General features: G+C 72.8%; 98 protein-coding genes, 1 tRNA gene and 6 pseudogenes (2 of these 105 running past the window's edge). 49 read left to right on the top strand and 56 right to left on the bottom strand.

Annotated elements, in window-relative coordinates; all coding sequences use genetic code 11:
- Window positions 1-1,136: the 3' portion of an amidohydrolase family protein gene (locus FRAQA3DRAFT_RS29725; protein ID WP_009742756.1), read on the top strand. Its footprint begins 64 nt before the window's first position; only the last 1,136 of its 1,200 coding nucleotides appear in the window; its start codon lies off the left edge, out of view; its stop codon occupies window positions 1,134-1,136.
- A gap of 41 nt (window positions 1,137-1,177) precedes the next feature.
- Here FRAQA3DRAFT_RS29725 and FRAQA3DRAFT_RS29720 read toward each other — a convergent pair whose 3' ends face one another.
- Window positions 1,178-1,438: a hypothetical protein gene (locus FRAQA3DRAFT_RS29720; RefSeq protein WP_009742755.1), complete on the bottom strand. Its 261-nt coding sequence runs from the start codon at window positions 1,436-1,438 to the stop codon at window positions 1,178-1,180.
- Here FRAQA3DRAFT_RS29720 and FRAQA3DRAFT_RS29715 point away from each other — a divergent pair.
- Entirely contained in the window at window positions 1,437-1,610 is a 174-nt protein-coding gene (locus FRAQA3DRAFT_RS29715) for a hypothetical protein (protein ID WP_157467776.1), read from the top strand. The two genes, FRAQA3DRAFT_RS29720 and FRAQA3DRAFT_RS29715, sit on opposite strands and share 2 nt — an antisense overlap.
- 522 nt (window positions 1,611-2,132) lie before the next feature.
- Here FRAQA3DRAFT_RS29715 and FRAQA3DRAFT_RS35565 read toward each other — a convergent pair.
- Window positions 2,133-2,786, bottom strand: a complete 654-nt coding sequence (locus FRAQA3DRAFT_RS35565; protein ID WP_009742754.1) for a hypothetical protein — start codon at window positions 2,784-2,786, stop codon at window positions 2,133-2,135.
- Window positions 2,787-2,899: 113 nt separating this feature from the next.
- The gene (locus FRAQA3DRAFT_RS35560; protein ID WP_009742753.1) at window positions 2,900-3,067 is read right to left on the bottom strand and encodes a hypothetical protein; all 168 of its coding nucleotides are present in this window, start codon (window positions 3,065-3,067) and stop codon (window positions 2,900-2,902) included.
- A gap of 325 nt (window positions 3,068-3,392) precedes the next feature.
- Between FRAQA3DRAFT_RS35560 and FRAQA3DRAFT_RS29705 the strand changes: the two genes are divergently transcribed.
- The gene (locus tag FRAQA3DRAFT_RS29705; RefSeq protein WP_232291822.1) at window positions 3,393-4,724 is read left to right on the top strand and encodes a glycosyltransferase family 4 protein; all 1,332 of its coding nucleotides are present in this window, start codon (window positions 3,393-3,395) and stop codon (window positions 4,722-4,724) included.
- A 44-nt stretch (window positions 4,725-4,768) separates the two neighbouring features.
- Here the strand turns inward: FRAQA3DRAFT_RS29705 and FRAQA3DRAFT_RS29700 are convergent, their stop codons facing one another.
- Complete coding sequence (locus FRAQA3DRAFT_RS29700; RefSeq protein WP_009742751.1) at window positions 4,769-5,713, bottom strand: PIG-L deacetylase family protein; 945 nt, start codon at window positions 5,711-5,713, stop codon at window positions 4,769-4,771.
- Between the two features lie 309 nt (window positions 5,714-6,022).
- On the opposite strand from FRAQA3DRAFT_RS29700, the gene FRAQA3DRAFT_RS29695 reads away from it, so the two are divergent.
- On the top strand, window positions 6,023-7,876 hold the full coding sequence (locus FRAQA3DRAFT_RS29695; RefSeq protein WP_009742750.1) for a bifunctional diguanylate cyclase/phosphodiesterase: 1,854 nt from the start codon (window positions 6,023-6,025) through the stop codon (window positions 7,874-7,876).
- Here the strand turns inward: FRAQA3DRAFT_RS29695 and FRAQA3DRAFT_RS29690 are convergent.
- On the bottom strand, window positions 7,860-9,314 hold the full coding sequence (locus FRAQA3DRAFT_RS29690) for a radical SAM protein (RefSeq protein WP_009742749.1): 1,455 nt from the start codon (window positions 9,312-9,314) through the stop codon (window positions 7,860-7,862). The two genes, FRAQA3DRAFT_RS29695 and FRAQA3DRAFT_RS29690, sit on opposite strands and share 17 nt — an antisense overlap.
- Window positions 9,314-12,007, bottom strand: a complete 2,694-nt coding sequence (locus FRAQA3DRAFT_RS29685) for a glycosyltransferase (RefSeq protein ID WP_009742748.1) — start codon at window positions 12,005-12,007, stop codon at window positions 9,314-9,316. The genes FRAQA3DRAFT_RS29690 and FRAQA3DRAFT_RS29685 overlap by 1 nt, the downstream gene beginning before the upstream one ends.
- Before the next feature lie 366 nt (window positions 12,008-12,373).
- On the opposite strand from FRAQA3DRAFT_RS29685, the gene FRAQA3DRAFT_RS29680 reads away from it, so the two are divergent.
- Window positions 12,374-12,553: a hypothetical protein gene (locus FRAQA3DRAFT_RS29680; RefSeq protein WP_051054510.1), complete on the top strand. Its 180-nt coding sequence runs from the start codon at window positions 12,374-12,376 to the stop codon at window positions 12,551-12,553.
- Window positions 12,554-12,598: 45 nt separating this feature from the next.
- Here FRAQA3DRAFT_RS29680 and FRAQA3DRAFT_RS29675 read toward each other — a convergent pair whose 3' ends face one another.
- From FRAQA3DRAFT_RS29675 to FRAQA3DRAFT_RS31945, 3 genes are all read right to left on the bottom strand, one after another.
- Window positions 12,599-13,513 carry an SDR family NAD(P)-dependent oxidoreductase gene (locus tag FRAQA3DRAFT_RS29675; RefSeq protein WP_009742747.1) on the bottom strand — a complete coding sequence of 305 codons (915 nt, stop codon included), beginning with the start codon at window positions 13,511-13,513 and terminating at the stop codon, window positions 12,599-12,601.
- Between the two features lie 102 nt (window positions 13,514-13,615).
- A complete protein-coding gene (locus FRAQA3DRAFT_RS37865) occupies window positions 13,616-14,227 on the bottom strand; it encodes a hypothetical protein (protein ID WP_035921710.1) in 612 nt (203 codons plus the stop codon).
- Complete coding sequence (locus FRAQA3DRAFT_RS31945) at window positions 14,224-15,657, bottom strand: APC family permease (RefSeq protein ID WP_083873708.1); 1,434 nt, start codon at window positions 15,655-15,657, stop codon at window positions 14,224-14,226. Before FRAQA3DRAFT_RS31945 ends, FRAQA3DRAFT_RS37865 begins: the two co-directional genes overlap by 4 nt.
- A gap of 424 nt (window positions 15,658-16,081) precedes the next feature.
- Here FRAQA3DRAFT_RS31945 and FRAQA3DRAFT_RS29660 point away from each other — a divergent pair, with 424 nt between their 5' ends.
- Both FRAQA3DRAFT_RS29660 and FRAQA3DRAFT_RS29655 read left to right on the top strand, forming a co-directional pair.
- Window positions 16,082-17,119 (top strand): magnesium transporter CorA family protein, encoded by a 1,038-nt coding sequence (locus tag FRAQA3DRAFT_RS29660; RefSeq protein ID WP_051054679.1) that lies wholly within the window; start codon window positions 16,082-16,084, stop codon window positions 17,117-17,119.
- A gap of 262 nt (window positions 17,120-17,381) precedes the next feature.
- A complete protein-coding gene (locus tag FRAQA3DRAFT_RS29655) occupies window positions 17,382-17,873 on the top strand; it encodes a hypothetical protein (RefSeq protein WP_157467766.1) in 492 nt (163 codons plus the stop codon).
- Window positions 17,874-17,932: 59 nt separating this feature from the next.
- Here FRAQA3DRAFT_RS29655 and FRAQA3DRAFT_RS29650 read toward each other — a convergent pair whose 3' ends face one another.
- From FRAQA3DRAFT_RS29650 to kdpF, 7 genes and pseudogenes are all read right to left on the bottom strand, one after another.
- On the bottom strand, window positions 17,933-18,970 hold the full coding sequence (locus tag FRAQA3DRAFT_RS29650; RefSeq protein WP_009742744.1) for a hypothetical protein: 1,038 nt from the start codon (window positions 18,968-18,970) through the stop codon (window positions 17,933-17,935).
- Window positions 18,971-19,430: 460 nt separating this feature from the next.
- A pseudogene (locus FRAQA3DRAFT_RS33870) lies at window positions 19,431-20,251 on the bottom strand (protein kinase).
- Between the two features lie 311 nt (window positions 20,252-20,562).
- Window positions 20,563-21,408, bottom strand: coding sequence for a response regulator (locus tag FRAQA3DRAFT_RS29635; RefSeq protein WP_009742743.1), 846 nt, complete (start codon window positions 21,406-21,408; stop codon window positions 20,563-20,565).
- A gap of 77 nt (window positions 21,409-21,485) precedes the next feature.
- Window positions 21,486-22,388, bottom strand: coding sequence for a potassium-transporting ATPase subunit C (locus FRAQA3DRAFT_RS29630; RefSeq protein WP_009742742.1), 903 nt, complete (start codon window positions 22,386-22,388; stop codon window positions 21,486-21,488).
- Window positions 22,389-22,391: 3 nt separating this feature from the next.
- Window positions 22,392-24,584 carry a potassium-transporting ATPase subunit KdpB gene (gene kdpB / locus FRAQA3DRAFT_RS29625; protein ID WP_009742741.1) on the bottom strand — a complete coding sequence of 731 codons (2,193 nt, stop codon included), beginning with the start codon at window positions 24,582-24,584 and terminating at the stop codon, window positions 22,392-22,394.
- On the bottom strand, window positions 24,581-26,356 hold the full coding sequence (kdpA, locus tag FRAQA3DRAFT_RS29620; protein ID WP_009742740.1) for a potassium-transporting ATPase subunit KdpA: 1,776 nt from the start codon (window positions 26,354-26,356) through the stop codon (window positions 24,581-24,583). Before kdpA ends, kdpB begins: the two co-directional genes overlap by 4 nt.
- Window positions 26,356-26,445 carry a K(+)-transporting ATPase subunit F gene (gene kdpF, locus FRAQA3DRAFT_RS37860; protein ID WP_009742739.1) on the bottom strand — a complete coding sequence of 30 codons (90 nt, stop codon included), beginning with the start codon at window positions 26,443-26,445 and terminating at the stop codon, window positions 26,356-26,358. Before kdpF ends, kdpA begins: the two co-directional genes overlap by 1 nt.
- A 258-nt stretch (window positions 26,446-26,703) precedes the next feature.
- Here kdpF and FRAQA3DRAFT_RS29610 point away from each other — a divergent pair, with 258 nt between their 5' ends.
- From FRAQA3DRAFT_RS29610 to FRAQA3DRAFT_RS33855, 8 genes are all read left to right on the top strand, one after another.
- Complete coding sequence (locus FRAQA3DRAFT_RS29610) at window positions 26,704-29,286, top strand: sensor histidine kinase KdpD (protein WP_009742738.1); 2,583 nt, start codon at window positions 26,704-26,706, stop codon at window positions 29,284-29,286.
- Between the two features lie 341 nt (window positions 29,287-29,627).
- Window positions 29,628-30,650 carry a bile acid:sodium symporter gene (locus FRAQA3DRAFT_RS29605; RefSeq protein WP_009742737.1) on the top strand — a complete coding sequence of 341 codons (1,023 nt, stop codon included), beginning with the start codon at window positions 29,628-29,630 and terminating at the stop codon, window positions 30,648-30,650.
- 87 nt (window positions 30,651-30,737) lie between these two features.
- Window positions 30,738-31,484: an SDR family NAD(P)-dependent oxidoreductase gene (locus FRAQA3DRAFT_RS29600; protein ID WP_035923800.1), complete on the top strand. Its 747-nt coding sequence runs from the start codon at window positions 30,738-30,740 to the stop codon at window positions 31,482-31,484.
- Window positions 31,485-31,580: 96 nt separating this feature from the next.
- A complete protein-coding gene (locus FRAQA3DRAFT_RS29595; RefSeq protein ID WP_009742735.1) occupies window positions 31,581-32,585 on the top strand; it encodes a pentapeptide repeat-containing protein in 1,005 nt (334 codons plus the stop codon).
- 125 nt (window positions 32,586-32,710) lie between these two features.
- Window positions 32,711-33,481 carry a phosphatase PAP2 family protein gene (locus FRAQA3DRAFT_RS29590; protein ID WP_009742734.1) on the top strand — a complete coding sequence of 257 codons (771 nt, stop codon included), beginning with the start codon at window positions 32,711-32,713 and terminating at the stop codon, window positions 33,479-33,481.
- Window positions 33,482-33,539: 58 nt separating this feature from the next.
- Window positions 33,540-35,711, top strand: a complete 2,172-nt coding sequence (locus tag FRAQA3DRAFT_RS29585; RefSeq protein WP_009742733.1) for a PEP/pyruvate-binding domain-containing protein — start codon at window positions 33,540-33,542, stop codon at window positions 35,709-35,711.
- A 5-nt stretch (window positions 35,712-35,716) separates the two neighbouring features.
- Complete coding sequence (locus FRAQA3DRAFT_RS33860) at window positions 35,717-36,220, top strand: hypothetical protein (RefSeq protein WP_009742732.1); 504 nt, start codon at window positions 35,717-35,719, stop codon at window positions 36,218-36,220.
- The gene (locus FRAQA3DRAFT_RS33855; protein WP_009742731.1) at window positions 36,217-36,597 is read left to right on the top strand and encodes a hypothetical protein; all 381 of its coding nucleotides are present in this window, start codon (window positions 36,217-36,219) and stop codon (window positions 36,595-36,597) included. The genes FRAQA3DRAFT_RS33860 and FRAQA3DRAFT_RS33855 overlap by 4 nt, the downstream gene beginning before the upstream one ends.
- Window positions 36,598-36,625: 28 nt before the next feature.
- Here the strand turns inward: FRAQA3DRAFT_RS33855 and FRAQA3DRAFT_RS29575 are convergent, their stop codons facing one another.
- Window positions 36,626-37,360 carry a DUF4184 family protein gene (locus FRAQA3DRAFT_RS29575; protein WP_009742730.1) on the bottom strand — a complete coding sequence of 245 codons (735 nt, stop codon included), beginning with the start codon at window positions 37,358-37,360 and terminating at the stop codon, window positions 36,626-36,628.
- A 139-nt stretch (window positions 37,361-37,499) separates the two neighbouring features.
- Entirely contained in the window at window positions 37,500-38,126 is a 627-nt protein-coding gene (locus FRAQA3DRAFT_RS29570; RefSeq protein ID WP_157467764.1) for a DUF4143 domain-containing protein, read from the bottom strand.
- 285 nt (window positions 38,127-38,411) lie between these two features.
- Here FRAQA3DRAFT_RS29570 and FRAQA3DRAFT_RS29565 point away from each other — a divergent pair, with 285 nt between their 5' ends.
- The 3 genes from FRAQA3DRAFT_RS29565 to FRAQA3DRAFT_RS29555 are packed head-to-tail and all read left to right on the top strand — an operon-like array spanning window position 38,412 to window position 40,305.
- Window positions 38,412-38,633: a hypothetical protein gene (locus FRAQA3DRAFT_RS29565; RefSeq protein WP_009742729.1), complete on the top strand. Its 222-nt coding sequence runs from the start codon at window positions 38,412-38,414 to the stop codon at window positions 38,631-38,633.
- A 14-nt stretch (window positions 38,634-38,647) separates the two neighbouring features.
- A complete protein-coding gene (locus FRAQA3DRAFT_RS29560; RefSeq protein ID WP_009742728.1) occupies window positions 38,648-39,235 on the top strand; it encodes an RNA polymerase sigma factor in 588 nt (195 codons plus the stop codon).
- Window positions 39,232-40,305, top strand: coding sequence for a hypothetical protein (locus FRAQA3DRAFT_RS29555; RefSeq protein ID WP_009742727.1), 1,074 nt, complete (start codon window positions 39,232-39,234; stop codon window positions 40,303-40,305). The genes FRAQA3DRAFT_RS29560 and FRAQA3DRAFT_RS29555 overlap by 4 nt, the downstream gene beginning before the upstream one ends.
- Before the next feature lie 60 nt (window positions 40,306-40,365).
- On the opposite strand, the gene FRAQA3DRAFT_RS29550 is transcribed toward FRAQA3DRAFT_RS29555, so the two are convergent.
- The gene (locus tag FRAQA3DRAFT_RS29550) at window positions 40,366-41,013 is read right to left on the bottom strand and encodes a TetR family transcriptional regulator (RefSeq protein ID WP_009742726.1); all 648 of its coding nucleotides are present in this window, start codon (window positions 41,011-41,013) and stop codon (window positions 40,366-40,368) included.
- 66 nt (window positions 41,014-41,079) lie between these two features.
- Between FRAQA3DRAFT_RS29550 and FRAQA3DRAFT_RS29545 the strand changes: the two genes are divergently transcribed.
- The 8 genes and pseudogenes from FRAQA3DRAFT_RS29545 (at window position 41,080) to FRAQA3DRAFT_RS29515 (ending at window position 50,936) form a co-directional block, all read left to right on the top strand.
- Window positions 41,080-42,732 carry an MFS transporter gene (locus FRAQA3DRAFT_RS29545; protein WP_009742725.1) on the top strand — a complete coding sequence of 551 codons (1,653 nt, stop codon included), beginning with the start codon at window positions 41,080-41,082 and terminating at the stop codon, window positions 42,730-42,732.
- A gap of 82 nt (window positions 42,733-42,814) precedes the next feature.
- Window positions 42,815-43,159 (top strand): annotated as a pseudogene (locus FRAQA3DRAFT_RS37855) (toll/interleukin-1 receptor domain-containing protein); the annotation flags it as partial.
- A gap of 228 nt (window positions 43,160-43,387) precedes the next feature.
- Complete coding sequence (locus FRAQA3DRAFT_RS29540) at window positions 43,388-44,902, top strand: TIR domain-containing protein (RefSeq protein ID WP_232292182.1); 1,515 nt, start codon at window positions 43,388-43,390, stop codon at window positions 44,900-44,902.
- A gap of 134 nt (window positions 44,903-45,036) precedes the next feature.
- Window positions 45,037-45,267: a hypothetical protein gene (locus FRAQA3DRAFT_RS29535; RefSeq protein WP_009742723.1), complete on the top strand. Its 231-nt coding sequence runs from the start codon at window positions 45,037-45,039 to the stop codon at window positions 45,265-45,267.
- A 266-nt stretch (window positions 45,268-45,533) separates the two neighbouring features.
- The gene (locus FRAQA3DRAFT_RS29530) at window positions 45,534-46,067 is read left to right on the top strand and encodes an RNA polymerase sigma factor (protein ID WP_232291821.1); all 534 of its coding nucleotides are present in this window, start codon (window positions 45,534-45,536) and stop codon (window positions 46,065-46,067) included.
- Window positions 46,067-47,389 carry a CBS domain-containing protein gene (locus FRAQA3DRAFT_RS29525; protein WP_009742721.1) on the top strand — a complete coding sequence of 441 codons (1,323 nt, stop codon included), beginning with the start codon at window positions 46,067-46,069 and terminating at the stop codon, window positions 47,387-47,389. The genes FRAQA3DRAFT_RS29530 and FRAQA3DRAFT_RS29525 overlap by 1 nt, the downstream gene beginning before the upstream one ends.
- Before the next feature lie 426 nt (window positions 47,390-47,815).
- Window positions 47,816-49,828 (top strand): phosphatidylglycerol lysyltransferase domain-containing protein, encoded by a 2,013-nt coding sequence (locus FRAQA3DRAFT_RS29520; RefSeq protein WP_009742720.1) that lies wholly within the window; start codon window positions 47,816-47,818, stop codon window positions 49,826-49,828.
- Between the two features lie 319 nt (window positions 49,829-50,147).
- Window positions 50,148-50,936, top strand: a complete 789-nt coding sequence (locus FRAQA3DRAFT_RS29515; protein WP_035921705.1) for a histidine phosphatase family protein — start codon at window positions 50,148-50,150, stop codon at window positions 50,934-50,936.
- A gap of 121 nt (window positions 50,937-51,057) precedes the next feature.
- Here FRAQA3DRAFT_RS29515 and FRAQA3DRAFT_RS29510 read toward each other — a convergent pair whose 3' ends face one another.
- The 4 genes from FRAQA3DRAFT_RS29510 to sfnG form a co-directional block, all read right to left on the bottom strand.
- Window positions 51,058-52,230, bottom strand: a complete 1,173-nt coding sequence (locus tag FRAQA3DRAFT_RS29510) for an LLM class flavin-dependent oxidoreductase (protein ID WP_009742718.1) — start codon at window positions 52,228-52,230, stop codon at window positions 51,058-51,060.
- A gap of 145 nt (window positions 52,231-52,375) precedes the next feature.
- Window positions 52,376-53,629: an SfnB family sulfur acquisition oxidoreductase gene (locus FRAQA3DRAFT_RS29505; protein WP_009742717.1), complete on the bottom strand. Its 1,254-nt coding sequence runs from the start codon at window positions 53,627-53,629 to the stop codon at window positions 52,376-52,378.
- A gap of 148 nt (window positions 53,630-53,777) precedes the next feature.
- Window positions 53,778-55,076: an acyl-CoA dehydrogenase family protein gene (locus FRAQA3DRAFT_RS29500; RefSeq protein ID WP_009742716.1), complete on the bottom strand. Its 1,299-nt coding sequence runs from the start codon at window positions 55,074-55,076 to the stop codon at window positions 53,778-53,780.
- Between the two features lie 165 nt (window positions 55,077-55,241).
- Window positions 55,242-56,375, bottom strand: a complete 1,134-nt coding sequence (gene sfnG, locus FRAQA3DRAFT_RS29495; RefSeq protein WP_009742715.1) for a dimethylsulfone monooxygenase SfnG — start codon at window positions 56,373-56,375, stop codon at window positions 55,242-55,244.
- 565 nt (window positions 56,376-56,940) lie between these two features.
- Between sfnG and FRAQA3DRAFT_RS29490 the strand changes: the two genes are divergently transcribed.
- Together FRAQA3DRAFT_RS29490 and FRAQA3DRAFT_RS29485 are read left to right on the top strand one after the other, a co-directional pair.
- Entirely contained in the window at window positions 56,941-57,858 is a 918-nt protein-coding gene (locus FRAQA3DRAFT_RS29490; RefSeq protein ID WP_009742714.1) for a LysR family transcriptional regulator, read from the top strand.
- Between the two features lie 447 nt (window positions 57,859-58,305).
- Window positions 58,306-58,662, top strand: coding sequence for a hypothetical protein (locus FRAQA3DRAFT_RS29485; protein ID WP_051054506.1), 357 nt, complete (start codon window positions 58,306-58,308; stop codon window positions 58,660-58,662).
- Here the strand turns inward: FRAQA3DRAFT_RS29485 and FRAQA3DRAFT_RS29480 are convergent.
- The gene (locus FRAQA3DRAFT_RS29480) at window positions 58,644-59,417 is read right to left on the bottom strand and encodes a M24 family metallopeptidase (protein WP_009742713.1); all 774 of its coding nucleotides are present in this window, start codon (window positions 59,415-59,417) and stop codon (window positions 58,644-58,646) included. The two genes, FRAQA3DRAFT_RS29485 and FRAQA3DRAFT_RS29480, sit on opposite strands and share 19 nt — an antisense overlap.
- Before the next feature lie 177 nt (window positions 59,418-59,594).
- Here FRAQA3DRAFT_RS29480 and FRAQA3DRAFT_RS39040 point away from each other — a divergent pair.
- Window positions 59,595-64,116: pseudogene (locus FRAQA3DRAFT_RS39040) on the top strand (molybdopterin-dependent oxidoreductase).
- A 74-nt stretch (window positions 64,117-64,190) separates the two neighbouring features.
- Here the strand turns inward: FRAQA3DRAFT_RS39040 and FRAQA3DRAFT_RS29470 are convergent.
- Genes FRAQA3DRAFT_RS29470 through FRAQA3DRAFT_RS29460 form a run of 3 tightly spaced genes read right to left on the bottom strand, consistent with a single transcriptional unit; the run spans window position 64,191 to window position 67,721 of the window.
- Window positions 64,191-66,029: an MFS transporter gene (locus FRAQA3DRAFT_RS29470; RefSeq protein ID WP_009742712.1), complete on the bottom strand. Its 1,839-nt coding sequence runs from the start codon at window positions 66,027-66,029 to the stop codon at window positions 64,191-64,193.
- Complete coding sequence (locus FRAQA3DRAFT_RS29465) at window positions 66,029-66,466, bottom strand: MarR family winged helix-turn-helix transcriptional regulator (protein ID WP_009742711.1); 438 nt, start codon at window positions 66,464-66,466, stop codon at window positions 66,029-66,031. The genes FRAQA3DRAFT_RS29470 and FRAQA3DRAFT_RS29465 overlap by 1 nt, the downstream gene beginning before the upstream one ends.
- Before the next feature lie 52 nt (window positions 66,467-66,518).
- On the bottom strand, window positions 66,519-67,721 hold the full coding sequence (locus FRAQA3DRAFT_RS29460; RefSeq protein WP_009742710.1) for a phosphotransferase family protein: 1,203 nt from the start codon (window positions 67,719-67,721) through the stop codon (window positions 66,519-66,521).
- A gap of 76 nt (window positions 67,722-67,797) precedes the next feature.
- Between FRAQA3DRAFT_RS29460 and FRAQA3DRAFT_RS35550 the strand changes: the two genes are divergently transcribed.
- Complete coding sequence (locus FRAQA3DRAFT_RS35550; protein WP_009742709.1) at window positions 67,798-68,085, top strand: hypothetical protein; 288 nt, start codon at window positions 67,798-67,800, stop codon at window positions 68,083-68,085.
- 41 nt (window positions 68,086-68,126) lie between these two features.
- On the opposite strand, the gene FRAQA3DRAFT_RS29455 is transcribed toward FRAQA3DRAFT_RS35550, so the two are convergent.
- A complete protein-coding gene (locus FRAQA3DRAFT_RS29455; RefSeq protein ID WP_009742708.1) occupies window positions 68,127-68,996 on the bottom strand; it encodes a YqjF family protein in 870 nt (289 codons plus the stop codon).
- A gap of 25 nt (window positions 68,997-69,021) precedes the next feature.
- Entirely contained in the window at window positions 69,022-70,194 is a 1,173-nt protein-coding gene (locus tag FRAQA3DRAFT_RS29450; protein WP_009742707.1) for an ROK family transcriptional regulator, read from the bottom strand.
- Between the two features lie 285 nt (window positions 70,195-70,479).
- Between FRAQA3DRAFT_RS29450 and FRAQA3DRAFT_RS29445 the strand changes: the two genes are divergently transcribed.
- The 3 genes from FRAQA3DRAFT_RS29445 (at window position 70,480) to FRAQA3DRAFT_RS29435 (ending at window position 72,404) form a co-directional block, all read left to right on the top strand.
- Complete coding sequence (locus FRAQA3DRAFT_RS29445; protein WP_009742706.1) at window positions 70,480-71,403, top strand: sugar phosphate isomerase/epimerase; 924 nt, start codon at window positions 70,480-70,482, stop codon at window positions 71,401-71,403.
- A gap of 61 nt (window positions 71,404-71,464) precedes the next feature.
- Complete coding sequence (locus tag FRAQA3DRAFT_RS29440; RefSeq protein WP_009742705.1) at window positions 71,465-71,731, top strand: hypothetical protein; 267 nt, start codon at window positions 71,465-71,467, stop codon at window positions 71,729-71,731.
- Window positions 71,732-72,026: 295 nt separating this feature from the next.
- The gene (locus tag FRAQA3DRAFT_RS29435; RefSeq protein WP_009742704.1) at window positions 72,027-72,404 is read left to right on the top strand and encodes a hypothetical protein; all 378 of its coding nucleotides are present in this window, start codon (window positions 72,027-72,029) and stop codon (window positions 72,402-72,404) included.
- Between the two features lie 85 nt (window positions 72,405-72,489).
- Here the strand turns inward: FRAQA3DRAFT_RS29435 and FRAQA3DRAFT_RS33850 are convergent, their stop codons facing one another.
- The 4 genes from FRAQA3DRAFT_RS33850 to FRAQA3DRAFT_RS29420 all read right to left on the bottom strand — a co-directional run bounded on the left by FRAQA3DRAFT_RS33850 (window position 72,490) and on the right by FRAQA3DRAFT_RS29420 (window position 76,897).
- Window positions 72,490-72,660, bottom strand: coding sequence for an antitoxin (locus FRAQA3DRAFT_RS33850; RefSeq protein WP_009742703.1), 171 nt, complete (start codon window positions 72,658-72,660; stop codon window positions 72,490-72,492).
- 245 nt (window positions 72,661-72,905) lie between these two features.
- Entirely contained in the window at window positions 72,906-75,287 is a 2,382-nt protein-coding gene (locus FRAQA3DRAFT_RS29430; protein WP_009742702.1) for a SpoIIE family protein phosphatase, read from the bottom strand.
- Window positions 75,284-75,844 (bottom strand): biliverdin-producing heme oxygenase, encoded by a 561-nt coding sequence (locus FRAQA3DRAFT_RS29425; protein WP_157467760.1) that lies wholly within the window; start codon window positions 75,842-75,844, stop codon window positions 75,284-75,286. The genes FRAQA3DRAFT_RS29430 and FRAQA3DRAFT_RS29425 overlap by 4 nt, the downstream gene beginning before the upstream one ends.
- Window positions 75,845-76,144: 300 nt before the next feature.
- Window positions 76,145-76,897 carry a type 1 glutamine amidotransferase domain-containing protein gene (locus FRAQA3DRAFT_RS29420; RefSeq protein ID WP_035921700.1) on the bottom strand — a complete coding sequence of 251 codons (753 nt, stop codon included), beginning with the start codon at window positions 76,895-76,897 and terminating at the stop codon, window positions 76,145-76,147.
- A gap of 311 nt (window positions 76,898-77,208) precedes the next feature.
- On the opposite strand from FRAQA3DRAFT_RS29420, the gene FRAQA3DRAFT_RS29415 reads away from it, so the two are divergent.
- Window positions 77,209-78,411 carry an SRPBCC family protein gene (locus tag FRAQA3DRAFT_RS29415; protein WP_009742699.1) on the top strand — a complete coding sequence of 401 codons (1,203 nt, stop codon included), beginning with the start codon at window positions 77,209-77,211 and terminating at the stop codon, window positions 78,409-78,411.
- Window positions 78,412-78,525: 114 nt separating this feature from the next.
- Here FRAQA3DRAFT_RS29415 and FRAQA3DRAFT_RS34320 read toward each other — a convergent pair whose 3' ends face one another.
- Window positions 78,526-79,011: a type II toxin-antitoxin system VapC family toxin gene (locus tag FRAQA3DRAFT_RS34320; RefSeq protein ID WP_085950098.1), complete on the bottom strand. Its 486-nt coding sequence runs from the start codon at window positions 79,009-79,011 to the stop codon at window positions 78,526-78,528.
- On the opposite strand from FRAQA3DRAFT_RS34320, the gene FRAQA3DRAFT_RS34315 reads away from it, so the two are divergent.
- Together FRAQA3DRAFT_RS34315 and FRAQA3DRAFT_RS29400 are read left to right on the top strand one after the other, a co-directional pair.
- Window positions 78,985-79,326, top strand: coding sequence for a 2-oxoglutarate and iron-dependent oxygenase domain-containing protein (locus FRAQA3DRAFT_RS34315; protein WP_232291820.1), 342 nt, complete (start codon window positions 78,985-78,987; stop codon window positions 79,324-79,326). The genes FRAQA3DRAFT_RS34320 and FRAQA3DRAFT_RS34315 overlap by 27 nt on opposite strands.
- A gap of 251 nt (window positions 79,327-79,577) precedes the next feature.
- Window positions 79,578-79,901: a hypothetical protein gene (locus FRAQA3DRAFT_RS29400; protein WP_009742698.1), complete on the top strand. Its 324-nt coding sequence runs from the start codon at window positions 79,578-79,580 to the stop codon at window positions 79,899-79,901.
- Here the strand turns inward: FRAQA3DRAFT_RS29400 and FRAQA3DRAFT_RS29395 are convergent.
- The 4 genes from FRAQA3DRAFT_RS29395 to FRAQA3DRAFT_RS29380 form a co-directional block, all read right to left on the bottom strand.
- Complete coding sequence (locus tag FRAQA3DRAFT_RS29395; protein WP_009742697.1) at window positions 79,889-80,764, bottom strand: amidohydrolase; 876 nt, start codon at window positions 80,762-80,764, stop codon at window positions 79,889-79,891. The two genes, FRAQA3DRAFT_RS29400 and FRAQA3DRAFT_RS29395, sit on opposite strands and share 13 nt — an antisense overlap.
- A gap of 49 nt (window positions 80,765-80,813) precedes the next feature.
- The gene (locus FRAQA3DRAFT_RS29390; protein ID WP_009742696.1) at window positions 80,814-82,505 is read right to left on the bottom strand and encodes an SDR family NAD(P)-dependent oxidoreductase; all 1,692 of its coding nucleotides are present in this window, start codon (window positions 82,503-82,505) and stop codon (window positions 80,814-80,816) included.
- Between the two features lie 67 nt (window positions 82,506-82,572).
- Window positions 82,573-84,831 carry an NERD domain-containing protein gene (locus FRAQA3DRAFT_RS29385; protein ID WP_009742695.1) on the bottom strand — a complete coding sequence of 753 codons (2,259 nt, stop codon included), beginning with the start codon at window positions 84,829-84,831 and terminating at the stop codon, window positions 82,573-82,575.
- Window positions 84,832-84,958: 127 nt separating this feature from the next.
- Window positions 84,959-85,375: a hypothetical protein gene (locus tag FRAQA3DRAFT_RS29380; RefSeq protein ID WP_009742694.1), complete on the bottom strand. Its 417-nt coding sequence runs from the start codon at window positions 85,373-85,375 to the stop codon at window positions 84,959-84,961.
- A 172-nt stretch (window positions 85,376-85,547) separates the two neighbouring features.
- Between FRAQA3DRAFT_RS29380 and FRAQA3DRAFT_RS29375 the strand changes: the two genes are divergently transcribed.
- Window positions 85,548-86,510, top strand: a complete 963-nt coding sequence (locus FRAQA3DRAFT_RS29375; protein WP_035921694.1) for an esterase family protein — start codon at window positions 85,548-85,550, stop codon at window positions 86,508-86,510.
- Window positions 86,511-86,585: 75 nt separating this feature from the next.
- On the opposite strand, the gene FRAQA3DRAFT_RS29370 is transcribed toward FRAQA3DRAFT_RS29375, so the two are convergent.
- Together FRAQA3DRAFT_RS29370 and FRAQA3DRAFT_RS29365 are read right to left on the bottom strand one after the other, a co-directional pair.
- Window positions 86,586-89,507 (bottom strand): tetratricopeptide repeat protein, encoded by a 2,922-nt coding sequence (locus FRAQA3DRAFT_RS29370; protein WP_051054504.1) that lies wholly within the window; start codon window positions 89,505-89,507, stop codon window positions 86,586-86,588.
- 219 nt (window positions 89,508-89,726) lie between these two features.
- Window positions 89,727-89,933: a cold-shock protein gene (locus tag FRAQA3DRAFT_RS29365; RefSeq protein WP_009742691.1), complete on the bottom strand. Its 207-nt coding sequence runs from the start codon at window positions 89,931-89,933 to the stop codon at window positions 89,727-89,729.
- Between the two features lie 280 nt (window positions 89,934-90,213).
- Between FRAQA3DRAFT_RS29365 and FRAQA3DRAFT_RS29360 the strand changes: the two genes are divergently transcribed.
- A complete protein-coding gene (locus tag FRAQA3DRAFT_RS29360) occupies window positions 90,214-90,399 on the top strand; it encodes an AlpA family transcriptional regulator (protein WP_035921693.1) in 186 nt (61 codons plus the stop codon).
- 60 nt (window positions 90,400-90,459) lie between these two features.
- A complete protein-coding gene (locus FRAQA3DRAFT_RS29355) occupies window positions 90,460-92,061 on the top strand; it encodes a Na+/H+ antiporter (protein ID WP_009742689.1) in 1,602 nt (533 codons plus the stop codon).
- Between the two features lie 105 nt (window positions 92,062-92,166).
- Here the strand turns inward: FRAQA3DRAFT_RS29355 and FRAQA3DRAFT_RS29350 are convergent, their stop codons facing one another.
- Window positions 92,167-93,546, bottom strand: coding sequence for a PP2C family protein-serine/threonine phosphatase (locus FRAQA3DRAFT_RS29350; RefSeq protein WP_232291819.1), 1,380 nt, complete (start codon window positions 93,544-93,546; stop codon window positions 92,167-92,169).
- Between the two features lie 205 nt (window positions 93,547-93,751).
- Between FRAQA3DRAFT_RS29350 and FRAQA3DRAFT_RS39035 the strand changes: the two genes are divergently transcribed.
- The gene (locus FRAQA3DRAFT_RS39035) at window positions 93,752-93,973 is read left to right on the top strand and encodes a hypothetical protein (protein WP_369809485.1); all 222 of its coding nucleotides are present in this window, start codon (window positions 93,752-93,754) and stop codon (window positions 93,971-93,973) included.
- Window positions 93,974-94,512: 539 nt separating this feature from the next.
- On the opposite strand, the pseudogene FRAQA3DRAFT_RS39030 reads toward FRAQA3DRAFT_RS39035, so the two are convergent.
- Window positions 94,513-94,800: pseudogene (locus FRAQA3DRAFT_RS39030) on the bottom strand (ArsR/SmtB family transcription factor); the annotation flags it as partial.
- Between the two features lie 28 nt (window positions 94,801-94,828).
- Window positions 94,829-95,701, bottom strand: coding sequence for a P1 family peptidase (locus FRAQA3DRAFT_RS29335; RefSeq protein WP_009742685.1), 873 nt, complete (start codon window positions 95,699-95,701; stop codon window positions 94,829-94,831).
- 130 nt (window positions 95,702-95,831) lie between these two features.
- Between FRAQA3DRAFT_RS29335 and FRAQA3DRAFT_RS29330 the strand changes: the two genes are divergently transcribed.
- Both FRAQA3DRAFT_RS29330 and FRAQA3DRAFT_RS29325 read left to right on the top strand, forming a co-directional pair.
- Window positions 95,832-96,677: a sulfurtransferase gene (locus tag FRAQA3DRAFT_RS29330; protein WP_035921688.1), complete on the top strand. Its 846-nt coding sequence runs from the start codon at window positions 95,832-95,834 to the stop codon at window positions 96,675-96,677.
- A gap of 175 nt (window positions 96,678-96,852) precedes the next feature.
- A complete protein-coding gene (locus FRAQA3DRAFT_RS29325) occupies window positions 96,853-97,269 on the top strand; it encodes a PPOX class F420-dependent oxidoreductase (RefSeq protein ID WP_009742683.1) in 417 nt (138 codons plus the stop codon).
- A 63-nt stretch (window positions 97,270-97,332) separates the two neighbouring features.
- Here the strand turns inward: FRAQA3DRAFT_RS29325 and FRAQA3DRAFT_RS37835 are convergent.
- Window positions 97,333-97,515, bottom strand: a pseudogene (locus FRAQA3DRAFT_RS37835) (IS5/IS1182 family transposase); the annotation flags it as partial.
- Window positions 97,516-98,771: 1,256 nt separating this feature from the next.
- Between FRAQA3DRAFT_RS37835 and FRAQA3DRAFT_RS29320 the strand changes: the two are divergent.
- Both FRAQA3DRAFT_RS29320 and FRAQA3DRAFT_RS29315 read left to right on the top strand, forming a co-directional pair.
- Window positions 98,772-99,338 (top strand): class F sortase, encoded by a 567-nt coding sequence (locus tag FRAQA3DRAFT_RS29320; protein WP_009742682.1) that lies wholly within the window; start codon window positions 98,772-98,774, stop codon window positions 99,336-99,338.
- A 235-nt stretch (window positions 99,339-99,573) separates the two neighbouring features.
- Window positions 99,574-99,786, top strand: a complete 213-nt coding sequence (locus FRAQA3DRAFT_RS29315; protein WP_009742681.1) for a hypothetical protein — start codon at window positions 99,574-99,576, stop codon at window positions 99,784-99,786.
- 43 nt (window positions 99,787-99,829) lie between these two features.
- Here the strand turns inward: FRAQA3DRAFT_RS29315 and FRAQA3DRAFT_RS29310 are convergent, their stop codons facing one another.
- The 4 genes from FRAQA3DRAFT_RS29310 to FRAQA3DRAFT_RS29295 all read right to left on the bottom strand — a co-directional run bounded on the left by FRAQA3DRAFT_RS29310 (window position 99,830) and on the right by FRAQA3DRAFT_RS29295 (window position 104,361).
- Window positions 99,830-102,220 carry a WD40 repeat domain-containing serine/threonine protein kinase gene (locus tag FRAQA3DRAFT_RS29310; protein ID WP_009742680.1) on the bottom strand — a complete coding sequence of 797 codons (2,391 nt, stop codon included), beginning with the start codon at window positions 102,218-102,220 and terminating at the stop codon, window positions 99,830-99,832.
- 203 nt (window positions 102,221-102,423) lie between these two features.
- Window positions 102,424-102,708, bottom strand: a complete 285-nt coding sequence (locus FRAQA3DRAFT_RS29305) for a YdeI/OmpD-associated family protein (protein ID WP_009742679.1) — start codon at window positions 102,706-102,708, stop codon at window positions 102,424-102,426.
- Between the two features lie 7 nt (window positions 102,709-102,715).
- A complete protein-coding gene (locus FRAQA3DRAFT_RS29300; protein ID WP_009742678.1) occupies window positions 102,716-104,065 on the bottom strand; it encodes a DUF2252 domain-containing protein in 1,350 nt (449 codons plus the stop codon).
- Between the two features lie 2 nt (window positions 104,066-104,067).
- On the bottom strand, window positions 104,068-104,361 hold the full coding sequence (locus FRAQA3DRAFT_RS29295) for an EthD family reductase (protein ID WP_232291818.1): 294 nt from the start codon (window positions 104,359-104,361) through the stop codon (window positions 104,068-104,070).
- Between the two features lie 616 nt (window positions 104,362-104,977).
- Between FRAQA3DRAFT_RS29295 and FRAQA3DRAFT_RS31920 the strand changes: the two genes are divergently transcribed.
- A complete protein-coding gene (locus FRAQA3DRAFT_RS31920) occupies window positions 104,978-105,940 on the top strand; it encodes a nuclease-related domain-containing protein (protein ID WP_009742676.1) in 963 nt (320 codons plus the stop codon).
- A gap of 39 nt (window positions 105,941-105,979) precedes the next feature.
- Here the strand turns inward: FRAQA3DRAFT_RS31920 and FRAQA3DRAFT_RS29280 are convergent, their stop codons facing one another.
- Window positions 105,980-106,324: a hypothetical protein gene (locus FRAQA3DRAFT_RS29280; protein ID WP_035921683.1), complete on the bottom strand. Its 345-nt coding sequence runs from the start codon at window positions 106,322-106,324 to the stop codon at window positions 105,980-105,982.
- A 28-nt stretch (window positions 106,325-106,352) separates the two neighbouring features.
- A pseudogene (locus FRAQA3DRAFT_RS39025) lies at window positions 106,353-106,457 on the bottom strand (FAD-dependent monooxygenase); the annotation flags it as partial.
- A 15-nt stretch (window positions 106,458-106,472) separates the two neighbouring features.
- Here FRAQA3DRAFT_RS39025 and FRAQA3DRAFT_RS29275 point away from each other — a divergent pair.
- Window positions 106,473-107,105 carry a TetR/AcrR family transcriptional regulator gene (locus FRAQA3DRAFT_RS29275; protein WP_009742675.1) on the top strand — a complete coding sequence of 211 codons (633 nt, stop codon included), beginning with the start codon at window positions 106,473-106,475 and terminating at the stop codon, window positions 107,103-107,105.
- A gap of 359 nt (window positions 107,106-107,464) precedes the next feature.
- A tRNA-Ile gene (locus FRAQA3DRAFT_RS29270) sits at window positions 107,465-107,538 on the top strand.
- A gap of 561 nt (window positions 107,539-108,099) precedes the next feature.
- On the opposite strand, the gene FRAQA3DRAFT_RS29265 is transcribed toward FRAQA3DRAFT_RS29270, so the two are convergent.
- From FRAQA3DRAFT_RS29265 to FRAQA3DRAFT_RS29250, 5 genes are all read right to left on the bottom strand, one after another.
- Window positions 108,100-108,882, bottom strand: a complete 783-nt coding sequence (locus FRAQA3DRAFT_RS29265) for a hypothetical protein (protein ID WP_198286992.1) — start codon at window positions 108,880-108,882, stop codon at window positions 108,100-108,102.
- Window positions 108,883-109,082: 200 nt separating this feature from the next.
- A complete protein-coding gene (locus FRAQA3DRAFT_RS35545) occupies window positions 109,083-109,277 on the bottom strand; it encodes a hypothetical protein (protein WP_157467755.1) in 195 nt (64 codons plus the stop codon).
- Between the two features lie 64 nt (window positions 109,278-109,341).
- Window positions 109,342-109,914, bottom strand: coding sequence for a hypothetical protein (locus FRAQA3DRAFT_RS29260; RefSeq protein WP_009742673.1), 573 nt, complete (start codon window positions 109,912-109,914; stop codon window positions 109,342-109,344).
- A 229-nt stretch (window positions 109,915-110,143) separates the two neighbouring features.
- Window positions 110,144-110,557 (bottom strand): hypothetical protein, encoded by a 414-nt coding sequence (locus FRAQA3DRAFT_RS37830; protein ID WP_232291817.1) that lies wholly within the window; start codon window positions 110,555-110,557, stop codon window positions 110,144-110,146.
- A gap of 156 nt (window positions 110,558-110,713) precedes the next feature.
- Window positions 110,714-111,067 carry a VOC family protein gene (locus FRAQA3DRAFT_RS29250; protein WP_009742672.1) on the bottom strand — a complete coding sequence of 118 codons (354 nt, stop codon included), beginning with the start codon at window positions 111,065-111,067 and terminating at the stop codon, window positions 110,714-110,716.
- 363 nt (window positions 111,068-111,430) lie between these two features.
- Between FRAQA3DRAFT_RS29250 and FRAQA3DRAFT_RS33830 the strand changes: the two genes are divergently transcribed.
- Complete coding sequence (locus FRAQA3DRAFT_RS33830; protein WP_369809386.1) at window positions 111,431-111,745, top strand: protein-L-isoaspartate O-methyltransferase; 315 nt, start codon at window positions 111,431-111,433, stop codon at window positions 111,743-111,745.
- Here the strand turns inward: FRAQA3DRAFT_RS33830 and FRAQA3DRAFT_RS31915 are convergent.
- Window positions 111,666-112,394, bottom strand: coding sequence for a response regulator transcription factor (locus FRAQA3DRAFT_RS31915; protein ID WP_157467753.1), 729 nt, complete (start codon window positions 112,392-112,394; stop codon window positions 111,666-111,668). The two genes, FRAQA3DRAFT_RS33830 and FRAQA3DRAFT_RS31915, sit on opposite strands and share 80 nt — an antisense overlap.
- A 209-nt stretch (window positions 112,395-112,603) precedes the next feature.
- On the opposite strand from FRAQA3DRAFT_RS31915, the gene FRAQA3DRAFT_RS29240 reads away from it, so the two are divergent.
- Window positions 112,604-112,732: the start of a substrate-binding domain-containing protein gene (locus FRAQA3DRAFT_RS29240; protein ID WP_051054503.1), read on the top strand. It continues 975 nt past the right edge of the window; the window shows 129 of its 1,104 coding nt (coding positions 1-129); it begins with the start codon at window positions 112,604-112,606; its stop codon lies beyond the right edge, outside the window.

The following is a 112,732-nucleotide window of genomic DNA, read 5'->3' as shown; positions in this document are numbered from 1 at the left end:
GCTGGCTGCCCGCGAAGTTCCGGGAACGCGGCCCCCGCGTCGAGCGTCGCGGGGTCGCCGGTATCCGGGTGGTCGGGCCCGGCCCCAAGTACGCGCACGATTTCGACCCGAGCGGGCGACCGGCGGACTGCTGGGTCTTCGAGGATCTGGTCTTCGTCCAGAAGCGCACCACGGCGGCGGTCGGTTTCGCCCGCGAGGAGATGTCGCTGACCTCGATCACGTACGACGAGATGCGGCCGGGCTGCTACGACCCGAAGGCCCGGCTGGAGGACATGGACGTGAACTGGGTCGAGGCGTCGCTGTGCTTCCCGACGTTCCCCCGGTTCTGCGGCCAGACGTTCCACGAGGCGACCAGCGACCGCGAGCTCGGCCTGGCCTGCGTCGAGGCCTACAACAACTGGATGGTCGAGGAATGGTGCGGCGACTCCGGCGGGCGGCTCGTCCCGCTGTGCCTGGTCCCGCTGTGGGACGCCGACCTCGCGGCGGCGGAGGTCCGGCGCAACGCCGCCCGCGGCACCCGGGCCGTGGCGTTCAGCGAGATCCCACCGTTCCTCGGCCTGCCCAGCATCCACTCCGGCTACTGGAACCCGTTCTTCGAGGCCTGTGACGAGACCGGCACCGTGGTGTGCATGCACATCGGGTCGTCCTCGCGCATGCCGTCGACGTCGCCGGACGCACCGCACGCGGTGAACGCCTCCGTCGCCTTCAACAATGCGATGGCGTCGATGTCCGACTATCTCTGGTCGGGCCTCATGGTGCGCTACCCGAACCTGAAGCTCGCCTATTCCGAGTCGCAGATCGGCTGGATTCCGTTCCTGCTGGAGCGGATCGACGCCAAGTGGCGCGACGCCCGTTCCTGGCTCGGCGACGGGGGCCTGCCCGAGCCGCCGTCGCACTACTACCACAACCGCATCTTCGGCTGTTTCTTCGACGACCGTTTCGGCGTCCGGTCCCGGCACGACGTCGGCATCGACAACATCACCTTCGAGACCGACTACCCGCACACCGACTCGACCTGGCCGAACACCCGAGAGGTGGCCGAGCGGCTCATGGCGGGCGTCCCCGACGACGAGATCTACAAGATCATGCGAGGCAACGCCATCCGCATGCTCGACCTGGACCTCGACCGCCCCTGACCGGTGCCGCGGGCGTCGCGCTCGCCGCACACGAGAAGGCGTCACCGGTCCTCCGGGGTGGTCCTGACGACCGCGGTGTGTTCGAGGTGGCGGTCGAAGAAGGTGATCGCCGCACCGAACACGCCGATCACGGTCATCGCCGTGGTGGGCACGCCGGACCGAGCCAGCCAGGACAATCCTCCGGCGGCTGTCGCGGCCACAACGGCGAGGAGCAGGACCACCGCCGTGCGCAGAGGGAGCAGCGGTTGCTCGACGATCCGGTACGGAGGCTCGGGCTTCGGGTGCCGAGGCGGGGTGTTCATGTTCGACTTCTATGCGCGCGGGATGGTCGACCCCCACAGCACCATGACCTGCGCACTTGCATCACCGCCGGCCCGCCGTAAGATCGCCCGGACTCACCCCGCTCCGCGCCCCCGTGACCTGCACCAGTACCAGTACCAGTACCAGTACCATGATGCCCTTGATCATCCCTAGAGGGATCGCAGCTCCGACGCTCCGGCCGACCACAGCCGGACGCCCGCACCCCTGATCATCCCCGGACGAGTGAGTCCTATGTGTTTCCTGGTCGTAGGCGGTCGGCGAGTAGAGCACCGGCACCGGATCGCGCTGCTGCCGCCCGGCAGGCAGGCATTCGTCTTCCCGGCCAGATAACGGCCACATCGTGCCGAGGCCTCAGCACGGTTTTGGGCCGAGAAACCGTGACTAGCCCTCGGCATGATTCTGTCCGCCTCCGGGCGTCCGTCGGCCGTGTGGGGTGACGGCGGCGGGCCGGCATAGAAGGACCCAGGACGACGACGCCCTGTGACCCGGAGGTGAGTGCCGTGCTCTACGTACGACTGGTGGCCGGAACGCGATGACCCAGCTCTCGGGGGCCGAGCCGGTTTCATCGCCGCCCTGCGGGGCCGGTCATGGCCCGGACGCGGCCCTCTTCGGCCGTCTGGTCGAGGACGGGTTCACCGGGCCGCTGTATGAGCGGGTCGCCGACCGGCTCGCCGGCTACGGCTTCCAGGTCCTGCGAGCGTGGATCCGCCGCGGCGACGTCCTCGCACTGTGCGCGAGCAGAGGCATCCGCGGACTGCCACCGACCCGATGGGATATCTGGTCGGACGACGCCGTCGACGACCTGGCCACGGTCCTCTGCGAGCTCACCCCCTCACCCGTCTCCACGCCCGCGACGCCCTGGAGGACCTCGCCCGCAAGCTCAGCAGCCCGTCGCGCGATGTAGGCGTAGACAGCATCAGAGCCCGAGCTTTCGACCTCGACCTCGACCACGCCTACGACCACGCCCGCGACCTCCAGCGCGCCCGCGATCTTGCCCTCTACCGCGACCAAGCCGGCGACCTTGACCTCGCCATCGTCCTCGCCCGCGCCATCGCCCTCGATCTCACCCGCGCCCGCGTCCGCACCCGCACCCTCGCCCGCGCACTGGGACCGCCGGAACCGGAAGGTGAAGCGACAGTCCTCGCCGTTCTTGATCGGACCCAGGCACTGCTCGACGGCACGGGAACTCACGGACACCACCTCCGCGCCGTCCTCAGCCGCGTCCGCGACCTTCTCCCTGCCATCGTCGAAGACGATGGCGCCCGGGGGCGTGCCGTCAACGCGGTCTGCCGTGCTCGGGACGAGTTCCTTACCGCTGACCTTCGCCACCTGGACCTGACAGATGTCTGGCTGGAAGGCGTGCAGTGGACCGCCTCGACCCGCTGGCCGGTGGAATGGGTCGAGCGAATCACGCGGGACTCCGAGGAGATCGGACTCGGGGTCTACCAGATCCGCAGCGGCAACACCCGGCAGGAGCCGATACCCGTCTGAACTCCCATGTTCAGGGGCGCCCCGAGGAGCCCGGGGCACACCGAGACGATCATCCGGCGCAGGTGGACCAGCGGGGACTCCGCCGCAGGCAGGACCGTCTCGGCGATGAGGACACGCAAGAAGCATTGCTCCCGTTTTCGACGTAATTAAGTCTCGACCTCCGGCCTGACGTCCCGCCGGACAGCGCGGGCACTCGACCCTTACGCGATAGTCAAGTTTTGCCTGGTCAACAACCGCGGCCGCGCAGGGGCCCACCCCACGACCGCCGCCACCGGCACCACCGGGGCACCAGCGCCGACTCGTTACCTTAAGTTTCCCTCAAACTCCCCGGAATCACGGGACCGTACAGACGTGCGGCCCATCCGCGAAGTAACGTATTGGCGACATTCTTCACACTCTCTCGTTACGGCACGGCGGAATCGGGGACACCACGTGGCGGAGTCTTTGCTCTCTTTACAGCGGCTGTGCATTCTCTTCTTCTGTGAGCAGTACCCGCCCGTCGTCTGGGACGGTGCGGGTACCTATACGGCGGCACTGGCCACGGCGCTCGCGCGGCTCGGCCATGACGTCCACGTGCTGTGCGCGCAGGGGTACCGGGTCGTCGACTCGGTGGAGGACGGGGTGCACGTCCACCGCCGGCCGCTGCTGCGGGTGCCGGTCAGCCGCGCGCTGGGAAGGCTCGGCACCCAGCTCCGGGGACCGCTGTACCCGCGTGACTCGCTGACGCTGCGGGCCAGCCTCCCGCTGTCCTACAGCCTGTGGGCCCGCCAGCTCGGGCTGCGACCGGACGTGATCGAGACGCAGGACGGGGAGACCCGTGCCCTGATCCAGGCCGCACGCCGCTCGGTGCCGCTGGCCATTCACCTGCACTGCCCGACCATGCTCACGGTCCGGCTCTCGGGCCAGCAGATCGGGGCGAAGGGTCTGTTCGCCGACCGGTTGGACCGGATCTCGGCAGGCCGGGCCGACGTGGTCACCTCCCCGTCGCAGTTGCTCGTCGACACGCTGCGGGAGCGCGGCTGGCTGGGTGACCGTGAGGTCGAGGTGATTCCCAACCCCTTCGACGCGGAGCCGTGGCTCGGCATCCCCGACGTCGCCGACACCACGCCCACCATCGCCGTCGTGGGCCGGCTCGAGGCATTCAAGGGGGTGGACGTCCTGCTCGACGCCTCGGTGCGCCTGCGCGCGGCTGGGGTGTCGCACCGGCTGGTGCTCGCGGGGCGCTCGGCGGGTGAGATCGACGGGATTGCCTCGGGCGAGTGGCTGGCCCGCCGGGCGTTTCAGCTCGGGCTGGACGTGGAGTTCACCGGCCACCTGTCCGGTTCCCAGCTCCACGAGGTCTATCGGCGGGCCCGGGTCGTCGCCGTGCCGAGCCGCTTCGAGAGCTTCTCGATCGTCGCCGCCGAGGCGATGGCGGCCGGGCGGCCGGTGGTGACCACGAACCAGGCCGGGGTCGCGCCCTTCGTCGAGCGGTGGGAGGCCGGGTGCTCGGTTCCGGCCGGCGATCCGGCGCCGCTGGCCGACGCGCTGGCGCCGTTCCTGCTCGACCCCGCGCGGGCGAGCGCGTTCGGGGCCCGGGGTCGTCTCGGCGTGGTCGAGCTCGAACCCGAGGCCATCGCCCGCCGCAAGGTCGAGGTCTACCGGCGCGCCATCGCGCACTTCGGGGCGCGGAACCTGCCGCAGCAGCGCCGCCGGTCGAGCCCCCCGGCCGCCGGCGACCTCTACCCCGACCTGTCCGGGGAGCGGCGCCGGCACTGGACCGCCCCCCGGCACTGAGGTGACACCCGCGGGCTGACCGGATGTCGTGGTGGCGGCACCGGTCAGCCCGAGGGCTCACCGCGCCGGTCGGGGCCGGACCGCCACGGCCGTTCGAAGTCGAGGTGGCGCAGCGCCCCCGCGTCGACGTAGACCTCGTACGGGCTCTCCAGGGTCGCGAGCAGGGAGCCGGTCACCGGAGCGGCGGCCTCGGGCCCAGCGACGTCAGACCCAGCGACGTCGGGCCCAGCATCGCCCTCCCCCACCTGGGTGGCGTGCTCCGCGAGGGCCCTGCGCTGGCGCGCCCGCAAGCCGCGCGCGTCCACGAGCAGCGGACGGTGTTCCCGCAACCGGTGGACCGGCTGGACGAACAGCCGCTGCGCCGACCAGCCCGCCGTCCCGTACCCCAGGGTCCAGGGCCAGTGCGTCCAGAACCAGACGGTGTACTCGAGCACCTGGCCGCGGTACCCGGTCGTCGCCACCGCCCGGCGCACCGCCTCGTTGGTCGCGTCGTGGTCCGGGTGCCCCTCGCACGAGGTCGGCGCCAGGATCTGCTGGGGCGCGAGGGTCCCGATGAGCTCGCCGAGCCGCGCGGCGACGGCCTCCACCCGGTCGGTGAGCTCGGCGTCGGGGAAGCCGAGGAAGAGCACATCGGACTCGTCGACGTCGAGCAGGGCACAGGCCCGGCGGGTCTCCGCCTTGCGCACCTCGATCAACTCCGCCGGCGGCAGCGTCGCCGGCTCCCCGCGGGAACCGTCACTGACGATCACCACCGTGACCGGGGTGCCGGCGGCCCGCTTGCGCAGGATGGCCACCGCGCATCCCAACGTCTCGTCGTCGGGATGCGGGGCGACGACGAGACAGGATTTCGTCGCCATGGACGAGGTGATGTCGATGCCGCGCCGGGTCCAGGCCCTGCGCCACAGCGAGCGCGCCGGCACCATCACCCGGTCGCGCGCCGTCTCCGGATCGCCCGGAATCACCTGGCGGACCGCCTTCGCCACATCCATCCCGTCAGTCTCCCCGTGCGACCAGTCTTCCCGTGCGACCAGTCTTCCCGTGCGACAGAGTGACCCGGCCGGAGCTCGGCCTCCGCCGGGAATACGAGACGCCTCGACCCCGATCTCCGCCCGTGATCACTGTAGCGAGCGTCTCCGACCTCCCCGCCGGCAGCCGGCGAACGTGAAACTGGTCAACCCCTGTTGACCAACGGCTTACCGCCGACATCTTCGCCAGTGATGCGGATTGTGCCTGGTTGATTACCATGGGCACGTTCGGGGTACAAGGCCCGTTGGATCGGTCGTGGGCTGAGTGGGTGAGTGGTCGTGACGCAGGGGGAGCGTCCGGACCTTTTCGAGGTGCTGGACATAGCGGTCACCGAGACCGGCGCGCGGGACCATCGCATCCGGCGCGCCAACGCGGCGGCCTGCGCCGTCCTCGGCCGCCCCGAGTCCGAGGTCATCGGTCTGACCTGGGAGGACGTCGCCGTCCCGGAGGACCGGGAACGCTGGACCGCGCAGGCCCGCCTACGGCTCGCGACGGGGCAGCCCAGGACCCGGATGATGCTCCGCGTGCTGCGGCCGGACGGCACCATCGTGCATGTCCTGTCCACCATCGCGCTGCTGACCGATCCCGACGGCGGCGAGTACTTCCTCTCCACTCTCCAGGACGTGTCCGAGGAGATCGCGGCGCACGACCGGCTCCGGCTCGTGGTGGAGAACACCCCGGTGTCGATGTTCCTGGCGGACCGGAACGGACGGGTCCTGGTCAGCGAGGGGATAGCGAACCCGGAGGCCGCGGCGGGGTTGTCGGAGGCTCGCGCGTCCTCCGTCTTCACGACGTTCGCCGATCTCCCCGAGGCGATCTCGATGATGCGCAGGGCGCTGGGCGGGGAGCGGGTCCACGAGATCATTGAGGCGTTCGGGCGCTGCCTCGACGTGCATCTGGTGCCCATCCCGGGCGGCGGCGGCGAGGTGGGGTCGGTCGCCGCGGTGGCCACCGACATCACCGAACGACAGCAGGCGCTGGCGAGCCTGCGGGTCCGGTCCGCCGAGCAGGCGCTCATCGCCGACCTCGGCCAGCGGGCGCTGGAGGCCGAGACCCCGGCCGCGTTGTGGGAGCACGCGGTGACGGCGCTGGCCGACCATCTCGGCGCCGACCTCGTGCAGGCCTACGAGCTGGATGAGAACGGAGAGCGGCTCGGCCTGCTCGCCCGCGAGGATCGACGCGAACCGCCCGAGCTGCCCCCCACCGACCCGACGCAGGTCGATACCACTGCGGGCGTCGATACCACTGCGGGCGTCGGTACCACTGCGGGCGTCGATACCACTGTGAGCGTCGACAGTCTGACGGTCCCCGTCGGGCGAGCCGACAGAATCCTCGCGATGATCGAGGTCCGGCGGCCGTCGGGCGCGGGCCCGCTCACCGATCAGGACGCCCGGTTTCTCCATTCCGTCGCCGCGGTGCTCGGCTCGGCGGCCATCCGCTTCCAGATGGAGAGCGAGATCCGCTATCGCTCCCTCCACGACGGGCTCACCGGGCTGCCGAACCGCACCGCGCTGCTCGATCGCCTGGAACGGGCGCTGCGCCGCGCCCACCACGACGACAGACGGGTCGGGGTGCTCTTCATCGACCTGGACGGGTTCAAAGCGGTCAACGACACCCTGAGCCACCAGGCCGGCGACGAGGTGCTCCGGGCCACCGCCACCCGGCTGGGGCGGGCGGTGCGGCCCGGTGACGTGGTGGGTCGGCTCGCCGGCGACGAGTTCGCCGTCCTGTGCGAGAACGTGGACGGCATCGCGGACCTCGAGGCCATCGCCGACCGGGTCCTCACCGCCCTGGAGTCGCCGAACCGGCTGCGCGACCACTCGTTCGTGCTGAGCGGCAGCATCGGCCTGGCCCTGTCCGGCCCGGACCTGCAGGACGGCGAACAGTTGCTGGACGCCGCCGACATCGCCATGTACGCCGCGAAACGTGCCGGGCCGGGGCAGCGCACGGCCTACGACACGTCCATGCGCGCCCGGCTCATGAACCAGCTCGCCCACACCGACGACCTGCACCACCCTCCGACCACGAACCACCCTCCGACCGCGAACCACCTGACCATGCTGGAGCTCACCGCGCTCGCGGCGATCATGCGTCCGGCGGAGGCCGAACTCACCAGACGGTGTTGATGATCGCCTCGACCAGGGTGCGGCCGTCCCGGGTGAGCGACACCGTCCCGGCGGCCTCGTCGACGCAGACCAGCCCGCGGTCCGCCAACGCGCGGAAGTGGCCGCTCCACGGCTCGGCGAGCAGGGAGCTGCCGGGGAAACGGTCCCGGTGCAGGCCGTCGCGCAGTGGTTGCAGGGTGGACAGGGCCATCCGGACCGCCCGGGACTCGCGGGCGGCCGGCGAGAAGGAGGTCGCGGACGCCAGGGGCAGCCGGCCGGCCTCGACCGCCGCGGTGTAGCGCCCCCAGGCGACCTCGGTGATCGCCTCCGAGGCGCGGCAGCTGGAACTGCCGCCGAGTCCGATCGCCACCTCGGCCTCCTGCCGATCCTGATCCACCATGATTGACTTCCAGGTCTCGGGGCCGCGGCCGGCGCGGGCGAAGTACATGGTCGGATGCTCCACGTAGCCGGCGCTGGCCAGCCCGTCGGTGAGCACCTCGCGCATCTGGTACTGCTCGCCGAGGGTCGGCCAGCGGTGGCCGGCCGCGGCGAGCCGGTCCCGGTAGGCGGGGATCTGCCAGGCCGCCGGCCGCTCCCCGGCGACCCCGGTCCGCGTCTCGGCGTACGGCCGCAGGTGGAGTTTCGTGCAGACGACCGCGGTCAGCCCGGTGTCGACGATGACGTCGAGGTCGTGGCGGACGCTGTCGACGGTCTGGTCCAGCAGGCCGTACATGAGGTCGACGCTGATCCAGCCGAAGCCGAGCCGCTGGGCGTCCCGGATGAACTCCACGCACCGCGCGCCGGTGTGCGGCCGGCCGGACTGCGCCAGGACCCGGTCGTCGAAGGACTGCACGCCGCAGGACAGCTTGGTGACGCCGAGCTCGGCGAGCGTCTCCAGCTTCTCGGTCGTGAGGCTGCTCGGATCGCCCTCGAAACGGATCGCGGTGTCGGGGGTGAAGCCGAAGTTCTCCCGGTAGAACCCGATGAGCCGCCGGATGGCGGATGCGGGCAGCAGGGACGGTGTGCCGCCGAAGACGTTGAACTCGCCGACCGGCGCGTCCGCCAGGGTGGGCACCCGGTCGAGCCAGAGCCGGGCCTCGGCGATGTTCAGGTCCACCCACCGGGCGGCCCGGTCCGCCGCCACCGCGGGCTCGCCCGTGACCAGCACCGTCGGGTACTGGCAGAACCGGCAGCGATAGGAGCAGGTCGGAATGTAGGACCACAGGTGGATCGGCGCGGTGTCGGCGAGCTGCTCCGTGAGATCGGCGAGGAACCGCTCCGGCGGATGGTCGGCCAGATCGCCCGGGAAGACGTGCGCGCCGAACGGGTCGCGGGCGACGTAGTCCAGCAGTTCCCGGTTCTCCGCCGCGCCGAGCACGGACAGCACCGTCGGAACCGGATACGACGGGTCGAGCTCCCGCAGGGACGCCAGTTCCGCGTTCTCGCCGACGATGGTCATCAGAACACCCCGCCGTTGCCGAAGTAGTCGTGCGCCGCGCCCGATTCCCGGTCCTCGCAGTAGTAGCGGACGAACTCCCGGAAACGGTGGGCGGGAACCTCGCGCAGGCAGGCCGGCAGCGGCGGCGGACGGCCGATGTCCGCCCCGGCCGTCGCCCGCAGCCGGGCGAAGATCTCCTCGGCGAACTCGAAGTACAACCGGTAGCTCGGTGTCTTGTAGGCGTGGATCGGGGTGAGGTCGACGACACGCATCTCGTCGGTCATCTCGGCGATGCGCCGGCCAAGCCGCCGGGCCAACGACGGCGTGAAGAACGCCGCCACGGCGTCGTCGTCGAGCAGTGACGGGGTGAGCAGCACGGGCAGGATCGTGTTCTTCGGCGTGAAGTCCTTGACGGAGAACTCCCACGCCTGGCGCGCCTGCGCCGCGGTGAGGTCCCGAGCCCGGTCGGCGGTCAGGTCGGGGTCCCGGATGTCGCGCATCACGATCGTCCCGCCGTGGCCGTACGCCCGCCCGGCGATGACCTCGGCCAGGGCGTGGTCGACCCGCCGGGGATTGATCTGGACCCGCGATCTCGGGGCGTACACGATCTCCTCCCCGGATCCCCGCACCAAGATGCCGAAATCCCAGTCGTCGGACAGGTGCGGGACGAACCGGCCGTCCTGCACCTGGTAGAAGATCTCGATCCCGCCGACCTTCTCGTAGGCGCCGCGCTCGACCGCGAAGCCCTTTCCGTCGGGGAATCCCCCGAACAGGCGGAAGGTCACCGAGCGGCAGCGCAGGGTGCGTTCGATCGCGTCCCACAACCGCGGCCGGCCGGCGAAATGGTCGGCGCGGTAGTAGTAGTCGCAGACCCCGATCGCCGCCTTGCCCGCCTCCATGGCGACGAACAGCTCCCACAGCCAGGTCGGGTCGACGCGGCAGTCCGCGTCCGCGGAGACCAGGTAGAAACGCCGGGCCGGTTCGGCGTCGGGCCGGGCCCGGCTGCGCGCGACCGCGAACTGCATGCCCGCCCGGCGGGCGCAGGCGACCCCCTGCTCGTCCTCGTGGATCACCTGGAGGGGGAGATCGGGGTGCGCGGCGGCGAACCGGCGGGCGACGTCGACGGTGGCGTCGGTGGAGTTGTTGTCGACGATCACCACCTCGTACGGCGCCCTGTCCCGCAGCGGCGCCCCGTCGTCGCGGCACTGGTCGTACAGGGACGCCAGCACCGCCGGCAGGTTCGCGGCCTCGTTGTAGACCGGCAGCACGACGCTCATCCGGACGCCGGCGTCCATCGGCCCGGGCCGCGGCGCCAGCGCCGGCCCGGCCATCCCGTCGAGCCCGGCCATCCCGTCGAGCAGGGCCTCGGCCTGACGGCGGTTGCGGGCGAGACGCCGGGCGCCGAGCCGGTGGTTGACGGCGACGGTCCGCCGGCGGGTCTCGGCGTCGACCAGCAGGTCCGCGACGGCGTCGACGAAATCCGGGGTCGGCAGGTCGCCGGCCGCGAGATCCATCACCGGTGCCCGGAATCCCGCGCTGCCGTACACCGTGTCGTACAGGTCGTAGCCGGTGGTGATGTACGGGACGCCGGCGGCGATGGCCTCCCCGATCGGATTGCCGTAGCTCTCGTAGTCGCCGGAGGTCAGAAACGACACCAGGTCGGCGTGGGCGAACAGATCCCCCACGGAGTAGCCGCCCCCGGCCGGCCGGCCCACCTCACCGGAATGCGGGGCGAGCCAGCCACCGAACACGACCCGGTCGGCCACCCCCAGCCGCCGGGCGAGCCCGGCCAGACGCGCGTACTCGGCCGGGGATTCCGCCCGGTCGCCGGTGACGAACAGGTGGACGTCGGCGGGCAGCCGCGGACGGGCGAGCAGCGCCGCGAGGAGATGGATGTCGCGGTCGATCCGTTTCTGCGGGATGAGCCGGGTGGGCCGGGCGATGAGGAGCGCCTGCGCCGGAATGCCGTAGGCCCGACGGAAACCGGCGTTGTGCTCGTCGACGACGGCCGGCGGCGCGCTGAACGTGTTCGGCAGCACCGCGAGGTTGCGCAGGCCGGGCCGCCAGTGCAGCATCCGGCGCCGGGCCTCGGCGTGCTGCACCAGATACTGGATGTGCGGCGAGTCCACGGGGGCGACCGCGTGCGGGTAGGGGAAGGAGCCGTACTTGTCCGCGCCCGGCTCGCTCTGCCACATCAGATCGTGGTCACGCCAGAACACGAACCGGCCGAGCCCCTCGGCGCGCCCGTACCGTTCGATGGCCAGGTAGAGCGCCCGGGTGTAGGTGATGTTCTCCGGCAGTGTGCCGTTCTCCACCAGCACGAACGAGACTCCGAGCCGCCGCCAGGTAGCGACGATACGGCGGCTGATCTGCTCGGCGACCTTTTCGATCCGCGACGCCAGCCGCTCGTCACCGGTCTGGACCACCTCCCGCAACACGGCCGTCACGAAATCCGCGTCATATCCCGGCACGGAGTCGAGACCGTCGATCCGGGCCAGTCGGACCCAGTCCGGCAACAACGCGGCCTCGTCGCGATAGGGCTGGAAGAAGGCGTTCTTGTCGGCCTTCACGTCATACCCGAGATCAAGGTGGACGCGGTAGCCGCGCTGGTGGAGAATCCGGGCGGTCTTCACGAACTCGACCACCACGCCCGAGATGGGGGTCGCGTCGAAGGAGATTCCCCAGAGGACCGGTTCGCCGCATCCCACTGCCACACCCCGCTTTTTCTCGCCGGCCGCGGTCCGCGGCGCGAGAGAAGCCAGCGCAGCCGACCGCGACGCGGCGCCACCCGGAAATCGGCTGCCTTTCCGATCCGCTGGTCGCCGGCGGCTCTGGTTATACCCGGAGCCGACCGCTTTCCCACCGCCGACGAGAATCTCCGGCGGCGTTCTCGCCTCCGGTTCACGCGGGACACTCCCGGTCCGGGGCGAACCCGGACGGGCACCGCCCCCCAAGCAGGCCACCCGAGCCCCTCGGCACCCCGGAGCCGGCGGCGGCTTCCAAAGAAATGGTGTTACGTGCACGAATGAAGGCAGGATTCGGGCGCGAGGAGGTTCAGTCCACGGTCGATCCCCACCGTCGTGCTCACCGCATCGGCCGCGGCGGCGGATGTCGCCGCCTGCTACGACCTGCAGGCCAACGCCTTCGTCACCAAACCCGCCAATCTCGATCAGTTCACCGAGGTGGTGCGCAGGATCGACGATTTCTTCCTGACCGAGGTCCGTCTTCCCATGGCTGACCGGAGGGAAAGGAATCTGTAACCATCCGGCCGGGTCAGTGGCCGGCGGAGTCAGTGGCCGGCAGAGTCAGTGGCCGGCGGAGTCGTTCATGGCACCGCGGGCCGGGAAGGGGACCATGCTCGCCCCGCCGTCGACGAGCAGGGATGCGCCGGTGATGTAGGACGCCTCCCGCGAGGCAAGGAACAGGACCGCCGCGGCGATCTCCTCGGGCAGGCCGGCGCGGCCGAGCGGGTAGGTGCTGGCCAGCGCGTCGGCCTGGGCGTGAGTGAGGTGGCCGAGCATCCGTTCGGTCACGGTCAGGCCGGGTCCGACGACGTTGACCCGCACGCCGAGCGGGCCGAGCTCGCCGGCCAGGCCGCGGGCGAACGACTCCAGATACGCCTTCGTGGAGCCGTAGGCGTTCAGGCCGGGCGAGAAGACCCGGTTCGCCGCACCGGACGAGATGAAGATCATCCGCCCGGGGAGCTTCGACCGGCTCAGGTGCGGCACCGCCGCCCGGGTGATCCAGTGCAACGCGTAGACGTTGCTGCGCAGCAGGTAGTCGAGCGCGTCGTCGTCGATCTCGGCGAGCAGGCCCTGGGCGTTGTCGGCGGCGCTGTGGACGACCACGTCCAACGCCCCGTGCCGGGCGACCGCCTCGTCGAACATCCTCGCGACGTCGGCCCGCTCGGCCAGGTCACCGAGGACCAGGGAGGCCGACAGTCCCCGCTCGCGGAACTCCCGCACGGTGCGCTCGCCGTAGCGGGCGGTCCGGGCGGCGACGACGACCGTGGCGCCCTCGACGGCGAACTCCTCGGCGATCGTGCGGCCGAGCCCCCGCCCGGCGCCGGTGACCAGGACGACCGTCCCGGCGAAGCGCCCCCCGACCGCCGCATCCCGCTGCCGCGCCGGCGCGCCGGCCGGGTCGACGGCGGGCTCGGCGGGCGGCGATGCGCTGGAGATGCCCGATAACCTCGCGGCGTCATCCGGTGCTGCTGTCATCTGCTCCTCCAGGCTTCATCTACACACAGAGAGTCACCCGCGACACAGGTCACATCCTATGATCTAACTATTGAGGGGCGCCGTCGGCGGCCGGCCCCCAGGTCATCGCCCCGGTGTGGCGGACTGGCCGCTGGGCACGGCGGTGTCCGGGGGCGGCCGGTCGATCCGCCACGGCACGCTGATCACGACCACGCCGGGCTGGAACAGCAGCCGGGTCTTGATCCGCAGGGCGCTCTGGTTGTGCAGGATGTGCTGCCACCAGTGGCTGACCACGTACTCCGGGATGACCACGGTGACGACGTCGCGCGGGCTGGCGCGGCGCAGCGAGCGCACGTGTCCGAGCACCGGGCGGGTGATCTCCCGGAAGGGCGAGTCGAGGATCCGCAGCGGGACGTCGATGCCGTGGCGTTCCCAGTCCTCGAGCAGGGCCTGCGCCTCCTCGCGGGAGACGGCGACCGTCACGGCCTCCAGGTCGCTCGGGGCCAGGGCCCGGGCGTAGGACAGCGCCCGCACGGTCGGCATGTGCAGGCGGGAGACCAGGACGATCACATGGTTGCGGCTCGGGCGGATCAGCCGGACCTGATCGGGCACGTGCAGCGTCTCGGCGACCCGGTCGTAGTGCCGGCGGATGCCCCGCATCAGCGCGAACAGCAGTGGCATCGCCACCACGACGATCCAGGCGCCCTCGAGGAACTTGCTGGCCAGAACGATCACCAGGACGAGCGCGGTGACGGTCGCCCCGACCGCGTTGATGCTCTGGGAGCGGCGGACGTGCCGCCGAGCCGCGACGTCCGCGACCGCTCCCCCGACGGCAGCCCCGCCAACGGCGGCCCCCCGACGGCGGCCCCCCCGACGGCGGCCCCCCCGACGGCGGCCCCCTCGGGGGCGGCCAGTTTGCGCTGCCAGTGCCGGACCATGCCGGCCTGGCTGAGGGTGAACGAGACGAACACACCGATGATGTACAGGTGGATCAGTGACTGGGTGTCGGCGTCGAAGGCGAGCAGCAGCAGCCCCGCGGCGACGGCGAGCAGCACGATGCCGTTGCTGAACACGAGCCGGTCGCCGCGGTTATAGAGCTGGCGGGGCAGGAACCGGTCGCGGGCGAGGATCGAGGCGAGCGCCGGGAAGCCGTTGAACGCCGTGTTCGCGGCCAGGATGAGGATGCCGGCGGTGAAGACGGTGTTCCAGTAGAAGAAGAACGTCTTGCCGAACACCGCCGCGCCGATCTGCGAGATGGCGGTCGGCACCGCCGTCCCCGGGGGCAGCCCGACGTAGTCGGTCGGGCTGCCCGCCATGTGGACGTCGCTGACCAGGGCGAGGATCGTGATGCCGACGAACATCGTGACCGCCAGCGCCGCCATCGCGGACAGGGTCAGCGCCGCGTTACGGCTCTTTGGCCGCCGGAACGCCGGCACGCCGTTGCTGATCGCCTCCACGCCGGTCAGCGCCGTGCAGCCGTTGGCGAAGGCGCGCAGGATCAGCAGCACCGCGAGGACGCCGGTCGTGGAGCTGGTCGCCCGGAGCCGGTAGTCGGCGGTCTCGGCGCGCATCGGCTGGCCGGCGAGGCCCTTGTAGGCGGCCCAGGCGAACATCACGTAGACGCCGAGGATGAACCCGTACGTCGGGATCGCGAAGACCCGTCCGGACTCCTGCACCCCGCGCAGGTTCATCAGCATCAGCAGGGCGACGAACCCGAGCGCGATCGGCAGCGCGTCGCCCGCGAGGCCCGGCGCCGCCGAGATGATGTTGCCGACGCCGGCGGCGACGGACACCGCCACGGTGAGCACGTAGTCGACGAGCAGGGCGCTGGCCGCCGCGAGCCCCGCGGTGCGCCCCAGGTTCTCGGAGGCGACGACGTAGGCACCGCCGCCGTTCGGATAGGCGTGCACCGTCTGCCGGTAGGAGGTGACGACCACCAGCAGGGTCAGCGCCACCGCGGCCGCGATGTACGGGGTGGTGTGGTAGAGCGTCAGCCCGCCCGCGGCCAGCGCGACGAGGATCGACTCGGTCGCGTACGCCACCGACGACAGCGGGTCGCTGCAGAACACCGGCAGGGCGAGCCACTTGGGCAGCTCGGTCTCGGCCAGCCGCTCACTGCGCATCGGGCGGCCCACGAGCAGCCGCCGCGCCACGTCACCGGCCATCGCGTCGCTCCGCCCCCGCCGCGCCCCCGCCGCGGGCGCGGTGCGGCAATCTCGCCCAGGATGCTAACGCCGACCCCGCGTTTTCTCACGCCACGCTGACGGCACCGCGTACGGTTCGCGCCGGCCTGCTGATTACTTCGCCCCGGAAAACACCGTTCGGACGCCAGGGGGGATTATCACCGGTTACTAACATCGCCGCCGATCATGCCTGGGTAACGGGCCACGACCGGGGGAACCGCGGCTATCATTTTCGCGGCACGCCGAGCCAGGCGCGACAATCATTCATGCTGAATCCTCGCAAGGCCCGATGTTTCCGCCGAAAGGGCCGATCGCGTGGCGCGGCCGCGCGGCCGGCCCCCGCCCTGGCTCCGGATCCGGCGAGGCGGGCGGGGGCGCAGGGCGTCCGAGGGGAGGGCTGGTGGGCGTGGAGGTTCGCCTCCTGACCGGGGCGGGCGTCGAGCAGCACCTCCCGGAGGCGCTGCCCACGCTGGTCGCCGCCGGCGAGGGGCTGGTCTGGGTGGACATGCCGAGCTGCGACGCGGCCGGCGCGCGGGTGCTGTCCGAGGTGTTCGGGTTCCATCCTCTCGCCGTACGCGACTGCGTGGAACGCAACCGCGTGCCCAAGGTCCGGGCGTACGCCGATCACGTGTTCGTCGTGCTGCACGCGCCCGAACGCGGCGCCGGCGGGCACGTGCACTACGTGGAGCTGGATCAGTTCATCGGCCCCCGCTACCTGGTCACCGTGCACGGACCGGCGAACCCGGCCGTCAGCCGGGAGGCGATGCTGCGGGAGACCGGTGAGGTCGCGGCCCGCCTCGACGCGGGCCGGCTGCGCCCGACCTCCCCGTTCGACCTCGCCTACGCGATCGGCTCGGCGCTCGCCCACCGGCAGGAGGCGTTCATCGAGGCGACGACCGGCGAGGTGTGGCGCCTCGAACAGCGCGTCACCGGCGGCCATCTGGGCGATCCCGAGCAGCTCCTCGACGAGCTGTTCCGCGCCCGGCACGGGCTGCTGGCCGTGCGCACCATGGGCGCCCTGGGCCGGGAGGCCCTCGACCGGCTGTCCGTCCTCGCCCGCACCGCCCCACCCGGCGGGCACCCGACCCCGGTGGCGCCCGACAGCGTCGCGATCCGGGCCCTGCTGGCCGCGCGCCCGCTCGTCGACGACCTCGCCGACCAGTTCGACCGCATCCGCGCCCTCGCCGACGCGCAGCGCGATTACCTGCAGGGAGTGATCGAGTTCTACCGCACCCTGACCGAGACGAAGATGACCATTGCCGCGGAGCGTTTCGCCGTCATCGCCGCCGTCACACTCCCGATCACCGCGCTGTCCTCCGTCCTCGGCATGAACATCATCGTCAACGACCGCTCCCAGTACCCCGAGCTGCTCATCGTCCTGGCCGTGATGGCCGCCATGTCCGCGACCCTCCTGCGCTGGGCCCGCCGCCGCGGCTGGTGGTGACCTGGCCGGCCATGTGGCCATGTGGCCATGTGGCCATGTGGGCATGTGGGCATGTGGGCATGCTTCCGCACGCGGCTCGCCCGGCGAGACGTACGCGGGTCGGCGTGGGTCTCCAGGATCGTGCGTACAGGGGAGAGCGAGGTTGATGATTCCAGATCGCTGGAAATATGCCATCTGGGCGGTGATATTCGCCGTCGCGCTCGCCGCCACCGGCTGCGCGGACGGCGGCCTCCCGGAGCCGGCGGCGTCGCCCGGGGACCATGTGACGGTGGAGGCGACATCAAGTGAAGCGACATCAAGTGAAGCGGCATCGGGTGAAGCGGCATCGAGCACCGGCGTCACCGTCATCGAATGCGGACGGCCGTTTCGGCCGCCGGCCGGTGGCCGGCTGATTCTGAGAGGGCGGTTTCCCGCCGAGGCTGAGGCCGCCGACCGGGCGGTTGCCGGCACGGTCGAGGTCACCAGTGGGGTTGCTCTGCATGGTGTCGGTGCTCCCCGCGCCGACGTGTTCCTGGTTCGCGACGGCCGGGTCGCGACCCTGCCGGTGCCGCAGGACGCGCTCGGAGTCCGGTGGGATCTCGCGCCAGGGAAGATCACCCGCCTGTCGGGGGAGGCCACGCTCGTGGCCTGCGACCCAGCCGGCGGGCTCGTGCGTCCCGGAGGCTACGACCTGTACGCGCGGGTGCTGTTCACGCCGGACGACGGGGCGGGGGTGGAGTCCTTCGGCGGGCCGTGGCCGCTGGACGTGCGATGACGCCGATGGCTGGGAACCCGCGTCCGGGTTTCCCAGCCATCGGCGCGACTACCGGCGGGTCAGCCCGTCACGATGCTGACGCCCAGTGTGGGCGCCACCACGGTCCACGGCTCGGCCCAGCCGGTGGTGCTGCTGAACGCGATGAAGTGGCCCCGGATCCACGCGCCGGAGGCGTCCTTGGCGTAGAAGGGCGCACCCGAGTCGCCGTTCGTTCCCACGTTGCCGCCGGTGTAGGCGATGACCGGGGATTTGCAGCCGGAGCTTGTACACACCTGCGCGTTGATGCTGGTCGCGGTGTGACCGCACTGTTCACCGCTGGTCCGGCCGCTGAAGCAGTAGTCGGTGTATCCGACGTAGGCGGTGCCGGCGGCGACCACCGGGATGCTGGTGCTGCTGGTGACTCCGCCGGTGAAGATCCGGCCCGAGTAGGACTGCCCGCCGATGAGCTCCACGTCCTTGGCAGCGCCGTTGACGGTGGGCAGGTGCCGGTTGGAGACGGTGCCGTACGCGTTCGCGTTGGACTCGGTCCGGACGGCGGCGCCGGTGGCGAAGCAGTGGCCCGCGGTGGTGATGAACCGGGTTCCGGCGGAGTTCTGCACGGTGTATCCGGAGGAACATAGGCCGCCGCCGGACTGGATCCCGCCACCGCCGTAGAACGGGCTGATGTCGTCGCGGCGATGCCAGGCGTCGCTCGTGCCCGTGTGCCGCACCTGCAGCCGAGCGGCTGCCTGCCGCTGGCTGGCCTGTGCGCTGGACAGGTCGGTCAGCGAGGATACGACTCCCGCCGGCGCGTCGGTCTCGAGCACAATCTGGCCGGTGGCCGGGTCGGTGTAGCTGCCGAACGAGTACTTGGTGCCATTCTTGGCGACGTACTGGGCGATTCGCTCCTGGATCGTCGTCAACGCCGATGTCGTGGCGTCCGATGGGGAGACCCTGGCGGAGGCGGCGTTGTCCGGGGCGCTGTTGGCGTCAACGGCGGTCGTCGCCGCCGGGGTGGGTTTACCCGTCGCCCCCTGCGCCGGGCTCACGGTCAGCATTGTCACGGCCGCGGTCATGGCGACGGCGGCACCGAGGAGGGTCGTTCTCTTTTGGGACATATACGTCCTTTTCGCGTGGAGGTCACACTGAACGAGGTCACCGACCCGCGCGCCGACATGGGCGAGGACGACGCAGAGACCGCGGCAAGCCGGCCGCGGAAAGGTGCGTGGTCGGTAGCCGGGAATTCACCCTGAGGGGGCACCCTGCCGTGATCAGGGTGGACCGGCGATGCCCGTACCCGACGGAGGCAGTCGTGATCTCCAAGTGGTCGCACTGCCACACCGGGAATAAGCGGGAGGTCGGCGTGGCCAGCCCAGCAGCGGCGCGGCTCGGTGCCGCGGGCGTTCGAGGCGCGATGACGCGATGACGGCGAGCCGTGACCGTGCCGCCGGCCCGCTCGCCGTGCGCTGACATGGCGGGCTGACATGGCAGGCTGACATGGCAGGCGGCTTCGCCACGAAGACGCCTTCAACTCGGAGCTGCATGTGCAGGAGTCCCGAAGCGCTCCGCTCCGGCCGCTCATGTCCAGTTCTGATAGTTGTTGCCGCTACAGGGCAGCGTATACGCTTGATATCCGGTTCCATTCGGACTTTCCTGATCGCTGTCCAGGCATTTTCCCGTGCCCACATTGCGGAAGGCCTGTCCGAAACGGGTGCTCGACGCGACTACCCACTGCTGGCCGGCTGAGCCGTCGCAGGCGGTCGCGTACAGGGCGTCCGGCATTTTGGCGCCGTCCGGGGTGTATCCGCCGGCGGTGCTGACCATGCAGCCGCCGGTGCCGGCGCGGGATTGCCTGAGGTCGCGGCCGGCGGCGTAGACGTCCGCGGGCGGACCGGTCTGGCCGCCGTCGATCATCTCCGGAGCCATGTAGGTCGGTGTGCCGAGAATTCCCTGACTGGTGGTCAGCTCGGTGGAGCCGTCCATCACGCTGGCGATGCCGAAATCGGTCACCTTGGGGTGCAGCGCCGGGCCGTAGCCGCCGAGCAGGACGTTCGCGGGTTTGAGGTCGCGATGGACGATGCCGAGGTCGTGGGCGACGCCGAGACCGGTCAGAATGTCGACGGTCAGGGCGGCCGCCTCCGCCGGGGCAGGGTTCCCCGGGAACGCAGATACTGGCGCAGGTCGGAACCCTCGATAAAATCCATCACAATGGCCAGCAGACCGTGTTCGGCGACCAGATCCCAGACCTTGACCACGAACGGCGACTGAATGCGGGTGAGTACCGATCGCTCCCGCATGAACCGGGCGACTATTCTTTCGTCGGTGGTGAGTTCCGGCAGCAGGAGCTTGAAGGCAAGGACTCGTCCGGACTGGTCGTGACCACGCCACACCTCCCCCATCCCACCCCGCCCTACCAGGGATTCCAGGGTATATGAACTGCCCAGCCCCATCGCCCTGCCGTGTGCCCGCCGCTTCGTCCGCCTGCGTTGCCGTGGTGACGAGGCAACAACATAGCCAACGGGCCGGTCGCCGGTTCTTTCGGGGCAAACCATTTACCGAGAAGGCGGTCGGACCCGCCGACCTGCAAAAACGCGCCGGATCGGGCAGAGCACCGGGATCGGTCCGCACGCCGCCGGTCACCGACGGCCGGGCCGGTGGACCGGCAGAATGGCAGCACTCAGACGGCGTATTCGAGCGTCTTGTGATGGCCTTACGGCTGGTAGCGGTAGCCCATGCCGGGTTCGGTGGTGAGGTGGCGGGGGCGGGACGGGTCGGGTTCGAGTTTGCGGCGCAGGCGGTTGACGTAGAGCCGCAGGGACGAGGTGTCGTCGGCGTGGCCGGGGCCCCAGACCTGGTCGAGCAGGGCCCGCGAGGCGATCAGCTTGCCGGGCTCGCGGACCAGCGCCGCCAGCAGCCGCCACTCGGTCGGCGTCAGCCGCACCGACTCGAGCGCCTGCACTGGCCCGTCGGCCGCCACCGCGCCGGCCGGTCCGTCGCCGTTGGCGACCGCAGGTACTCCTGCGCCGTCGGCCGTCCCGGATGACGCGCAGGCGCCGGCCGCCCCCGCGGTCTCAGCTGCGCCCGCCGGGGTCTGGCCCGCGCAGGCCTGCGGCGGGTCGGCCAGGACGGTGACGGACTTGGCGGCGAAGTCGATGCGGTGCCGACCGATCATGATGACCGGGCCGGTCTCGGCGCCGCCGGCGCGGCGGGTGACGGCGCGGATGCGGGCGAGCAGCTCCTCGACGGAGAAGGGCTTGGTGACGTAGTCGTCGGCGCCGGCGTCCAGGGCGGCGATCTTGTCGGGGCCGGAGGTGCGGCCGGACAGGACGATGATCGGGACGCGGGTCCAGCCGCGCAGGCCGCGGATGACGTCGATCCCGTCGAGGTCGGGCAGGCCAAGGTCGAGCACGACCAGGTCGGGCGGGTGGCTGGCGGCCTCGGTGAGGGCGTGGCCGCCGTCGACGGCCGTGCGGACCTCGTGGCCGCGGCTACGCAGGTTGATCCGCATCGCGCGCAGCAACTGCGGCTCGTCCTCGACGATCAGGATGCGTCCCACCCGTTCCCCGCTCCCCTCACCACTCGACCCACCCGACCCGGCCGACCCGGCCGACCCGGCCGATTTGGCCGCCGGGCTCACCGCCGCGCCGGGGTGAGCGCGTCCAGCGCCCGGTTGAGCCCCAGCACGTTGACCACCGGTTCGCCGAGGATGCCGAGGCTGCGGCCGGTCGTGTGGTCTCGCACGAGCGCGGCGACCCGGTCGGCGGACAGGCCGCGGGCGCGGGCCACCCGGTTGACCTGGAGGTCAGCGTAGGCGGTGCTGATCTGCGGGTCGAGGCCGCTGGCGCTGGCGGTGACCGCGTCGGCGGGAACGGCGGGGTGCGCGGGAGCGTCACCGCGGATGAGGACGCGCTGGCCGGCGGCGATGTCGTCGGTCAGCGACCGGCAGCTCACCGGCACCCCGGCGTAGGTGGCGAGGAACGGCCGGGCCGGGCAGAGCTCGTTCACGCTGACGACCCGCGTCACCCGGCCGTCGTAGCCGGGCCCCGCGTGGTGGACGGCGAGCACGGCGCCGACCCCGGAGGAGGTGCAGTACGGTCGGCGGCCGTCGACGCCGTCCAGCGTGCCGACGGCCTGGCTGCGGGCGCAGACCTGGGTGAGCAGGCTCTGCCGGGACTCGTCCGTGCCCTGCGTGGCCGGGTCGTCGAAGGCGTCGACGACATCCTCCGGGCCGAGGTTCGACGCCGAGGTGGACGTCGGGTCGTAGCCGTCCCCGGCCGCGGACGGCCGGCTCTGGAAGTAGCGGGCGATCGGCCTGCCGGCGTCGTCGGTGAACGACTGGCCGATGAGCGACGAGCCGACCCGCCGGCCGTCGGCGCCGGTGACGAACGAGCCGTCGGCGCGGTCGTTCAGGCCGGGGAGCTGGGCGACGGCGAGGATCGCCAGTGGGTAGGCGACGCCGACGACGACGGTGAACACGAGCAGGATCCGCAGGGCGGCCAGGTGCTGGCGGACCCAGCCGGGCAGTCGCGCGAACATGGGCTAGCCCACCCCCGGGATGAACTGGACGAGCAGGTCGATGAGCTTGATGCCGACGAACGGGGCGATGATCCCGCCGAGGCCGTAGCGGGACAGGTTGCGCGTCAGCAGGGCGGAGGCGCTGCTCGGCGTGTAGCGCACGCCGCGCAGGGCCAGCGGGATCAGGGCGACGATGACGAGCGCGTTGAAGATGACGGCGGACAGGATCGCCGACTCGGGGGTGGCCAACCGCATGATGTTCAGGCTGTCCAGCCCGCCGTAGACGCCGGCGAACATCGCCGGGATGATCGCGAAGTACTTCGCGACGTCGTTGGCGATGGAGAACGTCGTCAGCGCCCCGCGGGTGATGAGCAGCTGCTTGCCGATCTCGACGATCTCGATCAGCTTCGTCGGGTCGCTGTCGAGGTCGACCATGTTGCCGGCCTCCTTGGCCGCGGACGTGCCGGTGTTCATGGCCACGCCGACGTCGGCCTGGGCGAGCGCCGGGGCGTCGTTCGTGCCGTCGCCGGTCATCGCGACGAGCTTGCCGCCCGCCTGCTCGGCGCGGATGAGCGCGAGCTTGTCCTCGGGGGTGGCCTCGGCGAGGAAGTCGTCGACGCCGGCCTCCTGCGCGATCGCCTTCGCGGTGAGCGGGTTGTCCCCGGTGATCATCACGGTGCGGATGCCCATCCGGCGCATCTCGTCGAAGCGTTCCCGCATGCCGGTCTTGACGACGTCGGCGAGCTGGATGACGCCGAGCACCCGCGCGTGCGCCGCCGGGCCGGAGCCGGTGATCTCCCCGACGACCAGCGGCGTCCCGCCGGCGGCGGAGATGCCGTCGACGACCTCGCCGAGCTCGGCGGGCACCGTCCCGCCGGCCGCACGCACCCAGGCCACCACGGCCCCGGCCGCGCCCTTGCGAATCCGCCGCCGCGCCACCCCGCCGGGGTCGGCGAGATCGACGCCGGACATCCGGGTCTGCGCGGTGAAGGGGACGAACATCGCCGCGCGCAGCTCACCGGGGGACCGTTCGCGCAGGCCGTGGCGCTCCTTGGCGAACACGACGACCGAGCGGCCCTCCGGCGTCTCGTCGGCGAGCGAGGACAGCTGGGCGGCGTCGGCGAGGGCGGCCTCGCCGACGCCGCCGACCGGGAGGAACTCCCGGGCCTGCCGGTTGCCGAAGGTGATCGTTCCGGTCTTGTCGAGCAGCAGCGTGTTGACGTCGCCGGCCGCCTCGACCGCCCGGCCGCTCATCGCGAGCACATTGCGCTGGACCAGCCGATCCATCCCGGCGATGCCGATCGCCGAGAGCAGCGCGCCGATCGTGGTCGGGATGAGGCAGACCAGCAGGGACGCCAGCACGATGCCGGTGATCCCGTGGCTGGTCAGCGCCGCCGAGTCGGGGATGGCGGGCTGCTGCGCCTTGGTGAAGATCGCCAGCGGCTGGAGGGTGGCGACGGCCAGCAGGAAGATGACGGTCAGCGCGGCGAGCAGGATGTTCAGCGCGATCTCGTTCGGGGTGCGGCGCCGGTCGGCGCCCTCGACCAGGCCGATCATCCGGTCGATGAAGCTCTCGCCGGGCTGCTGGGTGATCCGCACGACGATCCGGTCGGAGAGCACCTTCGTCCCCCCGGTGACCGACGACCGGTCGCCGCCGGACTCGCGGATCACCGGCGCGGACTCCCCCGTGATCGCCGACTCGTCGACGCTGGCGATGCCCTCGACGACGTCTCCGTCGCCGGGGATGAGCTCCCCGGCCGCGACGACGACCAGGTCGCCGCGGGCCAGCCGGGGCGCGGGCACCTCCTCCACCGAGACGCGCTCCCCCGTACCTTCGGCCTCCGTGACCGCGTCGCCCTCGGCGATCTCCTCGGCGGCGGGGGCGGGCTGGCCGGGTGACCAGCCGGTCAGGCGGCGGGCGATCGTGTCGGTGCGGGTGCGGCGCAGCGCCGCGGCCTGGGCCTTGCCGCGGCCCTCGGCGACGGCCTCGGCCAGGTTCGCGAACACGACCGTGAGCCACAGCCAGACGGTGATCAGCCAGCCGAACACGGACGGGTCGGCGATCGCCAGCACGGTCGTGAACGCCGCGCCGACCTCGACGATGAGCATGACCGGGTTGCGCCACAGCGTGCGGGGGTCGAGCTTGCGCAGGGCCGCGGGCAGCGAGCGGCCGAGCTGGCGCGGGTCGAGCAGGCCGCCGCGGGTGGTGGTGCTCAACGGTGGATCCCTTCCGCGAGCGGGCCGAGGGCGAGCGCCGGGAAGAACGTCAGCGCGACGATGATCACGGCGATGGCGCCGAGCATCCCGGCGAACTGGGGCCGGTGCGTCGGCAGCGTGCCCGCGGTCACCGGGACCGGGTGCTGGCGGGCGAGGGAGCCGGCCATCCCGAGCACGAACAGCATCGGCAGCAGCCGGCCGAAGAGCATCGCCAGGCCCAGCGCGGTGTTGTACCAGGTCGTGTTCACCGTGATGCCGGCGAACGCCGAACCGTTGTTGTTCGCCGCCGAGGTGAACGCGTAAAGCACCTCGGACAGCCCGTGCGGACCGGAGTTGAGCATGCCGGCGCGCTCGCCGGGCAGGCCCATCGCGATCCCCGTGCCGAGCAGGGCGATCGCCGGGCTGGTCAGGAAGTACAGCGAGGCGAACTTGATCTCCCGGGAACCTATCTTCTTCCCGAGGTACTCGGGTGTTCGCCCGATCATCAACCCGGCGACGAACACGGTGACGACGGCCAGCACGAGCATTCCGTAGAGGCCGGATCCGGTGCCGCCGGGTGCGACCTCGCCGAGCATCATGTTGAACAGCAGGGTGGCGCCGCCGAGGCTCGTGTAGGAATCGTGGAAGGAATTGACGGAGCCGGTGGAGGTGAGCGTCGTCCCGCTGGCGAACAATGCCGAGTCGGGCACGCCGAACCGGGTTTCCGTGCCCTCCGTCGCCGCGCCGACCGCGACCGGCACCGTCCCGTGGTGCGCGGTCTGGAAGGCGGCGTTCACCGCGAAGCTGCCGAGGGCGAGCACCGCCATGACCGCGACGATCGCCAGGCCCTGGCGGCGGTCGCCGACCATCCGGCCGAAGGTGCGCGGCAGCGAGAAGCCGATCGCGAGCAGCAGGTAGATCTCGACCAGGTTCGTCCACGACGTCGGGTTCTCGAACGGATGCGCCGAGTTGACGTTGTAGAAGCCGCCGCCGTTGGTGCCGAAGTCCTTGATGGCCTCCTGGCTGGCGACCGGCCCGCCGGTGATCGCCTGATGGCCGCCGGCCAGCGTGGACACCACCCGGTTGCCGTGCAGGTTCTGGATCGCCCCGCCGGCGATGAGGACGATGGCCGCGAGCACGCAGACCGGCAGCAGGATCCGGACCACCGTCCGGGTGAGGTCGACCCAGAAGTTGCCGATCTCGTCACCGGTGCCGACCAGGTCGTCCCGACTGCCGGCGCCCTGCCCCTCCGCCCCGCCTGGCCTGCCTGGCCCGCCTGGCCTGCCTGGCCTGCCTGGCCTGCCCGAGGCGACCGGCGACCGGCGCCGCGCGAAGCCGCGGACCACCGCCACCGCGACCGCGATGCCAACGGCCGCCGAGGCGAAGTTCTGCACGGCCAGGCCCGTCATCTGCACGAGGTGGCCCATGGTCGCCTCGCCGGAATACGCCTGCCAGTCGGTGTTCGTCGTGAAGCTCACCGCGGTGTTCCAGGCCAGCGCCGGCCCCACCGCGTCGAATCCGAGGTTCAGCGGCAGATGCCCCTGGATGCGCTGGAGCAGGTACAGCAGCAGCACGCTGACCAGCGAGAACGCCAGCACGCTGCGGGCGTAGACCCCCCAGCGCTGGCCCGCGTCGGGGTTCACCCCGGTCAGCCGGTAGATCGCCCGCTCGACCCGCAGGTGCCGCTCGGTGGTGAAAACCCGGTACAGGTGGTCGCCGAACGGGCGGTAGGTGACCCAGAGCGCGGCGACCAGCAGCGCCACGGCGAGGACGCCGGCAACGGACGTCGACATCAGAACCGCTCCGGGAACAGCAGCGCCGCGACGATGAATATCCCGAGTGCGATCGACAGCACCAGTCCGGCGATATTCTCCGCGTTCACAGTCTTTCGACCCCTCGCAGCACCAGCGCCAACAGCGCGAAACATCCCAGCGTCAGCAGGACGTACACCACGTCGAGCACGCGCCCCTCCTTCATCCCGGTAGGGGCCCAGTAAAGCGCGACGAAAACCGAAAAGGGCGATCGCTCACACGTTTCTCACGGCCCGGCAGCCATTTCTCACGGCCCACTAACACCGATCAAGGAAAAACGGTCTGTCCCGACCTTCGGATGGTTCCCGCACAGCCCGGACAGGCGCACCATGGGTGGCGTGCCACGCGGAACACTGCGCATCTACCTGGGGGCGGCGCCCGGGGTGGGCAAGACCTACGCCGCGCTCGACGAGGCCCGGCGCCGCCGCGACCGGGGCACCGACGTCGTCGTCGGTCTCGTCGAGACCCACGGGCGCCGGCGCACCGCGGCGATGCTCGACGGGCTGGAGGTGGTCCCCCGCCGCTTCGCCGAACATCGCGGCGTCACCTTCACCGAGATGGACCTCGACGCGGTGCTGGCCCGGCGCCCCGCGGTGGCGGTCGTCGACGAGCTCGCCCACACCAACGTCCCCGGCAGCCGCCACGACAAGCGCTGGCAGGACGTCCAGGAGCTGCTCGCCGCCGGCATCGACGTCATCTCCACCGTCAACGTCCAACACCTGGAGTCGCTCAACGACGTCGTCGAGACGATCACCGGGGTGGCGCAGCGGGAGACCGTGCCCGACGCGGTGGTCCGCGAGGCCAGCCAGGTCGAGCTCGTCGACATGGCCCCCGAGGCGCTGCGGCGGCGGATGGCCCACGGCAACGTCTACGCCCCGGACAAGGTCGACGCCGCGCTGGCCAACTACTTCCGCCCCGGCAACCTCACCGCCCTGCGCGAACTGGCCCTGCTGTGGCTGGCCGGCAAGGTCGACGACCAGCTCGACCGGTACCGGGCCGAGCATCGCATCGGGGGGACCTGGGAGACCCGTGAGCGGGTCGTCGTCGCGCTCACCGGCGGCCCGGAGGGCGAGACCCTGATCCGGCGGGCGGCCCGGATCGCCTCGCGCACCAAGGGCGCGGAGCTGCTCGCCGTGCACGTCGCCCGCTCCGACGGGCTCACCGGCGCGGACCCCGCGGCCCTGGCCGGGCAGCGGGGGCTCGTCGACAGCCTCGGCGGCAGCTTCCACCAGGTGATCGGCGACGACGTGCCGACGGCGCTGCTCGACTTCGCCCGCGCCGAGAACGCCACCCAGCTCGTCCTGGGCGCCAGCCGCCGCGGCCGGCTCGCCCGGGTCCTCAGCCCCGGCATCGGCGTTACCACGACGAACCTGTCCGGCCCGATCGACGTGCACATGGTCACCCACGCCGAGGCGGGCACCGGCTGGCGGCTGCCGCGGGTCCGCAGCGGGCTGGCGCCGCGCCGCCGGATCATCGCCACACTCCTGACCCTCGCCCTCGTCCCCGCCCTGACGGCGGTGCTCGTGCAGGCCCGAGGCCCCGCCAACCTGTCCATCGAGATCCTCGGCTACCTGATCATCGTGGTGACGGTGGCGCTGATCGGCGGTTTCTGGCCGGCGCTGCTGTGCGCGCTGGGCAGCGGCCTGCTACTCAACTACTACTTCACCCCGCCGCTGCACCACTGGTCGGTCGCCGCGGGCGACAACGCTTTCGCCCTGGCCGGCTTCGTCCTGGTCGGGACGATGGTCAGCCGGGTCGTCGACCTCTCCGCCCGCCGCTACGGCCAGGCCGTGCGTGCCTCCGCGGAGGCGGCGACGCTGTCAGTGCTCGCCGGCAGCGTGCTGCGCGGCGAGGACGCGCTGCCCGCGCTGCTCGACCGGGCCCGGGAGACGTTCGCCATGACGTCGGCGACCCTGTTCGAACGCGACGGCGACGGCTGGCGGGCCGTGCTCAGCGTCGGCCCGGACCCGTGCGCGCGGCCCGAGGACGGCGCGGTGGACGTCCCGGTCGGCGACACCCTCGCCCTCGCGCTGACCGGACGGCCGCTGCCGGCCGCGGACCGCCGCATCCTCGCCGCCTTCGCCGCCCAGGCCGCCGTCGCCCTCGAACAGCGCCGCCTGGCCGAGGCCGCCGCGCGGGCCGCGCCGATCGCCCAGGCCGACCGGGTCCGCGCCGCGCTGCTCGCCGCCGTCAGCCACGACCTGCGCACTCCGCTCGCCGCCGCCAAGGCCGCCGTCACCGGCCTGCGTTCCGCCGACGCCGTGCTCAGCCAGGACGAGCAGGGCGAGCTGCTGGCCACCGCGGAGGAGTCCCTCGACCGGCTCACCCGCCTGGTGGAGAACCTGCTGGACATGTCCCGGTTGCAGGCCGGGGCGCTGAGCGTGTTCCCCCGCCCGATCGGGCTCGACGACGTCGTCCCGCACGCGCTCGACGAGCTCGGCCCGCCCGCGCGGCGCATCCCCATCCGCATCCCCGACGACCTGCCGACGATCGACGCCGACCCGGCGCTGCTGGAACGGGTGCTGGTGAACCTCGTCGGCAACGCCCTGCGCCACGCCCCGGCCGGGCACCCCCCGGTGATCACCGCGAGCAGCCTCGCCGACCGGGTGGAGCTGCGCGTGGTCGACCACGGCCCCGGCATCCCCGCCGCCCATCGCGACCAGGTCTTCCAGCCGTTCCAACGGCTCGGCGACCGGGACAACACCATTGGCGTCGGCCTCGGGCTCGCCCTGTCGCGCGGTCTGACCGAGGCGATGAACGGCACGCTCACCCCGGAGGACACCCCCGGCGGCGGCCTGACGATGGTCGTCAGCCTGCCCGCCGCCGAGCCGCCGCCGTCGCTGGCCGCCCTCGACGAGGCGGAGCCGCGGCCACCCCTCCACCCGCCGACGCCCGTCGACGACCTGGCCTGAGACGGGTGAGTCCTACGTGGGGTCAGTGGCCGAGGGGATCTGATCGGGCGGCGGGGAGCGCCTCGGGGTTCGGTGCGCCCTACCGGCTACCGCATCCTTCATGTCCTTATGTGATCATTCGCGCACGGAGCCGTGCCGAGGGCTAGTCGCGGTTTCCGGCCCTGAAACCGTGGCTAAGCCTCGGCACGATCTGGCCGCAATCTGGCCGGAAAGCTGGTGACGGTTCCGGCAGGCGACGAACCGGGATTGGTCTCCGGCACCTGCCGGCCGCCATGTGGCCAGGACTGGCGCCGACCGACCTCGGCCCGGGCCAGGGGGAGAGCGGAGATGACGGGACGAGGATGGCTTGGAGAGAGCGGGTCGCCGGGGCGCTGGAGCGGTGGCAGGTGCCGATCTATCTGGTCGCCATCTCGGGCGGGGCGGTCGCGGGCCTTGCCGCGCCCGGGGGCGGGCCGGGGTTGGAGCATGCGATCAACCCGGCGCTCGGGGCGTTGCTGTTCGTGACGTTCCTGCAGGTACCGGCGGCCGAGCTGGTGCACTCGCTGCGGGCGGGGCGGTTCCTCGCGGCGGTGCTCACCGTCAACTTCGTCGTCGTGCCGGGCGTCGTCGCCGCGCTGCTGCCGTTGCTGCCCGACGAGCGGGCCGTGCGGCTCGGCGTGCTGCTCGTCCTGCTGTGCCCGTGCGTCGACTACGTCATCGTGTTCAGCGGGCTCGCGGGCGCCCGCGCCGGCGCGCTGCTGGCCGTGACGCCGGTGCTGCTGGCCGCGCAGATGCTGCTGCTGCCGGTGTTCCTGCTGGCCTTTCTCGGCCCGGGGCTCGCCGACGTCGTGGAGGTCGACCCGTTCCTCGCGGCGTTCGTCGGGCTCATCGTCGTCCCGCTCGCGCTGGCCTGGGCCGCGCAGGCGTGGGCCGCCCGCCGGCCCGCGGGCGCGGCGTTCGCCGGGGCGGCCGGGACGGCGATGGTGCCGCTCATGGTCGTCGTCCTGGTCACGGTCGTCGCCTCGCAGGTCCCGAAGATCGACGACGACCTCGCCGACGTGGTCGCCGTCGTGCCCGCGTACGTGACCTTCCTGGTCGTGATGGCCGTTGCCGGGCTCGGCGTGGCCCGGCTGTTCCGCCTCGACGTCCCCGCCGCCCGGGCGGTGGTGTTCACCGGCGCCACCCGCAACTCCCTCGTCGTGCTGCCGCTGGCCCTGTCGCTGCCCGACCGGTTCGCGATCGCCGCCGCCGCCGTCGTCACCCAGACCCTCGTCGAGGTCCTCGGCATGATCGTCTACGTGCGGGCGATCCCCCGCCTGCTGCCCACCGGCCGCCCGCCCGCGCCGGACGGCGACGAACCGGCCGCGCCCGGGTCGTTGGTGTGAGCAGACAGACCATGGCCCGAACGGGTAGGTGCGCCCTTTGCGAGCAGGATGAATCTGCAGGACAACAACGTTCACGAGGGGGTTGCCATGTCATTCGATGGAGCGGGTGTCGTCGTCACGGGTGCGGGTTCGGGTCTGGGCCGCGCGGTCTCGCTGCGGCTGGCGGCCGACGGCGCCCAGGTCGTGGTCTCCGACATCGACGAGAAGGGCGGCCAGGAGACCGTCCAGCGGATCTCCGACCAGGGCGGCAAGGCGAGCTTCGTCGCGGCCAACGTCGCCGACCCCGCCAGCGTCACCGAGCTGTTCGACACCGCAGTCTCGGTGCTCGGCGGCCTGGACATGGCGGTGAACAACGCCGGCGTCGCGCACGCCCCGACGGACCTTCACCTGCTTCCGATCGAGGACTGGGACCGGGTTCTCGGGGTGGACCTGCGGGGCGTGTTCCTCTGCATGCGCGCCGAGCTCGGCCACATGGTCGCCGCCGGGCACGGCCGGATCGTGAACATGGCCTCCAACGCCGGGGTGAAGAACGCGCCGTCGATGGCCGGGTACACCGCCGCCAAGCACGGCGTGGTCGGCCTGACGAAGAACGCGGCGCTGCAGTACGCGCGGCGCAACATCCGCGTCAACGCGGTGTGCCCGGGCACGATCCTCACCGAGGGGCTGGCCGGCTACGGCCCCGAGCAGCAGGCGGAGTGGGCCTCGCTCACCCCGGTGGGGCGCGTCGGCACCCCGGAGGAGGTCGCCGGCTCGGTCGCCTACCTGCTCTCCGACGAGGCCGGGTTCATCACCGGCCACTCCCTGCTCATCGACGGCGGTCTCATGTGGGACTGACCGCCGCCCCGGGCGGCCGCCGCGGGCGACCGGTGCGCGACTGACCGCACCGGCCCGCGGAGCCCGACGGACGGGTGATGGCATACAACTTCTGCCATGGCGGTCGGCGGGGGGCAGTCCGGGCGGCGCTGGTTGTGGGTCGGGGTGGCGGTCGCCACGGCCGGGGCGGCCGGCGCCCTGATCGCGGTGTGGCTGGTGCCGCCCGCGGTCTATCGGCCGGCCGATCAGGCCGACGCCCGGGCCTCGCTGCAGTCGGGGCTGCTCACCGCCGCCGCGGCGATGGTCGCGGTCGTCGGCGGCCTGGTCGCCCTCGCCGAGACTCGCCGGTCGAACGAGAACACCCACGTCCGCGAGCTCTACAGCCTGGCCGTCACGCAGCTCGGCGCGGACGACGAGACGATCCGCCTCGGCGGCATCTTCGCGCTCGAACGCATCGCCACCGACTCCCCGGCGGACCAGCGGACCGTCGTCGCGGTCCTGTCCGCGTTCATCCGCCGGCGCAGCGCAGACCCGGCCCTGCGTGCCCCCACCCCGCCGGCCGACGCCGGCGCCGGCCGGGGAACGCAGGACGACGGCGTCGCCCCGGTGCGGTTCGCCGCCGATCTGCGGGCCGCGGTCCAGGTCCTCGCCCGCCTGCCCGAGCGCCGCGGGGTCGACCGCGCCGACCTCAACGGAGCCGACCTGACCGGCCCCGCGAGCCTGGCCGGGCTCCGCCTCGACTACGCGAACCTGGCCGGGGTGTGGCTGGCCGACGCCGATCTCACCGGCGCTCGGCTGGAGGGCGCGAACCTCGCCGGGGCGATGCTCGCCCGCGCCGACCTCAGCCGGGCCGCGCTGCTCGTGGCGAACCTGGCCGGGGCCAGGCTGTCCGGCGCCGATCTGCGCGGCGCCCGGCTGGGCGGGGCGAAACTGACCGCCTGGCCGGACCGGTACACCTTCATCCGCGTGCGGTTGGACGACGCCATCCTCATCGGTGCCACACTGCAGGGCGCGGATCTCACCGGAGTCGAGGGACTGACCCAGGAACAGATCAACAGCTCGCTGGGCAACGATCGGACGCGCCTGCCGGTGGACCTGCACCGGCCGCGGTCCTGGGACTGAACCATGGGAATTCCAAGAATGCGCCGGTATGTCCGTCACCGACGGTGCACTGGCGCGGGCGGCGAGTCCGGCGGGCAACCCGCAGCCGACTACCCCAGAAGACGGACTTATACGCTGTTGTGCTAATGACTGTCACGCCTGAAGTCCTCGCGTCCCCCCGTCAGTCGGCCCCGGCCTTCCTCGAGGGCCGCCGCCACGTCCCGACCTCGGCCGCCCCGGTGCTCGTCCCGGGCTGGCGCCGCCTGGCCCTGCTCGCCGCGATCCTGGCCGTGATGGCCGTGACCGTGCACTGGGCGAACGGGTTCGTCGTCCGCCATCTCGACTCCCCGATCGAGTCCTGGGTCATCGCCCATCGCACCGGCACGCTGGACTGGATCGTCCGGCGTCTGTCGTTCCTCGGCAGCTCCCGGGCCGTCTACACCCTCGGCCCGCTGCTCGGGCTGGTCGCCTGGGCGCGGTGCCGGACGGTCGGCGCCACCGTGCTCGCCGTCACCGCCCTGCGGCCGCTGGTCGAGTTCACCGCGAAGGCCCTGATCGACCGGCCGCGGCCGGACATCGACCGGATGGTCGCCGGGGTCGGCCCGTCCTTCCCGTGCGGTCACGTGATGGCCGCCGCGGCGCTGTGGGGCATGGTCCCGATCGTGATCTCGCTGTACACGTCGTCGGTGCGGGCCTGGCGGGCGAGCGTCGCCGTCTCGTGCGTGGTCGTCACGGCCATCGGCTCGACCCGGGTGTACCTCGGGGTGCACTGGCCGAGCGACGTCGTGGCCGGCACGATCTTCGCCGTGCTGCTGCTCGCCCTGGTCGACCGCGCCTTCCACCGCGCCCACGACCGGCTCGCCTGCCGGCGCGGTGAGGCGAATCTCGCGTCACCGGCCTCGATCCCACCGGCCTGAATCCCACGGACGTGGGTATCGTCGCCCCCCAAGGGACATGTCACTTGTGGGGGGCTCGATGCCACAGAATGACGCCATCACCCCCTTGACCGATTCACCCGGCCCTGATCGCAACCGTCCTGATGCGCCCGGCGCCGAGGGGTCCCGCGAGCCGCTGGTCGTCCGGCTCGACGAGCCGGTGGCGAGCAACACCGCCCTCGTCGGCGCGAAGGCCGCCAACCTCGCCGTCGCCGCCCGCGCCGGCCTGCCGGTGATCCCCGGCTTCGTCATCACCACCGCCGCGACCGGGCGGCCCGGCGGGCCCGAGCCGACCCGCGGCGACGCGATCTACGAACGGTGGCACGAGCTCAGCGACGACGGGCGCCGGCCGCTGGCGGTGCGCTCGTCGTCCGTGGCGGAGGACTCGGCGGAGTCGTCGATGGCCGGCCAGTACCTGTCCGTGCTGCACGTCACCGGCTGGGACGCCTTCGTCGAGGCGGTCGGCAAGGTCGTCGCGTCGGCGGCCGGCGTCGGGCCGGTGGAGGCGCCGATCGCCGTGCTGGTCCAGCCGATGGCGCAGGCCCGCGTCGGCGGGGTGATGTTCGGCCTCGACCCGCTGACCGGCAGCCGCTCCCGCATGCTGGTCTCGATGACCGACGGGCTGCCCGAGGCGATCGTCAGCGGCCAGGTCACCGGCACCTCCCTGCTGCTGACCCGGCGCGGGCGGCTGAAGAGCGTCGACGGGACGGTCCCCGCGGCGGTGCACGCCCGCCAGCGCGGCCAGCTCGCCCGGCTGGCCCGGCGCACCGCGCGGGTCTTCGGGGCCCCGCAGGACATGGAGTGGCTCATCGAGCCGGACGGCACGCTGCGGCTGCTGCAGAGCCGGCCCATCACGGCGGCCGTGCCGGTCGCCCACGGCCGGGTCTTCGGCCCCGGTCCGGTGGCCGAGACGTTCCCCGAGCCGCTGTCCCACCTCGAACTGGACCTGTGGGTGCCGCCGTTGGAAGACGGGCTGCGCGAGGCGCTGCGGCTGTCCGGGGCGACGGGCCGGGGTCACCTGCGCCGCCGGTTCGTCATCGACGTCGAGGGTCGGGTCGCCGTCGACCTGGAGGCCCTGGGCGTGATCCGGCCGCGGCGGCGGTGGTGGATGCCGCTGGACCCGCGGCCGGGGCTGCGCCGGCTGCGGGCCGCCTGGCGGCTCGGCCGGCTGCGCGGCGCCTTCCCCGCGATCGTCGGCGACCTCGTCGAAGAGGTCGACGCCGACCTGCGCGCCGTGCCGGACCCCGCCACGCTCACCGACCACCAGCTCCACCTGCTGCTCGCGAACGCGCGAACCACGCTGCGCGGCGTGCACGCCCACGAGGTGCTCGCCGGGTTCTTCCTCGACGCCCGGGCGACCGCGACGACCGGCGCCGCCGTCGCGCTCGCCGCCGTCTCCCGCGCCCGGGAGGACGGGATGACCGACGCGGAGATCGTCTCGCGCCACCCTGAGAGCCTGGCGCTGGTCCCGCCCGCCATCGGCAGCCCGGGTGCCCTGCCGCCGACCCCCGCCTACGTGCGGCTGCCCACCGGTGAGGGCGACGACCCGGTCGCGGTGGCCCGCGAGGCGGTCCGGCTGCGGGCCCGCTGGCTGCACGAACTGACCGCGCAGGCGGCGATGGAGCTCGGCCGGCGCCTGGCCCGCCACGGCCAGTTGCACCATCCCGCCGACGTCCGCCACCTGACCCTCGACCGGCTGCGGGAGCTGACGATCTCGCACGACCTCGCCGCGACCGTCGCGGCGCAGGCGCCCGCAGCCCGCGCCACGGCCCTGCCCGCCGCGTTCCGGCTGTCGGCCGACGGGCGCATCGTCGCGGCGCAGCGCAGCGCCGGCGCCACCCAGGGGGTCAGCCCCGGGCGGGCCCGGGGCCTGGTCACCCACGACCCGTCCGACGCCGCCGGCCGGGTGCTGGTCGTCGACACCCTCGACCCGGCGCTGGCCGGCGCACTGCCGGGACTGGCCGGGCTGGTGTCGGTGACCGGCAGCCCGCTGAGCCACCTCGCGATCCTCGCCCGCGAGTACGGCATCCCCGCGGTGATCGGCGTCGCCGACGCCGCGACGACGTTCGCCGACGGCGACGAGGTGATCGTGGACGGCAGCGCCGGCGAGGTGGAACGCGTCGAAGACGGTGACACCGGCGACGGTGACATCGGCGACGGCGGTGCCGGAAACGGCGCCGGCAAGGCTGTCGACGCCGAGATCGGGGGTTGAGCGCGGTGAGAAGATTCGTCGTTCCCGGGATCGGCGCGATCACGCTGATCGCCTCGGGGGCCTACTTCTTCGTCTACCTGTACCGGTGGGAGTGGAACCGGGCGCTGACCAGCGGGGTCATCTTCCTCGCCGTCGAGGTCATGCTGGTCGGGGTGACGCTGTGGCGGCGCATCGGGCGGCTCGCCGCCGCCGCCGAGGCGACCCCCGAGCGGCGCCGGCGGATCGAGGCCCGGTTGCGGGAGGCCCCGCCGCAGCGCACGGCGGTGTTCGACTGGCTGCGCCCCGACGGCTCGTCCGCGCCGGTGTTCATCCCGATCCTCATGGGCGCCGGGCTGCTGCTGTCGGGCCTGGCCTGGGCGGTGGAGCGGCTGGCCCGCGCGACCGCCGGCAGCGCCGCCGACCCCGGGGTCGCGGCGACGATGGCGAAGCTCGGCCCGCCGCCGGGCGGCCTGCTCGACGACTCGGCGGACCCGTTGCGCCTGCTGCGCCAGCCGACCAGCCCGCGATGAGGGCGCTGCGCCCGCTGGTCGTGCTCGTGGTCGCCGTCGCGGTCGTCCTCGGCGGGGTGCACCTGCTGCGGGAGGCGACCGAATACCACGGCGGCGCCGGCGTCGAGGCGCAGACGACCGTGCTGTTCTCGATCAAGGACAACGGGTTCGGCCACGGCGACGACTTCGCCGCGACGGCCCTGTGGCAGACGTGCATCGCCACGATCGGCTGGACCGGCGAGGACGAGCCGGTCGCGGCGGGCGAGCGGACCTACCGGGCCGTGCTGCGCCCCTCCCTGCCCGACGACACCCGCCGCCGGCTGCGCGGCTGCCTGGAGGACCTCGTCGTCAACCACATCAAGGGCAACGTCGTCAGCATGCACTCCGGCGCCGCCTGAGCGACCGGACCGCCGCCACCCGCGCCGACTACTCGACGGTCGGCCCGCGCGTTGCCGCCTGCCAGCCGACGGCGACGAGAAGCAACCCGGCTACCAGCGCCATCACGCCGGTGACGACCCCGTGGAAGGTGACGGCATGCAGTCCGTGCGGCACGTTCGCCAGGCCGACGACACCGCCGACTCCCGCGGCGACGATCACCACCGCCGGCAGGACCATCGACTCCGACGGATGCCGACGTGGCCGCCGCGGCCCTCGGGGCAACGCCCGCAGGTGGGCGACGATCGCCGCCGCGACGACGACCAGCCCGGCGGCGCTCATGCCGTACTGAAGCCACTTGTAGCCGGGCAGGGCGCCGTGCTGGGCGCTCAGCCAGGCCACTTGGCGGACGCCCCATCGATCTTCGTGGGTGAAGTCGTCCCAGCCGACGTGCGTCACGGCTCCCACGCCCGCGGCCACCGGTGCCAGCAGCCACTGGCGTCCCGTGAGCCGCGCTCGGGCAGGCAGCCGCAACCGGACCGGATCCGGCGCCAGATCGACCACGGCATCGCGAATCAGGTAGGACCACATCCCCAACGCGGCCAGCGACAGCACCGGAACGACGGTCACGACACCGAGCAGGCTGTGCGTGAGCCGGTACATCTCCGGCCACCCGAAGAACACCGGCACGTCGGGAACCATCGACCCGGCCACCATCGCGCTCATCGGCAGGCCAAGCCACCGCAGCGGCAGCACCGCCGCAGGATGGCTCAACGTGAAAGGCACCCGTTTCCTCCTCCGAACCGCTGTGGAATCACAGATATCCTCACAGAAGAGGACAACGGTTCGGTCCCACCCTGCGCCGCCTGAGCGATCTCGGTCTCGACTGCGCCCGGCGCCGCGTCCACCTTCACCCCGATGCCGATCAGCCCCGCATCCACGATGTACTTCTTGGCCCCCGGAGGAGCCGCTTGAACCGGTTCGTCGTCCAGGCGGGAACCGACTCCACGACCAGCAGGTTTGCGAGCAGATGCTCGTAGGCTTCGGCGGTCTTTGCGTTGATGCCGGCGAACTCGTGCAACGTCTTGGCGTTCACCAGGCCGGCGGAGTTGAGCGCCAGCGCCTCGAAGCAACGCCGGAGTCGATGGGGATCCCGGTTCTCCCGCAGCGTCTCGACGTCCCGGGTGAGCGACTGATCCACGTAGCTTTCCAGCCAGTAGCCCCGCCCCCGCTCCGACAGGTGCAGGGCGGGCTCGGGGCACCCACTGTGCAGCGCCATCTCGACGTAGCCGCGCAGGTCGGGAACATCCGGCGGGAGTGCCAGCGAGTCCGTGCCGTCGGCGGACAGGCGGTCGAGGAAGGTCGCTCCCTCGGTCCGACCCGCGATCTCGCGGACGGCGAGGCTGGTCATGGCCACCCGGACGAGGCGGCCGGTCCCAGGCCAGTTGTCGGCCTCGCCGTCCGCCCGCACGGAGCCCGTCACGAGGAACCGACCGGGCCGGGGGTCGGCGTCCACCGCACGCTTGATCGCGCCGAGTACCGTCGGCACCATCTGCCATTCGTCGAGGAGCACCTGCTCCGGCAGTCCGACAGGGGCCGGTGGGCAGGCATCCCCCGGACGCTTGACGACCCGCGCCCCCGCAGCGCCTTCCGGAACCCGAGATCCGCCGGGCCGAGAGACAGCTCGAAGCCCGGCAGCATACAGGCCGCGCTGGGAGCCAGCGCGGCGCCGGACGAATATGAACAATCTTGCCAACTCGGTTAACGGCCGGGGCCCTCGGGCTGCTCTACCTGTGGACGTCAACGCTGACGCGCGTTTTGTACAAGGAGCAGATAGATGGATCCGGTTCTCGTCGCGGCTTCGACAGTCGTCGCCGGCAATGTGCTTGCCCTGGTGGAGCTAAGCCTTCGCCTCCGCTCCTCGCGGCGACAGGAGGATGCCCATCGCCGCCTGCTGGTCGACCTCGCACAGACCCTGCCGCCCGGCAGCGCGTTGCTCGAGCGTCGCCCCGACGGGACGCGACTCGCCATGATCGTGAAGTCCAACGTGGCCAACTGACGGAGCGCGACGCGATGGACAGCCGAATCGACCCCCCTGACCCTGCCGCGCTACATGGAACAACGCCCACCGGCCCGGTCGCCGGCGAGCTTGCCGGCCCCTCCGCAACGAAAGTGGCCGAATTCAGTATATTCTACCGAGCGTTTGTCCCCAAGCTGGTGAATTTCCTGGTCTGGCAAGGAGTCCGTCCCGCCGACGCCGCCGAGATCGCACAGGACACCATGACAATGGCCTTCCGCGACTGGGACCGGATCAGACACCCAGAAGCCTGGACACGGCGGGTGGCATCCCGTGCATACGTCCGGCGGATCGCCAGCCTCCCCGAGGATCTCGTCGTCGACGTCCCGGAGCCGACCTCGGTACTGGTCCGGGACAGTAACAGTCTTGATGCGGTGGTCGAGCGGCACGAGGTCTTACGCCTACTGGCGCTGCTCCCCCCGCGTCAGCGACAGATCATGGCCTGGCACTGCGACGGCTACACCCCCGCCGAAATCGCCGAGGAACTCGGGATGAACTCGGGAGCAGTACGGGCCAATCTTTACAAGGCGCGCCGGACGCTCGCATCCCAGATTCTCCCGGCGAGGGAGGTGGATGCGCCATGACCCGGCCCGAGGACGACCCGCAGGCCTGGATCACGGACGACCCGCAGGCCTGGATCGCGGCGTCCCAGACCGCCTTGATCAGGGAACTGAGTCAGGTCCTGGACCTTGATGCCGGCCTACGCGACGCGCTCCTGCCGGGCCGGCACGCCGCCGTCATCGACGATCTGCATTCAGCGCTTGATGTCGGCGCCGGCCTGGCGGCGATCGTGCCGGCCACCGAGCCAGCCTCCCCGCTGCGGACACGGGCTGCCACGACACCGAGTACGGACAGACCCGGGGGGCCGGAAACCGCGACGGCCCGCCATCTCCGAGCCCTGTCACCTCCCGAGCGACTGGCCCTGCGCGGTCACCCTGCCATTGTCGGTCTCGTCCTGGTGCTACGGCTCGACATCGTCGTCAACCTTGCTGGCGGCCTTATGCGCACTCCAGGCCGGGATCTCGCTCTTGCACTCGGACGAAATCTCACACTTGCGCGGGACCTCGCCCGCGAGTTCGACCTCGACCTCGGATGGGACCTCGCCTTCGATCTCGACGCCTCCTACGACCGCATCCGCGGCCTTGCCCGATACCTGGCCCACGACCACGCGGCAGTCCATGCGGAGGCCGACACCCTCACCCGGGACATGGCCGTCGACCTCGTCCTCACCCGAGCCCGCGTCCTCGCCCGTGTTCTCGACCGGGCGCTCGACCGCATGCCCTCACCCGGTCGCGGATTGGCCGACGTCTTCGTCACCGATCTGTCTCATGGCCGTGACCTCGCCCGAGCCTGCGACCGTGCCCGGGCACTCGCCGAAGCCTTCACGGTCCAACCCGAGCTCGACACCGCTGTGAACGGCGCTCTGCTGGACGATCTCGTCCGGGCCCGTAACGACTTCACCGAGGCTGACCTACGGGATGCCAATTTGGTTGGTGTTCCGCTGATCGGTGTCCGCTGGTCCCTTACCACCCGCTGGCCACCGGCGTGGCGGGAGCTGATTGAACAGCGTTCCGAGGAGGTCGAGCCCGGAGTCTTCGAGATCCGTGACGGTATGGCAGATGTGGATACCGCGATGGCCCTGGTCGATTCCTGAGCGGAACGCTCCGGAGCCGCTCCTGCACAAGGCAAGGACACGAACCCCGCGCCCGGCCGACTATCGACGGACAGCCGGGCAGCCACCATCGGCGTCCGGACGGCGGGCATGGCCGCCGACGGGGCCGAACAGGGTGGTGCGCAGGGCCGGGCCGAGGGCGCGGACTATTTCATCAACGGTCATGGAGGCGAGCGGTTCGACGGCGAGCAGGTAGCGGGTGAACACCAGGCCGCCGAGCTGACCGACGAACGCGCCCGCGCGGTGGCGGGCGTCGGCGCCGCTGAGGCGATCGGCCAGCCGGTCGACCATCTCCCGCTGCAGGCCGCCACGGATCAGCGTCGCGAGCTCGGGGTCGGCCGCCGCCGCGCGGACCGCGGTGAGCAGCGGCAGGCCGATCTCGGGCCGGTCCCAGCCGGCCACCAGGACGCGGATCGCCCGCTGGGGCAGGGATTCCAGCTCGCCTTCGAGCAGGCTGGCGAGGACGTCTGCCGGGTTGAGGGCGAGCTCCAGGACGGCGGCGAACAGGCCGCGCTTGGAGCCGAAGTAGTAGCTGATCAGGGCCGCGTCGACACCGGCGTCCGCCGCGAGGGAGCGCATCGTGACCGCCTCGTAGCCCTCGCGGCGGAACCGCTCCCGGGCGACGGCGAGGATCTGGGCCCGCACGTCGGGGCTGCCGGCCCGCCGCCCGCGCCGCGGCGAAGAATTCATCACGGTTGAACAACCGTAGCCAAGCCCGCCAAGGTCGGTCCAGCGCACCGAGCTGGAGGTACCAAGATGACCGCATCGGGATCGGCAACGGAAACCCAGCCGGCCGCCACCCCCGGAACCGGAGCCGACCTGCCCACGGGCACGGCCGCGGCAGCGACGGCGACGACGACGGACCTCCCCGACACCTCGCCGCACCCGATGCCGACGGCGGGGCCCGCCAGCCATCACACCCGGGTGCTGCTGGTCACCTGCGGGGCGCTGGCCACGGTGATCTCGGCGATGTCGTCGCTGAACGTCGCCCTGCCGTCGATCGCCGCCGACACGCACGCCTCCCAGACCCGGCTGTCATGGATCATCGACGCCTACAGCCTGGTCTTCGCCGCGCTGCTGCTGCCGGCCGGCGCCCTGGGCGACCGGTTCGGGCGGCGCCGCGCCCTGCTGGCCGGCCTGGTGATCTTCGGTGCCGGGTCGGCGACGGCGCCGTTCACGAGCAGCGCGGCGGCGTTGATCGGGCTGCGCTGCGTCCTCGGCGTCGGCGCGGCGCTGGTGATGCCGGCGACCCTGTCGACGATCACCGGGACGTTCCCGCGGGGGCGGCGGGCGGCGGCGGTCGGTGTGTGGGCGGCCGTCGCCGGGGCCAGCGCCGTCGTCGGCCTGCTCGTCTCCGGCCTGCTGCTGCAGGCGTGGTCGTGGCGCTCGGTGTTCCTGCTCGGCGTCGTGCTCGCCGCCCTCGCCGCGGTGGGGACCTGGCTGTTCGTGCCCGACTCGGCCGCCCCGGACGGCCCGCCGCTGGACCCGCGGCTGTTCACCCGGCCGGCGTTCGCCGCCGGCACGGTGTCGATCCTGCTGCAGTTCTTCGGCTTCTTCGGCCTGATCTTCGTCACGATGCAGTACCTGCAGCTCGTCCGCGGCGACAGCGCGCTCGTGGCCGCGCTCAGCGTGCTGCCGATGGCGGCCGGGATGATGCCGGCCGCCCGCCTCGCCCCGAAGGTCGCCGCCGCCGTGGGCACCCGCGCCTGCTGCGTGGCCGGGCTGGTCCTGGTGACCGCCGGGATGGTCGTGCTGTCCCGGCTCGACCAGGACAGCACGTACTGGCTGCTGCTGGCCGGGCTGTTCCCGCTCGGCGTCGGCATGGGCCTGGCGATGACGCCCGCGACCACCGCCGTCACCGACAGCCTGCCCCCGGCGCTGCAGGGCGTCGGCTCCGCCGTCAACGACCTGTCCCGCGAGCTCGGCGGCGCGCTTGGCATCGCCGTGCTCGGCAGCCTGCTCAGCTCCACCTACCGTAGCCACCTGGCCCTGCCCGCCAGCCTCCCGCCGGCCCTCGCCGACAAGGCCCGCTCCTCTCTGGGCGTGGCCGCCCACCTCGGCGAACCGATCTCGGCCACGCCCGGACGGCGTTCGTCGACGGCATGCAGATCGCCTTCCTCGGCGGCGCGGTCGCCACCGCCGTGGCCGCCTGTGCCGTGGCCGTCCTGTTGCGCACCTCTCGCGCGCCGTCGGCCACCGCGACCGACATGGGCGTGGGCACCGGCGAGCTCACGACCGCACCCGGGCCGGTGCCGACGGCCCCGTCCTCCTCAGCCGCGACCTGACCGGCCAGAGGCCGTGACTGGCCCCCGCACCCCAGCCCGTCACGTGCGGGCAAGGGGCGGCGGCCGGGATGGCGGCGTTCCTGCACGGGATAGCCGAGCGTTACGGGTAGGGCAGTGGTTTTGACGGCAAACAACCGAGGCCGGATACGAGCCTGTCCGAGGTCTCGCGCGAGCCGTAGCCCGAGCTATACCCGCAGTACCGGCCGATGCATAATGACGGAGTGGTTGACCGGGGGCGATCTGGGGATGGCTGGGATTTCTTTGTCTCCTATACAACGGCGGACCGGGCCTGGGCCGAGTGGCTAGCGTGGCAGCTTGAAGACACCGGCTACCGCGTCCTGATCCAGGCCTGGGATTTCGTACCCGGCTCGAACTGGACGGCCTCGATGGCCGATGGCATCGAGCATGCGGCCCGGACGATCGCCGTGCTGTCCCATTCCTATCTCCGGTCGGTCTACGGCCAAGCGGAGTGGCAGGCGGCCGTCCGCGCTGATCCGACCGGGTTGACGCGCAAGCTCGTTCCGGTGCGCGTCGAGGACTGCCCACGGCCAGGCCTACTCGGCCAGATCGTGTCTTTTGATCTGTTCGGCCTCGAGGCTGCGACGGCCCGGCAAGTGCTCCTCAGCGGTGTCCGCTCGGCGATCGGCGGCAGGGCCAAGCCAGCCTCTGCACCGGCCTTTCCGATCGGAACCAGAACCGCGACGGCGGAGCCCGACTTCCCGGCTTCCGAACCGGACTCGGAACCTCCTCCGCTGCCTTCCGCGGCGCGCAGGGGGCGGGTGTGGGATGTCGGTGAGGTCTTTCAGCCGACGGGTATACCGGAGATCACGTTCGTCCAGCCGAAACGTTTCGTGGCGTTCGGGATGGCTCTGCGTCAACCCGGCCTGAGCATCGTGCTGGAAGGGCCGTCGGGAGTCGGCAAGACCACGTTCCTCCGGCACGCAATCGAGCAGGACGCCGCACGCCTGCAGGAACCACGCATCTTCAGTGCGCGGGTCGAGGAACATCGGGCCGAGATAGACGCGATGATCGACGGCGCCGGCCACACCGGCATCGTGGCTATCGACGACTACCATCGCCTGTCGGCGGATCAGCAGGGCAGGGTGGTCGACTACCTCAAGCACCTTGCCGACACCGGCGACCGGACCCGCAAGCTCGTGGTCGTGGGCATCCCGGACACGGCCCGTTCCCTGGTAAAGGTGAGCTTCGACGTAGCGAACAGGATCCGCGTCTTCCGGCCGGGACGGGCAACCGACGACCAGATCATCGAGCTGATCGACAAAGGCGAGCGAGCGCTGAACATCAGCTTCGACGACCGACCCGCGATCGTGCGGGCGGCCGCGGGCAGCCTCATCACCGCCCAGGCGCTGTGCTGGCATCTGCTGGGCCTGTCGCGGATCGAGGAGACCGTCCCGGATCACATCACGATCCGCACCGACGTCCGGCAGGCACGCATCCAGGTCGCCGAGGAACTCGAGCTGAAGTACCAGGATGCGGTGGAGTCGTTCGTCTCGCTGGACGGGCTGGACGAGACGGTGTGCATCGACCTTCTCCTCGGCCTGGCGAAGAACCCGGACGGCATACTCGACCTGTACGAGCACGCCCGTGCGCAGACCGGCGCGACCAGGAAGATCGACAAAGTCTTCGCGAACCGGGTCGGGGCTGCGATGACTGCGGACGAGACCATCGCCCGAATCCTCTACTACGACGCCGCCCGCCGGCGGTTGATCGCGGACGACCCACAGTTCATGTTCTACATCCGCCAGCTCGACCGGCAACGGCTGGTCCGGGACGCGGGCAAACGCCCGCCTCCTGTGCGCCATCAGGCCTTCGTCTGCTACAGCCACCAGGACGTCGACTGGCTGAAGCGCCTACGGGTTCACCTCAGTCCCCTCGAACGCGACAAGCTCGTCAGCGTCTGGTCCGATGAGGACATCCGCCCGGGCGACGACTGGCGCTCCGAGATCGACGCCGCGCTGGCCAGCGCCCGGCACGCGATCCTCCTCGTCAGCGCCGACTTCCTCGCGTCGAGCTTCATCCGCGAGGTCGAGCTCCCCCGCCTGCTCGACGCCGCCGCCGAGGGTGGCTGCCGTGTCCTGCCCGTCCTCGTGCGCGCCAGCGCTTTCACCGAGACCCCGGAGCTGGCCCGCTTCCAGCACATCAACCCCGGCGGCCGAACGCTCGCCGCCATGCCCGCGGAGGAGGCCGAGCAGGTCCTCGACGACCTGGCGCGGGCGCTGAGGGCACAGGTTCAGCGCGACGGCCAACCTTTCGGGAACCCGGACCCTCTGTAGGGGTGGAGTCCGCTGACGCCCGGTCCCTGTCTCAGGGCCAAGGCGTCTGTTCGGCTCCCGGGTTCTCGCGTCCGGACCGCCGCATGCCGGCACGCCGGGGCCCGGCATCCATCCCCGCATGAAGAGGTCTGCCCATGGCAACTGCCCACCCCGTCACCACCTCGCACCCGAAGGACCAGCAGGCCCCGTCCACGGAAGTCGTCTCAAGCCGGCCCGATCCTGATCGCCGCGGCATCCGGCTGACCCGCCGGGCTACCCGCTTCGCCGGCAGCGCGGTCCTCGCCGGAGTAGCGGGTGCCTTCGCCGCCTATCCGGCCGGGCACTTCTGGGAGTGGGTCGCGAATCTGCCCGGACTGCCCATCTGACCAGCGCGCATGCCTGGCTCGGGCGCCACTGCGGCGCCCCGGCCCGACATAGCTAGATGATCTATCCGAGATGTCCTCGAACAATTTTTTCGGCGTGGCCCAACCTTTCCTGCCCGGCGGTGCTCTGTGCAGTCAGTGGCACAACCGCGAAGCAGCGGGAATGGAGGGCCCAGCAGGATGACGACGACGCACGAACCCGACGGCGGCGCTTCGCCACAGGCAGCCGGAGCGCCGCGGTGAACGGCCTGCCCGAGCGATCTCGGGCCGTGTCCTTTCCGAGCGTCTGGCCGAGTGAGGTGGAGAAACTCTTCGACGACAACGCCGCCCGGCTCCGCGGGTATCTGCTCTCCGTCGGCTGCCCGGAACCCGACGTCGACGACGTCATCCAGGACAGCATCCTGATCGTTGCCCGTAGGTACGCGAGTCTCGACCATCCGGAGATGGTCCGGACGTATTGGTACCGGATCGCCAGCCGCCTGGTGTGGAAGATCTTGAAGGAGCGGCGCGACCGATCACTTCCCGGTGATCCGGCCGACTATCTTCAGGCACTCCCAGACCCGGTGGAAGGGGCGGTCGATCCGGACGGCCGGCAGGCCGCGCTCGCGCTCGTGCACCGCCTTCCGCTGCGACAACGGCAGGTGCTCTGGCTGCGGGTCGTGGTGGGATTCAGCGAGGCCGAGACGGCGGACGTGCTCCAGATCTCCGTCGGCACGGTGAAGTCGCAGTTCAGCGACGCCAAGAAGAACATGAGGAAGTTCGTGGAGGGCTCCGGGGAAACTCGGGAGGAGGGCACCAACTGATGGACGTCGAATCTCTGCTGAGGACCCTTACCGACCCCGAAGAGCCGACCGACGGGGATTCCGGGCGGACTTTCTTCGAGATCATGCAGGGTGCCGACGAGGACCCGCGGGAGCGCCGCCGAATCCAGCACCTCGCCGATCTCCTCGACGTCGAGGACGCCATCTACGCCCAGGCACTCGAGCATCTGGCGGCCGGCGACGACCACGCGGCCGAACCGCTGCTGCGCATCGCCGCCGACGCCGGCGTCGGCGAGGCCGAGGACCACCTCGCCCGCATCCTGGCGGACCGCGCCGCGGACGCCGTCGCCCCCGCGACCGGCACCGGTACCGGCACCCCCCAGGCTGCCGGCACCAGCGGACAGTCCCCCGATCCGGAGCGGTCCGCGCAGATCTCGACGGCGGGCAGCTCCGACGATCTACTCCTCCCGGCCAACCACCTGCGGCCGGAAGGGGAAGGCGCGCCAGAACTCCTGCCGGCCTCCCGGTGGACGTCCTGGATCGAGGCGGAGCTGGCCGGGCGGCTGGTAGACCCCACCGCGGTGGAGCACCATTCCGATGTTCGTAACGATCTCGGCCTGCGTTTTCGTTATTCCACCGTGACGATTCTCGCGGTGGACCTCCGAGGATTTTCCCTGTTCCGGAAACACACCTTGGAGGCCTGCGATTTCCGACCCCGGGTGGTCAGACATCCACGTGCTCTTCGGACCGAGGAGATGAGAGTCCTCGGGGAGGTCTGTACATTCAACCCTCGTTTTGTGCTGGTACCGCCGGCCCACGATCTCCAGCCGATCGATCAGCAGATCCGGCCCGTCGGAAGAATCAGTCGGCCCGCCGCCAGGACGGTCGCCGACGTGATGCGCAACGACGTCCCCGTCCCCGTGATCTCCGCCAGAACGACCGTGCACGAGACGCTGGAACGGATGTTCGCCGCCGAGGCCCAGGTGGCCGCGGTGGAGGCGGGTTCCGAACTCGTCGGCGTCATCCGACTGTCCGACCTGGCGCAGCGGCTCGCCGCCGCCCAGGGCTCCCCGTCGATCGAGCGGATCACCGGACTGATTCATCCGGCGGACTTCGTGCCTCCGGACGCCCCGCTCGAGGCGGTCCGACGCACCCTGGCTCGCGATCCTGGCGGGATCGTCGTCGTCCGCGACCGGGATGGCCGACGCCTCGGATACATCACCGCCGAACTGCTGCTCACCAGTCCCGACGAGGACGACGGGCCCGCCGCCCCACCCGTGGACCAGCCGGGGACCGTCACGCCCGTTCTCCTTCCGTCGCGCCCGTTCCCGACAAAGATCGGACGCCGCGCAACTGCCACGTGACCCGGGCATGAGTGCCTCACGGCCGGCTGCACCGGGATGCCGCCACGGTGGCCGACTTCGCCGCCGGCGTCCACATGACCGCAGGCGCCGAGGCCTCCCTCGGCTGAGGCGACACTGCACCGACGGGCAACACCGCACCGACAGGCGCCGCCCGCCGCCGGGACGACGGTCCGTCGCCGCCGCCAAAAGATCTGGCGAACCGCCGGACCGTCGGGTGCGCGGGGGATGTACCGTACGCCGGTCCCGGCGGCCGATCGAGGTCCCGGGACCGCCCCCGGGACGGGGAGCCCAGCGAGGTCTCCCCAGGCCGCGACGGCGCGGGCCCGAACCGCCGCCGTCGTGACCCGGGCGGCGTGCCGGCGGTGGCGTCCCAGGCCGCTCCGCCGGGCCCCTGCCCCCGGCCCGCGCCCTTGGAGTGCCTGTCACATGATGCGTCGCAAGGATAGGGCGGCGCCGACCGCCCCGACCGGCGGGCGCCTGCCCGCGCCCGCCCTGATCGCGACGCTGACCGCCTTCGTCGGGCTGGTCGACGTCGTCGGTGCGATCAGTCACCGACCGACCCGGTGGACCTGGCTCGGCCGGCTGATCCCCGGCTTGGTGACGCAGGCCGCCACAGGTACCAGCGTCGCCGCGGGCCTGCTGCTCATGGGCCTGGCTCACGGCCTGCGCCGACGCAAGCGGCGGGCCTGGCGGGCGGCGGTGGCCCTGTCCGGCGCGGCCGTTCTGCTGGACCTCGCCCGCGGCCTCGCCGTGATCCCGGCCGCGATCGACCTCGTGCCGTTCGCCGTCCTGGTCGCCACCCGGCGCCACTTCCCGGCCGCCGGCGACCCGCGGACCAGGTGGCGGGCCCTCGGCGCGCTCGCCGCCCTGGGCGCCGCGGACCTGATCGTGGGGCTCGCCCTGATCCGGTTCCGGCACGGCAGCGGCGGCCTCGGAGCGCAGGTCGAGCACGTGCTGATGGGCCTGGCCGGGGTGAGCGGGCCGGTCCGGTTCGCCCCCGGCGACGGCGATCTCGTCGGGGCGGTCCTGCTGGCCCTCGGCGCGCTGAGCGTCGCCGTCCCCGGCTACCTGGCGTTGCGCCCGGCCACCCCGGTCGCCACGCTGACGGCGGCCGACACGGCCCGGCTGCGGGCGCTGCTGGCCCGCCACGGCGGTCGGGACTCGCTGGGCTACGTGGCGCTGCGCCGCGACCGCAGCGTGCTGTGGTCGCCGTCGGAGAAGGCCGCGATCAGCTACCGCGTCGTCGGCGGGGTGGCGCTGGCCGCCGGTGACCCGATCGGCGACCCGGAGGCGTGGCCCGGGGTGATCCGCCCGTTCCTCGACCTCGCCGCCGCCCACGCCTGGGTGCCGGCGGTGCTGGGCTGCGGCCCGGCCGGCGGGCGGGCCTACCAGCGGGCCGGCCTGCGGGTGCTGGAGCTCGGCGACGAGGCGATCGTGCGGCCCGCGGCGTTCAGTCTGGACGGGCGGGCGATGCGCGGCGTGCGGCAGGCGGTGGCACGGGTCGAGCGCGCCGGTTACACCGCGCGGATCGACCGCATCGCCGATCTCGACTCCACTGACCGGGCGGCGCTGGCGGACCGGGCGGCGGCCTGGCGCTCCTGCGGCACCGAACGCGGCTTCTCCATGGCGCTGGGCCGCGTTGGCGCACCGGAGGACGGCGACTGCGTGGTCGTGCGGGCGTTCGAGGACGGACGGTTGCGCGGCCTGCTGACCTTCCTGCCCTGGGGCTGCGACGGCCTGTCCCTGGACGCGATGCGCCGCGATCGGACCGCCGCGAACGGCCTGACCGAGTTCATGGTCGTGGCCCTGCTGCGCGAGGCCGACCGGCTGGGCGTCGCCCGGGTGTCGCTGAACTTCGCCGCCTTCCGCGCGACCCTGGCCCGCGGCGAGCGGCTGGGCGCCACCCCCGCGCTGCGGCTGTGGCGCGGGCTGCTGCTCGCGGCGTCCCGCTGGTTCCAGATCGAGTCGATCTACCGCTTCAACGCCAAGTTCGACCCGGACTGGCAGCCCCGCTACGGCTGCTATCCGACCACCCGCGACCTGCCCCGCGTCCTACTCGCCGCCCTGCGCGCCGAGGCCCTGCTCCCCCGTTCCACCCGCCTGCCGCGCCTGCCCTCGACACCCGCCGTCGGAAGCTCGGAGCCCACGGCGCACGACACCCCGGGCGCCCGGGCGGCGGGCGACGTCACGGGCGGGCACGCGCCGCCCGTGACGTCCGGGCGGGCTGCCTCCCCGCCACGGTCCATCGGCCGCCGCCGGGAGGGACTTCATCCAGCGGACGGCGGCCATTCCCGTGAGGGCCGACGCGGCCGGGAGACCGGACAGGCCGACGAGGGCAGCCATTCCCGCGACAGCGCCCGCCGCTCCCCGCACAGGGCAGCCCGACCCACCCGCACGCGCCACGCCGAGGCCCCGGACCGTTCCCCGTTCAACACCTGACCGCCGCGGTCCAACCCGCCCGGTCCATCGGACCCGCCCGCCACCCTCATCCACCCCACCGGCTCGAAACTCGTTTCACTGTCAGACAGCGGTCAGATCACGCCGAGGCTTAATCACGGTTTTCCGGCCCAGAACCGCAACTAAGCCTCGGCACGATTCTGTTCACGACCGCTGACAGACGGACCTGCCAGGAAGGTCCACCGGCTGGCAGCCGGACGGTGCCGTCCCCGACCTGACCGACGCCGCTAGGCGCCTCGCGCACGCGCTGCGGGAGGCCGGCGTTGACGCGATGGCGCGGCGCTGGTTACCTCGGCCGGTGATGTCGTCAGCCCCGGCCGCAGGAGTCGTTCGGCTGGCGCTGGTCAGCGCGGCGCCGACCCAGGCATTGCGGGAGGCCCGATTCCCCGTCGACGAGGACGTCGACGCCGACGGGCTGCGCCGGGCCGCGGCCGCGGCCGGAGCGCTGCCCGCCCGGGCGCGGGTGCTCACCGACGGCTCCGCCCGCGCCCGGCAGACCGCGCGGGCGTTGGGCCTCCGCCACGCCGGTGCCAACACCAACGCCGACACCAACACCAACGCCGACACCAACGCCGACACCAACGCCGACGCGGACACGCACACCAACGCCGACACGCACACGCGCGCCGACGCGGACGGTGGCGGGGCGGACGGTGGCGGGGCGGACGAGGGCGTCGAAGCCGCGCTGCGGGACCTGGATGTCGGGGCCTGGCGCGGCCGGGGACTCGACGAGATCCCGCTGGGCGAGCTGCGCCGTTGGCATGAGGACCCGATGATGGCCCCGCCGGGCGGGGAGTCGCGCGCGGACCTGCTCGACCGCGTCGGTGGCTGGCTCGCCCGAGTGGGCGGCCGACCGGGGCCCGTCGTGGCGGTGACGCATCCGGCGGTCGTCCGCGCGGTGCTGCTCCTCGTGCTGCGGTGCCCGCCGGAGGTGTTCTGGCGGATCGATGTCGCCCCCCTGACCGCCACCCTGCTGCACCGCCGCGTCCCGCCCGCCCCCGGCGCTGGCCAGGCCCCCGCCGATGGCCACGCCCCCGCCGACGATCCCGCCGCCGGCTGGACCCTCACCCACGCCTGCCGCCCGCTCTGACCACAGCCCGCGATCGGCCCCCTTCCTGCTTATCCCCTGCTTATCCGGTTATCCGGAGGGATAGATCGGACACGAAAAGCCTCCGGATAAGCAGGGCGGGCCCTGATCGGCGGCGGGACGGTCAGTGGGCGGCGGGAAGGAAGGGGCGGTTGCCGGTGTCGGCGGCGGTCGCGGGAGCGGCGGGGAGCAGGCCGGCGCGGGCGAGCTGGGGCAGCACGCCCTCGCCGAACCAGTACAGCTCCTCCAGGTGGGGATAGCCGGAGAAGACGAACTCGTCGATGCCGAGTGCGGCGTACTCGGCGATCCGCTCGGCCACCTCGCCGTGGCTGCCGACCAGCGCGGTGCCGGCGCCGCCGCGCACCAGCCCGACCCCGGCCCACAGGTTCGGGGCGATCTCCAGGGCGCGCGGGTCGCGCCAGCTGCCGTCGGCGCGGTGGCGGGCGTGCAGGGCGAGCATCCGGGACTGGCCGGTGGACTCGCTGCGGGCGAGGCCGGCCTGGGCGGCGGTGACGACGTCCTCACCGAGGGCGTCGAGCAGGCGGCCGGCCTCCCGCCAGGCGTCCTCGGCGCTGTCGCGGGTGATGACGTGCAGCCGGATGCCGAACCGGATCGTCCGGCCCCGCTCGGCGGCGAGGCCGCGGATCCAGGCGATCTTCTCGGCGACGGCGGCCAGCGGCTCGCCCCAGGTCAGATACACATCCGCGTGGGTCGCGGCGACGGGGCCGGCCGCGGACGAGGAACCGCCGAAGTACAGCGACGGGACGGGGTCGGGCAGGGTGGGCAGCCGGGCGGCCTCGACGTCGAGGTGGGTGCCGCGGTGGGTCACGCTCTCCCCCGCCCACAGCCGGCGCACGACGGAGAGGAACTCGTCGCAGCGGGCGTAGCGGGCGTCCTTGTCCAGATGGTCGCCGTAGGCACGCTGCTCGTGCGCCTCCCCGCCGGTGACGACGTTGAGCAGCAGTCGGCCGGGGGCGTGCGCGCTGAACGTGGCGGCCATCTGCGCGGCGAGCGTCGGGCTGATCAGGCCTGGCCGGAACGCGACGAGGAACGCCAGCCGCTCGGACTCGCGGGCCAGCATCGCCGTCGTCAGCCAGGCGTCCTGACACCACGCCCCGGTCGGGGTGAGCGCGCCGGCGAAGCCGAACTCCTCGGCGGCGCGGGCGATCGACGACAGGTAGCCGATGGTGGACCGCCGGTCGCCGGCCGCGACCCCCGCGGGCAGGCCGTGGCCGCCGCCGACGATGAAGCGCGAGTCGCCGTAGGTGGGCAGGAACCAGTGCAGCCGCAGCGTCATGCGGGATACCTCCAGGGATCGCGACCGCTGGTCCCCCGGGGCCGGTGGTCTCGCGGGCCGATGGTCGGATCGGACCGGTGATCCGATGGGGCCGTCGGGTCGGGGGGAGTCGGGGGAGCCGGCGGGTCCGGGCCGGGCGGGGAGTTCAGAGCTGGCCGTGGCGGGGCGGCGGGGTGCCGGACAGCAGCCAGCGGCCGATGTGCTGGACCTTCCAGCGGCTCGGGTCGTGCAGTGTGTGGGTGCGGCCGTCGCGCCAGTGGCGGGCGAGGTTCAGCGTGCCGGCGGCCGAGCGGGTGCCGCCGAGCTCGAACAGCTCGGACGCGGCACGCACCGCGGCCCGCGCGCCGGCGACCTTGGCCACGGCGGTGGCGACGGACGCCCGCGCGGTGGCGTCGTCGGTCGGGTCGAGCTCGGCGGCGTCGACAGCCGCCGCCGCCTCGCGCAGCAGCGCCTCCGCCGCCCGGACCTCGATCTCCAGCTCGCCGGCCTGCTGGACGAGCAGCGGATCGTCGGCGGCCCGCGCAGCGCCGCTTTCGAACCACGGCCGGGCCTTCGCGACCTGGGCGGCGGCGTCGTCGAGGGCGCCGCGGGCGATGCCGGTGTCCAGCGCGGCGTGCAGGACCTGCGCGCGGGCGCCGTACGTCGTCGGGCCGTCGAAGATCGGCGAGAAGGGCACGACCTGGTTCGCCTCGACCGCCACCTCGTCGAGGCGGACGGTGCCGCTGGCCGTGGTGCGCTGGCCCATGCCGTCCCAGTCGTCGGCGACCCGCACGCCGGGGGTGTCCCGGGCGATGTAGGCCAGCGCCTTGACCGGCGAGCCGTCGGGGCGCGCCGGGGTGTCGGCGAGGACGGCGCGCACGACCAGCCAGTGGGCGAACAGCGCGCCGGTGCAGTAGAACTTCTCCCCGGTGAGCAGGTAGCCGCCGTCGGGGCGGCGGCGCAGCGTGGTGGCGTCGTCGGCGATGGTCCGCCCGCCGCGTTCGCTCTGCGCGTTGGCGAAGCGCCGCCCGGCGAGCGCCTGGGCGAAGTAGAAGCCCTGCTGGTCGGCGTCGCCCTGGCGGCGCAGGGCGTCGAGGAAGACGAAGTGGCTGTGCGGGATCTGGGCGAGGCTCGCGTCGGCGGTGGCGAGCAGCCGGAACACCTCGGTCAGCGTCGCCACCGACACGTCCGCCCCGCCGAAGCGCGCCGGCACGGTGCTGCCGAGCAGCCCCGAGGCGGACAGTTCCTCGACCTCGACGGTGGGCAGCCGCCGTTCGGCGTCCCGGCCGCCGGCGCCCGCCGCGAACCGCACCGCGAGCGAGCCCGCGGCCTCGATCGCCTCGGCGTCCGAACGCAGCACCGCGACCGGACGGTCGACGACGGTCGGGACGACTGCGGCGGCGAACGGGCGATCGGACACGGCGGCACTCCTGTGGTCGAGGGGCAGATGATGGCGGGCACCACGTCGCGGCGCCCGCCATCATCGCCGTCCCCTGCGGGGTTCGTCGACGCCGGCTTTCCGACGTCCGGCCGTCAGGCCCCCTGTCGGCGGGCCGCCGGCCGTGGGGTCAGCGGTAGAGCGAGAACTCCGGGGCGCGGCGGTTGAGCGTCCAGTCGCCGACCTCGCGCGCCTTGTAGGCCACCGGGTCGTGGACGGTGTGGGTGCGCAGGTTGCGCCAGTGGCGGTCGAAGCCGTAGGCGCTGGTCGTCGCCCGCGAGCCCTGGATCTCGAACAGCCGGCTCGCCGCCGCCAGCGACACCTTCGTCGTCAGGTACTTCGCCTCGTAGACGGCGATCGCCGCCTCGGCCCGCTCGTCGGCGGTCAGCTCCGGGCCGACGTTCAGGGCTTCCTGCAACGCCGCACCCGCCCGGTCGGCCAGCAGCGCGGCGGCGCGGATCTCGCTGCGCAGCTCCCCCACCGTCTGCAGGATGTAGGCGTCGTCGGTGGCCCGCTCGACGCCGGAGGTCTCCCACGGCGCGGCGTGCAGGCGGGTCCAGTCCAGCGCCTCCTCCAGCGCGCCCTCGGCGGTGCCGATGTAGAAGTTGACGAACGCGAGCTGCCAGTGCGGCGTGACCAGCGTCTGGTACGGCGACGGGATGCGGCCGGTGAGCGGGTCGTCGCCGAGCAGTTCGGCGCGTTCGATGCGGGCGTTGTCGAACACGACCCCGCCGGAGTCGGTGAGCCGCTGGCCGATGTTGTCCCAGTCCGCCAGGGCCTGGAAGCCCTCGCGCCCGGCGGGCAGCGAGACGAACACCAGCTCGCCGTCGAGCGCGGCGGTGACGGACAGCTGGTCGCCGAGGCTCGCCCCCGAGGCGAAGGAACGCCGGCCGTTGAGGCGGAAGGCGTCGCCGTCACGGGTCAGCACGAGGTCGGAGCCGCCGCGCGGGTTCTGCACGCCGCCCCAGAACAGCTTCTCGGCGCCGTTGCGCCGCGACTGGGCGTCGGCCTGCTCGGGCGTGCCGAACAGCGGGGCGATGCGGGTCTGGGCGTAGTGGTAGCCGAGCAGGTGGGCGATGGAGGTGTCGCCGCGGGCGAGGCGGCGGGTGAGCTGGGCGGCCTGGGCGTAGTCGAGACCGTCGCCACCGTAGGCGATGGGCTCCTGGACTGCGAGCAGGTCGTGGCGGCGCAGCAGCTCGACCTCGGCGCGCGGGGTGGCGTTCGCGTGGTCGCGTTCCGCGGCGGTCGTGCGCAGCTCGGCGGCGACGAGGTCGGCACGGGCCAGCGCCGCGGCGAAGCGTGCCGCGTTGTCCTCGGCGGCGGGCGCGTCGGGCGCGGGCGCGTCGGGCGCGGACGGGACGGTCGCGGTGGGTTCCTGGGCGGTCGCGGCGGCGGACGGGGACGGCCGCCGGTCGGCGTCGAGAGACATGCGAGGCTCCTCGATGAGGGAGATGGACATGCACGCGGTGGGGCGCGTGCACCGTGGAGGCGGAGGCTGGTCACGGACACTGGGCGCTGCCCGTGCGGCGGAAGTCGACGTGGCGCCGCCGGACCAGCCGCCGGTGGCCCGCGCGCGGGCTGTCGAAAGCCATGATCAGGAGACTCCCCGGACCAGCTCGCCGCGCTCGGCGGCGTCGGCCTCCAGTTCCCGCACGAGCGGCAGGATCCGGCGGCCGAAGTACTCGACGTCCTCCAGGTAGTGCAGGAAGCCGAGCAGGATCAGGTCGACGCCGCGGCGGCGGTAGGCGACGATGCGCTCGGCGATCTGCTCGGGCGTGCCGACGAGGCCGGTACGGAAGCCGTCGTTGTACTGGACCAGGTCGGCGAACTCCGAGTCCTGCCACATGCCCTTGCCGTCCGAGGTCGACCGGCCCGCCTGCCTGACCGCGGAGCCGAAGCCCTCGACGGCCTCCCGGTCCGCCTTGGCGATGATCTCGCGGAGCACCTCGCGGGCCTCGGCCTCGGTGTCGCGGGCGATGAGGAAACCGTTGAGGCCGAATCGGACGCGGCGGCCCTGGCGGGCCGCCTCGGCGTTGACCTCGGCGATCTGCTCGCTGACGCCGTCGAGGTCGCGGCCGTTGCTGAAATACCAGTCCGACACCCGGCCCGCCATCGCCCGCGCGGCCGTCGAGTTGCCGCCCTGGAAGATCTCCGGATGCGGCCGGTCGAGGGCCGTCACCGGCTTGGGCTTGAGGTCGAAGTCGTGCAGCCGGTAGAAGTCGCCGCGGAACTCGGCGTGGTCGTCGGTCCAGATCTCGCGCAGGTAGCGGATGAACTCCTCGCTGCGCCGGTACCGCTCGTCGTGTTCCAGCCAGGGCTCGCCGAGCTTGGTGAACTCGTCCTTGAACCAGCCGCTGACGACGTTGACGGCGGCCCGGCCGCCGGTGATCTGATCGGCGGTGGCGATGAACTTGGCCAGCACGCCCGGATGCCACAGCCCCGGGTGAATCGCGGCGATCACCTTCAGCCGCTCGGTGGCCAGCAGCAGTGCCAGGCTGAAGCCGGTCGACTCGTGCTGGTAGGCGGCGCCGTAGGAGGCGGTGTAGCGGACCTGGCTGAGCGCGTAGTCGAAGCCGTTGTTCTCCGCGAGCACGGCGAGGCGCCGGTTGTAGTCGTAGCTCCAGTCGGTGCGCTGCTCGATCCTGCTGACCACCAGGCCGCCGCTGACGTTCGGCACCCAGTAGGCGAACTTGATCGGCTCGCGACCGACGTCGACCTCATCTGACATCGGGTAGTACCTCCATGGCAGTGGTGCGGGCGGGTAATGGAACCGGCTCGGCGGCGCAACGCGAGAACGCGGCGACCGGCGGCACGCGGCGACACCGAGAAGACAGCACGAACAGACCGCGGTATGAATAAGGGTGACGCCGGAACGCGGCGATCCCGCCCACGCCGGCATTATCGGCAGCAGGCCACGCCGGAACGGCGACGATGCGGGAATAGCAGGTGCAGGAATGCTGGAACTACACCGAAAACAGTAGGCCCGGGGAGTTGGGGCCGTCGAGGCCAGGCCGGTGTACTGACCCGACCGCGGCTGCCCGGAGCGTCGGTCAGGCGGCGGGGCGGACCCCACATCGTCCGGACCGGCGACAGGGCTCGGCCCGGCGACAGGCGCGCCGGGCCACGGTGGCACGACCAGCGCCCGCATCGACGGACGGCCGGCGCTGCCCGGCGATCCCTATAATGCCCATCGACATGGTGACCAGTCTGCCCGCGCCGTCCGGACCGGTCAATCAGGGCTCGGCGAGGGTGCGATAGGGCGGCCCTTGAACCGTCCGGGCGGGAAGGCTGCGGTGCGGATCGAACAGCTCGAGTGCCTCGCCGCGGTCGTCCGGCTCGGCTCGATGCGGGCCGCGAGCGACGCGCTGCACATGTCCCAGCCGGCGCTGAGCGAGACCATCCGCAACCTGGAACGCGAGCTCGGGCTGACCTTGCTCGACCGCCGCCGCACCGGCGCGACCATCAGCGCGACCGGCGGGGAGCTGCTGCCCTTCGTCACCGACGTGCTGGAGTCGGTCGACCGGCTGCGCGCCGCCGCCGACGACCAGCACCGCTCCAGTCGCATGATCCGGATCGGGACGGTGAACGCCGCCACGGTGCCGCTGCTCGCCCCCGCCCTGATCGAGTTCCGCGCCGCCCAGCCGAACACCCAGGTCGAGGTCGTCAACACCCAGCAGGCCGACATCCACCGGCTGCTACTCGACGGCGGGCTCGATCTCGGGCTGGTCAACCTCATGGACGGCGACGACGTCGCCCCCGACCTGGAGACCGCGGAGCTGTTCCGCGGCCGCGCCGTGCTGTGCTGCCGGACCGACAGCCCGCTGGCCCGCCACGCCAGCATCCGCCCGGCGCAGCTGCTGTCCGAGCCGTTCATCGCGATGCGCTCGGGTTACCTGATGCACCGCTACGTGCACCGGCTGTTCCGCGACGCCAACCCGGCGCTGTCCTACTCGACCGACGGCGCGGAGATGGGCAAGCTCATGGTCGCCCAGGGCCTGGGCGTGACGGTGCTGCCCGACTACAGCATCGCGGGCGACCCGCTGGAACGCGCCGGCCTGATCACCTACCGTCCGCTGGAGACCGACGACGCCACGGTCATCCTCGTCATCCAACGCCGCCGGACCCGCCACCTGCCCGCCGCGGTGCGCCGGTTGCAGAACATCCTGCTCACCCAGGCCGCCCAGTACCGCGCCGAACGCCAGGCCGGCTGACCGGGCCAGCGTCTCCAGACCCGCCCACGCCGTCAACGCAACACGACAGCGAGGCCCTCCTCGATGTGGTCGCCGACTCCGCGGTACCGGCGCTCCTCGTCGGCGAGCAGACCCGGATCGTCTGGCCCCCGACTACGGCCTACGGCGCATCGCCCTGCACAACCCGACGCCGGTCCACCCGCACTCACTGCTCTGGCGCGGCGACAACGCCCACCCCGCCCTCACCGATCCGGGCTCGGCTCTCACACCGCGCCGTCCCAGCGTCATAGACGGCGACAACTAATTCAGCGCGCGGCCAGCACGCCGGGTGGATCTGTCGGGCGCCGCCCACCGGCGGTAAAATTTTGCCATGAAGCCGGTGAGTCCAACCGTCGTGGGCCTGCGCAGTGGTGCGACCTTGATCCGTCGGCTCATTACACCGCCAGTCCGGGCGGAATATCTTTCCGCGTGTTCGAGTTTGCCGCGCTGTCGGACGGGCGGGAATTCACGCTCCTCGACGATCGAGGATGGACGACATCGTGCCGCGGCATGACCCTCGATGAGCAATGGTCACAGCTCACGGTTCAAGACATCGAACGCACCGCTTCTATGGTGCTGCTGCCGGACTGGGTCGACGTGGACAACCCGCTGCCGCCCGACCTCGCCGAGGTTGAGAACACCGGCGGAGCGCAGGACTGGGAACTACTCGCCGAACGTCTGCACGAGTTCGGGGTAGTACCCCCACCGGCCCTGCTCGGGAGTGTGCCGCGCCGCCTCGACCTGGGCGACGACCTGAGAGCGCGGCTTCACGGCGCCAGGACATGATCTCGACGCCGCGCTCGAGGCAGATCAGTCGCGGCTGGTGACCTCTGCCCCGGGCCGGCGGTGCCGTGGCCGAGGTCGAGTAGTTCCTCGTGGAAGCCGCCGAAGCCGCGGTCGCGGTCGACGAGGTGGATCTCCAGGATCCAGTGGCAGGGCCGGCCGTCGCCGTCGACCCGCCGCATCGGCTGGTCGCTGCCGGGGGTGACGTAGTACTCGATCTTGTTGCCGGGGATGCGGGTGTGCGGGAACTCGCCGACGAGGTGGCCGGCGATCGGGCCGCCGTAGGCCCAGCCGGCGTCCGCGGCGAGCCGCTCGACGGCGGCGAAGAGCTCGGCGCCGGTGATGTCCGGGCGGGCCTCGAAGTACCGGCGGCCGGCGTCGAACAGCCGCGGCAGGTCGGCGAGCAGCCGGTGCTTGACCGGGTCGTCGCCGAGGACGAAGGTGCGGCCGAAGTCGGCCTCCCAGCCGTCGAAGACCGGCCCGAAGTCGCAGAAGACGATGTCGTCGGCGCCGATCGGCCGGTCGGGCGGGTTGTCGGCGTAGGGGTGCAGGGTGTTCGGCCCGGCGCGGACGATCCGCTTGTGCCAGTGCCGCTCGACGCCGAACATCTCGTGGGCGAGGTCGCGGATCTGGTCGCTGACCTCGCGTTCCCCGCGGCCGGGGGCGATCAGGCCACGCGCGGTCACCTCAGCGAACAGCTCCGCCGCGCGACGCTGCGCGTCGAGCAGGCGGGCCACCCGGTCAGCTTCGAGATCCACGATGGCTCATCGTACGGCCCCCCTCCGGCCGGCGGGGGGCGTCTCACATCGGGCCGACGGCCGGGTTGCGCGAGACGTTACCGCCGCCGCCGGCGCGTGCGATGCCCCCGAAACGGGCCGTTCCTACAGTCGACGGGGACATTGACCGACTGCCGCCGGTCAGGGAGGGGAGCACCCGTGACCGCACCTGCCCATCCGGCTCCGACCCGCCAGGACTCGACGGGTCAGGTGCGGTCGGTCTGCTCCTACTGCGGCGTCGGCTGCGGGATGGTGCTCGACGTCGAGGTGGGCGACGACGGCCGGCGCCGCGTCGTCAAGGCCGCGGGTGACCGCGACCATCCGGCCAACCGCGGCCGGCTGTGCACCAAGGGCGCCACCAGCGCGGAGATGCTGGCCGCGCCGGGCCGGCTGACCAGTGCGCTCGTGCGCGGCGACCGGCAGGGTGAGCCGACGGCGGTCGACGTGGACGCCGCCGTCAGCCGGGTCGCCCGGGAGCTGCGCCGGATCATCGACACCGACGGCCCCGACGCGGTCGCCTTCTACGTGTCGGGCCAGATGTCACTGGAGGCGCAGTACCTGGCGAACAAGCTCGCGAAGGGGTTCGTCGGCACCAACCAGATCGAGTCGAACTCGCGGCTGTGCATGGCCAGCGCCGGCAGCGGCTACAAGCTGTCGCTGGGTGCCGACGGGCCGCCGGGCTCGTACGAGGACTTCGACCACGCGGAGGTGTTCTTCGTCATCGGCTCGAACATGGCCGACTGCCATCCGATCCTGTTCCTGCGGCTGCTCGACCGGGTCAAGGCCGGCGCCCGGCTCATCGTCGTCGACCCCCGGCGCTCCGCGACGGCCGCCAAGGCCGACCTGTTCCTGCAGATCAACCCGGGCACGGACCTCGCGCTGCTCAACGGCCTGCTGCACCTGCTGGTCGCCGACGGGCACATCGACGAGGCGTTCATCGCCGAGCACACCGAGGGCTGGGAGGCGATGCCGGCGTTCCTCGCGGACTACCCACCGGACCGGGTCGCGGAGATCACCGGCATCCCGGAGCCGGACATCCGCCGGGCGGCGCAGTGGATCGGCGCGGCCGGGGCGTGGATGAGCCTGTGGACGATGGGCCTGAACCAGTCGACCCACGGCACCTGGAACACCAACGCGCTGTGCAACCTGCACCTGGCGACCGGGGCGATCTGCCGGCCGGGCGCGGGCCCGTTCTCGCTGACCGGCCAGCCGAACGCGATGGGCGGGCGGGAGATGGGCTACATGGGTCCGGGCCTGCCGGGGCAGCGCTCGGTGCTGGCCGCCGACGACCGCGTCTTCGTCGAGCAGCGCTGGGAGCTGCCGGCGGGCACGCTGCGCACCGACGCCGGCCGGGGCACCGTCGACATGTTCGCCCGGATGGCCGCCGGCGAGATCAAGGCCTGCTGGATCATCTGCACGAACCCGGTGGCCTCGGTCGCCAACCGGCGCACGGTGATCGAGGGGCTGGAGGCCGCCGAGTTCGTCGTCGCCCAGGACGCCTTCGCCGAGACGGAGACGAACGCCTACGCCGACGTGCTGCTGCCCGCCGCGATGTGGGCCGAGGGCACCGGCGTGATGATCAACTCCGAGCGGAACCTCACCCTGGTCCAGCAGGCCGCCGACCCGCCCGGCCAGGCGCTGCCGGACTGGCGGCTCATCGCCCGCGTCGCCGCCGAGATGGGCTACGCCGACGCCTTCGCCTACCGCGACGCCGAGGAGATCTTCGAGGAGATCAAGGCCTTCCACAACCCGGCGACCGGCTATGACCTGCGCGGCGTCAGCTACGACCGGCTGCGCGAGACGCCGGTGCAGTGGCCGGCCGCGGCGGCGGACGGCCCCGCCCGCAACCCCGTCCGCTACCGCAACGACGGGGTCAGCCAGCGGCTCGTCGAACGGCCCGACGGGACGCGGCCGCGCCTGGCGTTCCCGACCCCGTCGGGGCGGGCGGTGTTCCATCCGCGCCCGCACCTGCCCGCCGCCGAGCTGCCCGACGACGACTTCCCGTTCGTGCTGAACACCGGCCGGGTCCAGCACCAGTGGCACACCCTGACCAAGACCGGCAAGGTCGCGAAGCTCAACCGGCTCAACCCGCGCCCGTTCGTGGAGATCCATCCGCGCGACGCCGAGGCCCTCGGGATCGGCGACTCCGACGCGGTCGAGGTCGCCTCCCGGCGCGGCCGGGCGGTGCTGCCGGCGGTCGTCACCGACCGGGTGCTCCCCGGGAGCTGCTTCGCGCCGATCCACTGGAACGACCTGTTCGGCGAGTACCTCAGCGTCAACGCGGTGACCTCCGACGCCGTCGACCCGATCTCGTTCCAGCCGGAGCTGAAGGTCTGCGCGGTCGCCCTCACCCGGGTCGCCGCCGCGCCCACCGACGCGCCGACCACTGTCCCCACGACGAACACCCTCCCCGCGGACGCGCGAACCGCGCCGATCGCGGCGGACGCGCACCCGGGCGAACCAAGCTCCGCGGCCGCGCCGGCGCCGGCGGAATCCACGCCGTACGGGGCGGCACCGCCAGCGGAATCCGGGCTCGGCGGCGCGGCACCGTCGGCGGCGGATGCCGGGCCGACCGCGGCGGAGGCGCTCGGGGAGCTGTTCGGCCTGCAGGGGATCGTCGCACCCGCCCTCGGTGACGACGAGCGGCGCTACCTCGCGGGCTTCGTCGCCGCGTTGGGCGCCGCGCTCCCGGGGGCAGCGGTCCCGGGGGCAGCGGGCGGGGTCCCGGTCCTGCCGCCCGGCTCTCCCCTGGCCCCTGGCAAGGCAGCGTGGGTCAACGGCGCGCTCGCCGGGGTGTTCTCCCGGGCGCCCCGTGCCCCCGCCCGCCCCCCGCGGCCGACGTCCCCACCCAGCGCCGCGGCGGCTCCGCCCCGCCGCCCCCGACGGTCCCGCCAGTCCCGACGGTCCCGACGGTCCCGCCGGTCCGACCGCCACGGACGCGGAGGCCGGTACGCAACCGGCGACGCGGGAGATCACCGTGCTGTGGGCGTCCCAGACGGGCACCGCCGAGGACTTCGCCGTCACGACCGCCGCCGAGCGGCTCACCACCGCCGGTTGGACGGCGCGGGTACGGTCCATGGGCGAGTGCCCGCCCGAGGAGCTGCGCGGCGGCGGCGACCTGCTCGTCATCACGAGCACCTTCGGCGACGGCGAGGCGCCCGACAACGGCGGTGGCTTCCTGGAGTCGCTGTCGGCGCCGCAGGCGCCCCGCCTGCCGCACCTGCGCTACGCGGTGCTGGCGTTCGGCGACTCCAGCTACGCGGACTTCTGCGGCCACGGCCGGCGCGTCGACGAGCGGCTCGGCGAGCTCGGTGCGGTGCGGCTGGTGCCCCGGACCGACTGCGAACCGGACTACGAGCAGGACGCCGCGAGCTGGCTCGACGCCGTACTCGCCGCGCTGACCCCCGCGTACCCCGCCGCCCCCGAGAACGCCGCGGACCCCGGGAACGCCGCGGACCCGAGCCCCACCCATTCGGCGCCGACGCCCTCACCAGCCACGGGCGGGCCGCAACCCACCGGCGCCGCCTCCGCGGGCACGGCGCCGGCTGCTCTCGCCGGCCGCCCCTCCCGCGCGGCACCGGCCGTGGTGCCGCTGATCGGCAACGAGCTGCTCAGCCGGCCCGGTTCGGCGAAGGAGGTACGGCGGTTCGCCTTCCGCACCGCCGGCACCGCGCTGACCTACGAGGTCGGCGACGCCCTCGGCGTCTGGCCGGTGAACGGCGCCGACCTCGTCGCGGAGTGGCTGGAGCGCACCGGTGCCGACCCGGCGCAGCCGGTGCCCGTCAGCGGGGTGGGCGAGGTGCCGTTCGCCACGGCGCTGCGCAGCCACCTGGACATCACGAAGATCACCCCGGCGTTGCTGCGGTTCGTCGCTGAGCGCAGCGGTGACCGCGACCTGCGCACCCTGCTGCGCCCGGACAACTCCGACGCGCTCGCGCGATGGACGTGGGGGCGCCAGGCGGCGGACGTGCTCGCCGAGCTGCCCGTGCGGGCCGGGGCGGCCGAGTGGGCGGGGGTGCTGCGCCGGTTGCAGCCCCGGCTGTACTCGATCTCGTCCAGCCCGCTGGCCCATCCCGGCGAGGTGCATCTGACGGTGTCGGTGGTCCGGTTCGACGGCCAGGGCGGCCGGGCCCGCGGGGGCGTGTGCTCCACGTTCCTCGCCGACGGGCCGGGGGAGGTGCCGGTGCCGGTGTTCGTGCAGCGCTCAGCCCACTTCCGCCCGCCGGCCGACCCGGACACGCCACTGGTGATGATCGGGCCGGGGACGGGCGTGGCCCCGTTCCTTGCGTTCCTGCAGGACCGCCGCGCCCGCGGCGCCCGCGGCCGGACCTGGCTGTTCTTCGGCGAGCAGCGCCGGGCCACCGACTTCTACCACGCCGACGAGCTCGCCGCGTTGCAGGCGGACGGCACGCTCAACCGCCTGGACGTCGCCTTCTCCCGCGATCAGCGGACCAAGGTCTACGTCCAGGACCGGATGCGCGAGCACAGCGCCCGGCTGTGGTCATGGTTGCAGGACGGCGCCCACCTCTACGTCTGCGGCGACGCCAGCCGGATGGCGGCGGACGTCGACCGGACCCTGCGTGAGATCGTCGCCCTGCACGGCGGCCTCGACGCCGACGGCGCTGCCGCCTACGTCCGCCAGCTCACCGCCGACCGCCGCTACCTGCGCGACATCTACTGACCCTCAGCCGACCATGCCCGCTGGGAGCCGCGGGTAGGGCGGTCCGGCAGCGGGTCGTCATCACGGCCGCGGACCTACCGGTCGGCCTTTCCCACGGCGCGGTCGGATCCGGTTTCACCGTCGACGCCGCCGTCACGGCGCGGCGCAGCCGCCGGTCGCGGGAGCGGAGCGGGAGCGGCGGCCGGGCGGGCGGGGGTGGCGCCGCGCAGCACCGACGCGAGGCCGGCGAGGACGCCGAGGCCGGCGGCCACCGCGAACACGATGACGAGCCCGTGGTGGAAGGGCCCGGCGAGCAGCTCGGGGAAGAACTCGCGGCCGGTCAGCGTCGCCCGGTTCGCGGGCGGCACGGCGGCCAGGCCGCCGCCGGCCGACAGCAGGTGCTCGACCGGGTTCACGCCGAGGACGGTGGCGAACAGCGACGACACCGGCGGCAGCGCGGCGACGTCGTGGGCGGCCGCCGCCGGCACGCCCTGCCCGCGCAGGCCGCCGTCCAGCGCGTCCGGCAGGCTGGCCGCGAGACCCGCGATCATCAGGGAGAAGAACACGCCGATGGACAGCGCCGTGCCCGAGTTCTGGAACGTCGCGCGCATCCCGGAGGCGGCGCCGCGTTGCTCCGCCGGCACGCTACCCATGATCGCCGATGAGTTGGGCGCGGCGAACATCCCGCCGCCGATCCCGTTCAGCCCGATGATCAGGGCGAACGCCCAGTAGGGGAAGTCGACGGGCAGCAGCATGAGGCCGAGGAAGCTCGCGACGAACACGGCCATCCCGGCGGAGGCGAGACCGCGGGCGCCGAACCGGTCGGACAGGATGCCGGCCACCGGCCCGGCGACCAGGATGCCGACCGTCAGCGGCAGCAGGTAGATCCCGGCCCACAGGGGGGTGTCCTCGTAGTCGTAGCCGTGCAGCGGTAGCCAGATCCCCTGCAACCAGATGATGAGCATGAACTGCAGGCCGCCGCGGGCGACGGAGACGGCGAGCCCGGCGACGTTGCCGGCGGTGAACGCCCTGATCCGGAACAGGCCGAGCGCGAACATCGGCTCGGGGTGCCGGCGCTCGACGGCGACGAAGGCGACGAGCAGCGCCACTCCCCCGACGAGCAGGCCGACGACCACGGGATTGGTCCAGCCCATGGCGTGGCCGCGGTAGGGCTGCAGGCCCTCGGTGACGGCGATGAGCACGGCGGCGAGGCCGACCGCGAAGGTGATGTTGCCCCACCAGTCGATGCGCCGTGGACCGCCGCGCGGCGTCGCGGTCTCGCGCAGCCGCCGGTATGCCCACACCGTCCCGAACACCCCGACGGGCACGTTCACCCAGAACACGGCCCGCCAGTCCAGCACCGCGAGCACGCCGCCGGCGACGAGGCCGACGAACTGGCCGGCGAGCGAGGCGACCTGGTTGATGCCGAGCGCCAGGCCACGCTGGTCGGCGGGGAAGGCGTCGGTGAGGATCGCGGCGGAGTTCGCGGTGAGCATCGACCCGCCGACCGCCTGCAGCACCCGCCAGCCGATCAGCCACAGCGCCCCGCGGCCGGCGTCGAACGGGTCGAACGACAGCAGGACGGAGGCGAGCGTGAACACCGCGAACCCGGCGTTGTAGATCCGGACCCGGCCGAACATGTCGCCGAGCCGGCCGAGGGCGACGACGAGCACCGCCTGGACGAGCCGGTAGCCCATGATCATCCAGAGCAGGTAGCCGACGTTGCCCGGGGCCAGCGGGTCCAGGTGGATGCCGCGGAAGATCGGCGGCAGCGCGATGAGGACGATCGACCCGTCGAGCGCGGACATGAACACCGCCGCGGTCGTGTTCGCCAGCACCACCCAGCGGTAGTTGCCGTCCGCACCCGCCGCCCCGACGGAGGTCCCCGTGCCGAATGTCCCCGTGCCGAATGTCCCCGCGCCGGACGCCGGCATCAGACGCGCTCCGCGAGGCGTTCGAGCAGCGGCGCGGCCGCGGCGAGCTGGTCCAGTTCGGCCCGGGTGAACCCGGCCGACAGCGCCCCGGCGAGCAGCTCGGTGCGCGCGTCGCGGCGGCTGCGCAGCGCCGCGAGTCCCGACTCGGTCGGCGAGAGGATCACCTGCCGGCCGTCGGCCGGGTCGCGGCGGCGTTCGACCAGGCCGCGGGCCTCCAGCGCGCCGAGGGTGGCGCCCATGGCCTGCGGGCTGATCTGTTCGAGCCGGGCGAGCGCCGCCGCCGTGGCCGGGCCGCCCCGGTCCAGGCGGGCCAGCGCCGCCGACTCGGGCATCGTCAGCTCCCCCGCGGGCTGGGCCTGGCGCAGCCGGCGCACCAGCATCCCGAGGCTCAGCCGCAGGGCGACGGCAAGCTGACGGACATCAGGATCCGAGGACATTTCATCAGGCTAGGTTGATAAGTCTGGCCTGACAAACGTCTGGCGGCGGGCGTCAGCCGGCGCCCAGGCTCACCCCGCTGCGGGCCTCGTCGAGGACACGGGCGAGCAGCCGGGCGGCAAACCGGTCGATCGGCGGCACCCCGCCGATCGGCAGCGGGCCGTACTGCCCGAGCAGGCGGGTCACCCGGGCGGCGAGCAGGGTATGACGCAGCGAGGCGAGCAGGAGGTAGTAGTCCATGTCCTCCATCGGCCGGCCGAGGAGCTCGGCGTAGCGGGCCACCGTCGCCGCGCGGTCCGGCAGGCCGGGCATGCGCGCCAACCCGACGCCCTCGCTGAGGTGGCGGTCGAGGTGCAGGAACCAGCCGAGGTCGGTCTCGGGCTGGCCGAGCGACACCATCTCCCAGTCGAGCACGGCCGCGACCCGCTCCCCCTGGAAAATCATGTTGCCGAGCCGGGCATCCCCCCATACCAGCCGGACGGGATGGCGTTCGGCCGGCGGATGGTCGTGCAGCCAGGCCAGCGCGTCGCCCACCACGCCCCGGACGGCGTCGTCGACGGCGAAGAACTCCAGGTGCCGCTCGTAGGCGGCAAGCTGCTGGACCGCCCCGACCGGGCCGTACTCCGGTTGCCCCGCGAAGCCGAGCCCGAGCCGCCGCGGGTCGAGCCGGTGGATCCCGGCCATCGCGACCAGGCCTGCGTCCCAGACCCGGGCCCGCGCGGCGAGCGTCATCTCGATCATGAAGCCCTGCATGTGGTAGGGCGGGATGTCGGCGGGCACGTCGCCGTCGACCCGACCGAGCACGACGAACGGCGCGCCGAGCACCGCCGGGTCGAGCTCGTGGCCGTACACCGGCGGCACCGGGACGTCGGTGTCGCGGGCCAGGATCTCGGCGACGCGGCACTGCTCGGCGAACCGGTCCCACGGGTAGAGCCGGAACCGCCGCGGCGCCAGGCGCACCACCAGCGGCCGCTGCTCGGCCCGGCCGTCGCCGCCGATGCGATGCGCTGGCAGCAGCACCAGCTCCGCCGACAGTCCCTGTCCCGACGGCACGGTCGGCTCGCCAAGCTCCCACCGCACTCCAGCCATCCCCGCCGTCCCCGCCGCCGCGCCGCCGCCAGCGGCCTCGTCACCAGCGGCCTCGTCACCAGCGGCCTCGTCACCAGCGGCCTCGTCGCCCCCCGCGTCATGCGCGGCGAGCCAGGCCGCGAGTCGAACCCGCAGCCGGTCGGGATCGTCCTGGAACGGGACGGCCACGGCGCGCACCCCCTCATGCCATGCCAGCCGGCGTGGCGGTTGACCCTCACCTCGGGTAGGACCCAAGGACGGCGACGTGGAACGAAACGTCTGTTTCGAATGGGACATTTCCACAGTCAGCCTGCTGCCGACCCCCACACTGCGCGAGTACCACCATGCCTCGTTCGTCGGCCGCGAGCGTTCGCTGGATGCGGTGCGCTGCGCGCGTTGCCGGGCGGCGTGGATGGCCCCGCGGGGACACTCGATCAATGCGGAACCGGCCCCAGCCCCCGACCCGGCCGCCTCCCGCCCTCAGTCGGTGATCAAAGTGTTCCGCGGAACCGGAACCGGACGGGTTCCCCGCCAGCCCGACCCGGCGAATTGAAGATCGGTAGCAGCCGGAAGCCGGCGAGAACGGGACCAGCACTATGGTCGCTGCGGTCCGATCCGGACGTCGACGCCCGGCGAGTAGTGCACGAGCGGGTCGCCGGTGGGGTGCGGCAGCCCGGCCGCGGCGAGCAGGTGATCGTCGACGTCGAGCAGGTCGGCGCGGCGCAGCGGCCACGGCTCGTGCCAGGCCGGGGCGTGCCGGTGCCGCCCGCCGGCGGCGCTGAACAGCCGCCAGCGGGCGGTCAGGAAGTGCTCGCGCGGGCCGAGCTCGGCGGCGGCGAACGGCGCCCCGATGCGCACCCGCACCCGGCTCTCCGCCGCCGCCGGCCGCGGGGCCCGCCGCCGGCACCGGTAGGCGATCTCGTCCCCGACCCGGGTCAGCGCCATCGACGACCAGAAGTACGGCAACCGGAATCGCGTGCGGGCGACGACGACGGCGCCGAGCCGCGCGGCGTCCAGCGACAGGAACCACACCCCGCGCCGGCCCGCGGCGTCGACGACGTAGGTGCGCACGTTCGTCTCGCAGAACGTCGTCACCCGCCCGAGCCCCCGGCCGCCCGCGGTCGCCACCCGCATCCGAAACGGCACCAGTCCCACCCAGGCTGCGCCGTCGAGGACCTCGACCCGCAGGTGCGCGGGCACCAGCCGCGACACGACCGCCGGGTCGAACGCCCAGTGCACGAACGTGAGCTCCCCCCAGCGCTGCGTCATCGTGGGCCGCTCGACGGTGAACGGGCAGGACCCGTCCGCCACGCTGCCCGGCGCTCCGCCCGGCACATCCCGGTCGAGATGGTCGTCCTGGGGACTGGTGAAGGTGAACTCGGGGGCGAGCAGCCGGGCGGCACGCTCGCGGTCCTGGCCCCGGTAGGCGGCGAAGGCCGCGCGGGCGACGTCGGCGGCGGACATGGCGACTCCTCCTCGGGCTGTGTCCCTACCCCGATCGGCGGGCGAGCAGTCGGGCCAGTCCCGGCGGGGACAGGGCGGCCTTCCGCGCGAGGTGGGCGGCGCCGGCCGTCCCGGCATTGTCCTCTTCCTTGCTGATCTCGATGCTCAGCGAGCTCGTCCCGAGCGCGAGGGCTCGGCCGAAGATCTGGCCGCGGATGCCTGCGACAAGCGTCTCCTGGAACGCGGTGAGGGCGCCGCCGAGGACGATCAGCGACGGGTTGTGGAAGTTGACGACGGCGGCCAGAACGCCGCCGATCTGCTCGGCCGCGGCCTGGATGGCCCGCCGCGCCTTCCCGTTGCCCTCCGCAGCAAGCGCGGCCACCCGGCGAGCCGTGGGGACGTCCATGCCTTCGCTGCGCAGCGCCGCGGCGAGCGCGCCGCCGCTGGCCACCGCCTCCAGGCAGCCGAGATACCCGCAGTTGCAGGGTGCCTCGCTGCCCGGCACGAGGACGTGCCCGATGTCGCCGGCGGCGCCGTTGGCGCCGCGGTGCAACTGGCCCCCGCTGATCACGCCGCAGCCGATCCCGGTACCGATCTTGACGAACAGCATGTGCTCGACGTTTCGGCGCGTGAGGTGCGCGCCGATAGCCATGAGGTTGACATCGTTGTCGACCTCGACCGGTACCTCGTAGCGGCTGCGCAGGAAGGAGGCGATCCCGTAGCCCTCCCAGCCGGGCATCACCGGCGGCCGCACCACCCGTCCTGCCGCGTAGTCGACGGGGCCGGGCACTCCGCAGGCGACGGCGAGGACGTCGACCGGGCTGAGGCCGAGGTCGCCCAGCATGGCCCGGAACTGCGCGTCGACCCAGGTGAGGATGGGCCCCGGGCCATCACCGATCGTGATGTCGCCCTCATGGTGATCGAGGCTGGCGCCACCGAGATCGGTGACCGCCAGCCGGGCGCGCGTGACGCCCAGATCGGCGGTGAGCAGGACCCCCACCTTCGGGGCGAACGCGAGGTGCTTCGCCGGCCGGCCACGGGTCCTCTCGACGACATCCTCGAGGAGAATCCCCTGGTCCACGAGCGCCCCCACCCGCTGGGTCACGGTGGACGGCGCCAGCCCGGTCTCCTTCGCCAGGGCCGCCCGGGTGACGGCGGTGCCGCTCGCGATCCGTGACAGGAGTTCGCCGGTCGTCGCCAGGACCCGGGACTCCGACATGAGCGGTGCCCCTTTCTCCGCGTCATACGCGGCTCGCCTGCGCTCAGCCTACGCTAATTGCTCTCTTTTTAGTTCGTAAAAAAATAAAATAAGGCCGTTGACGGCCGAACTAGGGGCATCTTACGCTTCTTTCCGCGACAGCTAGCCCCACTCGCCACCGTAACTTTGCCGGCTATCTCGACGGCACCGGAGCAGACGACCCGCGGAAACGGTTATCCGCCGGTCAGGCCACCCAGTTCGCGCCTCCGCACCCGACCGCCGCCCTTTTTCTGTCTGGGAGCAACCATGAAGCTCGGCTTTCTCACCGACTGCCTGCCCGACCTGTCCCTCGCGCGGATCGCGAGCTGGGCGCGCGAGACCGGATACGACTCTCTGGAGATCGCCGCCTGGCCGCCGGACCACCGCGGCGACCATCCACATGCCTGCCATCTCGACGTCACCGACCGCGGCGGCGAGAGCATCAGGGAAACCGCGCGCATCCTCGAGCGGTACGGGCTGACGGCGTCCGGGATCGGTTTCTACGGCAACAACCTGCACGCGTCCGAGTGGGAGCGGGAACGCAGCCATGCGCAGGTCCGGTGGTGCGTGGACGCCGCGAAGAGCCTGGAAGTCCCCTACGTGAACACCTTCATCGGTCGGGACGTGACCCTTTCCGAGGAGGACAACCTGAAGCTCGCCGAGAGGGTGCTCCCGCCGCTGGCGGACTACGCCGACCGGCACGGCGTCACGCTCACCACGGAGAACTGCCCGATGGGCAGCTGGCATCCGGACGGCTACCTGGGCAACCTGGCCCACTCGCCACAGCTGTGGCGGTGGGCGGCGGAGAAGCTGGGTTTCCGGCTGAACTACGACCCGTCGCACCTGCTGGTCCTCGGGATCGACCCGGTCCTCGCGCTGCGCGAGAACCTGGGCCTCGTCGCCCACGTCCAGGCGAAGGACACCGAGATCGACGCGCTGGCCCGAGCCCGGCAGGGAATCCACGGCCTGGTGCGCCGCGCGGACGAGCCGGCCAAGCCCGGCTGGTGGCGCTACCGGGTGCCCGGCCGCGGCGACCTCGACTGGCGGCGGATCATCGACGTCCTGGACGAGGGCGGTTACGACGGCGCGGTCGTCGTCGAGCACGAGGACCCCGTCTGGAGCGGGTCCGTGGAGCGGGTCGAGCGCGGGCTGCGGGTCGCCTACGGCACCCTGCGCCCGCTCGTCGGCTGACGGCCGTCGCGCGCCGCCGCGCCGGCCCGTTCCCGCGCCAGGGACGTGGAAGGAGCCCGCCATGGTTGATCACGGTCGAGACAGCCCCGACCCCGAGCAGAACGAGACCTCGGACGCCGAACCGCGGCACGGCCGCCGCCTCGCCGGGGCGCTGATCCTCGCCGCCGGCATCGGCAGCGGGGCGGTCGTCATCGTCGACCCCGCGCTGGGCGCGGCGCTCGGCACCGTCGCCTCGGTCCTCGCGGCGCTCGACAGCGCCCTCGGCCCGCGCCCCGGCCGTCGTTCCCGGGCCCGATCGGCGGACCGCGACGGACGCCACGCCCCGTGAACGGCATACAGCGCCGTGCCGCGCCCGGCTGTCCCGGCGCGGACCGGGCCCAGCACGCCCCGGTCGGCCGCGGAGTCCGTTCCTGCGGCGGACCGGGGAGCCCACGGACGGTGCCGGCGCTCGGGGGCGCCGGCACCGTCCGTCACCGGTCTGGAACCTGCGTCATCCGTGTCCCACCGGACGACAGATCATGGCTGTGCGGTGGGAGCGTACGGGTCGGCGACGGCCGGGCCGGTTGCCAGCTAGCGGCCGGAGCGGGTGCCCGGCTGGCGGCCGCGCGGGAGGGGGCGGTGCGGTGCACGCGGAGCTGTACTCGACGGTCGCGCAGGTCATCCCGGTGTTCCTGCTGGCGCTGATGTGGGACTCGGCGTATCTGGACCGGCTGCGCGCCGAGCGCCGGCCGGCTCGCCGCGCCGGGACCGGCGGCTTCTTCTGGACGAAGCCGCGGGTGCGGGTGTTCATCCTGGCGGTGACGGCCGCGACGATGGCGACGCTGGTCGTCGACGTGCTGGTGCTCGCCGGGGTGATCACGGACAGCGCCGTGGTGCGCGGGGTGGTGGTCGCGGGCCTGCTGCTGGCGATGACCACCCTGCTGTACCGCATCTCGGTGGACGTGCTGCGGGCCACCGTCCCCGACCCCCCGGACGACCCCCCGGACGACCCGCCGGCATGACGACGGCCGGTCGGTGCGGGCTGGGCGACCGTCGAGGGGCGCGCCGGGGTGCCCGCCGCCCCCGGGTGGGGGCGGCGGGGGGAGCTCAGGTGCGGTCCTGGATCTCGCGGACGGCGCGGTCGATGTGGTCGGAGTGCTTGTGGTCGGTGCGGTCGTCGACCACGTCGCCGAGCTTGGCGACGGCGGCGTCGATCTTGTCGTCGTGCTCTTCCGCCAGGTCGCCGAGCTTGCCGAGCGCGCCCTTGAAGTCGACCATCGATAGCTCCCCTCCGTCGGATGCCGGACCCGGCACCGCGGGCGGGACACACGGTGTCGTCACCCTCGCGGCACCGGGTCGCCGGCACGATCCTGCCGCCGCTCATCCTTCCAGGCGGTGGGGACGACGGCGCCCGGATGGACGCGATGACGGGTCTCGCGGTGCTCGGCCCAGCGGCCTGTGCTGAAGGCCGGCGCATCGACGGTCGGCTGCCGCCTGTCCGCGCTCAGGGCGGGTCGGCGGCGTCAGCGCGGCCCGGCGGGCCGGCGGCGCAGCAGGAGCAGGGTGGCGTCGTCGTCGTTGTCCGGGTCCCGGCAGGTCCGGAACAGCGAGTCACCCAGGCCGCGCAGGTCCGGGCGGGCGGCCAGCGCGGACGCGGCCTGGGTGCGCAGGCGTTCGATGCCGACGTCGGGTGCCTCGGTGCGCCGCTCGGTGAGTCCGTCGCTGTACAGGGCCAGTACGTCCCCGGGCGCGAGGCGCACCTGCGCCGTCCACCCGCCCTCCCCCCGGCCGGCGGACATCTCGCCGAGGGCTGCGCCGGCGGGCACGTCGCCCGGCGCCGAGAACCTGGCGGGCGCCGGACCGGGGATCGCGGCGCCCACCGGCGGGGCGGTCTCCACCTCGACGACGACCGGCTCCCCCACGGCCGGCAGGACCAGCGGCGGCGGGTGGCCGGACGAGGCGACCTGGGCGAGCCCGGTCGCCGGGTCGGTGACGGCGACGGCGACCGTGGCGAGGGCCTGCGGCAGCAGGGCGGCGGCGAGCCGGTCGAGGCGGTCGAGGACGGCGCGGGCGGGCCGCGGCTCGGCGGGGTCGAGGTCGACGACGTAGGCGCGCAGGGCGTTGCGCAGCTGCGCCATCGTGCCGGCGGCGGCGACACCGTGCCCGGCGACGTCGCCGACGATGACGGCCACCCGGCCGTCGGGCAGCGGGACCGCGTCGTACCAGTCCCCGCCGACCCGCCCGGCCGCCGCCGGGTCGTACCACGCCTCGATCTCGAAGCCGGGGATCGACGGGAGGCGCTCGGGCAGCAGGCTCTCCTGCATCAGCCGGGCGAGGTCGGCGCCGTGGCGGGCCCGCGGGTACACCAGCCGCAGCAGATGCTGGCGCAGCTCGCCGGCGATCGCGAGGTCGTGGGCCGACCAGGGGCGGGCGCGGCCGCGGACGACCTCGCGCCAGCGGTCGAACGACCGGCGCGGGCTGAGCCGGACCCCGGCGCCCTCCCGGGCGATCAGCTCCTTGTTGTGCGGGTCGCCGCCCCAGTCGACGGTGCGGACGGTCTCCGGACGAAACCAGGCGACCCCCTCGTCGCCGGACAGCCGGAAAGCCAGCATCCCGCAGGCCACGTCGCGGTGTTCGGCCAGGTGCGGGGCGTCGCGGGGCAGCGCGTCGCAGGCGAGGATGGCGCCCTCGGTGGCGAGGGCGTCGAAGGCCGCCCGCTGCGCCTGCCGCGGCGGGACGGCGCCGAACGTGCGGTACTCGCCGTCGATCGCGACCGCGACCCCGCCGCAGGAGATCAGGTCGGCGAGGTTCGGCCCGCCCGCGGTCAGGACGTCGACCAGCGACGCGCCGTCCCCCTGCGCCTCGGCGAGGAGCCGGTCGAACGCCTGGCGGGTCGCCAGCGTCGATTCCAGGATCTGCTCGTTCTCCCGGGACACCAGCCGCAGCGAGAACAGGTGGCCGAGGAACTCGGCGGCGGCGCAGATCTCGTAGCCGGGTTCGTGCGGGCCGGAGTAGTGATGGCAGGCGATGAGGCCCCACAACCGGCCGTCGCGCAGCAGCGAGATGGACATGGACGCGGTGACGCCCATGTTCTTCAGGTATTCGAGGTGGATGGGCGAGACGCTGCGCAGCCAGGCGTCGCCGAGGTCGAGGGGCCCGCCGGTGACCGCGTTCACCGCCGGGACGAGCGGGACCGGCCGGTAATCCACGTCCGGGATCAGCCGCAGCCACGACCGCTCGTAGAGAGCGCGGGCCTGCGCGGGAATGTCCGTGGCCGGATAGCGCAGTCCGCGAAAGCTGTTCAGGCGGCCGGTTTTCGCCTCGGCGACGACCTCGCCGTTCCACTCCGCGTCGAACCGGTAGACCATCACCCGGTCGAATCCGGTCAGCCGCCGGACCTCCTCGACCACCACGTCGTAGAGGTCGGCGAGCGAACGGGAGCCGTTCAGGCGCAGCACGGACTGTCGGGTCCGTGCATAGGTCCCGGAATAGGACAGCGGCCGGGCGCTGCGGGCGGGTTGCAGCTCGACGACGATCTGCCCGCCCACCCGGTGCAGCAGCGCGTCATAACGGCGCAGGTCGTCGCCGTCGCCGAGGGTGAGATCGACCGGGCTCGCCTCGCGCAGGTCGAACGCGGTCCGCACGACGTCACGGACCATCTTCGCCGCCGCCTCGCCGAAGACCTCGCGCAGGGGCCGGCCGATCGCGGCCGCGGGCTCGTAGCCGAGGGCCTCGCCGGCGTTGGCGGAGACCTGCACCACCGTGAGGTCGTCGTCCGCGCGGACCGCCAGCAACGCGCCGTGCGGCTGGATGCTGCCCGGGATGTGGATGGGCTCGCGGTCGCAGTTCGTCAGGTCCACGGGCTCCGACGGCGGCACCGCGATGAACTCGCCGGCGCCGCTCACCGGGCGAATTCCGCCTCAAGAGCGCCGAAGAGGGCCGCCGCGGCGCCCGCGCAGGACTCCACCCGTGCCGCCTCGCCGGCCGTCCAGGCTCGGATCGCGTGGCGGACCTGGCTCCAGCGTCGGCCGACCTCGTCTCCGTAGGAGCCGAAGAACGCCGTCGCCGCCGGCGGCACCGCCGTCGTCAGGACGTGCCGGACGATGAACCGGCCACCCAGCGTGGCCCCCTCGAACACGTACAGCACGCCCAGGGCCGCCGCCACGTCGCCGACCGCCGGCACCCGGGGGCGCGGCAGCATGGCGAGCACGACCTCCTCGACGCCGAGCAGCCGCAGATCGCGCCGCAACAGCGGCACCTTCCGCCGCGACGGCCAGTCGGGCAGCGGCGATCCGGGGCCGGTCAGCATTTCGTCGAGCCGCGGCTCCAGCGCAGCGTAGAAACCATGCATCCGCATCAGGACATCACGATAACGGCTGACCGAAAGGTCAGGTGACAGTAGCTCAAGTGCGTTTTCGAGCCGGGTATGCGCTGCCGCCGTGCGCTGCCGCAGCACCGCCATCACGTCGAGAAACGCCGGAGCGGAACCGCCACCGTGCATAGCGATGATGCGCCTTTCATGACTCGCCGCATTCGGAGTACCGCGATACGGCGGCCCTCTCGCCTATGGACAGCATACGGCGGTGATGTCACCGGCGTGGTGATCCCGAAGACCCGCGACCCGTCGTTCACCATCCGATCCTGGTCACTGTCCACCGCGGGCCACGTCCCACCGTCCGTTCACGGGGGGCTGGTCCGACCGGCCTGGCCCCGCCGGAGCGGGGTCAGGCAGCCAGCGCCGGCCCGGCTGGGGCTGGTGGGGTCAGCGCAGGTCGTCGGCGCTCGCGCGGGCGGCCTCGGTGTCGGTGTCGGTGCCGCCCGACTCGCGGGCGAACACGTCGGCGGCCCGGCGGTCGGCGGACGTCTGCCCGGCGACCTCGCGCGCCGCCTCGGCGTCGGACAGGCCGGCGCCGGCCGGGCGGGACCGCTGCTGGTCCGCCGGGCGGGACTGCTGCTGGTCCGCGGGGCGGAAGTGGTCCACGATCGCCGCGCAGAAGGCCTTCAGATCATCCGGGCGCCGGCTGCTGATCAGTGTGTTCCCTCCCGCCGTGTCGATGACGACCTCCTCGTCGACCCAGTGGGCGCCGGCGTTGACGAGGTCGGTGCGCACGCTCGGCCAGCTCGTGATCCGCCGGTCGCGCACGACCTCGGCGTCGATGAGCGTCCACGGGCCATGACAGATCACCGCGACCGGCCGGCCGGCGTCGAAGAAGGCCCGGGTGAACCGGACGGCGTCGCGATGCGTGCGCAGAAAGTCCGGGTTCGCGACGCCGCCGGGCAGGACCAGGGCATCGAAGGCGGCGGGGTCGGCCTGGTCGACCGTCTCGTCGACGTCGAAGCGGTCGGCCCGGTCGAGGTGGTGGAACGCCTGGATCTTCCCGGGTGCGGTCGACACGAGGACCGGCTCGCCGCCGGCATCCCGGACGGCCTCCCAGGGCTCTGTCAGTTCCACCTGCTCGACGCCATCGGGCGCCGCCAGGAACGCGATGCGGGTGCCCGCAAGATCCTTCGTCATCAGCGTGTTCCTCTCGTCCGTTCTCCGTCGGCTCTCCGTCGGCGGTCTGCTCTTGGAGCCCTGCCCGACCTCGGCCCGGTTACGCAGGTCCGCCACGCACCGATCCGACGACGACTCCTTGCAACATCACGATGACGCTTTTCGGCGGAAGATCCGGCGACCGCCCTTGATTCATCACCGAATGCAACACATCCACTCCTGTCGGAATGACGACTCATCCCGGAGCATCGGCCATTGAAGACGGCCACATACGATTTCCTCCGACCGGGACATATGATCTTGGGTCGCCGGTGTGGCGGCTTCCCTAAGACATGTCCGCCGCATCAGGGAGGCATCCGATAGACCGCAACGAGCTCATCGACCTGACTCGACGGGCGCTCAAAATCGTCACCGACAAGACAACGGACATGACGCCCGAGGAGCGGCGTCAACCGGCGGCCGTGTACACGGACCGGGAACGCTTCGACCAGGAGCGGGAACTCGTCCTGAACTCGCCGCAGCTCGTCGGGTACCGGTCCGAGCTGCCGAACCCGGGAAGCTTCTGCACGAAGACCGTCATGGACGTTCCCGTGCTGTTGACCCGTGGGTCGGACGGCATTGTCCGGGCCTTTCAGAATGTGTGCGCCCATCGTCAGGCGCCAGTGGCGCAGGGCTGCGGCGAGGCCGAGCGGTTCGTCTGCCCGTACCACGCGTGGACGTACGACAACCGCGGCTGCTTCACCGGCGGCCCCGGCCGGGAGGGCTTCCCTGCCACGATGGCGGGCGGCGTCCGCCTCACCGAGCTGCCCGCCGCCGAGCATTCCGGCTTCCTGTGGGTGGGCCTGCGGCCGGACGCCGGGCCGCTCGACATCGGCACCCACCTCGGCGATCTGGGCCCGGAGCTCGAGTCCTGGAACATCGGCAACTGGGCTCCGATCGGCGAGAAGACCCTCGACTTCCCGATCAACTGGAAGCTCGCGCTGGACACGTTCGCGGAGAACTACCATTTCGCGACCGTGCACAAGGACACGTTCGCCCTGTTCACCCGAAGCAACTGCGCGCTGTTCGACTCCTACGGCCCGCACCACCGGCTGGTGTTCCCGATGCGCCACATCGGCGATATCGCCGACCAGCCGGAGGAGAGCTGGGAGCCGCTGCACAACTTCGTGGTGATCTACGCACTGTTCCCGAACATCGTCCTGTCGTGCACCGTGGCCAACGGCGAGGTGTTCCGGGTCTACCCCGGAACCGGGCCGGGCCACTCGGTGACCTTCCACCAGAACGCCACCCCGATGGACCTCAGCGACGAGGGGACCCGGAAGGCGGCGGACGAGATCTTCGAGTACGCCCACGCCACCGTCCGCGACGAGGACTACGTGCTGGCCAGCGACATCCAGCGGACCATGGCGACCGGCGTTCGCCCCGAGCTGGTGTTCGGCCGCAACGAGCCCGGCCTGCACCACCGGCACGCCGCCCTCGACGCGGCTCTCGGTGCCGCCGCCGGCCAGTCGATCGCCGAGCCGCTCGGCCGCTGACCCCCACGCGGGCGCCCCGCCCCCGCCCGCATCCCACCCCCGGCCCGTCCGCGGCACCACCACGGACGGGCCGGGACCCCGTCCCCGCCCGCGGCTGAGCCGCGGGATGCGACCTCACGGTTGGGTGGCGAGAACCCCGGGAAGGTCCGCGAAGCGCGCCTTGGCATCCGAGCTGACGATGATCCGCCCGGTCTCGGCCGCATGAGCTGCGATGATCAGATCGCGAGCTCCCCGCCGCCGCCCGCTTTGCCGGGTCGCGGCTATAAGGCGCGCGTGGTGGACTGCCGTGGTCGCGGTGTAATCGAGTACTTCCAGCACGGTCGTCATGGCGGCCAGCGAACGTGCCCGGTCCGCTGCCCGAGCGGCAGAGTCGGCCAGCTCGATGCCGACCCGGTATTCGGCGACCGTCACGGACGCGACAGCGAGCTCGTCGTCGTCGAGCGCCGCGGTGCCGATGACGCCGCCTTCGTAGGCGATGAGGATGTTGGTGTCGAGGATCAGCCGCCGGCCGGGGACGGGCGGGCAGCCGAGCGGCGGGGGGTGGCGCGGCGGCTGGATGAGGTGTGTCGGACGGTGGGGTTCGCGCAGGTCGTCGGGCATGGGGTGCCGGCGGGGCTGATCGCCGACATGTTGGCCGTCACCTTGGAGTTCTTCGAGCTGCCTGTCGACGAGAAGGTGCGGCTGCTGCCGCCGGGGCCGGCGGTCAACCGGGGCTACGCGCCCGTACGGCAGCGAGGCGCGCGCCCGGAGCGGATGCGGGCGGTGTACGTGGCGTACTTCGACGCGCTCGCCCGGCTCGCCGGGACGCTGATGTCCGCGTTCGCCCAGGCTCTGGACCTGCCCGAGGACTACTTCGCCGGGCGCACCGGGCGGGCGCCGAACGTCATGCAGGCCACCGATCGCCTCGCCACCTGACCGGCGCGGCCACCTGACCGGCGCGGCCACCTGAGCGCAGCCCCCGCGCGGGGAAGGCCGGCGCTCACCCTGGCGTGATGAACGTCAACGCGGATCGTCGGGCGCGGCGGGAACCTCGTCGGCGACTGGCTGGCGGGGACGCCGCGGCCAGCGGTTTTCGCCCGGACGCCGCTGCGGCAGGGCCGCCGGTCCCGAACGGGCATGACCTTGGGCCCCCGGCGGGTGCCCGGCGGCGGCGTAGCGTTCCGGGTATGGCATCGGTACCCACTGCACCCGTCGTCGCGACCGGTCTCGTCGGAGGCTATTCGGCCGCCCGTCTCAGCGGGCGCCGGGAACTCGCCGGCGTCGTCCTCGCCGTCGCCGGCACGGTCTGCGGACGCAGCTGGCTGCGCTCCCGCGGTCCCGTGCTGACGGGCGTGCTGCTCGGCACGTACACGGCGGCGTTCGGGGCGGCCCACCCGCTCGCGAAGAAGCTCGGAGCCTGGCCCTCCGTCCTCACCGTCACCGCCGCCGCCACGGCCACGACCTACCTGCTCGCCGACCGTCCCGCCGCCTCTTCCGCTCAGCAGCGGTAGACCCGGGCGGCGTTGGCGGCGAACAGGCCGTCGCGGGCCGGGGCGGCGAGCTCGTCGACGAGCTGCGCGTACGTCCCGTACAGGTCGTCGTAGCTGCCGAACATGCCGTCGACGGGGAAGTTCGACGCGAAGAAGCAGCGGGCCGTGCCGAACACCTCCAGGCTGTGCGCCACCCACGGCCGGAACGACGCGACGTCGATGCGGTGCAGCGTCATCGCCAACCCGGACAGCTTCAGGTGCACCCGCGGGCCGAGCGCGGCCAGGCGGGCCAGGCCGTCGCGCCACACCGCGGCGTGCTCCGGGTCCTGCGCCAGCGGCCAGCCGGTGTGCTCGACGACGACGGTGAGGTCCGGGAATGCGGCGAGCGCCGCGGCGGCCGCCCGGATCCCGTCCGGATGGACGACGAGGTCGTAGACCAGGCCGCGGTCCTGGAGCGCGCCGAGCAGGGTGTGCCCGGTGTCGGTGTCGAGGTCGAGACCGGCGCTGGCCCGCACGCCCCGAAAACCCGGGGCGCCCGCCTGGGCGTCGAGCTGCGCCACGATCCCGGCGGCGCCGTCCCGGTCGTCGACCCCGCCGATGATCGCCTGCGGCTGGCCGGTGGCCTTGGCGAGGCCGGCGATCTTGGCGGTCTCGGCCACGAAGTGCTCGGGCGCGGCGGTGACGTGCACGTAGGCCTCGACGTTCCAGCGCCCCGCCTCGGTGAGGTACGTCGGCTGGTCGAACGGGCGGCGCATCCGGTCGGCGGCGGGCATGCCGGCGGCGGCGAGCGAGGTGTCGGCGGCGGCGAGGAACGGGTACCAGTCGGTGCGCGCCGGATCCCAGTGGTGGACGTGCGCATCGACGACCCGTTGCGGATGTTCCACAGCAACCTCCCGGGGGCGAAAGCGATCAGCCGACCGGTGCACGGGGCGATCAGCCGAACGGTGCGAGGGCGTCGCGTAGCACGTCGTCGGTCCAGGGGCCGAGTTCGGCCCCGGCCAGCGACGCGGTGACGGCCGGCGCCGGGTGCGCGCGCAGGCCCAGCCAGCCGGGCCGGACGACGAGTTCGGCGCCGGCCAGCGACGCCGTGTCCGGCGCGGCGACGAGGCTCGCCACCAGTTCGACGAGCCCGACGCGGTCGGCCGGATGGGGGCTCTCCACGCTGACCGCGAACTCCAGCAGCCCGGGCTCGGGCCCAGTCGAGGTGATCGGGGTGTCGTTGACGGAGCGGGCGAGCTGGGTGACGGCCTGGGCGGCGCTGCGACCGCCGGGGGTCAGCGCGGGCACGACGTGCACGACGCGCAGCGCCCGTCCGGTCGCCGCCACGTGCCGCGCGGCGGCACGGGACCACGCGGCATGCCCGAGGATCGTCGCCGCCGTCCCCGCGTGGCTGGCCAGGATGGCGGGCCAGTCCACGACCGGTTGCCCGCCGACGCCGATCGCCTGGGTGCCGTGGATGACGACCACGGCGTCGAGTCCGGCGGTGCTCGCCGCGGCCCGACGCAGGCCCCGCTCGGCGGCGGCGAAGCCGGCGGCCGCGTCGGCGGTCCCGGTGACGCCGACCGGCACCGCGGCGGTCGGGTAGCCCCACGGGGCGAGTGCGGCGGCGAGCTGGTCGATGAGCGCACGATCATCGCCAGCGACGAGGCACGCCCCCACGCCCGGTTCCGCGGAACCGCTCGGTCCCGCGGGATCGGGGGGGGCGGCGGCGAGTGGGGCGGATCGCGGGTTCGAGCCGCCGGTCGAGCGCTGCTGCGCGTGGGCCGGCGCCAGCACCGGGCGCACGAGCGCGCCCAGGGCGGCGGCCGCGCCCGCGCCGCCCGTCGCCACCGCCTCGACCAGGCGCGGCGGCGCGATCAGGGACACTTCCGAACCGGCGGAGAACAGCACCCGCCCGCGGCACCAGCCGAACTCCTCACTCGCCAGCCGGGCGGCGGCGGGGGCCATGTGCTCCGGCTGCGGCATCGCGGACAGGTCGAGGCCGCGCGGATCGGCGCCGGCGGCGACGAGGCCCTCGGTCACCATCCGGGTCGCGGCGATGGGCGACAGCGCGTTCACCGCCACCCCGGGGGGCAGGACCGGGCCAAGCTGCCAGGTCAGGGCGGCGACGGCCCGCTTGGCGCTGCCGTAGGCCGGCCCGTCGACCGAGGTCCGCGCCAGCCCGACGCCGGAGGTGACGCCGACGATCCGGCCGTACCCGGCGGCCGTCATCCGCGGCAGCGCGGCGGCCAGCAGGGTGAGATACCCGCCGAGGTGCACGCCGAGCAGCGCCGCCCAGTCGTCCGCGGCGACGTCGGCGGCGGCGTCGCCGATGCGGGGGAAGCGCACGATCCCAGCCGCGTTGACCACGACGTCCAACGAGCCGAACCGGGCGACGGTCTCCTCCACGAGCCCGCGCACGGCGTCGGCGTCCGTGACGGAGATCGGCGCGGCTACGGCGCGCCCGCCCGCCGCCTCGATACGCCGGACGGTCCGCTCGGCGCTGCGCTCCCCCAGCGGCTCGCCGCGCAGGCCGTCGCCGCTGTCCAGCACGACGACGGTAGCGCCGCGCCGGGCGAGCTCCACCGACACCTCCGCGCCGATGCCGCCCCCGCCACCCGTCACGATCGCCACGCGGTCCCGCATCCGACCGACCTCCCGCTCGCTCCGACAGGTGACGCCGCTCACACGCTATGAGTGCGACAATTTGTCGTCAACGTGGCGGGCTGCCCCCGCCAGCGCCCACACCCGTGCCAGCGCCCGTGCCAACACCGACCGGTTCCCGCAGGCCGACCCAGAGACTGTCGCGGGCCCGCGTGAGGGCGACGTAGAGCTGACGGCGTTCCAGCGCGGCGCGCTCGCGGTAGGCGTCGTCCGACTCGGTCGCGCGCCGCGGGCGCGGGAAGCGGTTGCGGTCCGGGATGTACACGCGGGCGAAGTCCAGGCCCTTGGCCCGATGGTAGGTGCCCACCTTGACCGCGTTGGAGGTCGTCCCGTCGTACTCGAGCAGCGACACCGCCGGGATGCCGGCCCGGGCCAGGAGGCGCTGCCAGCTGCCGACCGCCTCGTTGGTCGAGGTGAGCAGGGCCATGTCGCCGTAGCGGACCCCGCGGCCGTCGTGGGCGTCGACCAGATCCGCGCGCAGCGCCGACACCTGCTCGGCCGGGCCGGCGACGGCGACCTCGTCGACCTCGCCGCCGGGACGGTCGATCTCGACCTCGCGCCGGCCGCGTTCACCGGCGACGTCGAGGTCGTCGAAGCTGTCCTCGGCGACCACCTGCTGGGCGTAGCGCAGAATCGCCTCGCGGTTGCGGTAGTTGCGGGCGAGCACGGTGGACCGTCCGACGACGGACACGCCGGCCTCCGCCAGCGTGAACCCGCCGGGGTAGACCGACTGCTGCCCGTCCCCGACGACCAGCAGGCCGTCCTGCCGGTCGCCGACGAGGGCGTGCAGGAACTGCAGGCCGACGCAGGTCAGGTCCTGCACCTCGTCGACGATGACGGCGTCGAACTCGTCCCCGGCGTGCTCTCTCGCCAGGTCGCGGGCCAGCAGCAGCACGTCGCCGCGGTCGAGGACCCCGCGGGCCGTCCGCAGCCGCTCGTAGTGCTCGTACAGCTCCCAGACGGCGCGCCGGTGCGTCGGCTGCAGCGGCATGCTGCGCCCGACCCGGGCAAGCTCGGCGTACTGCTCGAAACCGGTCAGGCCCCGGCCCTTGATGACGGTGGCGATCTCGTCGCGCCAGTATCCCGGTTCCACCCCGCAACGGCTCAGGACCGACGGGAGCCCGACGCGCCCCCACGCCAGCCAGAAGCAGTTCTCGGCGATCCCCCGCTGGTAGCGGGCGCGCTCGCCCCGCCGTTCGAGATGGCGAACGGCAAGCGCGTCGACCGAGGTGAACTCGATCCGGTTGACGTGCTCCGGGGCCATCCGGGCCAGCAACGCCCGGTTCACCGGACCGAGGGTGCGGACCAGCGAGGTGACCAGCACCCGGTCACCGCGGGCGGCCAGGTACTTGGCCCGGTGCAGTGCGACGACGGTCTTGCCGGTGCCCGCCGCGCCGCGGATGCGCGCCGGGCCGGACGAGCGGCGGCAGACCAGCCGGGCCTGCATCGGATGCAGCCAGGTCATCCACGTCTCGATCGGCTCGCGCGCTGCGGCGTCGACGAGCTCCCGCCACAGCTCGTCCCGGCTGAACAGCCCGTCCACCTCCGGTGCCCGCCCGGCCGGCGGTGCCGGCGCGCCGGACTGTGCCGGCGCGGCGAGCGGTGGTGTGCGGGGGGCTCGCGACGGGCGCACTCGGCGGGGCGGGTCGGTCGGGGAGGCGGCCACGGCGGCGTCCTGCATCGGCGGGCACGCCTCGTCCAGGCAGGCCAGCACGCGCTCCACGACGGCGGGTTCCAGGCGCAGGCCGCGCCGCACCAGGTCACGGGTCAGATCGAGTTCGCCGGTGACCTGCACCCGGTCGAGCTGCTCGGTGCCCCGCCGTCCCACGAGGACCAGCAGCGGCACCACCTCGGTCGGCGGCAGGCCGGCGTCCGCCAGCACCTGCTCGACCGCCGCCGTCTGATCGGTCAGCTTGCGTAGTTCGTCCTCGGCGTCCTCGTCGCCCCGCCACAGCCGGCCGCCGTCGACCCGGACCTCGCGCCAGTTCTTCACGTCCACTACGAAGACGCCGCCCGGGCCGACCACCAGCACGTCGATGTTGGCCCGGCGGGTGCCGGGCCAACGGCGGTCGGGCAGCACCCGCCACCCGGCATCGTCCATCCCGACGAGCACCCGGACGACGTCGCGTTCTCCTCGCGCCCCCGCCTCCCAGGCCCGTCGGCTGCGGCGCAGCTCGCGGAGCAGGTCGGTCAGGTGCTGGATCTGCCGTTGAACCCCGTCGATCTCCATGCCGATCAGGACGGCCTGGCCGAATGCCGACGGCTCGGGCTGGGCGGCAACCGGCACACCCGACCGACCTGGCGACATGTCATCTCCTCCCCACCCAGAGTCACCAGGAATGGTATTCCTATATCGCCTTTTTAGCGACGTTTGCCGTCGATGGCGTCCTGTAGCTGCCAACGCCCGCGACCGCCACGGTCCACCGGCGACCTGCTCAGGGGCCGGCCTCGGCGTTCGCGGTCACGTCGCCCAGCAGCTCGCCGAGACGGTCCCAGGCGGCCTGGGCGGCCGCGGCGTTCGCGCCGGTCGGGGGGCCCGCGGCCAGCAACTGGACGGTCTTCACCGCCGCGTACAGGTACATCGGGCGGGCCCGCCAGACGGTGAGCTGCGGATACGTCTCGTCCAGCGCACGATGGACGGTGCGCCGCAGGGGGATGTCGGGGGTGCGGCGGGCGAGATCCATCCGATGCAGGATGGTCACGGCCGCGTCGATCTCATCGGGGTCCGGCCGCCAGGCGCCGGCCCGCAGCGCGGCCTCGGCCTCGGCCAGCGCCTCGGCGGCGGCCACCGCCGGATCGCCACCGCCGTAGGGCACGGGCGGCGGGGCCCAGTCGTCGTCATCATCGGTCACTCGACCACGGTCCCTCACCGACACGGCTCTGGGACGACGAGTGAGGAGCCCCATAGGGTGCGACGAATGCACTGAATTCGGCGTGCACGGCGTGCACGCCGCGCGGGCCGGCCGGTAGGTCACGCCGGCCTCGCGGCCTGGCCCGCACGGGCTAGATGGGACGATCGGCGCCATGCGACCGAGCCGGCGAGCCCTGGTGATTGCGGCACCGGTCGCGGTGGCCGGCGCCCTCGCCGGCGGGTTTGTCGCCGGCGGACGGGTGGCCGGTGGAGTCGGCCACTCCTCGCCCACCGACGGGTTCACCGCGGCAGACCGGACGACGTCCGCCATCGCCCCGCGTGCCGGCGGCGAGAGCGTGGCACCCGGCGCGGCGTCACCGGTCGCGGCGTCACCGGTCGCGGCGTCGCCGGACCCGCCCATCGGTCCGGCCGTGGTGACCACTACGACGTTCACCAGTGCGGCTCGGCGGCGGTCGGTCACGATGGTCACCGTCGCCCCGGCGGGCGGCGGGCGTGGTCTGCCCGTGTGCCTCGTGCTGCACGGGCGGGGTGACGACGCGCGCCGCGCCGTCGGGCTGCTGGGCCTCGACAGCCTGCTGCCGGCCGCGATCGGGGCGGGCGTGGCGCCGTTCGCCGTAGTGACCGTGGACGGCGGCACGGCCTACTGGCATCGGCGGGCCTCCGGCGACGACCCGGAGGCGATGATCCTCGACGAGGTTCGGCCCCGGCTGGCCGCGGCGGGCCTGCGCACGGCCCGGATGGCGGTGCTGGGCTGGTCGATGGGCGGTTATGGCGCGCTGCTGCTGGCCCGGCGCCATCCCGACCTCGTGGTCGCGGCGGCGGCGAGCAGCCCGGCGATGTGGCGCAGTTACGGCGCCAGCGCCCCCGGCGCGTTCGACTCCGCCACCGACTTCGCCGCGCACCGCATCCTGGGTACCGCGCCGGCGCCGGGGGTGGCGTACCGGATCGACTGCGGCGACGCCGACCCGTTCGCCGCCGTCTCCCGGCAGGCCGTCGCGGACCTGCGCCCACAGGAACACAGCCTCGGCCCGGGCGGGCACACCCCGGCCTACTGGCGCGCGGCCGCCCCGGCCCAGCTCGCCTTCGTCGGCGCCGCCCTGCACCGAGCCGCCTGAACCGGCCCGGCAGCCCCCGGAAGGCCATGAACGGACTCGTGGTAATCCTGCCCCGGCGAAGAAGCGACCGGCGAGCTACACCGATGGCCTGGTCAGGTCGCGCAGGGCCTGGTCGGCCTCGCCCATCTCCGGCGCGCCGAGACGGGCGTAGATAGTCCGGGCGTGTTCCCACTCTCGACGGGCGGCGCTGCGCTCGCCGAGACGGTGGTGGGCGTGGCCGAGCCCGGCATGCGAGCGAGCCTGCTCGTAGCGGTCCTCGGTGTCGAGGGTAAGAGTCAGGGCGCGGGCGTGATGGTCGCGGGCCAGCTCGGGGCGGGCGGTGGCGGTGAAGTGTTCGCCCAGCCCGTTGTGGGCCCGCGCCTGGCCGTTGCGGTCGCCGATCCGCTCGTACAGGTCGAGCGCGCGGCGGTGCAGTCCGCCCGCCAGATCGTGGTGGCCCTGCGCCTGGCGGACCAGGCCGAGGTTGGTCATGGCGTCGGCCTGACCGTTGCGGTCGTCGAGACGGGTGTAGATCCCGAGTGCCGCCAGGTGATCGGCGGCCGCCTGGCACGTCTCACCGCGGGACCAGCGGACGTTGCCGAGATTGCCCAGCGCGTGCGCCTGCCCGCGCAGATCGTCGCCGCGGCGGTACAGCTCCAGAGACCGCAGGTTGTGCTCGACGGCCTGCTCATACCGGCCCTGCCGCCAGTGCACGTGGGCCATGTTGCCCAGCGCGCGGGCCTGGCCGCGCGGGTCGTCGGCACGTTCGTACAGCGCCAGGGCTCGGCGGTCGTGGTCGAGCGCCTCGTCGTAGCGGCCCTGCCGCCACCGGATGATTCCCAGGCTCGTCAACGCCCGGCCCTGGCCCGGCTCGTCGGCGACCTCGCGGAACAGTTCCAACGCCCGGCCGGCCGCGTCGGCGGCGTCCTGGTAGCGGCCCTGATGGCGGTGAATTCCGGCGAGGCTGGCCAGCACGTGCGCCTCGCCCGCCCGGTCGCCGCGGGCCCGGGCCGCCCGGCCAGCGTGTCCGTACAGGACGGTGGCGTCGCCGAGATGTGCGCCGAGGTCAAGGTGGCGGAAGAGGATGGCGGCCAGGTCGGTGGCGACGTCCGGCCAGCCGTTCTCGGCGGCGTGGCCCGCGACCAGGACGAGGTTGGCGCGCTCCCGGTCGAGCCAGGCCCGGGCACCCTGTGGGTCGTCGGTCCAGCGCGGTACGGGGTAGGGCGTACGCGGCGGCGGCAGGTGGGCGACCTCGGCGGGAAACAACAGTCGGACGGCGAGCGCCGCGGTGGTGACGTAATGGTCGAACAGGGCGGTGAGCGCCTGGCGGCGGGCATCCGCCGAGTCCTGCTCGACGGCGAGTTCGCGGGCGAAGACACGCACGAGGTCATGGAAGCGGTAACGATCCCGCGCGGTCTCGGCGAGCAGGTGGACGTCGAGAAGCTGCTCGCACAGTCGGGCCGCCGGCACCGGCAGCTCGCCGGTGAGTGCCGCCGCGGCGGCGGCGTCGAACTCCACGCCCGGGTGCAGGCCGAGCCTTCGCAGCATCCGCTGTTCGTCCGGCGTCAGGTCCCGGTAGGACACGGCGAAGGCGGCGGCCACGCTGCGCTCGCCGTCGTCCAGCTCGGCGAGCGAGACGTGCTGGTGCTGGTCGGCCAGCAGATCCGCGAGGTCGGCGAGCGTCCACGCGGGGCGTACCCGCAAGCGGGCGGCCGCGATCCGCAGGGCCAGCGGAAGCCGACCGCACAGGTCGATCACCTGCCCCGCCACCCCGCCCCCGCCCCCGCCCCCGGCGCCGGCGCCGGAGCCGGAGCCGGAGCGATCCTCCCCGAGGGCTCGGTCCTCCACGGTGACACGGTCCTTCCCGGCGACGGCCGCGAACATCGCGAGCGCATCCGATCGGGGCAGGACGTCCAGACGCAACGGGCGGGCCTCGTCCAGCGCGGCGAGCCGGCGACGACTGGTCACGAGTACGAGGCACCGCGACGCGGCCGGCAGCAGCGGTCGGACCTGCTCGGCGGAACCGGCGTTGTCCAGGACGATCAGGGTTGCGGTGCCGGCGAGGCGGTCGCGGTACAGCGCGGCGCGGGCCTGCTGCGACGGCGGCAGCGCATCCCCCGGCACGCCGAGTTGGCGCAGCAGATGCTCCAGCGCGGCGGCAGGATCCATCGGCGTCACCGTCGGCGTCGACCCGTGCAGGTCGAGAAACAGGCAGCCGTCGGGAAAGTCGTCGGCGAGTTGGTGCGCGGCCTGCACGGCAAGAGTCGTCTTGCCGATGCCTGCCATCCCATCGACGGCCAGGACCGTCACCACGCCGTCCGCCATTGCGCCCGCCGGCGCAGGGCCGTCGGCGGCCGTCCGGAGCCGATCGTGATGACCGCCGCCCGCGACCGCCCGGCCCAGCGTGAGGATCCGGGCGAACTCGTCGCGGCGGCCGGTGAAGAATCGGGTGGCCAGCGGCAGCTCCCGGGGGCCGCCGGCGCCGGCGCTGGACCGAGTGGCGCGGGCGCGGGTGGCGCGGGCGCGGGTGGCGCGGGAGCGGGTGGCCTGGGACCGAGCGGAGCTGGCCGGGCCGGGAAACAGCGGAGCCTGCCCCGGCGCCGCCGAACCGGCGACCGCCGCCTGCAGCCCGTCGCGCAGTTCCGCCGCGGCGGCCTGCTCGTCCAGGCCGACGAGGTCGATCGCGATCAGGCTCGCCAGCAGGCCCCGAGGGGTGCAGGGGCCGACCCGCACCGGCACCAGCCGTCCGGGCGCAGGCCCGTAGCCGGCCTGCCACTGGGCCACAGCGGCGGCCTCGGCCAGATAGTCCTCGCTGAGGATCAGCACCATCCGCTCGGCGCCGAGCGCACGGTCAAGCCAGGCGGCGCCGTTCGAGCCGGGAACCGCGTGCCAGGCCTCCAGCGCGGGGTCGTAGCCGCATTCGACGAGATGCCAGGCGACCCATTCCGCCCACGGCCGGTCGGCCGCAGCGTAGCTGACGAACACCGTCGGCGATCCATCGGCCGGTTCCCCGCGCACCGGTCAATTCTGGCATTGCGCCATCGTCGACCGAGGGCCTTCGGCGAGCTGGCGGCGGGCGGGATCGGACGGCCATCCGTGCGCCCTCGGCACTGCGAGGACGGGACGGGCGGCGGGCCGCGTGAGCCGGTGGGCACGCGGCCTGCCCGGGGCGGGCCGTCCAGGCGCTCCCGTTCTGGCCGGGAACCGTGGGACAGCCGGCCCGTGAGAGCCGCCTGGCTACCCGATCGCCTGGACCTTCGCGGCCTGCAGACCCTTCTGGCCCTGCTCGATGTCGAAGCTGACGCGCTGGCCCTCGTCGAGGGACTTGAAGCCCTCACTCACAATCGAGGAGAAAGGGACGAAGACGTCGCCGCCCCCACCGTCCACCGAGATGAAACCGAAGCCCTTCTCGGCGTTGAACCACTTGACAGTTCCTGCTGACACGGTCGCTCCTCGCTGTCCCTGCCGCGGCGCACCCATACAATGCACCGGGTACCTCCGACGACCGGATCGCTCCGATCGCCGCCTCATGCCATCCTGAAGGTGACCGGCGGCGCCACGAAGAAGAGCAACATCAAAAAGCGTACCCGGTACGCGGCGCGAGCGCCGGGCGGGACCGACCGTCCGGGTCGACGAGTGACGCCCGTCCGTGGTCCCCGCCGCGGGCGGGGCAGGGCACCCGGTGGCGGCGCGAGGGGTGCCGTTGTCGCATAGCATGACCAGTATGGCGGTAGACGATCTGTGGACGACCGCCGATATCGCGCATCGGCTGTCCATCTCGGCGCACCGCGCCCGGCGGCTGTGCGCTCGCGACGATTTCCCCCCGCCCATCCACACCGTGGGCCATTTCGTCCTGTGGCGGGCGCGCGACATCGAGGCCTGGCTGACCGAAGGCCGTCCTGATCTCTGACGGTCCCGGCCACGCCGCCGGTACCCGTCGGCGCGAGCCGCGTCCCACTGGGAGCAGCACGTGCTGGGAGAGATAGCTTTCGGACTGCTCGGAGTGGCGCTCGTGGTGACGGCCGCGCTGGCGGCGCGCCGGTTCGGCCTACCGGCACCCGTGCTACTGGTCGGGGCGAGCGCGGTCTACGCGCTGCTGCCCGGACCCACCGTGCGGCTCGAGCCGGACCTCGTCCTTGCGCTGATCATTCCGCCCCTGCTCTTCTCCGCCGCCCTGAGCTCGAGCCTGGTGGAAATCCGCGCGAACCTGCGCGCAGTGGTCTCACTGTCCGTCCTGCTCGTCGTCATCACCGCGCTGGTTACCGGCGCGGCGCTCGTCGCCGTGGTGCCGGGCCTGTCGTTCGCCGCCGCCTGCGCTCTCGGGGCCGCGCTGGCGCCGCCCGACGCCGTGTCGGCCCTGTCGATCGGACGGCGGGTGGGCCTGCCGGACCGGCTGCGCACCGTCATCGAGGGCGAGAGCCTGTTCAACGACGCGACGGCGCTGACCCTGTACTCGGTGGCGGTGGCCGCGGTGGTCGACGGACGGTTCGACGTCCCGTGGGTTGCCGGGCGTTTCCTGCTCGCGGTCATCGGCGGGCTCGCCATCGGACTCGCCGTCTCCTGGTTGATCGGCCAGCTGCGGCGCCGCATCGAGGATCCGGTGACCGAGACGACCGTTTCCCTGGCGACTCCCTTCGCCGCCTATGTGCCGGCCGAGGCGCTGCACGCCTCCGGGGTCCTCGCGGTGGTGACCGCGGGGCTGATCCTGGGCACCCGGTCCCGCAGCCTGCTGTCCGGGCCCGCGCGGCTGCATGCGCTCGCGGTGTGGCGCCTCGTGGATCTCCTGCTGGAGGGCTTCGTCTTCCTTCTCATCGGCCAGCAGCTCGCGGCGGTCATCCCGGCGATCGGGAACTATCCGCTGTCGACCGTGGCGGCCGCGACGGCGGTGACCACCGGCGCGGTCGTGCTGGTCCGGCCGCTGTGGCTGCTGCTGCCCGCGATGCTGCCGACCCGCCTGCGTTTCCTGTCCCCCCATCCGTACCTTTCGACCCGCGAACTCGCGGCACTGTCCTGGTCCGGGATGCGCGGAGTGATCTCCCTCGCCGCCGTCTTCGCGCTGCCGCTGTCCGCCGACGGGGCTGGATTCCCGCATCGGGACCTGCTGGTGTTCTGCGCCTACGTCGCGGTGCTGGTGACGCTCGTCGGACAGGGGCTCACGTTCGGACCGGTCCTGCACTGGTTGGGAGTGCGACCCGACCTCGACGAGGGCCGGCGGCAGCGCGCCCGCGCCCGGGTCGCGGCGGCCGACGCCGGCCTGCGGACGCTGGCCTCTGTTCATGATCGCGGCCGGCTTCCCGACGATCTCGTCCTGCGCCTGCGCACGGTCGCCGAGGAGCGCAAGCGGCGCAGCGAGGACAGCCTGCGCGCGCTGAGCCGCGCCGACTCGGGGCGACCCCCCACCGCGAGCCTCACAGAGGCGTTCGGCCGGGTCCGCCGCACGATGATCGAGGCGGAACGGGACGAGCTCCAGCTCTGGCGGGACACCGGGCATCTGTCCGATGCCTCCCTGCGCCTGCTCGAGAACGAGCTCGATCACGAGGAGGGCGCGCTGCCCCCACCGCCACCCTCCTGACCGCGTCCGCGCCGGCCGTGTCCGCACCGGCCGCCACCGCACCGGCCGCCACCGCACCGGCCGCCTCCGCACCGGCCGCGCTGGCCCGCGAGATTGCCGGCCCGGTCACCGGTGGCCGGGCCCGCTCGGCAGACCGAGCGCGAGAATGGCGATGTCGTCGTGCGGTGAGCCCTCGGCGAAGTCGAGGACCTCCGCCTCGACGGCCGCCGTGAGCCGGTCGGCGCTGACCGGGCCCAGGGCGCCGACCAGGGAGCGGAGGCGTTCGTCTCCGTACTGTTCGCGGCCGCGGCGGGCCTCGGTGACACCATCGGTGTAAAGCAGGAGCATGTCGCCGCGGCGCAGCCGGATCGGGGTGTCCACCAGATCGGCGTCGTCGAAGACCCCGAGCACGAGGCCGTGGACGCCGACCGGTCGCACGTCGCCCTGGGCGCGGCGGAGCAGGACGGGGGTGTGGCCGGCCGAGCAGAGGGTGACCCGACGGCCCGAGCGCTCCTTGCGGACGTCCAGGTAGGCGGCGGTGAGGAACCGTTCGCTGTCCGGGCGCTGTGTCAGCAGCGCCGTGTTCAGCTGGCCCAGGATGGCGGCGGGACTGGTGCTGCGGCTGGCCGCCGCCCGGATCGTGTAGTGGGCCAGGGCGGTCACCCGCGCCGCCTCGACGCCCTTGCCCGCGACATCGCCGAGCACGACGCCCAGACCGGCGGGCCCGGTATGGAAGACGTCGAAGAAGTCGCCGAGCACCTGGGACCCGGTACCGGCCGGCCGGTACCGGGCCGACAGGTCCAGGCCGGGCACCTCGGGCAGCCGGGGCGGTAGCAGGCTTGCCTGCAGGGTGCGGGCCAGCTCGGTGGCGCGCGCGAGCGTCGCCCGCAACGCGATCTCACCGGACGCCGCCTCGGACAGCGTCTCCAGAACGGTGAGGTCGCGTGCGGTCCAGGGGCGTGGGTGGGTGTCCGCGACGCTGAAAACCCCGACGATCTGACGGTCCGGACTGAAGATCGGATAGCCGGCCCACGCCGCCACGCCGAGCGTGGCGCTCATCGGGTTGCCGCGGGTACGGGTGTCCGACGCCGTGTCGGACACGACGAGCGGCCCGGCGGCGTCGATGACCAGCGGGCAGAACGTCTCGGCGAGCGGGCGGCGCCGGTCGGTCCGGGCCACCGGGTCCAGGCCGGCCTGGGACTCGACGCCAGCCTGGGACTCGACGCCAGCCTGGGACTCGACGCCGGCCTGGGACTCGACGCCGGCCTGGGACTTGACGAAGGCGCGGCGGTCGTCGACCACGGTGAGGAACGCCAGCGGCGCGTCCAGCATCATCGAGGCCAGTCGGGTGAGCCGGTCGAACGGCTCCTCCGGGTCGGTGTCGAGCAGCCCGCAGGCATGGACGGCGGCCAGGCGGATGGGGTCGGCCACCCGTGTGCCGTAGCCCTGCAGAGGGTGGGCCCGTTCCCCCACCGGCCCGCGTTCCACAGCACCCAGACTAGCCACGGGTAGGCACTTTCCGGCCCCCGCTCGGCGCGGGACCCCGGTACGGGACGCCGGGATGACGGGGCATCGGCACCGGCCCGGGGCCACTGCGGGGATCTCCACGGCGCAGACCACCCGTCTCCCGGGATCGGTGCGCGTGGGTCCGTGTCGCCCCCGGCGTGGCAGACGACTGGCCATCCCCGGGCGGAGGTGCATACTGGAGGTGATGACCGAGTCAGCGGTACCCCGACGTCGCCTTCCCAACAGCCCCTTCAAGGTTCCGGCGCTCCCGGCACAAGAGCGGTTTGCGGTCGGAGACCGGGTCACTCACGACGTGTATGGACTCGGCCGGGTCATCGGGGTCACCGGAGAAACCTCCGTGGATGTTGATTTCGGTTCCCGGCAGGAGCGCATACCGAGCCCGTTCAGCCGGATGTACCGTCTCTGACGACCCGGTTACGGTCCGCATCAATCCACGGGCATCGCGCCGTGGACAGCAGCTCCGGCGTGGCGCGGCCGCCACTGCGGTCGCCTGCCCGATCGTCTTTGCGACGATCCATTCCCGAAAGCGAGACAACCCTCATCGCCGCCTCATCGATCCCTCGTTTCTCCGCGCCGCGGGCAGCCCGGTCGCAGCCGAGGCGAGAGCTTCCGCCGCCGACGACCCGCCCCTTCCGGATGCCCGACTTCGGCCGGCCCGCCGCGGAGGCCGGCCCGCAGCCGGTCTCGGTCGCACAGGTCGCCAGCGTCGTCTTCCAGGCTCCGCCGTCGACCCCGGCGCCGGCGGCGACCACGCAGGACGCCGAACCGGCCGAACCGGCCACCCCGAGCCGACGCCGGCCCGTCGCGGCCCCCGCGCGGCACACCCGCCGGCAGCGTCGACCCGCGCGCTGACCGTCCGCCGGGGTCGACACCCGGCGCGACCGGGCAGCCGGCGGGACCGCCCGGCCCAGTAGGGCTACCCGCACCCTGCACCGACAGCGGCGCCGGGCCACTGGGGCCTGAGGTGCGTGCCGCCTTCGCGACGGTCTGCGGCGTCAGGTGGACGGTGAACGGTGCGACCTCGTAGAACTTCATCGCTTTGCCGTCCTCGGACACCTCCAGGCTGGCCGAGACCAACCCGGCCGCCTCGAGCTTGCGCAGACGGACCTGCAGCAGCGCCCGGCTGATGCCGAGGCCGCGGGCGAGCCGGCTCACGTAGTTCCGCTCGCCCACCAGCGCCGCGAGGACCCGCAACCGGTGCGGGTTCGCCAGCGTCGCCAGCACCTGCACCAGTTCGTCCCCCGTCGGCGGCGGAGCCGCGTCAGGGCGTGTGGTCGTCGACGGAGCGGATGGCGGCGGTGACCGCGGCCAGTGCGAGCAGGCGGACGAGGTCGACGTCGGCCTCGACCCGGCCGGTCGCCGCGGCGATGAAGGCGTCGCCGTCGAGGCGGGTGTGCGGGGGTGTGATGGCCCGCGCCAGCCCGTCGTGGGCGCCCTGCGCGACCAGCAGGCAGCTCGTCTTGTCCAGTCGGGCGTTGGTGACGACGACCCCGATCGTGGTGTGGGTCCGCTCGGCGGCGAGGTCGAACGGTCGCCACTGCGACTCGGCGGCGTCGAGGGGGACGGGGTCGCCGCCGTGGTCGACGTCCCCGAACGCGTTGACCACGCACAACGCGGCAACGGTGACCTCGCCGCGGCACCGTTGCGCGTGGCCGAGCCCCCCGGGGCGGCGGTGCTCGGGTCCGCGCCACTGGCTCGCGTACGCCCCCGTGCCGGCACCGACCCGGCCGCGCAACACCTGCTCGCCGCGGGTCGCCCGCGCGGCGAGGTAGCCGGCGTCGGCGGTGGGCCGGGCGGTCGGCGCGCCGACGGCGAGGTCGAACAGGGCCAGCGCCGGGACGACCGGCACCGGGCCCCCGCTCGTGGGCACGCCCCGGCCGCGCTCGGCGTAGTAGCGCATCACCCCGTCCGCGGCGGCCAGGCCGAACGCCGAACCGCCGGTCAGCAGCACGGCATCGATGCTGGCGAGCGCCATCTGCGGCGCCAGGGCGTCGAGCTCGCGCGAGGCCGGCGCCCCGCCGCGCACCTCCGCCGAGGCGACCGTGCCCACCGGCAGCTCCACCACCGTGCACCCGGTGACGCCCACCGGGTCGGTCCAGTGCCCGACCCGCACCCCGTCAACCCCGATCGCCATCGCGCCGAGCCTTGCACGGATCCGTCCCGGGCGACAAATCGGGAATGCGGCCGTGACGGGGCGGGCCGTCGATCCCGCGGGTGCTGCGGGTGCTGCGGGTGCCGCGCCCCCGGACGGTAGCGTCCGGGGCATGAGCGATGATGTGCTGATCTCCGCCACGGGCCTGGCCCGGCTCCTCGACTCCGCGCGGCCCCCGCGGGTGCTCGACGTCCGCTGGCAGCTGGGTGGTCCGCCCGGGCGGGACGGCTACCTGGCCGGGCACATCCCCGGCGCCGTCTTCGTCGACCTCGAAACCGAGCTCGCCGCGCCGCCCACGCCGCAGCGGGGACGCCATCCGCTGCCGGACGTGGCCGCGCTGCAGCGGGCCGCCCGCGGCTGGGGGCTGTCCGCGGGGGACACCGTCGTCGTCTACGACGACTCGGGCGCGATGTCGGCGGCGCGGGCCTGGTGGCTGCTGCGCTGGGCGTCGGTCGAGCCGGTGCTGATCCTCGACGGCGGGCTCGCCGCCTGGACGGCCGCGGGCGGGACGCTCCAGACGGAGCCGGTCCAGCCGCCGCCCGGGGACATCACCCTCGTCCCCGGCGCGCTGCCGACGCTCGACGCCGACGGGGTCGCGGCGCTGGCCCGCGACGGGATCGTGCTGGACGCCCGGGCCGGCGAGCGCTACCGCGGCGAGGTCGAGCCGATCGACCCGGTCGCCGGGCACATCCCCGGCGCGCACAGCGCCCCGACCGGGGACAACCTGAGCGCCGACGGGACGTTCCGCTCCCCCGCCGAGCTCGCCCGCCGGTTCGCGGCGCTCGGCGTCACCGGCGGCCAGCCCGTCGGGGTGTACTGCGGCTCGGGCGTGACCGCCGCCCACGAGGTCGCGGCGCTGGCCGTCGCCGGTCACCCCGCGGCGCTCTACCCCGGCTCCTGGTCCCAGTGGTCCAACCTGCCTGGCCGTCCCGTCGCCACCGGCGCCGAGGCCGGCTGAGCGAGAACGGCGGCCGGCAGCAGCGTGCCGCAGGCTACAGGGCGGCGAAGTGTCCGCCGCCGAACAGCCCACATGACCAGCAGATTCTCGAATTCGGCCGCGCCTCGTCCCGTCATTTAGCGAGGAACTACCCGGTAAATGCTAGGCTCATCGGCGTGGATTGGAGCATCGGACGATGACGCTGCTGACGCCTGAACTCCGTGACCTGATTTCCAGTGGTCCGCTGGCGCACCTGACGACGATCAACGCCGATGGCAGCCCCCAGGTGAGCGTCATCTGGATCGGCCTGGACGGCGACGACGTCGTCAGCGGTCATATGGCCCGCAATGTGAAGGTGCGCAATGTGGAGCGCGACCCCCGCGTGGTGCTCTCCTTCGACGCGCCGCGGGTGCCGGGAGCCTTCCTGGCCGAGTACGCCGTCCTGCGCGCGACGGCCACCGTCACCCCCGGCGGCGCCTGGGACCTGCTGAACAACCTGACGAAGGTCTACACGAGCCCGGACGCCGAATTCCCGGGCCCGAAGGGCGACGGCTTCATCCTGCGCTACTCGATCGACCGCGTCGGCGGCGTCGGCCCCTGGGCGGCTCACTGAGCCTTTCCCAGTAACCATCTGTTGCGCTTTGTGATTCACACTCGCGTGGTGGTCGCGTGGCGGTCAGGTGGGGCTGCGGTGTTCGGTGTGGAGGATCACGAGGGCGGCGGCGATCTGCCCGGTCTTCCAGGGGTCGAGGCTGACGTGTCGTAGGGCACGGAAGGCGGTCTTGAGCAGGGAGTTTCCGCGTTCACCGACGGCGCGCAGCGCGTGGATGACCCGGCTGTCCTTCTTCTGGGCGTCGGTTTGGAAGGATCAGTCTTCAGACCGGGGCTCCGCGTTTCCTTTTGCACTGCCCCACCGCGCCAGGCCCTGCCAGCCACCCCGCGCCACCATCACGCAAAGTCGCGGACCATTACCGGGAAAGGCTCACCGAGCCCCGACCGCCGGTTCCAGCCTGGCAATTATCCGTCGAACATTGTCACTCCGGCCCCGCCGGCGCGCCCACCCCACCGCGGGTGGCGATGCTGCTGTATCCCGGGCTCACCCTGCTCAACCTGATCGGTCCGCAGGCCGCCCTCGCCCCCGTCATGGAGGTGCATCCGGTAACAGTCCTACGCCCGCGACGCCACAGATCTTTTACTCAGAGCATCATTCTGCACCGGAATCACGCGGAGGTGTACAACCTTCGCCAAAAAGAGGGAGAATCCATACCCGCAGTTACAGCAAAGCCGTCGGGGAGCGGCGGAGGGGTTGAGCTGGTTGTTCCACCGGCCTGAGCCGAAGCGGGTGTTCGCCGACTTCGTGCGGGTGTTGCCGGCGGACGTGCCGAGGAAGAACTCGTGGGGACTGGCCGAGGCAAGCGGGTTACCCGACGCCGCGGCCGTTCGAGCACCTGCTCGACGGGGCCGTGCGGGATCCTGTGATGACGGGACCGTTGCTGGACTCGGCGGACGATCGACCTTTCCTCGCGGGTGGCGCCGTCGGTGCCGGCGCCCCTTCTCTGCCTGGGGTCCGTTGCACCGGACCCGCGACAGAGGCCGCGGCATCATGATCGGCCGCCATCGGCCGAGCCGTCGTCACCAACGTGGCGAACGCGTCCGCAGCCGCTCAGGGCGGGCAGGTGGTCGCGCCGCCCGCCTTCGCCAGCGTGCCGATCCCGACCGTCAGGCCGTTCGTCATCTTCCCACCCCCGCCGGGGCTACCCGGATTCCCCAACGCTCTTCCCGATCACCCCGGCTTCGACCACCCCGGCTTCGACAGCCCCATGGCGGGCGGCGCCGTGGCGGGGGGGGCAGCCCGACGAGCCCGGCCGCAGCGGTCTTGAGCTGGTCGTACTCGGCACGGTCACCGCCGGCGGTGCGCTCGCCGCGCTCGGGGCGCTCGGCGCCCGGCGGACCAGACGCCGGCGTTGACCCGACCGCCGGTGGAATGCGCCGCAAGGCGGCCAACCGCGGCGGGTCACCCCTGACCACGAGACGCCCGGCCGTCTCGCTGCCCGTCCTCGGCGCCCCGACCCTCGCCGGGATCATGCTGGCCGGGATCGCGCTGGTCGTCCTGGGATGGCCGGCCAGACCCGCCCCCGAGGCCGCCCCGCTGCCCGAGGCCGGCGGGCCGCACCTGCCCGGGCGTCGCCCGGATCCGACGGGGCGAGCACGGTCCAGCTCCCGCGGCACCAGCCGGATCTGCCGGCATCCAGCCTCCGGGTACCGGCGCTCGGCGTCACCGCCAGGATCGGCCGGGCGACCGAGGACAAGGGCGTCCTCACTGCGCCGCGGGCGCCGACCGAGGTCGGGCTGTGGTCCGGTTCGGCCGCGCTGGACGCCGGCTCCGGGGAGGTGACCCTCGTCGGGCACGTGAACTGGCGGAGAATGCCGCCCTTCGCGTTTGGGCGGCTGGCCCACCTGCACGCCGGAGACCTCGTCTACACCAGCGACGCACGCGGGGAGCAGACCGCGTGGCGGGTCCAGCGGGTCTTCGCCCGCGCCAAGGCCGGTGGCGTAGATCCGGCGGCATTCGCCGGATCGCGGGGCCCGCGACAGCTGGTCATGATCACCTACGGCGGGCCGTTCGACGTCCGTGCCCGCTCCTATTCCGACAATGTGGACGTACGCGCCGTCCCCGCGTAAGCGGCGCCGTCAGACGCACCCGCGCTGACAACCCCGAGGAAGGGCGCGGTTATCGGCGAATGGGCGGCCTGGGAGTTCGCCCCGAAGTACGGTGATCTGGACCGCTTCGCAAGCTTCGCGGAGCTGTTCCATGCCAGCCGGGGCGTCCTGGAACGCCGGGCCGCGGACGCCGCCGACGGATGACCCACCGCCCGCCGGCGCCGGTGCCGACCCCCCGACCCCGGGGAGGGCCGCCATGAGGGTGGCGCGGGACGGGCGGTTCCAGGTGACCGTCCGGATCCCGTCGGGAACCGGGCCGGGCACGCTGTACCTCCGGGTGTCCGGCAGCCTGTTCGACGACTGCGACGACACGAACTCGTGCGTCGGCTACGGCGTCTGGCTGACCGTCCTGCCCCCGGCGACCGGCGCGGCAGCGCCTGGCTTCCCCAGCGGCGCGTCATCCACCTGACCGTCGGCCCTGGCCTCGAGATGCGTGGACCGACCTGGTGCGCTCAGCCGAGGGACCAGATCCGCACGGTGCTGTCCTGGCTGCCGCTGGCCAGGGTGCGGCCGTCCGGGGAGCAGGCCACCGACTCGATGAGCGAGTCGTGGCCCCGCACCGCGGTCCCCTGCGGGCGCGGCGCGTCCGGGGCGGCGAGGTCCCACAGATGCAGCGCGTCGGAGTCGCCGACCGCGGCGAGCGAGCCGTCGGGTGAGAAGCACACCGGGCCGTCGCCGGCCAGCGACCGGCCGAACGGGCGCAGGGAGGTCCGGTCGGCAGAGACCTGCCACAGGTGCACCGCGTCGTCGGAGCTGCCGGTCGCGAGGATCCCGCCCGCCGCGCCGATCCCGCCGGCCGCGGAGAACGCCAGCGTCACGTCGTTGTCGGCGAACGCCCGCAGTGGTTCGCCGAGGGCATGCGGGGCCTTCGGATCGGACACGTCCCACAGGCCGACCGTGGTGTCGAGGCTGCTGGCGGCCAGGGTGTGGCTGCCCGGGAGGAACAGCACCGAGAAGATCCCGTCCGCCTGGTCGCGGCGCACATCGTGGTCGATCCGGCCCAGGCGGCGCACCGATCCCCCGGTGACGTCCCACAGCAGGATCAGGCCCGCGTTCGTACCGCTCCCGCTGGCGAGCGTGCGGCTGTCGGGCGAGAAGGCCACCGTGTTCACCGGGCCGGTGCTGTCGGCCGCGGGCCCGCCGAGCGACTTCGGGGCGGTGCGGTCCACCACGTCCCAGACCTGCACGCTCCCGGTGGACGAACCGCTGCCGGCGGCCAGCCTGCGGCCGTCCGGGGAGAACGCGACCGACCATACGGCGTCGGTGACGACCAACGGCGCGCCCAGCCGCCGGGGGCTGCCCGGACCGGCGGTGTCCCACAACCGGATGGTGCCGTCGCTGGCGCCCGTGGCCAGGGTGTGCCCGTCCGGGGCGAAGGCGACCGCGAACACCGCTCCGGTGTGCTCGGTCAGGGCGTCGAGTGGACGCAGCGCCGCGGCCGTGGCGGCGACCGGCGTGCCCCGCGTGGCCGTCGGCGTCGGGGTCCGGGGGGCCGGGATGGCGGGCGACGGGGTCGGGCCGGTCGAGCCGGCGGGGCTCGGTGGGGCTGCCATGCCGGCGGGGTCCCGGCCGGGTGTCAGGGCGACGGCCGCGGCGACGGCGGCGGCCAGCACCAGGGCGACCAGGCCGCCACCGAGCGCCAACCGGCGCCGTCCCGCGCGGCCGTTCCCCCGGCGCGGGACGTCCCCACCGATCGGGTGCGGTGGTGGCGTCCGGCGCGTGCCCGGCAGGACGTCCGGTCCACGATCCGACGGGGCGACCGGTTCGGGATCCGGCGGGATCACGGGGACAGGATCCGGCGGGATCACGGGGACAGGATCCGGCGGGATCACGGGGACAGGATCCGGCGGGATCACGGGGACAGGATCCGGCGGGACCGTCGGGTAGGGGTCCGCAGGGATGAGCAGGACCGGGTCGGGGCCGGGCGCCTCCCGGGTCGCCCACTCGCCCCACTCGACCGCTGCGGGTGTGCGGGCGGACCGGTCGCCGTCGGCGGCGGCGCGGACGTCGTCGTCCAGGAACAGCACCAGGCCGCAGCGGGCGGTCCAGCGCGGGCCGTAGGAGGCCGCCGCGGCGGCGGCGAGCTCGACGGCGAAGGCGAGCGCGGAGGGCGGGCGGGCGGCGGGGTTCTTGGCCAGCGCGGCGAGGATCACCGCGGTCACGGGCGCGGGCACCCCGGCCGGCGGGGCCGGGACGGTGGTGAGGTGGTGCTGCCACAGCGCCTGCACCGGCAGAGTGGGATCGAACGGCGGTGCGCCGGTCAGCAGCCGATGGAGCAGCACACCCAGGGCGTAGACGTCGGTGGCCGGGCCCAGCCGGCCGCCCTGGATCTGCTCGGGGGCCATGTACGCGGGGGTGCCGAGGCCAGCGACGCTGGCGGTGCCCGCCGCCCCCTCGACGATCTTCGCGATGCCGAAGTCGGTGACCTTGAGCAGGCCGGCGGAGTCGAACAGGACGTTGCCCGGCTTGACGTCGCGGTGCAGCACCCCCTGGGCATGCGCGGACGACAGAGCCGCGGCCACGGCCAGGCCCGCCGCGCAGGCGGTCTCGGGAGCCATCGGCCCCCGCCGGGCCAGGGTGCCGCCGCCCAGCAGCTCCATGACGATCAGGCACAGGTCGTCCGCGCGGACGCAGTCGTGGACCCGGACGATATGGGGGTGGTCCATGCTGGCCAGCAGCTGCGCCTCGGCCGTGGACGCCGCCGGCACGACCTTGACCGCGGCCCGGCGGCCGAGCTCCCGGTGCCGCGCGGCCAGCACCAGCCCGAATCCGCCCCGGCCCAGCACGTCGCCCAGCTCGTAGCCGGGCAGTGCGGCGGCGACCTGCGCCCGATCGACGATCATGCCAGGCCCGGTGCCGCACCCCCGCGGCGTCCGGCCCCCATCGTCACGAGCCCCCTCGTCCCCCTACGGCGCCATTCCCCCGAAACCGCCCGACGTGTCTGTATAACACGGCCGCTCTGACCGGCCCGGATCAGCCGTGCGGGCGAGGGAACCTCGGCCCGACCGGACCGCGGGGCGCATGGCACCGCCCGGCCGCCGGCCGCTCACCAGGGCAGGATCGACGTGATCGCCTCCCACGGGCTTCCCCGTCGGATCGCCTTGTCCAACGCCCCGTGGGCGGCGTAGTAGGCGGTCGTCTCGGCCCGCTCGCGCCGTTCGCGGGCACGCCGCGGCCGGGACACCCACGTGACGTACAGCGCCTGCACGTCCGCCGGCTGCTCCTCCCAGCCGGCCCAGGCGTCCGCCTGGCTGAGCGCCTCGAACAACTCGTCCGGGAGGGACTCCCGATCGTCCGACTCGTCCGGGAGGGACTCCCGATGCTCCGCCATGGTCCGCTCAGTCCACGTCGATGAGCTGGCCGTTGCGGAACATGTCGACGAAGAGCTGATGGTCCCGGTGGACCTGGGCGCCGTAGTCGTGGGCGAAGTCGACCAGCGAGGCGACGAACTCCTTGGCGTCGCGCGAGATCGCGGCGTGGATCGCGTCCTCGGTGGAGAAGTTCACCAGGTGGTGCTCGCTCTCGTCGTCCGCGACGGCGTGCATCCGGGCGGTGGAGCGACCGAGGTCGGCGACGAGGGCGAGCATCTGCTCGGGCTCGTTCACCTCCGACCAGTCCAGGTCCTGGGCGTACGGCGACACCTCGGCGACGAGCTGGCCGACGCCGTCGAGCTCCGTGTGGCCGAGCCAGGTGTCGCTGTGCGCCTGCAACGCGCGCTGCGACAGCGCCGTGCGATGCCCCTGGTGCCGGAAGTAGTCGGCGATCCGCCTGTCGGAGACGAACCGGCTCAGCGCCGGGACCTGTCCCTGCTTCATGTACAGGACGACGTCGTTGTCCAGCGCCTCCGTCTGCCCCTCGACAAGCAGGCTGTACGACGGCAGGCCGGCGCTGCCGATGCCCACCCCGCGACGGAGCACGACGTCCTTGACGGTCAGCGATACCGGGCGGGTGCGCCGGTTCGGCGGCACCGTGTCCAGGTAGCGCTCGAACGCGGCGAGGACGCCCGCCCGAGTGGTCTCGTCCACCGGGCTGATGCCGTCGCCGCGGGCGAACCGACGGTCATGACCCTCGACCACGGTGAGCTCGTCGAGCAGCCCGACCCTGGTTGAGCGCCGCGCCTGCTGGAGGAACGCGTGGACCACCCCCGAGGTGGTCGCGAGCGTCAGCAGGTCGGACGACGACGCGTCGCTGCCCTCGGCAAGCTCGCGGATCCGGTCGGAGTAGGCGCCCACGCAGGCCTCGACGAGACGGGTGATCACCGCGTCGCTGAGCGCCTTGGCGCGCCCGAGCAGGGCGAGGCTCGCGACGAGGCGCCGCAGGTCCCAGGTGAACGGTCCGACGTAGGCCTCGTCGAAGTCGTTGACGTTGAACACGAGCACGCCGTTGCTGCTCATGTACGTGCCGAAGTTCTCCGCGTGCAGATCGCCGTGGATCCAGATGCGGCTGGTCCGCTCGTCCAGGAAGGGGTCGTCGAGGGCGTGGATGTCGGCGTAGAACAGCGCCGCCGAGCCCCGGTAGAAGGCGAACGGCGAGGCCGCCATCTTGCGGAACTTGCGCCGGAACGCCGCGGTCTCCGCCGCCATCAGCTCGCCGAAGGCGGCGGCGAAGACGTCGGAGATGACCTGGGCGCGATCGGCGCCGGTGCTGGATGTGGCCGCGCTGGGCGGGGCTGGGCTGGGCGTGCTCATGCTCAGCCCGACACCTCGCTGGTCTGCATCACCGGCTTGATGGTCGTGTAGTTCACGACGTCGGCGCCGATCGCCTTGCCGTCGCCGCGGGACATCGCCGTCTTCATCGCCTCGATCGACTCGAACCGGAAGTGCGCGGCGGCGACGTACAGGCCGTCCAGCCCACGGTCGATCTCGACGTCCGACACGCCCCACTGCCCGGCGACCATCGGGATGTGCTTGTCCCGGTAGTAGTCGTGGTCGAACGTCGCGCCCTCGGTCCTCGGGTACAGCACGCTGAGCCGGATCACGGTCACCGCCTCCTCCAGTCGCGGCGCCTGCCGATCGAGACGCGCTGGTCCCAGCTTCTCCCAGAACGCCCCACCCGCGCGCGCCGCCCGCCCTCGGCCCGGCCCCGTGCCGCCCGACAACCGACAACCGACAACCGGCAACCGGCAACCGGCAACCGGCGCAGTGCGGCCGCCGCCGCAAGACCCACCCCTCAAGACCCACCGCGTAACGGCCCACCGCGTAACGGCCCACCGCGTTACGGCCCACCGCGTTACGGCCGACGGTTGGCCCCGCCGGTCGGCGAGCGCGCGGCCACCCAGGCTGTTGTTCCGCACACCGCGGATTACACGCGGCGTGACGACGAACGAATGCCCCTCTACGAAGCGTAGCGACGCCGAAGATCCCGGAAATCGACCTCCGACCGGTATTTGCGCTGGTCAGAAGCCCAATACTGAGCGTTTTACCGCCGTCTGGGCTTGCTGGGCGTCGTAGAACCGGTGGATGAGCACGTCCTGCCGGGATAGTGTGACTCGGCCGCACCGCGCGGAAGTTGTCTATCCAATTGACAGCTGATCCGTAGTGCGGCAAAGCCGATCGATCGGCCTTGATCCGTCATCTTCGTCGGCAGGAATGGGCAGAGGCATGAGCGAGCTACAGGTGACGCCGTGGCGCCGGTACGGGCATGACCGGCTCTATGTGAACCTCCCCGACGGGCAGAGCGCCGCCTGGTTCGACCTGAAGACCCGTCAGCTCAACGTTCTGCTCGACGTATATCAGGAGGCGGTGCTCGACGCCCTCGCGCCCTACCTGGCCGAACGGCCGGCGCCCCCGTCCCGCCCACTGCCGCCGACCGCACCGCCGCCCGTATCGACGCCCGCACCGCCGGCCGCACCGCCGGCCGGATGGACGCCAGCAGTGCCGGCGCCATCCGCATCCTGGCCCGTGTCGCCGCCCGTGCCGCCGGCCGCCGGGCCGATGGCCGCGGTGCCCCATCCCGCGGACGACCTTGCCGGCAACGCGCCCGGCGCGGCGATCCGCGCGAAGATCAAGGAGCTGACGCCGGGTTTCTGGCGCGCCCTGCTGAACCGTCTGCTCCGCCGACCGTCGGAGACGGAGGGGTGGCGCAAGGGGCTGGTCGGAGAGGAGACGGTGGGAGCGGAACTGGAGCGACTCACCGGCCGGGGTTGGCGGGTACTGCATTCGGTACCGCTACCCCGGGACGTTGACATCGATCATCTGCTGATCGGCCCGGGCGGCGTTTTCACCTTCAACACCAAATACCACGTCGGCGCCCGGATCTGGGTGGGCGACCAAGCCGTGAAGATGGGCCGTCAGCCGTATCCGTACGTGCGAAAGGCCCGGGCGGAGGCCGGGCGGGCGACGAGGGTGCTGACGCAGGCCTGCGGGTTCACCGTGACGGTCGACGCGGTACTGGCATTCGTCGAGCCGGCAAAGCTGACCGTGGAGCAATCGCTGCACGATGTCCGGGCGATTCGGCACGACCAGATCGCCGCCTTCGGTAATCTCCCGGTGGTGTGGCAGCCGGGCGATGTCGAACGGATCTACGCCGCGGCGCGAGACCGCCGTAGCTGGCTGAACGCCTAGGGAAAGCCCCCGCCCGCCGCCCGGTCGGCGACCGGGACGTCAGTGGTGGGCCGCCAGGTGGGCGAGGATCCCGGCCGGGGCGCCGGGCGCGATGGCCGAGGCGAACTCCGCCAGCAGCGTCTCGCGGACCCACCCGGTGTCGGCGAGGTCGACGCCGGCCGCCTCGTGCCAGTCGAGCTCGGTGCGCAGGGCGATGTAGACGCGGAGGTGGCCGCCGCCGTTGCGCTGGGCGCTGAGGCCGCGGTTGTCGTGCAGCGCCGTCATCATCCCCTGCCCGGTGAGGGCCGCGGCCTGCGGGTGGCGCTGGTCGGCATCGTCGAGGTGGGCCTCGACGAACGTGACGCCGCTGTAGTCCGGGACGCCGCCGAGCAGCGCCCTGGCCACGAGCGTCGGCCGAGGCGTCCAGGTCGTAGACGGTGACGCCGATGCCGTGGTTCTGCAGGACCCGGGCGCAGGTCAGGCCGCCGGGGCCGGCGCCGACGACGGCGATCGGGGTGGGGTCGGCGGATGCGGTCATGATCGTGCTCCTGTCATGGCGCTGGCCGACGCGGCGCTGGCGCTGTTCCTGGAGCGCGGGTTCGACGCGGTCGGGGTCCGCGAAATCGCCGACGCGGCGGACGTGTCGGTGACGACGCTGTTCAAGCACTTCCCCGAGGGCAAAGTGGCCCTGCTCTTCGACGAGGACGCCGACCGCGAGGCCGGCCTGGTCGCCGCCGTCCGCGACCGCCCGCCCGGCCGGACGATTCCCCAGGCGCTGCGCGACCATCTGGGCGGCGCCCGTGCCGCCGCGCGGCGTGCCGACCCGCGCCTGCGTGACTTTCACGCCCTGCGCGACTTTCACGCCCTGGTCGACAGCACCCCCGAGCTGCGCGAGCACTCCCGCCGGATGTGGCTGCGCCACGAGACCGCGCTGGCGGCAGCGATCGCCGAGGCCAGCGGGCTGCCCGCGGACGACCCGGCCTGCCTGGCCCTCGCCCACTTCGCCCTGGAGGCCGCCGGCCTCGCCCCCGCACGCATCGACGTCGGCACCGGGGTCGATGCCGAGACCGACGCCGAGACCGATGCGAACGCCGGCGCCGGCGCCGGCGCCACCCTGGAGCGGATCTTCGCGCTGCTCGAGCACGGATGGACGGCGGTGGCCGCCTCCCCGCCCGGCTCGGTGTGATCCCGCCGCCGGTTTCGCCGCGCCGGCATCCTCTCGGCGGCGCCGCCAGAAGGGCGGCCGGCGTAACCACCGTTTCGCGCCCGCGATCCGCCGTATTGGCCCACCCTCCGGCGGAACGGGCACCTCCTCGCCCCTGCCGTCGATGCTTCCGCACCCCCGCCGTTACGATCATCCGTCGTCCGGACGAGCGGCGCAGCCGGCGAGCGCCCTCGGTGATGCCCGCATCCAACCGAGACCACCCCAAGGCACCGGCCTGCGGTTCAGGTGGCACCGCATGAGCGCCCCAGCCGCCCGAACCCACCCGCTAGGCTGTAGGCACTCGGCGCGCCAGCACTGCCGGACGCCCGGGACCAGACCAGGGGGCGGTAGCTCAGCCGGTTAGAGCAGCGGACTCATAATCCGTCGGTCGTGGGTTCGAGCCCCACCCGCCCCACACTCTCTGACCAGGCCTTTTGTGGCGGCCCGGTCGTCGCGAAGATCGACAAGTGGTCGATGTGATGCCAATGTGATGCCGTTGCGACAGCAACTAATCTTGAAGCCTCGGTGGGCGGCTACAGGGAGCGACATGTGCCCCGGCGGTCATGGGCAGGTACTCGTCGTTCTGCGCAGCTTCACGCCGCCCGGCAGGCGTTGACCGACGCGGTCGGCAACGTCGACATCCTGCTCAACATGCTGCGCCCGGTCGGCCTGCAGACCCCTCCCATGTCCGTCGACGGGCGGCCGCCGGCGCGAACATGCGGTTCCTGCCGGTGGGTCTGGGTGAGGCCCGGAGGGGGCTACGGCCCCCTGGGCCGGCGCCGACCGCACTGTCAGCCCCCTCCGGATAGAGACGGAGGGCCTTGTGGAGCCCCTTTCGGAGGGCTGAAGGAAGGGGGTCGCGCTGGACGGGGAGGCCGTGCGCCAAGCCCTGCACCGGGCCCGCCGGCGCGTCTGGATCGGACCTGGCTGAGACCCGCCCGCGGGCCGGTCACGGGCCCGCGGTGCTCACCAGATCTCAGCGGTCGTGACGCAGACCTTCGACCTCGGCGCGGGCGTAGCGGCCGAACCGGCCGGGGGCCAGTCCGTCGCGTTCGGCGGTCACCTCGAAACGACCGACGGACCAGCCGAGCAGCTCGGCGGCCTCGGCGTTGGTCACGCTTGCCGCGAGCCAGCGTCGGCGGTCGGCGACGACTGCAAGGAGCTGATCGGGAGCGAGCGCGTCCAGGTCTTTGACCGCGTAGAGGGGCCAGCCGCGGAACTCGCCCGTCGGGCGAAGGATCCCGCGTTCGTGCAATGCCTGGACGTCCGCGCGTTGGACGTCCAGGGCCGTGCGCTCGGCCAGGTACTGGGCGGCCTTCTCCGAGCCGATACCCGGATGGTCGCCGACTTCGGCGAGGATCTGCTCGACCCGGTCGGGCAGCGTCTCAGCAAGGGCGTCCGACCAGCGGCGGCCCTCGATGTCGGGAGGTGGTACCAGTCCTCGGAACTGCGCGTGACGCAGCTGCCATTCCTGGATCCCGAGCGCGCGGGCGAGCTGCACCGGGCCGAACCCCTCCCGGCTGCGTGGCCTGGACGTCTTACCGTCGGCCGTCGGCTCGGGGCGTTCGCCGACTTCGGCGAGGATCTGCTCCACCCGGTCGGGCAGCGTCCGGGCCAGTGTGTTTGACCAGCGCTGGGCGTGAAGATCGGGCGGCGGTATCAGACCCAGGTTCTGAGCTCGGCGCAGCTGCCACTCCTTCATCCCAAGCCAGCGGGCGAGCTGCACCGGACCGAACCCCTCCTGGGACTGGGAGCTCACAACCCCGACCCTTTCTCCCGGCGATGCGGGTGGCCGATTCTGCCCGCGGATGCGGCACGGGACGCCCATGACCGAGCGATCCCCTCTTCTTTATTCTGCTCGCGTCCAAGCCGAGATGACCGGATGAACGCTTGTACGAGAGGATTGACGGGGGCGCTTTCGCTACTTGGCAGCAGCGTTCCTCGTCCGCGAGACGCCGTTCAGGCGCGCAGGGTTGCGCGTCGAGCGTGGTCGGCCAGGTAGGCCAACTGGTGGAGCAGCGCGGCTACCGCGGCCTGGCGAGTGGGGTGGGTGTCGTGCATCCGACCGGTCCGCCAGACCTGGACAGCACCGCCGCCGCCGATGGTGCGGGCCTGCCAGCCCCGGCCGCCGTGGCGGCCAGGGCTGCGGCTCACGTGCCCAGGGCGACCCCGCCGAGGCTGACCGCTACGCGCCCCGCCGGGCGGGATCGCAGCCGTGTCACACGGTCATCACGTGACGGTCGCATGCTGGGGGCGGTATCGGCCGGCGCTGGGTCCGGGGTGGCCGGTGGCGGTGGCGTGCCCTATCCGTCAGCATGAGGTGAGCCAGGTGGTGGCGCTGCATTCCCGGGTAGTAGTCGGCAGGGATCACGCCCTCCAGGTAGGACCAGCGCCGGCCAAGGTGGGCGATGAGGTCGTCCGGCAGCGGCAGCAGGATCGCGCGCGCAGCGCCGTCCCGCGCCCCGTCGCGGCCCCCGGTCTCGTCGCCGCTCCGGCTCTCGCCAGGGGCGGCGGAGCCCGCGCCGCCGTCGGCTCGGTCGCCCGCGGCCACGATGCCCCCGATCTCGGCGATGACAGCCGCAGGCGCCGCCGTCGCACCGAACAGGTAGCTCACCTCACCGCGGGCGAACGCAGCCGCGATGTCGGTGTAGTTGGCGTGGAGCACGCCAACGCCCCTCGCGGCGAGGCCGGCGTAGGAGGTGCCGTAGTACTCAAGGACTCGTCGGAAGGTCAGTTCGTCGGACGTGCTCGTTGGCGGCACGGCGATCCGGCCACCGGGAGTGCTGAGCATCTCGAGGTGAGCGTTGCCATGCAGGCACCTCTCGTGATGCGTCGGGGCCGCGGTGCGCCCGCAACCCGATGTGTCGATGGACCATGACACCGGGCGGGTCACCCGTTGGCCGGCGGTGGGGCCGGCAGCGGAGTGTGCGGACCCGCCCCTCCACCGTCAAGGCCGCTACCGCGTCGCTGTCGCGACCGGGGTCCTCTTCGGGGCCCACGGGCCTTGACCCCGGAGACCTCTACGGGCCCGCGGGCAGCACACAACGGCAGGCCCGGCTGCCTGCCCCCACACACGCACCCGGCCCCACCGCCGGCCAACCCTCGCACGCCCCAACCCCACTCCCGCCAGTTGGAGCGGCGCGCATGAAGACGATCATCCGGGTGGAAAGGACGGGACGGAGAGAGTCGACGATCTCTGCGAGGAGGAACTGGACCTTCGCGTCGATCGGGCGGTCGCTGGAGACGGACTGGACGAGGTCGAGGCCTTCGTCGACGGTGGTACAGCCGAGCATGTGGTCGAAGAACGCGATGTCCTCGGCGTCGGCTTCGACCCGGGACGCGGGCAGCTTCATCGCGAGCAGGTATTCGGCGGAGGCGACGTCGCCGGTGAGGTGGTCGGCCTCGGAGTACCTGGTCGCGGCCGGATCGACCATCTCGTCTCATGGGGGTCGCTCGTCATGGGAGAGCCGAAGGCTGTGGGGCAAGGTGGCAGAACGCCGTACGAGACCACGGCCGCGTCGTCGGCTGATTGATCCGCCCCACGCTGGCCGGTGACTGGCCAGCGTGGGAACGGATCGAATGCGCGTCGGTCAGCGCGGAAGCGACTTGTAGAAGACCAGGCCGTTGCCCTTGTTGTCATACACCACGGCGCGGCGCTCGTGAGCGTCGTCGTAGGGGCCTTTCACGATGCCGCCGCCGTTCTCCTCGATCGCCTTGGCCGCGCCGTCGACGTCGTCGGTCTTGATGCCCACGACGACTTGGCCGGGTATGGGGTGATCGATCGCTGTGGCCAGGGCAAGGGTCACAGAGCCGCCGTCGAGAGCCGCGAAGTGGGCGCCGTCGCGGAACTTCAGTGGGAAGCCGAGGGTCTCGGTGTAGAACCTGATCGATTCCTCGAGATCGTCCGTCGACAGGACGATCATCCGTACTTGCTGGTCGCTCATGGGTGCCTCCTCTGACTGGATCGCTTCCAGACCCGCACCGGGATAGCGCCGAATCGGTGGGGTTCGCGGGTTCCGCGATTGTTGGTGCATTAACAACCTAGACCCTGTCAGTCGTGGCGGAGACCGGGTTTCGGGCCGCGTCCAGCAGTCGGGAGGCCCGCATGCCCGGCGACGGGAACGTCCTTCGCTGGCCGCCCGGTCGTCGCACGCGCCGCTGGGGCCGTCAGCTCAGGGGCCCCGGGACGGGAAGGAGTGCATGCCCCGTACGCGGGCCCGGCCCGGCGGGTCTCAGGGAGTGTCCAGATTGCTGGTCGACATCGACAGGGGATCGTCCCGACCAGTTCGGGTAGCGCGCCGTGGGTGATGGCGCGGATGTTGGAGCTGCTCGACCTGCGCGACGGGATGGCCGTGCTGAAGGTGGGCACCGGGACCGGCTACAACGCGGCGTCGCTCGCTGAGCGGACCCCGTCCGGCGCGGTGACCTCGGTGGAGATCAACCCTGGGATCGCCGAGCGGGCTCAGGTGGCGCTGGCCCGGTCCGGCTGGCCGGTGCGGGCGTCGTCGGTGACGGGGAGGCGGGGTGTCCGGACGGAGCGCCCTAGGAACTCGACGCGGCCTTGTCGAAGCGCGTGCCCTGATCGACGAGCAGGGCACGCGCGGGGGCGCGCTCGGCCATGACGCGGGCGAGCTCGGTTCGGTTCCGTACGCCTAGCTTGCGGTAAATGCTCGCGGCGTGCTTCTTGATGCTCGCGCGGCTGAGATGCATCTGCGCGGCGATCTCCAGGTTCGTTGCTCCCATGGTGAGGAAGGCCATGACCTGAAGCTCGCGGTCGGTGAGCCCGAGCTCCCTGCCGTGGCGGTGACCGTTGACGGTCATCCGCTCGTCGAACGCCGCGGCCCGGACAATCTTTGCCACCTCGGCGGCGCCCATGTCCGGGCTCAGGGCACCGACGGCGCCGAGTCGGCGGACGGCGATCTCCGTGGACAGTCCGCAGTGCGAGCTGAGCACGACCCGGATGCCCGGGTCGGCCTGGCGTAGAGCGTCGACGTGCGGCGCGACGAACGTCGACAGCTCGAGCACGACGACGGCCGGCCGGCTCGCCCGCACATGTGCCACGGCCTGCTGGAGGTCGCGAGCGGTGAGGCACCGCTCGACCCACGGCTCCCGCGAAAACACGAGCGCCAGGCCGAGGCGCGGAGCGGTCTCCTCGCAGAAGATGAGCAGCCTGACCTGCTCCGGTGCGTCCGAACCCGCTGCGGAAACGTCGGCCGGGAGCGCGGCAGCCGCCGCGGACGCGGACGGGGAGGTCACAACCTCGGTAGCCACCTGGCTATAGTAGACAGAAATGTAGAGACGATGGCGGGTTCGTGCCGTTGAGTAGCGCGCATGAAGCCGTCGAATTCGAGCTGGCCAGACCCGCGCCGCTCCGGTGTGCCGTCCCCTGCCAGCGCAACTCGGCTGCGTCGCTCAGTGGTAATCGCGCCTTGAGGTACATGCCGAGAGCCCGACACATCTCCATGACGTTGGCCGCGCTTGTGACCGTGGCGGTGGCACTCACCGGTTGCGCCGAGGCCAGTAGCGGCGGCGGCTCGCCGAACGCGGCGAGAAGCAGCGCGCCGTCAGGCGCCGCCCTCGCCAAGACGGAGCAGTTCGTCGCCCCGTAT

This window comes from Frankia sp. QA3 (assembly GCF_000262465.1).
Classification (GTDB): Bacteria; Actinomycetota; Actinomycetes; order Frankiales; family Frankiaceae; genus Frankia.
Note: the sequence above shows the minus strand (reverse complement) of the source record. Positions and strands in the feature narration are given on the sequence as shown.

Coding starts and splice junctions, on each gene's coding strand:
- FRAQA3DRAFT_RS29555 (WP_009742727.1), top strand. CDS start 39,232: ATGACCCGGCCCGAGGACGACCCGCAGGCCTGGATCACGGACGACCCG.
- FRAQA3DRAFT_RS29325 (WP_009742683.1), top strand. CDS start 96,853: ATGACGCTGCTGACGCCTGAACTCCGTGACCTGATTTCCAGTGGTCCG.
- FRAQA3DRAFT_RS29590 (WP_009742734.1), top strand. CDS start 32,711: ATGACTGTCACGCCTGAAGTCCTCGCGTCCCCCCGTCAGTCGGCCCCG.
- FRAQA3DRAFT_RS29595 (WP_009742735.1), top strand. CDS start 31,581: ATGGCGGTCGGCGGGGGGCAGTCCGGGCGGCGCTGGTTGTGGGTCGGG.
- FRAQA3DRAFT_RS29510 (WP_009742718.1), bottom strand. CDS start 52,230: ATGACGCTGCGGCTGCACTGGTTCCTGCCCACCTACGGCGACTCGCGC.
- FRAQA3DRAFT_RS29690 (WP_009742749.1), bottom strand. CDS start 9,314: ATGACCATCGTCGGCGAGAACGCGGAACTGGCGTCCCTGCGGGAGCTC.
- FRAQA3DRAFT_RS29605 (WP_009742737.1), top strand. CDS start 29,628: ATGGCTTGGAGAGAGCGGGTCGCCGGGGCGCTGGAGCGGTGGCAGGTG.
- FRAQA3DRAFT_RS29275 (WP_009742675.1), top strand. CDS start 106,473: ATGGCGCTGGCCGACGCGGCGCTGGCGCTGTTCCTGGAGCGCGGGTTC.
- FRAQA3DRAFT_RS29470 (WP_009742712.1), bottom strand. CDS start 66,029: ATGCCGGCGTCCGGCGCGGGGACATTCGGCACGGGGACATTCGGCACG.
- FRAQA3DRAFT_RS29715 (WP_157467776.1), top strand. CDS start 1,437: ATGTTCGACTTCTATGCGCGCGGGATGGTCGACCCCCACAGCACCATG.
- FRAQA3DRAFT_RS29465 (WP_009742711.1), bottom strand. CDS start 66,466: ATGTCCTCGGATCCTGATGTCCGTCAGCTTGCCGTCGCCCTGCGGCTG.
- FRAQA3DRAFT_RS29675 (WP_009742747.1), bottom strand. CDS start 13,513: ATGACAGCAGCACCGGATGACGCCGCGAGGTTATCGGGCATCTCCAGC.
- FRAQA3DRAFT_RS33830 (WP_369809386.1), top strand. CDS start 111,431: ATGGCGCGGATGTTGGAGCTGCTCGACCTGCGCGACGGGATGGCCGTG.
- FRAQA3DRAFT_RS29600 (WP_035923800.1), top strand. CDS start 30,738: ATGTCATTCGATGGAGCGGGTGTCGTCGTCACGGGTGCGGGTTCGGGT.
- sfnG (WP_009742715.1), bottom strand. CDS start 56,375: ATGTCAGATGAGGTCGACGTCGGTCGCGAGCCGATCAAGTTCGCCTAC.
- FRAQA3DRAFT_RS29390 (WP_009742696.1), bottom strand. CDS start 82,505: ATGCGGGACCGCGTGGCGATCGTGACGGGTGGCGGGGGCGGCATCGGC.
- FRAQA3DRAFT_RS29700 (WP_009742751.1), bottom strand. CDS start 5,713: ATGGATGTGGCGAAGGCGGTCCGCCAGGTGATTCCGGGCGATCCGGAG.
- FRAQA3DRAFT_RS29515 (WP_035921705.1), top strand. CDS start 50,148: ATGTCGTCAGCCCCGGCCGCAGGAGTCGTTCGGCTGGCGCTGGTCAGC.
- FRAQA3DRAFT_RS29300 (WP_009742678.1), bottom strand. CDS start 104,065: ATGAGCACGCCCAGCCCAGCCCCGCCCAGCGCGGCCACATCCAGCACC.
- FRAQA3DRAFT_RS39035 (WP_369809485.1), top strand. CDS start 93,752: ATGACCGAGTCAGCGGTACCCCGACGTCGCCTTCCCAACAGCCCCTTC.
- FRAQA3DRAFT_RS31920 (WP_009742676.1), top strand. CDS start 104,978: ATGAGCGAGCTACAGGTGACGCCGTGGCGCCGGTACGGGCATGACCGG.
- FRAQA3DRAFT_RS29375 (WP_035921694.1), top strand. CDS start 85,548: ATGCGACCGAGCCGGCGAGCCCTGGTGATTGCGGCACCGGTCGCGGTG.
- FRAQA3DRAFT_RS29545 (WP_009742725.1), top strand. CDS start 41,080: ATGACCGCATCGGGATCGGCAACGGAAACCCAGCCGGCCGCCACCCCC.
- FRAQA3DRAFT_RS29450 (WP_009742707.1), bottom strand. CDS start 70,194: ATGTCGGAGTCCCGGGTCCTGGCGACGACCGGCGAACTCCTGTCACGG.
- FRAQA3DRAFT_RS29500 (WP_009742716.1), bottom strand. CDS start 55,076: ATGTCTCTCGACGCCGACCGGCGGCCGTCCCCGTCCGCCGCCGCGACC.
- FRAQA3DRAFT_RS29630 (WP_009742742.1), bottom strand. CDS start 22,388: ATGTTCGCGCGACTGCCCGGCTGGGTCCGCCAGCACCTGGCCGCCCTG.
- FRAQA3DRAFT_RS29610 (WP_009742738.1), top strand. CDS start 26,704: ATGGGTGGCGTGCCACGCGGAACACTGCGCATCTACCTGGGGGCGGCG.
- FRAQA3DRAFT_RS29415 (WP_009742699.1), top strand. CDS start 77,209: ATGTCCGCCGCATCAGGGAGGCATCCGATAGACCGCAACGAGCTCATC.
- FRAQA3DRAFT_RS29310 (WP_009742680.1), bottom strand. CDS start 102,220: ATGATCGTCGATCGGGCGCAGGTCGCCGCCGCACTGCCCGGCTACGAG.
- FRAQA3DRAFT_RS29560 (WP_009742728.1), top strand. CDS start 38,648: ATGGACAGCCGAATCGACCCCCCTGACCCTGCCGCGCTACATGGAACA.
- FRAQA3DRAFT_RS29570 (WP_157467764.1), bottom strand. CDS start 38,126: ATGGTGCCGACGGTACTCGGCGCGATCAAGCGTGCGGTGGACGCCGAC.
- FRAQA3DRAFT_RS29320 (WP_009742682.1), top strand. CDS start 98,772: ATGGCCGGCCAGACCCGCCCCCGAGGCCGCCCCGCTGCCCGAGGCCGG.
- FRAQA3DRAFT_RS31945 (WP_083873708.1), bottom strand. CDS start 15,657: ATGGCCGGTGACGTGGCGCGGCGGCTGCTCGTGGGCCGCCCGATGCGC.
- FRAQA3DRAFT_RS29440 (WP_009742705.1), top strand. CDS start 71,465: ATGGTTGATCACGGTCGAGACAGCCCCGACCCCGAGCAGAACGAGACC.
- FRAQA3DRAFT_RS29335 (WP_009742685.1), bottom strand. CDS start 95,701: ATGGCGATCGGGGTTGACGGGGTGCGGGTCGGGCACTGGACCGACCCG.
- FRAQA3DRAFT_RS29455 (WP_009742708.1), bottom strand. CDS start 68,996: ATGTCCGCCGCCGACGTCGCCCGCGCGGCCTTCGCCGCCTACCGGGGC.
- FRAQA3DRAFT_RS29385 (WP_009742695.1), bottom strand. CDS start 84,831: ATGTCGCCAGGTCGGTCGGGTGTGCCGGTTGCCGCCCAGCCCGAGCCG.
- kdpA (WP_009742740.1), bottom strand. CDS start 26,356: ATGTCGACGTCCGTTGCCGGCGTCCTCGCCGTGGCGCTGCTGGTCGCC.
- FRAQA3DRAFT_RS29445 (WP_009742706.1), top strand. CDS start 70,480: ATGAAGCTCGGCTTTCTCACCGACTGCCTGCCCGACCTGTCCCTCGCG.
- FRAQA3DRAFT_RS29250 (WP_009742672.1), bottom strand. CDS start 111,067: ATGAGCGACCAGCAAGTACGGATGATCGTCCTGTCGACGGACGATCTC.
- FRAQA3DRAFT_RS34320 (WP_085950098.1), bottom strand. CDS start 79,011: ATGCCCGACGACCTGCGCGAACCCCACCGTCCGACACACCTCATCCAG.
- FRAQA3DRAFT_RS29305 (WP_009742679.1), bottom strand. CDS start 102,708: ATGGCGGAGCATCGGGAGTCCCTCCCGGACGAGTCGGACGATCGGGAG.
- FRAQA3DRAFT_RS33850 (WP_009742703.1), bottom strand. CDS start 72,660: ATGGTCGACTTCAAGGGCGCGCTCGGCAAGCTCGGCGACCTGGCGGAA.
- FRAQA3DRAFT_RS29260 (WP_009742673.1), bottom strand. CDS start 109,914: ATGCTCAGCACTCCCGGTGGCCGGATCGCCGTGCCGCCAACGAGCACG.
- FRAQA3DRAFT_RS29400 (WP_009742698.1), top strand. CDS start 79,578: ATGGCATCGGTACCCACTGCACCCGTCGTCGCGACCGGTCTCGTCGGA.
- FRAQA3DRAFT_RS33855 (WP_009742731.1), top strand. CDS start 36,217: ATGAGGGCGCTGCGCCCGCTGGTCGTGCTCGTGGTCGCCGTCGCGGTC.
- FRAQA3DRAFT_RS29315 (WP_009742681.1), top strand. CDS start 99,574: ATGAGGGTGGCGCGGGACGGGCGGTTCCAGGTGACCGTCCGGATCCCG.
- FRAQA3DRAFT_RS29520 (WP_009742720.1), top strand. CDS start 47,816: ATGATGCGTCGCAAGGATAGGGCGGCGCCGACCGCCCCGACCGGCGGG.
- FRAQA3DRAFT_RS29360 (WP_035921693.1), top strand. CDS start 90,214: ATGGCGGTAGACGATCTGTGGACGACCGCCGATATCGCGCATCGGCTG.
- FRAQA3DRAFT_RS29585 (WP_009742733.1), top strand. CDS start 33,540: ATGCCACAGAATGACGCCATCACCCCCTTGACCGATTCACCCGGCCCT.
- FRAQA3DRAFT_RS29650 (WP_009742744.1), bottom strand. CDS start 18,970: ATGTCCCAAAAGAGAACGACCCTCCTCGGTGCCGCCGTCGCCATGACC.
- FRAQA3DRAFT_RS37830 (WP_232291817.1), bottom strand. CDS start 110,557: ATGGTCGATCCGGCCGCGACCAGGTACTCCGAGGCCGACCACCTCACC.
- FRAQA3DRAFT_RS29720 (WP_009742755.1), bottom strand. CDS start 1,438: ATGAACACCCCGCCTCGGCACCCGAAGCCCGAGCCTCCGTACCGGATC.
- FRAQA3DRAFT_RS29525 (WP_009742721.1), top strand. CDS start 46,067: ATGGACGTCGAATCTCTGCTGAGGACCCTTACCGACCCCGAAGAGCCG.
- FRAQA3DRAFT_RS29565 (WP_009742729.1), top strand. CDS start 38,412: ATGGATCCGGTTCTCGTCGCGGCTTCGACAGTCGTCGCCGGCAATGTG.
- FRAQA3DRAFT_RS29420 (WP_035921700.1), bottom strand. CDS start 76,897: ATGACGAAGGATCTTGCGGGCACCCGCATCGCGTTCCTGGCGGCGCCC.
- FRAQA3DRAFT_RS29425 (WP_157467760.1), bottom strand. CDS start 75,844: ATGGCGGTGCTGCGGCAGCGCACGGCGGCAGCGCATACCCGGCTCGAA.
- FRAQA3DRAFT_RS29550 (WP_009742726.1), bottom strand. CDS start 41,013: ATGAATTCTTCGCCGCGGCGCGGGCGGCGGGCCGGCAGCCCCGACGTG.
- FRAQA3DRAFT_RS29330 (WP_035921688.1), top strand. CDS start 95,832: ATGAGCGATGATGTGCTGATCTCCGCCACGGGCCTGGCCCGGCTCCTC.
- FRAQA3DRAFT_RS29535 (WP_009742723.1), top strand. CDS start 45,037: ATGGCAACTGCCCACCCCGTCACCACCTCGCACCCGAAGGACCAGCAG.